Genomic DNA, 115,343 nt, shown 5'->3' on the forward strand with positions numbered 1-115,343 from the left:
TATAGGGTTTGGCTTATTTCCAAATAATAGTCCTAGACCCATATTTTATCTTTTGAATTCCCAAGGCACGAAAATTTCTCTACATTTTGATGAGGAGCTGATCCTAAAAGTTTGCCAGCAAAGTAATTTCACTACCCATGAACGTCGGATGCTTTTCCGAGAATTCCTAGATTTTGCAACAAAAATGGAAAAAAAGGCCGCTCAGTTGGTCTTTAGGGATACAAAGATGAATTATCTGGCGGATTCTAGGGATATGGTGAAATATAAACGCATGTATGTCCATTTTAAAGACTCTCAACCTAAAGAAAGCAGGACAATCTTTGCAGACTAAAATATTAGATTTCCGATAGGCTAAATTTTAAGATTTGGATAGCTTTATCCATTTCTTCTAGGTTTAGATTGCCAAACCCCATTCGCATGGCCTGTAGGTCCTTTTGCTGGTAAAGCAAGGTCTTGGGGATAAATAAGTTGTTCTTTGCCGCTTGCTGACTGAGTTTGAGTAGGTTGATGGGCTTTTTCCATTTCAACCAAAATGCAAGGCCACCATTGGGGATATTAAATTCCAGCAGGTCACCTAATTCTTTTTCAAGTAGAATTGCCATGTAGTCCCTTCTTTCTTTGTAAACCTTCAGCGACTTTTTGAGATGCCTATGTATCGCACCTTCCTCGATCATTTCACCCAAAGCCTGTTCCATTAGGATGTCTCCCTGCCTGTCAATGATCCCGAGATGTTTTCTCATTTCAACCATCAGGTTTTCAGGAGCAACGATAAAGCTTGTTCGGAAGCCGGGAGCCAAGGATTTCCCAAAGGAACCCACATAGATCAACATCCCGTTCTGGTCTGATGTAGCAAGAGGGAGAAGTGGTTGCTTGTCGAATTGGAAGTCATAGTCATGGTCATCTTCAACGATGATGAAGCCGTATTGATTTGCCAGCTGCAGGATTTTCATTCGCTTATGCGCACTTAAGCTAACCGTGGTTGGGTAATGTTGCTGGGCTGTGAGGTAAAGCATCCTTACGGTCTGCTTTTGACAGATCCTTTCCAGTGCTTCCACGTCGATTCCATCATCCTCCAATGGGATAGACATGATTTTGCTGCCAGACTTCTGAAAGATCATATTCGCGGCGAAGTAACTCAATTCAGCGACCAGCACGGTATCATCCTCCGTGAGCAAGATTTCCGAGATGATGTAAAGGCTCATCTCGATACTCCTGCTGATAAGGAGGTTGTTCTTGTTGATCTTCAAGGCACGGCTGCTCTGCAGGTAATCGAGCATCTGTTCCTTAAAATATTCGCTCCCTTCCTGATTGTAATAACCCATCTTTGACCGGTTGCTCTTGCGTTTCATGTTGGAGCTATAGAATCTAGAGAGGTCTTCAAATTGTGTCAATCGGATATCGGGACTGCCATCATTGAAGATGTAATCGCAGTTGGTGTGTTCAAAAGGACTGTCCAAGAGAATTGATTTTTTGAAGGTATAGCCAGTTTCCTTTGGATATTGGAAACTTGAAAGGTCTTGCTGTTCCTGCAGAGGAAGTTGTGAGGCGACGTATGTCCCTTTATTGGGATGGATTTCTACCCAGCCTTGTCCGAAGAGTTCCTCATAAACTGCAGTTATCGTGTTCCGGTGCACTTCGAGCAAGTCCCCCATGGCCCGAGTACCTAATAATTTGGTTCCCGGCTTAAGCTTCCCCTGTGCGATGGCTTGGATAAATTGATTCGCTACCTGCAAGTAGATGGGGGTAGCGGAATTTCTTTCAATGTGGATAAAACTTTTAAAGGGTATACTAACCGGACTAATCATATTCTTTAAACTGGCACCTTTGAACCATCCGGCAAGGTAGTACTTTTGGGCCAATTAGAAAAATATGAAAGCAATCCTGAATCAAATCGTGGCGGATGCCACGGTTCACGCCAAATGGCTGAATACCCTTTCTTTTATGGAAAATGCTGGTGCCAGAAAAATCTCAGCATGCGAAGACCCCGTGCGAACGGATCTCCTCCAATTGAAGCATGCTGCCGAAGAACATAGACATGCTTATTATCTCAAGAAGCAAATCGCCAAGTTGGCTGTGTCTGGCTTTGAGTATTATGATGAAGATTCATTGTTAGGAGGTAAATCTTCCATTCAATATTTACATCGTCTGGACGTGAAAACCAGCCGATATCTAAAACAACAGTTTAGCTTATCTGGTCAAGTTTTACGCTATGCAGCCTATTTATTTGTGACCTATGCCATCGAGGTTAGAGCAGATGAATTGTATCCGATCTATCAAGATGCGTTAAATGAAGCTGGTTCAAAGGTAATGGTGAAATCCATTATCCTGGAGGAAGAGGGGCATCTAGAAGAGATGGTCAGCCAATTGAAAGGTTTTGACACAGAATGGGAAAGACATGCTCAGAAAATCTTACAGATCGAGGCAGACTTATTTCAAGATTGGATAGCCGCGCTGTCGAATGAAGTTTCTTGTTGTGATGTCAATAATTGATGGATTATTCCTAGAGCTCCAGAATAGAAAGCGAGAAGGCCGGTACAGGCAATTGAAGAAACAAAAACAAGGTGTTGACTTCTTTTCCAATGATTACTTAGGTTTTGCAAGGAGTGAAGGTTTTAAATCCAGGTTACATGATATTTTACTGCAGTATCCATATTCCATATTGGGAGCGACAGGTTCCAGGTTAATTTCTGGAAATTCAGACTTACACATGGAGATAGAGCAGTCTGTCGCAAGTCAGCATGGTTTTGAATCAGCCCTATTATTTCCCTCTGGCTATAATGCAAACTTATCCTTGTTCTCGACATTGCCGAAGAGAGGGGATACCATCATCTTGGATGAAAAGGTCCATCGATCTGTTTATGATGGCTGTAGGCTTTCAGCGGCGGTTCGCTGGAAGTTTCGGCATAACGACCTTGCACAACTGGAGGATTTACTGAAGAAGGCCAAGGGCAGAATCTGGGTGGGGATAGAAAGTCTTTATTCCATGGATGGGGATTTCGCGTCGATCCAAGAGATAGCAGCCCTCTGCAAGCAATATGCTGCAGCCTTGATCGTGGATGAAGCCCATGCCATTGGAACATGTGGATTGGGTCTTGTTGATCATTATAATCTGCAAGATCAGGTTTTTGTAACTGTCATCACGTACGGCAAAGCGATGGGCTTATCAGGTGCTTCTGTTTTAGGGTCTTCATGCCTTATTGATTATCTGATCAACTATTCTACAACCTTTATCTACAGTACTGGTCTTCCTGATTTTCATGCCTTAGGTATTCAGGCTTCTTATGAATTTTTAAGAGATAACAGGCTCTTAGTTAATAGTCTGCAAGAGAACATTAAACAATACAATCATATTAAGACGTCGGATTCTATTCCATTTAGAAGTCCTATCATACCGGTTAGATTTTCAGAACCAAGAAATTTGGATAGGGCAATTGGTCTCTTGGAAAACCAAGGGATCTTAGGCTATGCAATCAAGTATCCTACAGTGCCCAAAGGCGAGGAGATGTTGCGCATTTCGATGCATGCCTTTAACACAAGAGAAGAAATAGAATTATTGAAAAACTGTCTAAAGGAAGTAAATAATGAATAAGAAATATTTTGTAACAGGAATTGGAACCTCGGTGGGGAAAACCATAGTGTCAGCCGTCCTGGTAAAACTTTGGAATGCGGAGTACTGGAAGCCGATTCAGTCAGGAGACCTTGAAAGCAGCGATAGCCAAATGCTCAGAACATTGGTAGGAGCTGAGCTGGTAGTTCATCCAGAGCGATTTAAATTAAATACAGCGGCTTCCCCGCATTATGCCGCGGAAGTTGATGGAGTGGAGATCAAGCTCCAAGATTTCCAACTTCCTGCATGCAGTGGAAACCTCATCGTTGAAGGTGCGGGAGGAATGTTTGTCCCCATAAATGATCAGCATTTTATCCTAGATCTTGTAGTGTATCTGGACTTGCCGGTAATCTTGGTCTGTTCAGACTATTTAGGAAGCATCAACCATAGTTTGCTTTCCTTTCACAGTTTAAATGAGCGAGGAATAGCAGTGGATTATATTGTGCTGAATGGAGAATTCAAGGAGGCAAGCAAAAGGATATTGATCAAAAACAGACCGGCTGGCAGCAAGATCATCGAGATCCCCCAATTGGAATCATTAGATGCAGTAGGGCTAGAAAAAGCAATTTTAAAAATTAGAATAGAAAATTAAGAAAATGAGTGCTAATAAAACATTAAAACACGATTGGACGAAAGAAGAGTTATTAGAGATCTATAACAGACCATTATTGGAATTGGTATATGAAGCTGCTACTGTACATAGGCAGTGGCATAATCCACAAGAAGTCCAGATTTCAACTTTGTTGTCAGTCAAGACGGGAGGTTGTCCAGAAGATTGTTCCTATTGTGGGCAGGCCGCACGGTACCATACCGATATCAAGGTGCAGGCCTTATTGCCAACAGAGACCGTTTTGGCCCATGCCAAGAAAGCAAAAGACAGTGGTTCTTCCAGGTTCTGTATGGCTGCCGCTTGGCGAGAGGTAAGGGACAATCGAGATTTTGACAGGATCATTGAAATGGTTCAGGGGGTCAATGAAATGGGCTTGGAAGTGTGCTGTACGCTAGGGATGTTGACCGAGGAGCAAGCCAATAGGCTTCAGGAAGCCGGTCTTTATGCCTATAACCATAACTTGGATACTTCCGAGGAGTTTTATGATGAGATAATCTCCACTAGAAAGTTTGACAATAGGATAGAAACCATTAAAAATGTCAGGAAAGCAGGGATTACCGTCTGTTCAGGAGGTATCATAGGTTTGGGAGAGAAAGCTGAAGATAGGATTTCGATGCTCCGCACTTTGGCCAATATGGAAAAACATCCAGAATCTGTGCCTATCAACGCATTGGCGAGGGTAGCCGGAACGCCTTTAGAGCATTTGCCAAAAATTGATGTGTGGGAAATGGTCAGGATGATTGCTACGGCGAGGATAGTTTTGCCATCTTCTATGGTCAGGTTAAGTGCGGGACGTATAGAAATGAATGAGGAAGAGCAGGCATGGTGTTTTATGGCTGGGGCAAACTCGATATTTACGGGTGAAAGACAGACCCTGTTGGTGACACCCAATCCTGGCGTGGATGAAGATATGCAGATGTTGAAGAACTTGGGCTTAAAACCAATGGAATTGAAAAAGGAGGGCTTTTGCAAAAGCAATGCATAGATCGTGATATAGCGGTCAATTGGCATCCTTATTCGCAGATGAAGACCAGTAAGCACCTTCCCATCGTACGTGGAAAAGATGCTTATCTTTTCGATATGGAAGGAAATCGCTATCTAGATATGGTAAGTTCGTGGTGGGTTACCCTCCATGGCCATTCAAATTCGTATATTGCGGATAAAGTCTATGAACAGCTTAATACTTTAGAGCAGGTCATCTTTGCTGGCTTCACGCACCTGCCGGCAATTACTCTTTCAGAACGGTTATTAGAATTGCTTCCTTCCAACCAGAAGAAGGTATTTTATTCTGACAACGGTTCTACGGCAGTGGAAGTTGCCTTGAAGATGTGCATACAGTTTGCCTTCAACCAAGGCAAACGCAAGAATAAGATTGTTGCTCTAAAGAACGGATACCATGGGGATACCTTTGGTGCGATGTCGGTTAGTGCTCGTGGACAGTGGACTGCTCCTTTTGCAGATTTGTTATTTGATGTCATATTTTTTGATGCTCCTACAGCGGAAAACCTGGAAGCGAACAAAAAGATCATTGCTGAGCATGCCGATCAGATAGCCTGTTTCATTTACGAACCTTTGGTCCAAGGGGCAGGAGGGATGCTGATGCATCAGGCCGAACATTTATCGGACTTAATGGTTTATTGTAAGTCGCAAGGGATCATGTTGATTCAGGACGAAGTCTTTGTGGGCTTCGGAAGGACAGGGACTTTGTTTGCTGCAGATCAATTGACCGAAAAACCCGATGTCATGTGTTTTTCAAAGGGATTGACCGGCGGAACGATGCCCATGGGGATTACGACTTGTACGGAGGAACTTTATCAAGCATTCTATTCGGATGAAAAAAAGATGGCTCTATTCCATGGCCATTCCTTTACTGCGAGTCCGATAGCATGTGCAGCTTCTTTGGCTAGCTTGGATTTATTACTGCTTGATTCTACTCAGGCAAAAATAAAGGCCATTACGGAATGGCATAGCCAATTTGCCAAAGAATTAAAGGGATATGAAAATGCAAAAAATATCCGCCAGACAGGGACCATCCTAGCATTTGAGTGGGAAACCCAAACCGAGACCTCATATTTTAATAAGGTTCAGGAAAAGTTGTTCAATGAATTTATGGCGAGGGGGGTCTTATTGAGACCAATGGGCAATGTGCTGTATATCCTGCCGCCATATTGCACGGAGAAAGAAGATTTAGAATATACCTATCAACAGATCTTGGAGCTGTTGAAGAACAACGATATTTAAGGAACTATTTGATAATAGTAGTGTGACTAAAAAGGCTTGCTGAGTTTACTCAAGCAAGCCGTTTTTATTTTTGTATGGTCCTTTCAGAAACCTTCACATAGGCATTGCCATTTCGTTGATAGGTTTCTTCCTTTTTCGAGATCTTAAACCTGATTTCATCTTCAGGATTGGCCTCTTCCTCAAATTCAGCTTCTCCTTCCTCAGATATCTTCAGGATAACATCATTCCCAAGCTTATGCTTTTTAGGGAAAACCAACTCTTCGGCATAATAAAAAACACCGGCATCCGAAACCGAAGTAGTTTTCGGTAGGGTCGTGAATTGTTCTCCATCCCAAGCAAAGTAGTTTTCTTCGGAGGCTATTCCACAGGCCTCTCCTAGGAATTTGATGGCATAGATGCATTTCGCATAATTCAAACCAGGTTTGGTATTTAATTCACCTAAGGTATAGGATTGCTCACCTGGGTAGTATGGAAAACTTTTAGAAGCCAGCAATTCTTTGTTCTTGTTTAATATTTTGGCTTCTACCCAATAATAGTTTTCAAGCTCTTCATTGGATTTCCATGCAAAACCATACATGAAGGTTTCCCCGGAATTCTTATTCTGCTCATGGTCCAGGCTCAAAAGTCCTAACCAGATATATCCAGTTCTTTTCTGTCTGTCCTTCTGATATTCAATTTTATGCCAAGGCAGGTACATACCTCGTAAAGAGATCGGGTTTAATGATAATTCATCCATAAATTTTACTTCAGTCCCTAAGGGAATGGAATCCAGCAATTCAGCTTTCGAGCTTGGCTCACTTCTGACATAGGCCATATTCACAAAAACCAAAGCTGAGCTATCCTTACTTGTATGGTAAAGGTTAAAATCATCATAAACAAGGTAAGCAGCCGCTTCTTGTGATTTTGCCAGCTGAATGTTAAGTGTAAATAATGGAAAAATAATAAGAAGCGCGCTGATCAATTTCATAGTGTGATTTTAAGACTATACAAAAATAACAAGATCCTACTCGACAAATATAGCTGAAATCAGCTATTATTGTTCATTTTAAGGAAGAAGCTTAAAATTATTTGATTAAGGTTATGTAGGTTTATATGATTGAATATCAGTAACATGAAAGACTTAAGGTTATAAACTCAAACAATGTCTAGTAAAAAAGTATAGATTTTTCCAATAATGTAATCTACTAATTAGGTAGATTTTATATATTTGCAGCAGAATTTATTCAATATGTATATTAAATCAACCCATAACAGTTTTCGAATGTGCGTAGGAGGTAGGTAAGCTAAGGAAGACTATCTCCAATAATTTCTATTCCATTTTATTAATCCATTTCAAATTATTTACATGAACAGAACGATATATTTTTATCTCGTAGGGCTATTCTTTGCCATAGGAATTGGTCAAACACAAGCCCAAAATATCATTAAAGGCAAGGTTTTGAATGAGCTGAATCAAGTGATTTCAGGAGCTACCGTTATTGATAAAACAACGCAGAAGCAAACCCAAACCAATGCTTTAGGGGAATTTACATTAGACTCTTCCAATCCGAAGACCCAGATCAAGGTTAGTTTTCTTGGATATCAAGATCAGGATCTAGAGGTAAATGCCTCGGAGCCCATTACGGTACGTTTAGTACCTAGCAATGATGTCTTGGAGGAAGTGGTTGTGACCGCTTTGGGTATTTCAAGAGAAAAGAAAGCATTGGGCTATGCTGTGCAAGAAGTGAAATCAACAGAATTACAGACCAGACCTACCAATGCAATGGCTGCATTATCAGGAAAGGTAGCAGGTCTACAGATTGTCTCATCCGGGGGGAATATGGGTGGATCAACCCGTACGCTATTAAGAGGGATCAATTCCATTGCAGGTAGCAATCAACCTCTTTATGTGGTAGACGGAACACCAATCGATAACTCCGATCTAAACTCCTCTTCCACCATCAACGGGTCGGCGGGAAAGGATGTTGGAAACATGATCCAAGATCTAAACCCAGATGATATCGAGAATATTTCAGTCCTTAAGGGGCCATCTGCAGCGGCATTATATGGCTCCAGAGCATCCAATGGCGTGATTTTGATCACGACCAAACGTGCAGGAAAAGGCGAGCAGGTCAGTATCGATTTAAATACAGGTCTGGAATTCGAAAACATTGTCAGACTCCCAAAACGCCAGCATCTATATGGGCAAGGCTATAGCCAAAACTTTCAAACGGTCAATATTGAAGGGAAAGACTATAAAATAGTGGATTACGCTGCTGATGAAAGCTGGGGACCAAAATTAGATGGAACGCCAGTATTGCAATGGTATAATTTAAATCCAGAAGATGCTGCAGATTATTTAAACCCATCTCCTTGGTTATATCCAGAGCATGATGTCAGTTATTTCTTCAATACCGGTTTGGCAAATACCAACAATATCGCTATTGCTGGAAATTCAGGAAATACGAATTATAGATTTTCTTACACCAATAAGAACGTAAAAGGAACAGTTCCCAACTCTACCTTGGGACGTAATACCCTAAATTTCTCTGGAGGAACCAAGTTAGGTAAGTTGAGCATCAATTCCAGTATCAATTATATCCACAATACCTCCTTGGGAAAACCATGGACAGGAGCATCCAACAGAAACATTATTCTGGAGGCTTTCCAATGGGGAGCGGTGCAGGTAGATTACAAACTCTTAGAAAACTACAAACGCCCAGATGGAACTCCATTGGCATGGAATAGAACAGGCTGGCAAAACACTCCAGCAGCAGAAGCGACCCGTTTTATCGACAACCCTTATTGGTCGGCTTATGAGAGCTATCTTGAAGAAAAAAGAGACCGATTCTATGGTAATATTGGCGCGCAATATGAAGTGACCGATTGGTTACAGATCGGGGCTAAAGTCCATGGCGATATCTACCAGTTCGGGACTCAAGATCGTATTGCGGTATACTCACGCAGTGCTTCCCAATACGAGGAGACCAGCAATAAATTAAACGAATACAACTATGAATTCTTGGCTACTGCCAAAAAGAATTGGGATAAGATTTCTTTGGTGGCCAATGTAGGAGCAAACTTAAGGGATCAACACAGAAAAGTTGATTATGCCATCACCCAAGGTGGTCTAATTGTACCTAACTATTACAATTTAAAGAATGCATCCAGCGTAAAGATTGAAAACTTCACCTACAATCGTCGCATTGCTTCCTTGTATGGTAGTGCTTCCTTAGGTTACAATGACCTATTGTTTTTGGATGCTACGGTACGTAATGATTGGTCTTCGACCTTACCGAGCCATGCAAATTCCTTTATCTATCCATCATTTACCGGCAGTTTTGTGTTTTCACAATTGCCAGCTATCCAAAGTCTAGATTGGTTGTCTTTCGGAAAGGTCAGGTTAGGTTGGGCGCAAGTTGGTAATGATACGGACCCATACCAATTGAACAAGGTTTATGATGTGGAACAATCATTTGATGGCAAGCCATCCAATAAACTGCCTTCCACCCTGAACAATGCTGATCTTAAACCAGAGATTACCAGTTCTTGGGAGACAGGCCTAAACTTGCAGTTCTTTAAAAATAGATTGGGTTTTGATGTGACCTACTATCACAACACCTCCAGAAACCAGATTCTTCCCATTCCCGTATCATCAGCTTTTGGCTATGAAGCAAAGGTGCTGAATGCCGGAAAAGTGGAGAATAAAGGTATTGAGGTAATTTTGAATGCAACACCGGTTCGCTCTGAAAATTTTGAATGGAACTCTAGCATCAACTGGGCCAGAAACAGAAATAAAGTCCTTAAACTGGATGAACTCGTAAATACCTTAACCTTAAGTTCTTCCTTGATCAACTTGGTGGCTAGAGAGGGGCAACCATACGGACAGCTATTAGGTTATGATTTTGTCTATGCAGATGGGCAACGCGTAATCAAAGAAGATGGAAGCTACCAAAGGACCTCTCAATTGGTTCCTCTCGGGTCTGTATTACCAGATTATCTATTTGGTTTCCAAAACAGTTTCCGTTATAAAAACTTCAACTTTGGATTCTTGATCGATGGTCGCGTAGGTGGAAGCTTCTATTCGCAGACCTATAATGTCGGTATGTATTCCGGAATCTTGGAGCGCACCGCTGAAAATAATGTCCGTGAAGATGGTATTGTCCTAGAGGGTGTAAAGACTGATGTCGTATTTAATGCAGATGGAACCTATTCAACTAGCAATATCAGACCCAATGATACACGGATTACCGCTCAACAATGGGGAAGGAATGAGTCCAGTGGACCAACTACATTCTCCATATTTGATGGCACTTTCATCAAGCTTAGGGAAGTTACCTTAGGCTATACCATCCCCTTAAACAATCCTAAGGTGGTAAAAGGAGTGCGATTATCAGCCTATGCGAGAAATGTTTGGAATATCTATACCAAGAGTAAATACATCGATCCGGAATTCACCAACAGTAGTGGGAATGTTCAAGGGATAGAGGGTGGAAATATTCCAACACCACTGACCTATGGATTTAATGTTAACCTTAAATTTTAATGCTAGAAAAAATGAAAATTAAACATATCCTATATACATCTTTGCTGTCCTTGAGTTTTATCTCTTGTTCCAAAGATACCTTGCAAGAGATTAATGTAGACCCAAATAGGCCTTCCAATGTACCTACACCCAGTCTTTTTCTGTCTGCAGAAAGGCAGGTAGTCAATGCCCTGAGAAGCGAGAGCATTCATTTCAGAGGGGCTCAGCTCTTTGCCCAATATTTTAGCCAGAATATCTATACCGATCAATCCAGGTATTTGGTTTCGGCAGGATATTCCGATGAATATTGGACCAATACCTACAAGGCCCTCAGCAACCTGAATGAAATTATCCTGCTGAACGAAGATGAAGCGACGAAAATACAGGCACAAGCAAATGGTGCCGGGGCGAATTCTACACAGATAGCTATTGCTAGGATCTTGAAATCCTTTGCATTCCATTCCCTAACGGATGTTTTCGGAGATATCCCTTATGAGTCCTATGGGAACAAGGATCCTGATTTTGAAGCGCTGAAGAGAAATCCAGATGTCCTGACACCTAAATATGCTTCTCAGGAGAAAGTTTACAAGGATATCCTAAATGAGCTTAAGATTGCAGCCGATACATTGGCGAAATATAAGTCAGGAGTGACCTTCGGAACTTCAGATATCGTTTATCAAGGGAAGAATGAGAAATGGTTCAAGTTTGCCAATTCATTAAGGTTGAGGCTGGCGAATCGCATCTTGACCAAAGATAAGGCATTGGCGACCCAGCATATTGAAGACGCCTTGAAAAGAGGCGTGTTTACCTCGAATGCTGACAATGCCGGCTTTACCTATTCCAGTGCGTCTCCATATGAAGCTCCGTTGTTTAGGGCTACAGTAACAGCCAATAGAAAGGATTTTGCTGTGTCTCATGTTCTTATTGATGTATTGAAAGGGGACAGAGGGCCATTTAAGATAGAAGATCCAAGGTTGAGCAAGTATGCAAAGCCAAACAGTAAAAATATTTACAAGGGTCAGCCTTATGGCTTACCATTAGCAGCTGGAAATCTATTCCCACTAGACAGTATCTCTTTGCCAGGAGACTTGGTCAATAGAGCAAATGCTTTTGAGGTTTTGCAGGAATATTCCGAGGTAGAATTCTTGATTTCAGAATATAAAGGTTGGGAACAGGCTAGCTATGAAAATGGGGTCAAAGCTTCCTTAGAACGCTGGGGAGCCAGTCCGGCTGAAGTCACGGCCTATCTAACGAAAGTTCCTAAAGCAAATAAGGAAAATGTCCTATCTCAAAAATACTTGGCTTTGTATGGACAAGGTATTGAATCCTGGACAGAGATCCGGAGAACAGGATACCCATTGTTCCTGGTTAAAAAAGGAGAGCTGGTATGGTCAGGAACGGTTGAAGGAAAACCAGTATCCTATTCTTTTGTGCCTGAGATAGGGGATTCCATTCCAAGCAGGTTGGTTTATCCTTTGAAGGAACAAAGTACCAACAAGACTAACTATCAATCCGCATTGAGCAATCAAGGTGATGATGTACAATTCACGAAAATTTGGTGGAATAAGTAAAATGTAATCAATAATTGTAAGCGGAGATCATTTATGGTCTCCGTTTTTTTTTTGCCAAGGACAGAAAGAGAAAAGTTATATCCCTTATTGAAAAATTAATATAAAGAATTTGATATTAAAATTCTAATATCGTAATATTGCGATGTTATTATCCTTCTTCTCTCTCGGAAGTATGATCAACAGCAGTTTTAAATATTTATTTCTTTACTACAATTTATGAATGCCCATTTAAAAAACAGCATAAACCAATTAAACTGGGGAGGCTTTGACAACACAGAACGAAGGGAAACCCTGAAACCACTAATCGATTTCATTCAGCATAAATTAAATGCTCAGGAAAAAATCAATCTTAATTTCATTTGTACCCATAATTCGCGTCGCAGCCATTTGTCTCAAATTTGGGCGCAGACAGCAGCTTCCTATTTTAACATTTCCAAGGTAAACTGTTATTCGGGAGGGACCGAAGAAACAAGATTGTTTCCAGCTGTCATTGATACCCTGCTGGCGCAAGGTTTTGAGGTCCTGCAATTATCCGATTCGGAAAATCCCATCTATGCAATAAAGTACTCGAGAACGGATTCTCCAATTATTGGTTTTTCTAAAAAACATGAGCATGCATTTAATCCTGACGCGGGGTTTGCTGCCATTATGACTTGTTCCCAAGCAGATGCAGGCTGTCCATTTATTGCGGGTGCCGAAAAAAGAATTCCGGTGACCTATGAAGACCCTAAGATTTCAGATGGCACGCCTGAACAAGCAGAAGTCTATGCCAAACGCAGTCTGCAGATTGCTGAAGAAATGTTCTACATATTTTCACAGATCAAATCCGAATAGATGAATTCAAAATTAAAATTCCTTGATCGCTATCTAACCCTTTGGATATTTTTAGCGATGGCAATTGGAGTAGGGATTGGTAAAATTATTCCTTCCTCTTCCCAATGGATTAACCATTTCCAAACGGGCTCGACGAATATTCCTTTGGCCATTGGGCTTATTCTCATGATGTACCCACCATTAGCCAAGGTGAAATATGAACATATCGGGAAAGTATTCCGGAATATTAAAGTATTGATGACTTCGTTGGTCCTTAATTGGGTTATTGGGCCTGTTTTGATGTTTGCCTTGGCCATTCTTTTCCTCCATGATCTCCCCGAATATATGACCGGGCTGATTTTGATCGGTTTGGCTCGTTGTATTGCCATGGTGGTCGTTTGGAATGAGCTTGCAGAAGGCAACCGTGAATATGCGGCCGGTTTGATTGCCTTGAATAGCATCTTCCAAGTAATCTTATATAGCCTTTATGCTTATTTTTTTATCACTGTTTTGCCAGCATATTTTGGAGTTTCTGGTTTATCTATAGATATTTCTATCCTAGAAATTGCCAAGAGTGTGGGTATCTATCTGGGAATTCCATTTCTGATGGGTATTAGCAGTCGATATGCATTGATTGCCTTAAAAGGGGAAGATTGGTTTCAAAATAAATTTATTCCGTTTATCTCACCAATTACTCTTATTTCACTACTCTTTACCATCCTTGTCATGTTCAGTCTCAAAGGGGAAATGATCGTGCAATTACCTCTTGATGTACTAAGGGTAGCTATTCCATTAGTCATTTACTTTGCCATCATGTTTGTCGTAAGCTTTTTGGCAGGTAAAAGGGTAGGTGCAGATTATTCGCAAAGCACAGCAATAGCCTTTACAGCTGCTGGTAATAATTTTGAATTGGCAATTGCAGTTGCTATTGCTGTCTTCGGAATTAATAGTGGACAGGCATTTGTTGGGGTGATAGGACCATTGGTAGAGGTGCCGGCTTTGATAGCCTTGGTCAATCTGGCCTTTTGGTTCCGGAAAAAATATTTTAATTCTAGACCCGTATGATGAAAAAGCGTCCAGTTGAATTATCTTCATCTGGATTCTTTTTTATCTTACTAACTATTCTTCCTTGCAGTAATGGCGTACAACATTGGGATTATCTTTTCTAAGCCTTTGATTTGATATTTGCCAGCTTCAATTTCCACTGTATTTTTAAAACAATTGTACGGTGAATGATCATATTCAGAGAAAGATTCAATCTGCAATCCAATGTTCAATAAACCTTGAAAGACTTCAGATAGGGAATGGTTCCAGGAAACTTCTTCAGCAACAATGTCTGCATTCCGGTCAGCATAAGTTCCCTCTTGCACTTCTACAATGGCCCCATCGTTAAAATAGGAATATTGGAACTTGCTGAAATCATGGTCGAACATCCAGACCACAGGATGGAATTCAACAAATACCAGTTTTCCACCGGGTTTTAAGCATCTAGAAATCACTTCTGCCCAACGGTTCAGGTCTGGTAACCAACCAATAGTTCCGTAACTGGTAAAGACGATATCAAACTTTCCGTTCAGTGTAGCTGGGGCTTCATAGACATCCGAGCAAATAAATTCAGCATTTAGACCTAGTTGATTGTTCAATTTTTGAGCTTGTTCGATTGCTCGATCAGAAAGGTCCAGTCCCGTTACACTAGCGCCTAAGCGAGCTAAGGAAAGGCTATCTTGCCCAAAATGACATTGTAGGTGAAGGATTTCCTTGCCTTTAACATCTCCCAATAGCTCAATTTCAATAGGATTTAAGGAACTGTTGCCCTTTAAAAATCCTTCGTTGTCATAAAAGTCACTGTCAACGTGCGCTGCGGTTTTTTGATTCCACAGAATTTTGTTGATCTCCTTGTAATTAGGTTGTTCTTTCATTGTTTATTGGTCATCTGATGTGTCTGCATTCCGTTTCTCTGCAGCGACTTCTTTATCTTCTTGGTTTGCTTCCAATTGATTGTCTTCTTGCTCTTCTTCAGCTCTTTCCTCAAATTGTATATGTACGAATATAGGAAAGTGATCGGAGTTATAGTTGTCCAATTTCTTTAATTCCCTCAATTTAAAATCGGCAGAGATAAATGCATGGTCCAAGGGGAATTGCATCAAAGGTTGTTTGGCGTGGAAGGTATTATAAAAACCTCTTCCTCTACGCGGATCGAGCAATTCACTCATCTTAAGGAATAATTCGGTAGTATAGCTCCAGGCAACATCATTCAAGTCGCCAATAACTATCACCGGTAAATTACATTCCTTAGCTTTCTTTGCCACGATCAATAATTCCTTATCCCTTTCTGTTGATCTTGGGTTTTCATTTGGAACAGGTGGAGTAGGGTGTACAGCATATACCTGAACAGGTTGTCCGGAAGGAAGCTCGATCTGGCAATCAATACTGGGTATTTCATCTTCGACAAGGTATTTCACTTCCGCATTATGGATGGGAAATTTAGAGTAAAATAACATCCCATAGGTATTGTCAATTGGAACCCTTACATGGTATTTGTATTCCGTTTCCAATGCTTGCGTTTGTCGGTCCCATTCGTGGCTCGTTTCTAATAGCAGCAAAAGATCAGGATTATTGTTATGGACAACACTTAGGCAGCCTTTATAGTCATCGTTGTCCTCATATACATTGGAAATCATGACTTTCAGGCTGTTCTTGTCATCAATTTTATCCGCCTTATAGACTTGTTTTTTCCAAACTGGAGTAAAGGGAAGGATTTGTTTGAGGAGATAAATGATATTGATGAGGATTAATATGCCAAAAACCAGCAGGACGGTATTTTGAAAATCTGCATGAATCAAATATATGATCAACCAAAGTATAGATAGGGCAAGTTTCTGGATTCTAGGGTATTCAAATACGCGAAAGGTCCAATGATCCTGACGGATCAGTGGCAGAAATGTGAAAATTAAAAGTAAACTCCCAAAGGCAATTAGTGCGATTTCCATTTTACTAAAATAAGATAAAATTATTTTTGTTTGCTAAAGACTGAAAATGGCCGTTAGGGCGTGATCCTTTTCCCCATGATGATGAGTCCCCTTTCCGTGTTATCCAATTGCGCAATATTGGGCAGGTTGGCCCATTCCTCAAAACCAAAGTGCCTGAAAAGTTTCAGGCTAGGTTCATTATGCGAGAATATAAAGCCTAGCAGGGTTTTAATACCCAATGTTGGAGCCTCGTTAATGGCATGTTCCAAAGCTTTTTTCCCCAATCCCATTCCCCTTATGCTAGGGTCCAAATAAATGCTGATCTCCGCTGTAGCATTATAGGCCGGTCTGCCATAAAAGGATTGAAAACTGAGCCAACCAATAGTTTTATCCTCCATTTCCAAAATCCATAAAGGTCGATGTTTGGCGTTATGTTCATAGAACCAATTGTTTCTGCTCTCAACGGATACAGGTTCCAGATCGGCGGTAACCATCCTCGAAGCAATCGTGCTATTGTATATTTCTACAATTCGGTTAAGGTCAGCATAGATGGCTTCTCTGAATTTAATGTTAGTCATGTGGATTTCTTTGGACAAATATAAGGTTTTGGGAGAGGTTTTGAACCAGGGGACTTTTCCATCGAGCAATTACAAAATGGATCTTGGCCCATCCTCTCATCCTGTACCCTGAGCGGCGACGAAGGGCATCCCGGTTCATTTCCAGATCTTTGTCCATCTTCGAATCCTGTACCCTGAGCGGCGTCGAAGGGCATCCTGGTTCAAACAGAAACGGATCAATCCCAGCATCCTCTTTTATTTATTGACTTTAAGATGTCCATTGTTTTCGAATATTTTATTAAATTTCAATAATCTGAAAATCAGGGTTGTTACAATAAATCAATATACTATGGAACCAAGAAATAGGAAGAGTTACGATACGTTGAGTGAAGCGGTCAATGACTTGCAAAACATGGGTTATGTAGAGGATTTTGTGATTCAGGAAGATGGAGAGTGCTTGTTTTGCGTGGGGCGATCAAAGGAGCTTTCTCCAGAACAATTTGTGATTGATGAAATCTACCGTTTTGAGGGGATGACCGATCCGGGGGATGAAAGCATCTTGTTTGCTATTTCCTCGACGGATAATCTTATTAAAGGTCTTGTGATCAATAGCTTTGGTGCGGACTTTAGCTTTACGGCTTCAAGATTGGTGGAAGAATTGAACCGAAGAAGGAGAAATGATTAAACGATTTGGTTTATTGTTTCTTTTCAATCTTGTACACACAACGATTATCATCTGCTAAAATATGTTTGACCCGATTCACTTCGAGGTCTTCACCCAACAATGCCCTAAAATTCTTGAGTTCTGCCCGACAGAACTGCTGACATTCCGTTGCCGCAGCACAAATGGGACAATGGTTTTCAATCAAGTAATAAGTCTGGCCTTCCTTCTTCCATTCTGCCATATAGCCTTCTTCGGACCTGATTTCAACCAGCTTCTTTAATTTATCACTGATGCTCTTGGAACCCTTTAGTTTTTCCTCATAGCGCAAGTATGAACTTTTCTCACGATCGCTGATCAACAGATCTAAGGCATTTTCACCTAAGAGTGACTTGATGGATTGTAGGAGCTGTACCGTAATATCGGCGTGGTTATCTGGAAACTTGGCTAAGCCGGTCTGACTTAAGGAATAATAGGTAAAGGGCCTGCCGACACCCGATTTCTTGCATACGCCATGAACCAAACCCTCCTCAGATAGCTTCAATAATTGTTGCCTTGCACCTTCTTTTGTGATGCCTAATTCCTCAGCGATGCTAGCGGCATCAATTTCACCGCGCATCTTCATCAACATAATTATTTTGTCTGAATTGTTCTTTTTCATTAGCCAAGTTATTTCTTGCTTTATTCTAACAAATATAAATAAATAATTCCAATAGATTTTTTCTAAGCAGAATAGGGAAAATCTATAATTATACCATTTTCAATGTTTAATGCAGTTGTATTGATTATTTTATTATTAATCCTTCATTAATTCTGCTTTAATAAAACAAGTGTATACTTGTTTTATTAAAGCTATTTTTTAACTTTGGTTCATACAATCTAGAATCGATTGTCAACTATTACTTCAATTAATACAACCTTATCATGGAGAACTACATATTATCCTTTCGAGCTCCGTTAAACGCACTTTTGCAAAGGCAACAGATCTTTGAAAAGTTAGCTCAAGAATATCCTCAATTGGGTCCCATATCGATCGATATGGATGATAAACAATATGTCATGAACGTACATGCTCCTGGGCGGCTAGAGAACGAAATTCAAAACAGCCTGTTGAGCTATGGATTTCGCATCGCTTTCTTAAAAGCCGATCTGATTAAAGTACTTGATCCAAAGGTCAAGATTGCTTAATATTTTTTCATTTCTATTTGTCAGGCGGGTCTTTCTAGAGAGGGATCCGCTTTTTTGTTTGGCTAAAAAGCAGACTTTTCGGACGAAACTGAGTACTGCCAACCTAACTTTATAAAAATTTTTAATAATTATTAAGCGGTTTTTTTAATGAAATATGTGGCTAGATTTCGATTGAAGCAAGAAAACGCCTTTTAAACAAGAAATTTTGCAGGATGGTACAGGATGGATCAAAAATGGAATCTTTTTAGATTTGGAACAAGGGCATTGGTACTGCTTTAAAAATAAAACCTAAACTCAACCTTGTGAAGGGTTATAATTACAATAGGATGGGCCTTGCATAATTATAACCCCTTACTTTATAAAAAATCATTGAATAAAGACAAAAACAATATACAAGATCATCATTAATTAAATTGGTTCATAAGGGTTATCAAAACCCGTTTCTGTAAATTCCCCAAAGCCCTTTGGGGAATTTTTTTTTACCTTTTCTGGGCCGATAAAGTTTTGAAAATTTATGGATTTCCAGTGGTCAAAATTGTAACTGAAATTCTTTGTTGCATTTTGACCAACACTCGGTTTAGCCTGGCTCTTATTCGAGACATATTTTGAAATTTCCGAATATGTCTCGAACAAGACCAAAAGGAGGGTCGAAGGGTCAATTCCATGAAAATTTTTATTCTTGAAAAATTTAGACAAAATTTTATCCTGAAATCTTATCGTTAGTAGAAAACAGAATCTGATTAAAAAATGTATTTTTGGTTATGTCAAAAGAACAATTTTCGGGATTTACTTTTAGAAAAGCTCTGCCAGAAGAGGCAGAGTTGATTTGGTCCATTATGCAGGAGGCTATAGATAAGAGACGTGAGGAGGGGAGTCAGCAATGGCAAGATGGATATCCTAACTTGGATGTCGTGAAAACGGATATTGAAAAAGGATATGGATATGTGAGCATTGATCCTAACGGCCAATTGACGGGCTATTTAGCCTTAATTTTCGACGGTGAGCCGGCCTATGAGGCCATTGCCGATCAATGGTTGACCAATAGGCCTTTCTCCGTGGTGCATAGGATAGCCGTTTCCCAATCCAATTATGTGAAGGGACAGGCAACCTGGATGCTGGAGGAAGCACAACAAGTGAGTTTGGAAAATGGGTACTTGAGCATGAAGGTCGATACCAATTTTGATAATACGGGGATGTTGCGGGTATTGGACAAGTTAGGTTATGTATATTGTGGGGAAGTATACTTCCGTGGAAGTGCAAGGAAAGCTTTTGAAAAGAAATTGGATGAATAAAAAGGGAAAAATAAAATCTTTAAATAAAATAGAAAGAGGTTCTTAGGAACCTCTTTTTTTGATGAAATACTTTTTTTCTGTCACCAAACCCAAGAAATAAACAGGATTTATTTAATAAAGTTTGTTAGGAAGATTAAAAAATTAACTCGGTAGTTTTCCCACACGCATAATGATCTTCCATGTTACCTGTTTAGCCTCTTCTTCATCGGTCCAAAAAGGCTGTAATTCTTCTTTCAATTTAAAGAGAGGATTCCTTTCTTCTTGCTGTATATACCGTTGGGTGGCCGACCAGCTCAACAGATGGCCTAAAAAGTCCTGAAGTTTATATTTTTTACGGATATAGAATTCAGGAGGCTCGATTTCCCGGAAAGGGAAGGGTATGGTGGTGTATCCTTGTTGCAGTAATTTGATTTCAGAAGGCCAGTAAGGTCCGACGGTTTTATCATGGAAATTTTGGGTAATGGGGTCGATGTTCTTGTCGACCTGAGGGACAGCATAGGCCCATACCGCAATGATTCCATCTTTTTTAAGGACTCTTTTTGCAGCTTCGTAAAATTTATCGATATCGAACCAATGTATGGCCTGTGCTACGGTAATTATATCGACAGCATGCGCAGGAAGACTAGGTTCTTCTGCTCTTTCCACATGGTAGGTAACCTTTTCATGTTGAAAAGCATTTTTGATCTGGGCCTCACTTGGGTCCGAAGCATAGACTTGGTCATAGAAATCGGCTAAATGTATGGCAGATTGCCCGTTTCCCGTACCACAGTCCCATGCCAAGGCATGCGCAGGAGTTAAGTTGCTGAGATAATCATACAGTTCATGTGGGTATGATGGTCTAAACTGAGCATAAATAGATGCTTGTTTAGAGAAGTTGTCGCTAAAAGTTGCCATAGTACCTTTTTATTACATCTATTTGTCTCTTAAATTTACGAATAATTGATGAGCAAAAAAGCTATTGTCTGAGATAATTTTTATTGATTATTAAGAGGATACGGTTTTAGTAGATTTTTGTTGACAGAAGATTTGACAGACAGGTCTTTCTTAAAAAATGAATTTATCGAGATCTAATTCACAGAAAAAAGAAGGGGATCCTTCGTGATCAAAACTTTCTCCGATTTCGAAGCCCATTTTTTTGAGAATGTTCTGCGACCCAAAGTTTTCAGGATGTACGGTGGCATACAGCTTTTTAAGGTTCATGACTTCTTTTGCATATTTGACGGTCGCAATGCAGGCTTCTGAAGCGTATCCATTGCCCCAATGTTTTCTTTTCAATCTGTAGCCCAGATCATAAAATTCGCTCCTACCGTTTAAGGGATAGTCGATGTACTTTAACCCGCACCATCCAATCATTTCCATATTGTCCTTTTTGATGACTGCCCAGCGTGCTATTCCATTTTCTTGGTATTGCTTTTGGATAAATTGAATAGCTTCATCGATTTCTTGTAAGGATTTTACGGGTTGGTTGAAGATGTACCGATGTACTTCATGGTCTGCGTCCATTTCAAACATATCGTTTCGGTCTGTTAATGAAATTTGCCGGAGAATAAGCCTTTTGGTTTCAAGAATTGGAGACATGGTTGTTTTCAGTTTAATTTTTGGCCACTTGAAAGTACAAAAATATAGTTGTTGGCGCAATTTTTAATTTATTTGTCGAAATAATCTGACAAAAAACGGCAAAAACTACAAATTATATTTGGCTATTTATGGCTTAATTATCTAATTTAGACGCTTAATAAATCAAAAAAAAGTTTAATAAATCGTATTTTAACTACCTAAGAAAATCATAGTCAAAAGTCATCAGCCTTGATGACTTTTTTTTTGGTTGCTGCTCAGGATTCTGAGCGTATCCTGTAAGGGTCTTCATAGCCAACAGGATAAGTTGTGATTTCCATCCTTAACAATTAACAAATACTTAATGTTTTTATATCAAAATTTTATCTAACAATGCTATGTTTTATAAAAAATTCAATTTATAAAATAATGAAAGAAATGATTTTTAGATAAGTCTGAAAAGGTTAATGTCTTGGTTTTTAGTTTAGTGAAAAAATATTTGCAAAGAGTTATTTATTGTGAATCAATAATTCCAGCCTTTTCTCTTTATTAAAAATATAATAAAAAATATGTTTTAATATTAAATTAATTTAAATATAGTTACTTTTGCAGAGGTAATTCCTTTGGGTAGTAGTTAAAATTTATTGCTGATTAAAAGTGTTAATCGCAGTGAACTGAACTGTATATGTACATACGATTCGGTTGAGTAGTTTATGGACTAAGAGCGATTACGAACATGATTGGGGAGGAGTAATAAGCTTTTGAAATATCTTAATTATTTTAATATGGAAATACCAAACAACACCTTGGAAGGGCAGGATCTTGAAAGGAAACTACAGGATGTCGCTGCGAATTGTTTTACCACATCAAAAAACTTGGAGAACTTGAGTGTTGAGCAACGGTCGCAGATTGTTGATTTATTTGATCGCATTAAATATAAGGACATAATCGATCAAGGATTTTGGAGTTTAGGCGGTGGATTGAACCATTATAAACTCAGTTTAAACGAGATCAAATTGACTTTATTGGAAGTTTTGTCTTCGCGGTCAGACGATAAGGAAAGACTGATCCTTAAGGAGATGTTTCTATTCTTAAATATTCTTGATGAACCTAGTTTCTATCAGTTATTTGCCTTGAGACAATTGATACACTGTCCAGAAGAAATCTTTGACGAGAAAGTAAAAGAAATCTCGGGAAATTATTTTGAATAATCATTCAACCTTTTTAGGCATCGGCGGCTAGGGCAAACCCTCCGGTTCCCCTGGTCTTCTGCTTGTTTTGAACCAGGGTAAATAAAAATCCTCTTATTTAGGGTGGGATTTGCCAGCTGGCTGATGCCTTTTGTTTTAACGGATAATTCATGGAAAATTGACCAAGATTTCCTAAATTTATCCCTAAAGGAGCATTAATTTATTTCTGTTTAATTAGATGCTCTGCAAAACCAAATAAACTTATATGTTTTTGACACCAATTAGCCCTGAGCACCAGTTTTTCAGGGAGAGTTTACGTTCATTTATTAAAAAAGAGATCCTCCCACATATTGATCAATGGGAGAGTGAAGGTAAAATTGATAAAGCCATCTGGCGAAAAATGGGTGAGATGGGCTATTTAGGCCTAAATTTGCCTGAGGAATATGGCGGATTGGACCTTGATTTTTTTTACTCCCTTATCTTCTGTGAAGAACTATCCTATTGCTTTTCTGGTGGATTTGCCATTTCAGTCTTGGTTACAGAATATATGTCTGCACCATATTTATTGAAATATGGCTCAGCTTTCCTGAAAGAGAAATACCTCAGTAAGGTCATTTCAGGCGAATTGGTCAGCGCAATAGCGATTACAGAACCTGGAGCAGGATCCGATGTGCAAAATATAAAAACTACAGCAACAGATGAAGGTGATTATTTCTTGGTCAATGGTTCCAAGACTTTCATTACCAATGGATATTATGGGGACTTTTTTATCACCGTGGTCAAAACAGATCCCAAAGCTGGTGCTTCAGGGATCAGCTTGCTTTTAATCGATCGAGAATCAGAAGGCCTAACAACCAATAAAATCCAGAAATTGGGTTGGCATGCTTCCGATACAGCTGAACTGGCGTTTGATAATGTAAAAGTTCCTAAGGACCACTTGCTCGGTGAATTGGGCAAGGGTTTTAAGTATTTGATGGGAGGCTTGCAGCTGGAGCGTCTGACCGCTGCCATACATAGCCTCGCAACTGCGGAATCTGCAGTCGATTATACCCTAAAGTATCTCAAAGAAAGGTCGGCTTTTAACAAACAATTGAAGGATTTTCAAGTTATTCGTCATAGGGTGTCGCAGATGATGGCAGATATTGAGGTATTAAAAAGCTTTGTCTATCACTGCTGTGACCTGGAGAATCAGAAAAAATATGCCGTAAAGGAGTGTTCCATTGCAAAACTGCAATGCAGTGAACTGGCCGTCAAGGTCGTAGGCGAATGTTTGCAGCTGTTTGGTGGATATGGCTTTACAGAAGATTATAAAATTTCCAGGTTATACCGAGATGTTCGCGTAGGTACGATCATTGGCGGTACCTCGGAAATTATGCTTGAAATTCTGTCGAAAATATTCATTGATGAAGTGGATTATGAAAAACGTTAAATAACCGATGTAAATAAGAGGATAATGAGTAAAATTAAGGAGAGAATCAAAGAGCAAATCAGTGTCAGTAAAAATGCTGATGGGGTCTATCAATTGAGATGGATCAACGTAAGGTCGCGCCCACATGATCTTTCATTGGATGAATTTAAGTTCTGTATCGAACTACTGCTTTCTGTCCTTAAAAAAAGTGATTGTACCAGTCTACAATTGATCTTGGAGGGAAAGTTTAGGGATGCAGACTATGAGGAATTGATCTATACGGCCGGAAAGGAAGGCTTTCTGACAAAGTTGGAGCATATCGATGAAATGATCATCGAGCTTTCGGAAATTGATAAACCAACGGTTGTATTATTTGATAAAGCCTGTACTGGCTTGGCAGCAGCTTTTTTGTTGCTGTTTGATCGACGTATTGGGATCGGTCCTAAAGCCAAGATGGGATTCCCAGAAGGTGCCTTCGGTATGCTGACTGGAAATGGAAGCTTCAGCAAGCTATTAGGGCTTGTGGATGCAGAGTTGGTTTTTGACCTGTTGAACTCGGGTCGGATGATAAAACCTGAGGAAGCCGAAAAAGCCGGTCTGCTCCAGGATAGGATCAGTTCTTGGGAACAGGTCCAGGCTTGGCTTCAGGAAAATTCAACCCTCCATACTGAGGATAAATTCAAATGGAAGGTAGATCCTGATCAGTTATCAGCAACTATACAGCAATTAAATGCCAAATCGATAAAGCCTTTGTTGATGACAGAGGTGTTGTTGAGTTTGATCCAGAATTCGGAGGGACAGAGTTTTAAAGACTTATTGACTAAGGAGCATTTAGCTTATTTAGGTCTATTGACTGCCAAGGAAACCATGGCAAGGGTAAGGACCTTCCATTATGCTGTAGAGGATGCAATTGCCATGTGCAAGGAGGTTGAAGAGGAAGAAATCAATAAAGTCGCTGTCATTGGCGCAGGGATGATGGGATCTGGCATTGCGTATGAGGTTGCAAAAGCAGGGATTGACGTGATCCTAAAGGATGTTGATCTGCAAAACGCAGAAAGGGGAAGAGCCTATTCCGAAAAGCTGTGCAACAAACTGATCGAATTAAATAAAATGAAGGAGGATGATAAGCCTAAGATTTTGGAGCGAATTCTTCCTACGGATCAATTAGAGGATTTGGATGGTGCTGAAATCATTGTTGAAGCGGTCTTTGAAGATAAACGGTTAAAGGCGGAGGTCATCAATGAAAGCAAGCGGTTTCTAGCGCAGAGCGGTTTATTTGCTTCCAATACAACTTCACTTCCCATCAGTAAATTATCTAAATCATTTGATGATCCGAGTAGGTTTATTGGTCTGCACTTTTTCTCGCCCGTGGACCGAATGGCCCTGGTAGAGGTTATTCGGGGCAAGGAAACGTCGGAGGAAACCTTGGACAAAGCTTTGAGCTTTGTTGGCAAATTGAAAAAGATACCCATTGTGGTGAATGATGGTCCTGCTTTCTTTACCTCGCGGATATTTTTCTATTATCTTTTGGAAGGAATTACCATGTTATTGGAAGGTGTTCCTGCGGAAAGAATTGAAGAAGCTGCCAAAAACGCGGGTTTTGGCGTTGGGCCATTAGCGGTTCTGGATGAGATATCATTGCCATTGATGGTGCATGTATATGAGCAGCTTCCTGATATGAGCTTCAGCCAGAAAAGAGTTTATAACTATCTGCAAAGGATGATCAAGAAAGGGAGGACTGGCAGAAAATCTAGTCGTGGATTCTATGATTACCCTGATAATAAACCTAAAAAATACTATACCGATCCAGAGTTAAAGGATCTCGATAGCCAAATCTCGGCAAAGGATATTCAAGATCGATTATTGGCCGTCTTAGCCTTGGATAGTTACCGCTGTTTAGAGGAAGGAATTTTATTTAGCCCAATAGACGGTGATCTAGGTTCGGTTATGGGATTGGGATATCCTGTCCAGACCGGAGGTGTATTTGGATATTTCGATATGATCGGATTGGATGAATTTATCAAGATCTGCGAGAATTTTGGACAGTATGGTGATGAATGGGAAATTCCAGATTCATTGATCAAATTAAGAGACGAAGGATTCCAGTTCTATGATGGATTTGAATCCAATTGGGTAGATGAATAGGGGGATGTTCAGAAAACTTTCAGATAAAGATAGTAGGATTGGGCTTATGAAAATAAGCCCAATTTTTATTTAATGTGAGGGAGAGTCATCCCACCAATTCTCTTCGTTACTTTTGAAGCCCAAATTAACCAAAACCGACGAAGGAGCTCATGGATACCAATTCTCTTCGTTACTTTTGAAGCCCAAATTAACCAAACCGACGAAGGAGCTCACGGATACCAATTCTCTTCGTTACTTTTGAGGCCCAAATTAACCAAACCGACGAAGGAGCTCAGGGATACCAATTCTCTTCGATACTTTTGATGCGCAAAAGTAACCAAACCGACGAAGGAGCTCACGGATACCAATTCTCTTCGTTACTTTTGAAGCCCAAAAGTAACCAAAAGGCTTCGGCTCATTTAAGATGGCTTTTCGCGCCATCCAACACACATGAAAAGAATGCCTTGTTGTCGGGAATATCTTTCAAAATATCATCCCTTTTGATGGAATGATCTTTTGAAAGCATTCCAAGGCCAATCCCATCGCACAGGGCAACGGCATTCTTTCCATTTTTCCGCCATTGGAAATGAGCCGGGGGCTAAAGGGCTTCCTTCGGAAGGATGATGTTTGTATTGAGAAACCCCTGGAAGGGGGTAAAATCTTTGTAGAACCTGGATGTTTGAAATGGTGAACCCACAGCGTGGGTGAAATGTTTGTAGAACCTGAATGTTTGAAATGGCTTACCCACAGCGTGGGTGAAATGTTTGAAGAAAAATTGTACAGTCAGAAAGACAACCCCTAGCGGGGGTGGAATCTTTGTAGAAATTGGATGTTTGAAATGGTGAACCCACAGCGTGGGTGTAATGTTTGTAGAAGGGAGTTTTGTTCTTCGGCTAACCCACAGCGTGGGTGAAATGTTTTTCTATACTCTTTCTGTGTCACCCTGAGGGCTCGCCGAAGGGTCTCGGAACTATCCATACTTCACTTGAAATGGTTTTCTCATCTTACGATTTCGAAATGACAAACCCCTCTAAATAAAATAAAAAATAGATTCTTCGTTGCACTCTGAATCCCTCTTTAGCGCATTGTGATTCTGAACGATCAGTGAAGAATCTGTACGGTTCTCCCTCCCATGACCTTGTCATTCTCAATCGAAGATTGAGGACCTGTACGCCAGTACAATCCTAAAGATTTTAATCGATTAGGTCTGCAATATTCCGAGATCCTTCCTTTGTCAGGACGACAGGAAGGGCGAAACCGAAGGTTAAGGAACTGTACGCCAATACATTTATGGATTGAATGGTTCCGAGATTCTTCGTACCTAGCAATGACAAGTTTGATAGAACTGTGTTTTTAGGTATTTAGACCTATATTTATTTCCTGATGAATTTTTCTTTTGGCGGACTACTGCCCTGGAAGGGCAGAATTTTTTTAGCAATGGTATCGAACAATATAGCGCTAATGCAAAAACGATGTTCGATTAATCGAACATTGTTTTTGCGCGACTTACAGGCTAACGTGCCATGCCAGCTAAAATAATGGAACCCCAAAAGGGGTTCTAAATTTAAAAAATAAAAGAGCTAATAGATTTTTATTGCCTACATGCTGTCATCAAATGGGGTTAAATTTGGTCGAGAAAGCTATATTCAAACCCCAAATCTTGGTCTATCCTCTCATCCCTTTCATCCTGGTTCAAAACCCAAATCTTGGTCTTACAGTTGGGTGAGCGGCGTCGAACCCCCATCCCGTAGCCTGAGCTGCATCGAAGGGCATCCTGGTTCAAAAAAAAGCGGCCTGTTCAGCCGCTTCTTTATTTATACCATTAAATCCACTAATTCATGGACTGGGATATCTTTAATCTTATCGAAATCCAGGGTGTTTTCAAGAATTGTTTTCTGTTGTTTTTCAGCGAAGACCCTTGCAAGATTGATTTTATATTTTTCGATCAGTTTCGGGATTCCTTCATCGCGACGTCTACGGTGACCGATAGGATATTCCACAACCACCTCTTCCAATATGCTTCCGTCATTCAATTCAATGGTCAAGGCGTTAGCAATTGATCTTTTTTCAGGATCGTGGTAGTCTTTGGTAAATTGAGGGTCCTCAAAACAGGTTATTTTTTCCCTAAGGGCATCGATTCTAGGATCAGCAGCAACATTGTCTTCGTAGTCAGCAGCTGTCAGTCGACCAAAGATTAAAGGAACGGCTACCATATATTGGATAGCATGATCACGATCCGCAGGATTATGTAGTGGTCCTTTTTTATCAATGATGCGGATGGCAGCTTCATGGGTCCTGATTTTGATACCCTTGATGTCATCGGATGATTTTCCGGCATCTTTTAATTGCTGATGTAAGGTCATAGCAGCTTCCACAGCAGTTTGGGAGTGGAACTCAGCTGGGAATGAAATCTTGAACAGCACGTTTTCCATAACATAAGTGCCGTAAGGGCGTTGGAATTTAAATGCATTTCCTTTAAAGGAGACATCATAGAATCCCCATACCGGTGCGGTCAATACGGAAGGATATCCCATTTCACCTTTTTGGGCGATCAAGGCCAAGCGAACTGCTCTGGAAGTTGCATCTCCAGCGGCCCAAGATTTACGGCTACCCGTATTCGGTGCATGTCGGTAGGTCCGGAGTGACTGCCCATCTACAAAGGCAAGCGAAAGGGCATTGATCAATTCCTCTTTGTTCAATCCCAATAGTTTGCTCACCACGGCTGTTGAAGCGACCTTTACCAAGATTACGTGATCAAGGCCAACCTTGTTAAAGGAGTTTTCCAATGCCAGGACACCTTGAACTTCATGGGCCATGATCATGGATTCCAAAACGTCTAACATGATCAACGGTTTTTTGCCGGCAGCAATCCTGTTTCTGGAAATCCAATCGGCAACAGCGAGGATTCCGCCCAGGTTATCTGAAGGATGTCCCCATTCAGCGGCTAACCAGGTGTCATTGAAATCTAGCCAACGGACCATCGCGCCAATATTAAATGCGGCTTGGATAGGGTCTAATTGAAAGGGCGTTCCTGGGACCTTTGCACCATTTGGAACAACCGTTCCTGGGACAATGGGTCCCATAAGTTTTGTGCAAGCAGGATAGGTTAGGGCTTCGAAGCCACAACCGATGGTGTCAAGGAAACAATAGTGAGCAGTTTTTAAGGCTAAGTCGCTATTGATTTTAAAATCAAGGATATAATCTGCAATATCAACCAATACCTGGTCAGGATTTGGTCTGTTGTTTGGAATATGTGATGACATTCTAATATATAAGTGTTTTTGTGTTAATTTTTTCTTTCTGCTATTGGAATAAATTCTCTGTTTTCTGGGCCTGTATAATTGGCGCTAGGCCTAATAATTTTACCATCTTGGCGTTGTTCGATCACATGGGCACCCCAACCTGAAATCCTGGACATGACAAACAGAGGCGTGAACATATCGGTAGGGATTCCCATTAAATGGTAAGCAACTGCAGAGAACCAATCCAGGTTCGGGAACATACGTTTTTCATCCCACATGACGGTTTCTATCCGTTCTGCGATATCGAATAAGCGCATGTCGCCACTTTCTTCGGAGAGTCTTTTGGCAATTTTCTTGATGACCTGATTTCTCGGGTCGGCGATGGTATAGACTGGATGCCCAAATCCGATGATGACTTCTTTATTCGCCAATCTCTTTTTGATATCGGCTTCGGCTTCATCTGCGTTGGCATAGCGTTCCTGGATTTCATAGGCTACCTCATTTGCACCGCCATGTTTTGGACCACGAAGGGCGCCAATTGCCCCAGCAATACAGGAATAGATATCAGAACCTGTACCGGCTATGACCCTAGCAGTAAAAGTCGATGCATTGAATTCGTGCTCAGCATAGAGGTTTAGGGAAACCTGCATGGCCCCTACCCAGGAATCACTTGGTTTTTTTCCATGTAATAGATGAAGGAAATGTCCGCCGATTGTCGCATCATCCGTTTTTACATTGATTTCTTTTTGGTTATGGCTGTAATGGTACCAATAGAGGAGAGCCGAGCCCATGCTAGCCATTAATCGATCGATAATATTTCTGGTTGTTTCAACTTCATGTTGGAGGGGCTCGGGCTCAAGGTTTCCAAAAACCGAAACGGAAGTCCGCAGTAAATCCATGGGATGTGCAAATTCTGGGATTAATTTCAGCACCTCTTTTAAAGGTTCTGGAAGTCCACGGTCCTTGATCAGTTTTTGCTGATATGTTTCCAATTCCTTTTGAATTGGAAGATGTTCATGGATCAACAGGTAGGCTACTTCTTCAAAGCTAGCTTTTTCTGCAAGGTCCAAGATGTCATAACCTCTATAATGAAGGTCATTGCCACTTTTACCAACGGTACAAAGGCTTGTATTACCAGCAGGAACACCCGAAAGGGCAACGCTTTTTTTAGGTTTGAAACCTGATTCATTTGCTTCTTTCATATTATTTGTTTTTAAACAATTGGTCTAGTTCGTTTTCATAACGATAATAGTCGATACTCTGATAAAGTTCTTCCCGAGTTTGCATGCTGTCTATCACCTGCGCTTGAGAACCATCCTTTCTGATATGCTGATAGACATTCAGGGCAGCTTTGTTGGCCGCACGAAAAGCTGATAGCGGATACAGAACGATGGAGACGCGCACATCCTTCAATTGCTGAACAGTGTACAAGTCTGTTTTTCCAAATTCGGTTATGTTGGCTAGGATCGGTAGGCCTGTAGCTTCAGCGAATCGTAGATAATCCTCCAAATTGGTCACGGCTTCTGCAAAAATGAAATCAGCCCCAGCAATTTGATAGGCAACGGCACGTTCCAAGGCCTTGTCCAACCCTTCGGAGGCAATGGCATCTGTCCTTGCTCCAATTTGAAAATCAGTGTCTGTACGTGCATGGACTGCTGCCTTGATCCTATCAACCATCTCTTCAGTAGAGACCAGTTCCTTGCCGGGTCTATGGCCACAGCGTTTGGCACCGACCTGGTCTTCCATGTGGATACCGGCGGCACCTGCCTTTTCCAAGGATTTGATCGTTCTGGCGATATTGAATGCCGAGGGGCCAAAGCCAGTGTCGATATCGACCAATAGGGGAAGCGAACACACGTTGGTAATTCGTTGAACATCGATCAGGACATCCTCTAACGTGGTGATCCCTAGATCAGGAATACCTAATGAACCAGCTGCTACACCACCACCGGATAGGTAAATGGCTTTAAATCCAGATTGTTCTGCCAATAATGCATGGTTAGCATTAATAGCGCCTACGACCTGTAATGGGGTTTCAGATTGAATAGCTTCTTTAAATTTACGACCTGCAGAATCCTTCATATATGTGACGGGATAAATAGTTTATAAAATGATAATGGGAAGGGAAAATGAACTAAGGTAACGTCAATTTGCCTCTCTCTTAAAGGTAGGAAAATTTATGGGTTATCGGAATTTTTATGCTGGAAAAGATGAATAAGAAAATGGCCTTAAAAGATAGGTATTAGACTGATTTTGAAAGCGATTGAATTAGGGGTATAGCCTTCTGGTTTCAATAAACAGATCGATTTGGTTCAGGACTTTTTTCAGATCCTTTATCACTTCATGAGACCAGAACCTGAATACCGTATAGCCCAATTCCCGCAAGGCTTTGTTGTTAAAGAAATCCTTTTGCATATTTCTTTCAATTTTTGGAATCCAAAATGCTTGGTTGCTCTTTATCTTAGTTTTTACATTTTCCCAATCATAGCCATGCCAAAATTCACCATCCACAAAGATGGCCAATTTGTATCGCTGGATGACGATATCTGGACTTCCTGGAAGTTTCTTTTGATGGATTCGGTATCGGATGTTTTTATTCCAAAGAGCTTTGCGCAATATAAGTTCGGGTTTAGAATTTTTGCCTTTAATCTTAGACATTATCTTACTACGCTTCTTACTGGTGTAAAAACCTTTCGACTCCTCAAAGCGAGGAACTTGAATTGGGCTGTCATTGTAAAACTTATTAACCATCTACTAAATTTAAAGAAAATGTGTGATTTCTGAAGTAATAAGAAAGGTTTTAAAAGAATAGTTATACTTATACTGGCTTGACTTTTCCTAATAATATTTAATTTGAAGCAAAATTTGTTAAGTGTTGTTTTTTTTCTATTTTGAGCTACAGTAAACCTAGATTTCTAACAAAACCTACTTAACTAATGAAAAAACAGAAGAGTTATTTTAGGACCCTGACCAAGATTCTATTGTTCAGTGGCTCCCTTAGTATGGTTCCCATTTCTCCATTATTTGCGAGTCCGGCAGTCTATACCGCCCCTCAGCAAAAAATTACGGGAACGGTCAAAGACTCAAAAGGGGAAGCCCTTTCCGGTGCAACAATCACCTTGAAAGGAAGCAGAATTAAGACCCAGACGGATGTCAACGGGAATTTTGAATTGTCTGATGTGCCAGCAGGATCAACCTTGACGGTCACCATGATCGGCTATTTGAACCAGGATGTTCCTGTAACAGGGAATTCGGTGAATGTAGTCCTATCAGAAGATGCGCAAGGCCTGGATGAAGTGGTGGTGGTTGGTTATGGTTCCTTGGACAAAAAGGAACTGACCAGTGCCGTAACTACCATCAAACCTAAGGATTTTGTTCCAGGTACAGTTTCGCCGTTACTTTCGATGCAAGGCAAGGTTGCAGGCCTGAATGTTTCATCAAACAACGGTAGCGACCCGAACTCATCAGTCAGTGTACAATTGCGCGGAGTAAACTCCGTTAACGCCTCACAAGGTCCATTGGTGGTTATTGATGGGGTGCCCGGAGGTGATGTGAACTCGGTTGCCAAAGAAGATATCGAATCGATTTCGGTTCTTCGAGATGCATCCGCAGCTGCCATTTACGGTACACGTGCATCCGGGGGTGTTATCTTGATTACCACCAAAAGGCCACAGATCGGAAAACCAACTGTAAACTTTACATCCGAGTACTTTATGGAAACGGTCCGCAAGCGACCACAAGTTTTATCACCAGAGAAATTTGTGGAAGTTGGTCTTGGAGATGATCTAGGCCATAGAACCGATTGGTATGATGAAGTCACCAATAAAAACCCATTCAGTCACCGTCAAGTGCTGAATGTTAGTGGAGGTTCGGAAGATGCAAACGTCTATGCTACTTTCGTAAAAAGAGATGCCAAAGGTATTGCCCTAGGTTCCAAAAGAGGGGAGATAGGTGGTCGTGTGAATACCAATTTCAGGTTTTTTGATGGATTTGCAGAATTGTCAACCAATGCCAGTTATAATCAAGTAGATGCCGATTTTACCAATAATGACATCTTCAATATGGCCATGGTATTAAATCCAACCGAAACGCCATACAATGCAAATGACCTGACCGGCTATAATGTTTTGGTCGGAGGTTATGATTATTGGAATCCTGTTGCTGAAGTTATGTTAAGAGATGATAGAAGGCAATATCGCTACCTATTAGCGAATTCAACCTTGAAATTGAATCTTACTGACTATTTAAGCACCAGTGCCACCGTTGGTATCAAAAGTAATTCAGAGCATGGAAGTTTCTTCCGTTCGGCACAACATCGCTTATCCAGACAGGACGGAATCGATGGATATGCAAGTCAGGCATTCCAACGTAATTTGGATCGCGTTTTTGAATGGACGGTAAATTATACTAGACGTTGGGACGAACATTCGGTCAATGCAGTTGGAGGGTATAGTTATCAAGATTTCAATGGCCGTGGCTTTGATATGAATAACTCTGATTTTCCAGTTGATGGTATCAAGGAAAACGATATGGGAACAGGTTCGTTTTTGCCGGATGGACGTGCAGGAATGGGTTCATGGAGAAATCCATGGGTGAAATTGGCGGCATTCTTTGGACGTGTTAATTATTCCTATCTAGACCGATATATCGTGACAGCTACTGCTCGTTATGAGGGGTCTTCGAAGTTTGCTCCAGAAAACCGTTGGGGATTCTTCCCTGGTCTATCCCTAGGCTGGAGAATGTCTCAGGAACCGTTTATGAAAGATGTCACCTTTATTGATGACTTGAAATTCAGAGCGGGATACGGTGAGACAGGAAATGAGGGCTTCGGTGCCGAGGTGTCAACACGGATGTATTCAGCAGATACTTGGTTCTTGCAAAACGGACAATGGTTCCGTACCTATGGGGTGAAACATAACCAGAACCCAGGCATTAAGTGGGAAGTGAAGAAGGAATATAACTTGGGAATGGACTTTACCATCCTGAACAATAGGTTGAGTGGTCGATTTGATATCTACAAACGTAAGATTGATGACCTGATCTATGATATTTCTGTTTCACAACCTCCTGCAATCCACGATAAAACAACGATGAACGTGGGTAGTATGGAGAATAACGGTTTTGAATTTGAGTTGAATTACAATGCAGTTCAAAAAGAGAATTTCAGTTACAGAACTTCCGTTGTTGCATCGCACAATACCAGTAAATTAAATTCATTGTGGGGAAGCCAGACCTTTTCCGATCGTAAGGGGTTCCCAGCTCCAGGTTCTCCGGGATCTGCTGTTAGGTTGTATCCAGGGGAGGAAATCGGAAGGTTCTTCTTATGGCAGTTTGCTGGATTTACCGATGATGGCTATTGGATGTTATATGATAAGGACGGCAACGCCTTTGACGTACGCGACAAGAACAAAACTGTAGGCGATAAGAAATTTGTCGGACAAGCTATTCCTACCATTCAGTTGTCATGGAACAATGAGTTTACCTATAAAAATTGGGATGCCAATATTTATATGAGAAGCTGGATCGGTCATGATGTTTTCAATATGATCAATATGTATTACAGCTTACCAAATGTAAAAGGACAGAATGTATTGGATGAGGCTTATGAAAAACATAAGGATATCAAGGGAGAAAAAGAACTATCTGATTACTGGTTGGAAAAAGGGACTTTCTTGAAGGTTGATGCAATCAATATTGGTTAAACGTTCAACAGGGAAATGATAAAGCCATTTAAGAGCCTGAGAGTTTATGCAACAGGAAGAGATCTTTTTGTATTCACCAAATACAGCGGATTGGATCCTGAGGTGAACATCAATGGATTGGATCCAGGTTTTGAGGAAAGGAATGTTTATCCAAAGACAAGAACCTTTATGATGGGCTTACAACTTAATTTTTAATGAAAACGACCATGAAAAAATATATAATATTTCTATGTGCAGGTTTTGGTTTGTTGACAACAAACAGTTGTACCAAGCTTGATCAAGAGTTTTACAGCTCGGTAACACCAGAGACCTTTTTTAAGAGTGAGAAAGATATTCAAGCGGCCTTATTCCGCCCGTTTACCCATGCTAAATGGTATATGGGGGAAGACCGTTGGCGCTTGCAAGAATATACAGCAGATAATTTTGCCATTACCACCAAAGGTAGGCACTGGTATAATGGGGGTGAGAATGAAAGATTTCACTACCACCGTTGGACACCGGATGATGGATGGATTTGGGGTAGCTGGAGAGGCACGCTCATGGGTGTAGCTTTGGCATTGGATGCGAAAAGCGATTTAGAGAAATTAGATTATACGCAATTTGCATTGACCGATGAAATTAAAGCATCGCATTTAAGTCAATTGGATGCCTTGATTGCGTATTTCTATTTACGGGGTTTGGATTATTTCGGGGGGATGCCAATTTTCGAATCACTTGAAGGCGAGGCATTACCAAGGAATACAGATGTGGAACTGTTCAACCATATTGAAAAATTGTTGAAAGCAGCTTTGGAAAACATTCCAGCTAAAAAGGCAGGTGAGCAGGAAGACGGTGCCATTACCAAGGGAGCGGTTGCAGCTATGCTGGCTCAGCTTTATTTCAATGCGGAGTCGTATATCAATAAACCGATGTACAATGAGGCGAAAACCTTGGCTCAGGCCATCATCAATAATCAATATGGCAGTTATTCCTTAGATACGCAATGGAATGGTCCGCATACTTTTACCAATGATAAATCGCCAGAAATTTTATGGTCTATGCCATCGGAATTCAAAAAACTGGAATATAATTGGTTCTATGCTGATTTTTATCATTATAACACCCGTCAATATTTCAACCAAGATATGGGGGCGAACAATGGTGCCCACTTGACACCATCGCGCAAGCCAGACGGAAGTCTGTATACCACAGACTTCAAATTAGGTGCTCCATATGAGAAGTATGCAGCTGGCGATTTCAGAAAGAAGCCATACAAATACAATGGAAGTGGAAATTATGAAGGTATGTTTATCATTGGTCCACACCTAACTCCAGATGGAAAAGCAATAGTTGGAGGAGAGGAGTATAAGGATAAACCATTGAACTTTGTGGATCAGGTAGGGAGGTTTACGGAAGTAGGAGCAGGCAAGAAATATTCGAATGTCAGTCAATTACCATCCAAAATGTCGGAGGGAGAAGAAAATACGGGTGTTCGATTGGTTAAAGTTCCGATTCCAAATCTGAACGACAATAGCTTGAGATGGGGCGCAGATATGCCTATCATTCGTTTGGCAGAGGTCTATTACATGCTTGCCGAGTGTAATTTCCGTGCAGGGAATGCTGCAGAAGCGGCAAATCTGATCAACCAAGTGCGTAAGCGTAATTTTGAAGGTGGAAAAGACCCTAATCCGGTGACTGTTGCTAACCTTGACAAATACCGCTTGCTGGATGAGTGGAGTATTGAGTTCCTGGGTGAGGGAAGAAGAAGGACCGATTTAGTACGCTGGAAAGCCTTTACTACGGAGAAATGGTGGGATCATGTGGCCAGTAATTCTGCCCATTTAAACAGATTTCCTGTTCCGAATGAAGCTATTGCAGGTAATAATAACTTAAAACAGAATCCAGGTTACGAATAATCATATTTGGATGAAAAGTAGAAAGAGTGACTGCATCAGTCACTCTTTTTTTATGATCTACTGTAGATGTCCTTTTGTAAATTAAGAAGGTTGTACTTATGGAGGAAGTAAGCCCTAAAGGTCATGTAGTAGTATTGATGGATAGCCGTGAATAACAGATTCAAGTTGTCGTCATGATAGGTTGTTCCTTCAAAATATACCAAGTCTTTATTGATAAACCCGGTCAAATCATCCAATATATCCTTTGCGAGTTCTCCGGTCAAAACTGAATTGCTCAGGAGCGTTGAGATTTCGGTCTTTAATTTCGTTTCTAGGGATTTGTTTTTCATAAATTGACTGATAATATCAGAATACTCAACCTGGTCATAAACAAAAGCATATCTTTGGGTCAGGTCATAATAGAATTGGATACGATTCTCAAAGCTTGCTTCCATATCCTTCATCAGCTCATAACTCTTCTTTAATTGGCTTTTTGTCAAATCGCTATCCGCAAGGCTATAAAAGGTTTCAAATGATCTTTTGATTATTTCATTTATCTGTGCCTGTTTAGCTTGAATTTCAATTTCTACGGATTTCAGGATTTGATTGGCATCGGAGCTTTTATATTTTACCCCATCATAATCAAAAGATTTGATCTTATAGGTTTTGTTTTTGATATCAGTTAAGGTCTGTTTATCATTCAATAAGGAATTAAGATCAAATGATAGATCTCGATTTTGATCGGAAAACAGTTCAGCGATTGGGATTGGCTCAGCATGATAATCCAGCTTTGAGAAATCTTCAATTATTGGATTGATGAAGAAATAAAAGTCATTATACATTTCATCAAAATCATTTTTTTCAAAATCCTTCACAAAGTTTAGTTGGAATTCTGGAGTATCTAACTGTTTAATGGGGCCTTGGTGATTGAGGTTGACAAATAGATGGTTTTTTATTTTTTGAAATAGGTTGTCCTTATTCCTGAGCATCTCGATAGCAGGGGATTGATTAGCGTAATCAACCTGAATATTCATTTTTGCAATGGCCTGTATGCGGTCTTGGGTCGATGGATGCGACTGCCATTGGTTTTCTATATTCAATTTTGATTTATTGTATTTTGATTCAGCATCCAAGGGCACCAAAGGGAAGCCATTGTTGATTTCATATTTGTTCTTTTTAGCAAGAAATAAATTAACTGCATGCTGGTTTTCATAGATGTCTTTTGGCAACCAGTTTTGGTTATGGTTCTTTTCATAAAAAGAGATGACACTTTCTAGGGAATGGTTTGCGAAGCTCAATCTTTGTAAACTATCTGACATGGCTTTTGATCCAGCCACATTGGCTGCAATTTCATCAGCATGAAATTCCATTTCTCTGGAAAGGGCCAGATAATTAATGTTGATATATTCATAAAGTTTTTGGAGGATCTTTTGGATGCCATTTATGGAGAAAACGGAAATATATAATGGTAAGGCAAGATAGGAGCTCAGTCCAGCAATTTTTTCATGCATCTTTCTCAAGGATTCATTGTTGTAGAGCATGTTGAAAATAACATTGTTCACATTATATACATAGCTACCGACTTTCATGCTTCGTTGCGAAAAATGACCGAATTCATGGGCTAGGATGGCCCTCAATTCTTGGTTTGTCAATGAATTTATTAATCCAACCCCAATCTGAAGGTTTTTTCTAACCGGGAAAAACATACTCCAAAAGCTAGAATTATAGAATACGGAAGCATTAACGTTGTAGGTTAAAAATACTTTTTTTGGGAAGTCAGTTTTTATTTCATTTACTAAATCATGGATCATGGCGAACAATTCAGGTTGTTCTTCTTGGGTGACTTCGATGAACTCACTGGTGTCGGTCTTATTCGTTCCGAAAATAAATTTGATCAAGAAAAACAAGATCATAAACCCTGCTGCAATCAAACCTAATCCTAAAGTGATCGTCAAGAAATTTGGATAATTCACAATCGCCCAGATTCCGAAATAAGAGAAAGAAGCCGTGATCGCTATTGCGGTTAGCAAAAGGATGCAATAGACTAAAATAAATACCAAAATTGAAAAAAGAGTTTTTTTGACCCGGGATTGAAAAGCTTGGGAAACTTGGATGTCCATAAATGTTAATTAGTTAAGACTAATATAGAAATTTATACTAAACAAAATTGAAGCTTTGTTTTTTTAGGTTCCTGTCATTGAGTTGTTTGCTGTTCCATATCGTTTCAAATTGATTCAAACTGTGCCAAACTGTGTCAACATGTTTTAATGGGCAAATAAAACTAGAGTTTAGCTGTCGATATCAAAACAGTATTGCATGCAATCGAATGGTTAAATTTTAAAAATTAAAAGAAATGGCAATTATTTCAAACGGAATTTTAGGGAGTTTTTCAGGAAAGGTAGGTTCAGTAGTTGGTGGAAGTTGGAGAGGGATACAATATATCCGCTCAATTCCAAAAAAGATCAAACGAGTACCTACCGAAAAGATGTTGAACCAACAAGCTAAATTTAGCTTAGTGATGGCTTTTGTAAATCCATTGCGCGAATTTTTGAAGGAAAATTATGAGGATGAAAAAATTAGGCACATGACATCGGCCAACCTTTTGACCAGTCATATTTTAAGGAATGCTGTACAAGGAAATTTACCAGAAATCAAATTGGATTATTCAAAAATTATTATCAGCAAAGGGACTGTAGAACAGATCATTGATTTAAGTGCAAGCCAGACAGATAGCTCTATTTTGCTGAAATGGGCTTCAGAGTCGAAGTATTTGGTCCCATTATCGGAAGTTGAGGTTAGAGGGGTCATTTATAATGAGAAAAAAAAGCATTTCCATCACCTGGAATTAGGGACTCGAAAAACATTAACTGGAGAAGTTCCATTGAAACTATTTGAGAAAGGCGATAAATTGGCCATGTGGGTATATTCCATTGATAAAAAAACCAGAAGGATTTCGGAAAGTCAATTTGTAAATGAATTTATTGTCTAATGATCGAGTTGGTCCGCGTGTACAGTGCTGAAAACAGTACTTTATCCCATCTCTATATCGACGGTTTGTTTGCTTGTTATATATTGGAGGATAAGATCAGGTCATCAAAAGTTTTTGGAAAAACCTGTATCCCTGAGGGGAATTATCCACTTGAGCTAAATAGCACAGCAGGAATGAACAGTCAATATGCGCCTAAATTTGGCAGACGTCATCAAGGGATGCTGGAGATCCGAAAGATTCCTGACTTTTCACTTGTGTTTTTCCATATCGGCAATTACCATAGCGATACAAAAGACTGTCCGTTGATGGGAAGTTATTTCAGGAAGGAAGGTCAAGATTTTATGGTTGTTCAATCTGCCTTGGCCTATAAAACTTGGTATCCCGTTTTAGTAGAAAAGATAAGGATGGGGTCGGGAAGAATCAAAATTGTTAACCGCTTGAAGGAATTTAATTATGATTAATCCTCAGAGCAAAATTGGAAAATGAATGAAATTAATTTTAGAAGCATTGTCCCAGATCCTATTGATGGTCAGATCATCATCGATCAAGTTTCCAGGGAAGGTCATGATACTGATCAAATACTTAGGTTTGTTGCTTGATATCTTGAAGCAATGGATTTATGCCAACCGAGATGTTAAAAAAGACGTTAAAGTAAAAAGATTTGTATTTAGATAATTGATGGTATAATTAAAATGAGATTGGCAGTCCTTCATTGGGCTGCCAATTTTATTTTTTTAGTTAAGGTGATAGCTTTGGTTTTGAAATTCCATGGATGCATAATAGTTGTATTTCTCTTTATTCAGAGGGTAGTCCCAACAACCCATACGGTGATACACTTGTCCACCAAATCCTGATTTGAATCGATATAATCCATACATAGGATGTGATTCATCCGCTTGTGGTGATATTCCAAAGAAATCATATTCCGTACAGCCATTTTCCTTAGCTAATTGCATTGCTTTCCATTGTAGAGCATAAGTGGCCATATAATTTCTGTTTTCGGTAGCAGAAGCGCCATAGAGGTAAGTTCCTCTATTGCCTGCAAGGACTAAAAACATGGCTGCAAGAGGTTGTTCATCCACTTCAGCTACCAACAGAAAGACCTGCGCAGGTGATTGGGTATCATTTGCCCGAGCACTTAAAACCACTTTAAAATAGTTGATATCGTGCAGGAAGAAATTGTTTCTCTGCGCTGTTTGGCGATAGAGTTCATACCAAACATCTAGGTTTTCTATGCCTAAGGATCGGATTTGTACCCCTTTTCTTTTTGAGAGATTGATGTTATAACGGGTCTTGGACTTCATGTTTGCCAAGATATCTTCTTCATTTTTTTTGAGATCCATGAAGATCGTATTGGAAGGGAGAATGTCTGTATTCGCTTTTCGAAGATTCCAATTTTCGGTATTGAAGTTAAACCTTAGTTCTTGAATTCTTTTTTCTGGAACACCGATCCAGTTTCCATGAATGTCATAGCAATCATCTTCTTTTGCCCATAAGGATTCCCATGATAGGTCATAACGGATCATGATACAGGATGGGGGAAGATAACTCCTGAGGCTTTCGGAAAGTTGTTCCAGGAAATAGCCTTGGTTTTCTGCTTCTGGTTCAATTTCAGGGCCATAAGGAACATAGGCAATACAGTGATCGGCATCAAGGTGCTGAATGATGATCAGCAGGTCGCCAATGATATAGGTGTCATCAGCTGGATGATTGAACAAATCGGATGACTTTACCTTAAAGTTATAGGCTACGCTTTGAACCCCTTGCATTTTCTTGACTTCAGACCAATAAGCGGTCTGTTGGATAATAGAGGTTCTGTAGATTTCTTTTATCTGTTTATCTTCTAAATCTGCGATCATGATGCTCTTTATTCTATAGGAAAGGCTGGCGAGAATAAATAAATCACCGGTCTTTGCGCCAAAAAGAGGCAAACATAACCAATAAAAGTTGGCTAAACGAATTTAATTGTCACGTTGTTGTTAGAAAGCGCTATTTAGTCCTCGTCGATAATTTCAGCGACTCTACCAATCTGACCATCAGTGAGCCTAACTTTGATTCCACGGCTATGATAAGGAGCAGAAGTAAGGATGTCTTTCACAATTCCTTCGGTGAGATTTCCAGATCTTTGGTCTTTTTTCAGGATGATATTAACCAAGATACCTGGTTTGATGTTGCTTCTAGAATTTGGATCACTCATTTTTTTGCATTGTTTATAGAGTTGCGAATTTAGCCATTCTATTGGACTTAGTCGATTAACTTTCCTGCTTTATAATTTTTGAATCATTTTGGATGGATCGTGTGTATTCATATTTTCCATTTTTGTCCAATAATATGATGGGTTGTTTGATGAGGTTGTAATATTCCACTTGAAAGGTTTGGGGGTCCAATCCAATCTCGAAATCGTAATGGAAAATTCGGAATCGATCTTTAATAAATCCTCATTGATCCAGGGAATAATCATTGACGTCTATTGGAAGGATTTGGTCTTCATAATATATATGTTGATCGTCCTTTCCATAAAGAAAATTGAGGTATTGAAAGGATTTGGGATCCACATTTTCTAGTGCTTTCAGGTCGCCATTTTTTCTGATGTATATTCCGTTTTTATCTTTCCAATAAACAGTGTCGTATTTATCTTGGATATAATTAAAGGACTTGCCGTCTAGGCCATCCACTATTACAATCTGCCATTTTGCCTCGGGGTTATTCATTCGGTGCCCATAAGCATTAACAATGGTATTTACAGGGGAATCATCTTGAAGGCATTCTCGATAGACATGGTTTTTGTCAGCAAAAAATCCCGAAACTTTTCTGAAAGTATCAGGGTCAGCTTTAGGGACTTCAAAGACTTGCTTTGTGTAGTCCCTAAATTGTAAGACTTTATCTCTATACTGATAAAAATTATCGAATAGTCTTTTGAGGTCTTCTCTTTTTAATGTTGTGAAGAGTTCCATTGGTAAATTGTTTACATGGTTAGAGGATAAAGATGTAAAAATAAATATACCAAAAAATACCTGTTCTAGGACTGTTCTATTTAATTCGCTATTTAACTATTTCAGCCATAAAAACTTCTTCAAAATTATCAAATGTTTGGTTGGCAATATCAATTGCTGACTTTTCTTGAGCAGGGTCTGAAGCAAATTTGTTCAATACATCGGTATATTTTTTCCACATTTCTTCACTTTGATCCCCATAGCCCTCAAAAAATGAAAAGCCATTCGTGATACCATTTTTCTTTAACATTTGAACGATATATGGGCCGCCCATGATGGATCCTTCTAATACGTAGAATGAACTTAATGCCTGCAGCGTATTTTCAACTTTTGGTGCTTCTGCAGGAGGTAGACTGCTTAAATCGAACCCAAGGGTTTGGATATCTGCTAGAATATAGGATGAGTCTCTGCGCAAGGCTTTGTCCGGTAATATTTCGGTGTTGATGAATTTTCCAGTTTCTTGTTCGACAGCATTGAAATAAGCATAGAAACTTTTCAAAAAGGTCGCATATTCAGCATCTGTTTTTATTTTTTTGATTATTCTAACCATTTTGGCTTCCAGCCTTTGGTGAGACCCTTTAGTTTCTTCCTTGATGATTTTACTTAGCATGATTTTTATGTGTTTTATAAATAAACCAATTTTTAGGTTAATAATTGTACTTAGGATGTAAAAAAAGGATTACGGAGGTACCGCAAGCTGCAGTTTTGATGCGGAAACCCTGTCCGATACAAATCTTTCATAGTATTCATATCTAGATGGCTTAAACAATTTAGCTAAACCTTGATTGGCTTTGAATTATTTGCTATTTTGCAGTTAATCAATACAAACCTTATGAATTACGAACTAACTTTTCAAAGAATATTAGGAGGTATTTTCCTGATTGTTGCTGTTTTCTTTTCTTCGTCTTTAAGGGCACAGAACCAGGCAAGAATAATCGGTGATTTTGCAGACCCTAGCGTCATATCAGCCAATGGAAAATATTATGCAGTGGGAACCTCCAGTGAATGGGCTCCCCATTTGCCCATTTATACTTCGACAGATTTAAGGGACTGGAAACAGGTGGGGTTTATTTTTGAAAAAACTCCTGACTGGATTGCCTCTTCCTTCTGGGCGCCGGAATACTTTTATCAGAATGGAACTTACTACGTGTATTACTCCGCAAAGCGTAAGACCGATGGAGTTTCCTGTATTGGAGTGGCAACTTCAAAGTTTCCAGATCGAGGTTTTGTCGATCAAGGGATTGTTGTAGATTATGGAACTGAGTCAATCGATGCATTTGTTGTCAGGGATGGCAAGGATCTATACATGACCTGGAAAGCCTATGGCCTTGATAAGCGACCTATAGAGTTACTGGGCAGTAAACTTTCAGCGGATGGTATGAAGCTTGAAGGGGAACCCTTTTCTATATTACAAGATACGGCAAAAATTGGCATAGAGGGGCAGAGCTTTATCAAGAAAGATGGGTATTACTATATGTTTTATTCTGCAGGTGCATGTTGCGGTCCAGGATGTGATTACCATGTACAGGCGGTTCGTTCAAAAACTATTAGAGGACCATATGAAGATGTAGGTGAGTCTGTGCTATTAGGAAGCAACGAAAGATGGAAATGCATGGGGCATGGTACTTTTGTAACTGATAAAAAAGGAGATTATTATTACCTATTTCATGGTTATAGCCAAGATGGGACGGTCTTTACTGGAAGGCAAGGGTTATTGGCGAAATTGGAATGGTCAGATCAAAATAAACCAGTCTTTGATTTCATAAAAAATGATACTGAGGATGCAGCATCAAGTTTCAGTTTGGATTTCAAGAATATTAAACGATCAGCTTTATTTGGGCAATGGGATTTCAGGAATTCGATTCCTAAAATAGAATTGAATTTAATGGGCTTGCAACTTTCTCCGGGAGAGATAAAAGCTAATGAAGTTGGGTCTGTATTAACTTGGAGGCCTGCAAGCAAGAAATACGATCTAACAGCCAAATTGGATTTATTGAAGTCAGGTCAAGAACTTTTGAAAGGAGTAGTGATCTATGGAGATAAAGATCGTGCTCTTGGTCTATCAGTTCAAGGAAAGAAAGTTATAGTGTGGCAGGTAAGTGGGGAAGAGTACAAGATCCTTTCTAGCCAAGAAATTCCAGGAAATGCGAAAGAAATTTCCCTCAGGCTTCAAACAAAAGATGATCTAAGCTGTACGGCATCCTTCTCGGTTCAGGAAGGAAATTGGAAAGTTATGGAAATAAACGATGCAAGCAGCTTTAACCTGAAGGAACTTGCGCCTTGGGACCGTAGTCCAAGACCGGGCTTGCAAGTCAAAGGTGGCTCCAATGAAAAGGCAGTATTTACTGAGCTATCCTTAACATATTAAAACATATAAAAACGCCATTCTATCAAAAAAAGTAAAATGGCGTTTTTGTATTCAGATACTGCACCATTAATTAAAATATTGACGATTAACTATTCTGGAAAGAGGGTCTAATTTTATCATTTTTCTTTATCTTAGAATAGCTTAAACGTTTAATATATTAGTAAACAGTAGTTTAAATTCTAAATCCATTACCATGAAAAGAGCTTTGTACCTTTCAATTTTGGCCATTACTTTTATTGTTTTGAACATTCATCCGGCATTTTCGCAAAAAACGCCGTATAGTTATATTGAGGAGTTGGATAATTTAATCCGTCCAGATTTACTTCCATCCTATAGGACCGGTGAATATATAGAACAAATATCAAGTTATGATCGGACAGGGAAAAATGATGATGGATTTGGAGGGGCTTATTCTTTTATCCGTAAGGAAGGAAATCATTTGGTCATTGCAGATTTTAAGGGATCTGGCGTTGTCAATCGAATTTGGACACCGACCCCAACCGATGATACCCTGTCCTTCTATTTTGATGGTGAAAAAGAAGCTAGATTGAGGATTCGTTTTTCAGATCTGTTTTCAGGGCATGTTTTTCCATTTGTGAAGGGAATTTCTGGAAATGAGGTCGGGGGCTATTTCACCTATCTTCCCATTCCCTATAAGAAGTCTTTGAAAATTGTTTTTGAAGGCGAGAAAATCCTGTTCTTACAGATCCAGAATAGGCAAATTCCTGATAGAAAAGTTGAATCCTATACTGGAAACTTTTCGCCAATAGAAAAGGCCAAGATTGAAGAGCTAAGTAAAATTTATACGGATATGGCTCCTAGTGCCAATGGATTTGCTAAAGGTAAGTCAGCGGGTATTCAGGCCATAGAAAAGACATTTGTAATCAACCCAGGCGAAGAGCTCGACTTTTATAAAGCAAATAAGGGAGGAAGGATTGTAGGGCTTGAAGTAGATGCAGGAACATCGTTTGAAGGGATGGAAAAGGATATTATATTCTCTGCAAAATGGGATGATGAAAAGGTTGAAGCTGTTTATGCTCCGGTTGCCGATTACTTTGGATACGCCTATGGCAAAAAAGCTATGCGGGGTCTATTAATGGGGAGCAAGGGAAATCTGAACTATAGCTATATGCCGATGCCTTTTGACCGATCTGCTGAACTGAAAATGATCTATAAAAAAAGAGGTAATCTGGAACAAGCTCCCATATCAATCAAAACTAAGGTTTACTATACAGATGAGGCAAGAGATAAGAAGAACGAAGGGAAGTTTTATGCAGTATGGCGAAGGGAAAAGCCTGAGACAGGTAAATATTATGAATTTTTAAAAACGAATGGCAAGGGTCATTATGTAGGTACCATTCATTTGGCACAAGGCTTACGGCCGGGTATGACCTTGTTCTTCGAGGGCGATGATGTCACCCATATCGATGGGAAACAAAGGTTGCATGGAACAGGTTCGGAAGATTATTATAATGGAGGCTGGTATGCATTGTTGGACAGATGGGACCGTGGGATAAGTTTACCCATACATGGATCATTGGATTATAGTTTGCCAATGGGAAGGACAGGGGCATATCGTTTTTTCATGACGGATAAAATGCCATTTGAAAAGGAAATTGACCATGTTATCGAGCATGGGCCAGAGGGTAATGAATTTCCGGTTGACTACACATCGATCGCCATGTATTATGGCGCCCAACCTTTGCCTTCTAAAATTGAGCCTACAGATGAGCTTCGTCAAGTTTATTTGCCAACGGTTCATGAGTATTTCCCCCAGTTGATGGAAGTAACACTTGGTGTTGGGGCAGAAGTCAAGCAAGACCGTGGATTACGAATGCGTTCTGATGGGCATCATACTGTTCGAGTTATGCTCAATGATGTTCCAGAAGGCGAGTATAAATTGTCGATTTCCTATTTTGAGAAGGATAATGGTGCTGAATTCGCGATTTGGCAAAGGCAAAAATTGATTTCAGATTGGAAATCCAGCAATGCTGCCCAAGAGAAATTGAATGAGAAAGTAGCAATGGGAACTATTAAGATTACGAAACAAACCAATTCCATTACCTTTCATGTCCGGAAACTAGGTGAGAAAGGTAATGAATTTGAGCTCGATCGAATATTCTTGGAGAAAATCGGCGATTAACCTTTTTTTCTAATACATCGGATACAGGCATTCCAGGTTGCCGTATATGTTCCTGTATTGATATAATCGTTGGAATTTATGCTGAAGTTGACGCGAGCAAATACTGAAGGGTCCGTTGTTCGCCAATATCCTTTGGTTTCCCTGAATCGACTACTACTGGGGAAATATTGGCTGAAATCTTCAGTACTGGTTCTTTTGTAGCCAATAGGGACTAAATTTAAATATCCATCAACATATCCAATGGATAAGGGGACTGAGTTATATGGGATAAACCTTAAGTACCAATTTCCTGGTTCTCGTATGATTTCTTTATTTGAATACCTATCTAATTCATTGAAATCCTCTCTAGTAGGAAGATCCCATACACCTTCAGGGTAAATCCTTTCACAGATATTTTTGCCGCCAATACTGTAAATGTCATTGGTAAACATTTCAGTCATTGGTGGAACAACACTTGTTGAAATGTACAAAGGGTTGTCATATCGGAATCTGTATTCCCAAAAATTCCCTGGGAGTCTAGGTCCTTTAGCATTTCGATATACATTTGCTCTTGCCCACATGGTATTACCAATAGGAATAGCAGATTCCACCAGTTTTATTGAAATAAAATAGCTTTTTCCAGCTTGAGGGGTGAAATTGGGAAAAATGAAATTCCGGCCAAAGAAATTTCTTTCAACAAAGTATGAAGTTCCATCGAATTCAGAAATCCGTTCACTTGATATTCTTAAAGTGTCCAAGGATACGACTAGGTTAACCGGCGCCGATCCATTAGCAACGGTATAAAAGGTGTACCTTCTTTTCCAATCTGCTTCTGGAACAGAATCAGTTCCCTCCGGTACGGAATAACCGGATCCATGATGGTTATAGACATTGAAGGCATTGATCATATTACTGGGGCTTTGGTAACTGCTATCGATTAGCCTAAAGTCAGCTTTGGCAAGACCAGAGTTGTCTTTAAATCGAGGACTGGCATAACTTACTGCTCCAAACATCCCTCTTGAATTGATCTCCAATATTATCTGAGCTGTTTTTCTGGTCAGTACAATATTATTGATACTACTGTTGCCACCAATGACATTTCCTGTCCTTATTATGCCTGTTGCATAAGCGAAATCCTGTCTCAGCAAATTATTGTTTCCAGATGGTTTAACGGGAAGGCTGGTTTGATTTGCTACAAATACCTCTAAAGGACTGTTGTTGTTGTAAGAATATGCATACCATCGATAATTCGTGTTTCTGTAAGCTTCAATGGAAACATCAGTACCGCCTACCTGACCATCAGCTTGGTCAACAAATTCGATTGGTTTGCCATTTGAATCAGCTTTATATAGCACAATTTTATAACGCACTCCATTTTTCAGTTGAGAGATTGCTCGGGCCAAATTTCCATTGCCGGAAGTTCTGGACTGATTGTTCTTTACCGTATATGATTTCTTTTCAAGCTTATCTGGGTATTGGCTAGGTGCATCTTCCGTTACCGTCATGATGGCATCAATGCCATCTAAGCTCACGATTTCACTTTCAGCGGCAATCTTTCGCCTCCTTGCGGGACCGCTTTTTGAAGCTTTTATATTGTCATGATTCAATTCAGGTTCGCTGACGTCTTGCACACCTTGAATTCTAAAATGAAGTGAATTTTCCTTGGTAGGGTTCGGTTTCTCTGTTTCTCCAGTATGCTTTTTGCAAGCTAGTATAGTTAAGATAAAAATCAGGAAAATAGCATGAAATAAATAGGTCTTATTAACTGTTGTCATGTTAAATTAAGTATTGGTTTAATTTTGGCTTTGTTCTTAATGGTTTTTAGAAATAACCTATAGGTCAAAATTCTTGAATTTACCATCGGTATTCATGTCCCAATCTTCTACTTTTGGTTCATTTGAAGGTCCTCCTGTCTTAATGTTATAAGATCCGACTGCAATCCCTTCCTCTAATTCGAATTCTTCGATGAGGATAATAGGCTTGACATAAACTTTCTTTTTGTTAGTTCTGTAGTCCATGTTTTTTGTTTACAAAGAAATAGTTATTGTGTGTTTATTAACTAAATAATTAAAAATGTGAGCGAAAATATATTGTATTGTTTAAATAAATAAGTAAATGTATTTTCAACATATATTTATGTTAATAAAATTAACTTTTATGTAGTAAGCTTTATTTGGTTTATTAGGATATTATCGTGGTTTTTAAGGAATTGTAGGGTTGAAAACAATTTTTTGGAATTATTTTATTTTGTAACAAAGGTAAGTTCTGCAACTACTAAGTAGTTGCAGATTTTATTTGTCAAGCGTGTATTTTAATAGGGAAAGGTAGGGTGGGGTTATTTTAAAAGCCAGATATTGCTTTTGCCTTCCAGTGCTTCATAAGGTCTGGAGTTACCATTCAGTAGGTCTGTTTCATGGCCTTCTAAATGCCAATTGAGGTCTTCTTCATTTACTTTTTTCATCTGGAAAATAGCGTCAGGGTCCTTGAAGCTTATGTCACTTTTTAGCATGTTGATTTTGTTGTCTGCAAAAAGCTGTTCTGCCTCATCTTTGCTAACCTGTATTAAGTTATTGGCTTTTTGGTCAAAATCTGCTAATTCCCGATCCATTTCCCTTGAGTGATTATCGGCTAGGTAAGAAGCGTATAAGTCCCTATTTTTGGTTCTTAAGGCTTCATTTTTATAAGCAATGCGTTCAGGGTTCAGTTCAAAGTTAAAGTCTTCGGGATGTTCCCTAAATCCAAATTGTCTGTTCAGTTCTTCAATTCTTTGTTCCAATGTCGGCATAAGTTTGATTTATTGTTTCCTAATTAACGCTTTAAGCGCTGTTTTGTTATTTTTATTATGGCAAATGGCTTTTGAAAACCAAGATGATTCTTTCTTCTTCAAGGTCAATTTGATAGATCTGCTGACGAATCAATTCCTCATCATACTTTTCATCTTTATTTAAGTTGGTCAAATATATCCTTTGTTCGGCAAAGATTTCCAGTAAGGTCTGCATGCTTACTCCATTCATCCAACTGTGTTCTTGAACTTTGGATTGATCTTCCCAGTATTTCAAGATCCTTTCAACAGCTGCATCGCCTTGGTGATGGTTTTCATATTTATCCTTGACGAAGTTATAGACATGGGATTTTAGTCCGAGCTTCATGTTCCGCCTATTTTCCTCCTCCATTTCTTCTTCATTTTTATAGCCTTTGAAGGGTTGTGTTTTAGCGATCAAATAAGGCAGGGTTAGCCCTTGTATGACCAAGGTCAATAGGATGGCGACAAAGGTGATAAACAAAATAAGATTTCGATGTGGGAATGCTTCGCCATTAGGGAGTGTTAAAGGGATGGCCAATGCCGCAGCTAGGGAGACCACGCCGCGCATACCGGTCCAGCCCATCAATAGCGGTGTGTACCATCTTCGGGTACTAAATTGTTGTTGATGGGCAATCTGAGGTCTAAAAACGATGGTAGCTATCATGGCTGCAAAAGCAGAGATCATCCGGGCAGCAATTAATACGAGGGTGATGATGACTGCATAACCAATCGCTGTTCCCAAAGGAGTGCCATGAGACCGGATTCCGGCCACTATTTCGGGGAGGTCCAGTCCAATTAATAAAAAGACCATGCCATTCAGTAAAAAGACAAAGCTTTCCCATACGGAAGCACCCTTGATCCTGCTACTTGCTGCCAAGTACTTGAGCCTTTGTGAGGACATGTAAAGACCTCCGGCAACAACCGCCAGCACCCCTGAACAATGGGCCTGCTCCGCAAGCCAATACATGAAATAGGGGCTGATCAGGCTCAGGGCAATATCAGAAGCTGCTTCAGTGCGCAGATGTTTATGTATCCAAATAAAGACCTGAGCCACCAGAAGACCAATCCCAACTCCTCCAAACAGCATCCAAAGGAATTGTGTTCCTGCTTCCTGCCAAATAAATTGTCCCGTTCCTACTGCTACCAAAGCAAAACGGAAGATTATTAATGAGGATGCGTCGTTCAAAAGGCTTTCGCCTTCTAGAATGGCAGTTGTAGATTTGGGGATTTTGACGAATTTGGTGATTGCCCCTGTGCTGACGGCATCAGGAGGGGAGACAATTCCCCCTAGGACAAAACCTAATGCCAAACTGAATCCAGGGATAATCTGATTGGATATGATTGCAACTAGAAATGCCGTGAAGAATACCACCAAAAATGCAAAGCTTCCAATGATCCGCCACCATTTTTTCATTTCCTTGAAGGAGACACCCCAAGCGGCTTCATAGAGGAGCGGCGGTAGAAAGACAAAGAAGATAAGGTCTGGGTCAATCTTTAAAAGGGGCAGACCCGGAACAAAGCTAATGGCCAAACCTGCCAAAACCAAAAGAATTGGATAGGCTATTTTGAGCTGATTGGCGAAAATGGTTAAGAATACGATCAGAAGTATTAATACCAAGATAAAGGGTAGTAGGGTATGCATGGCAGATAAGTATTTAGTAGTTAGTAGTTAGTATTTAGACTGGGAAATGGGATTTTGGGTGTGATTTAATTGATTTAAGAAATTTTGATATTTTAAACAATAAAAAAAGGATAGTGTTTTGTGACACTATCCTTTTTTTGAAGCTTTTATATCTGATTTATTTCTTTATTCCTTGGTAAATTGTTGAAGCGCCAAAAAATTGCGGCAATATCTTTACGTCGGTGAATCCGGCTTGTTCGAAGCGTTTTTTTAGGGCTTCGCCATAAGGGAAGTTTAATGCGGATTTTGAAAGGTACTTGTAGGCGGTTTTGTCCTTGCTAAACATACGGCTCAATAATGGCATTACCCATTTGGTGTAGATTAAATGGCCGGACTTCAGGATGAAATTTTGAGGTACGGAGGTTTCAAGGACAATAAGTTGACCTCCTGCTGCTGTTACACGATAGATTTCTTGTAAGCACTTGTCAAGGTTTTCAAAGTTTCGGATCCCATAGGTAATACTGATGGCATCAAAATTATTGTCTGGAAAGGCAAGGTTCTCAGCGTCTTGCTGATCCAGTTTAATTCTGTTTTCCAGGCCCAATTGTTTTACTTTTTCTTCCGCTACGGCAAGCATACCTTCTGAAATATCCGTTCCGATAATTTCCGAGGCTTTGCTATTGGCGAAAAGCAGGAGCATGTCGCCGGTTCCGGTTGCAATGTCCAAGATCTTATTGGGGCTTTTTGCTGCGACAAGATTATAGACGTTTTTCTTCCAACCTTTTTCCATGCCAAAAGTAATGACCTTGTTGAGTTTGTCGTAATTCCCGGAAATGGAATTGAACATTTTTCTCACCTGTACATGTTTTTGCTCTTGAGATGCCTGATCTGGAAGAATAATCTTGTTGTCGCTCATTCTTAAATTTTTAATATCTGCCAAAGGTAAGTTAATTCGGGGATAAAACAGACTTTTTAGAGGGAAAATCTAAGGGTAAAGAAGGGGAGGAACGTGCATTGACATGCCCTAAGAATCAAAAAAACAGCAGTAACCATTTGGTTACTGCTGATCTTCTTTTATACTCTTAATCTGATTAACTCAGATTGCTTGTACTAATTAATTCACGTCCCAGAAAATTTTGCTGGTCTGTGGATTGATGTCGCCCTGAGCAGTTACATTAGCATTGTTGTAACTGAATTCACTTTGAGGATACATCAAACGAAGAGGGATTTTACGTCCTTGAATATTAGGATTGGCAGACAAAGGTACATCTGTTGGGAATCCCAATCTTCTGTAATCCACCCAAGCTTCGAAGTTGTTGATACTAGGAAGTGATAGATATTTTTGATTGATGATCAATTCCAATTTGTTGGATGCATTATCCCAATTTGCTGAATTGGCTAGTAAATCAGTTGCTTCAGCTTGAGCATTGGTCACATTTAGCCATTTAAAGGATTCCGATACGGCGTTTTCATAAGCTGTCTTAGCGTTTCCAGGTAGCCATCCGCGTTGAGTTGCTTCAGCTTGAAGAAATAAGCTCTCCACAGATGTAAAGAACCACATTGGATCAGAACCAGAAGAAACGATGCCTGGGCCAACTACCCTAGATTGGTTCGAGGAATACAATCCTTGGACGGTAGGTCCGCCGAAAATTGCGCCTACATATTCAATGGTAGGGTCTGCAGGATCATCAGCCTTATCGAAAAGGTATTGATGGCGGATATCATTGTTAGATACATATCTGTCTAATAAATATGCGCTTACTCTATTGAATGCATCAGTTTCAATTCCACTTTGGTCTGCAACATAAGCCATGTAAACAGGGTTTACTTGGCCATCGTTATTGGCAAAGCTCAAGGTTAAATTCGCTGAATTACCGGCTTCAATAAATCCGCTGCCATCAGCCGTAATTTTTGCTATTTCAGCAGTAGGGTTTTGTGCAAACTCTGATTGGTGGATCAATAATTTAAGGGATTGGGTATTTGCCAGCTTTCTCCACATGGTTAGATCGCCTCCAAAAAGGACATCTGCTGTCGCTGTTGCATCTGAAATTTCGGGATTAGCCTTGAAAATTTGGCGGGCTTCCTCAAGTTGAACAAGTAAATCTGCATAGATATCTTGTCCCTTTTCGTATGCAGGAGCAATATTCGCATCACCTTTTAATGCGTCTTTATAAGGAACATTATTGTACATGTCAACAAGGTACATAAAACCAATAGCCTTAATTACCTTGGATACACCTAAGAAAAATGTTTCATTGGTTTCTTCCGCTTTTTGAGCCATTAATTCGGCGTCGTTTAAGACATCAAACCAAGTGGTGGTACTGTTTGCCCATTGAGTTTGCTGGAATGCAGGCGTGATGCTGTAGTTTTCCAAAGGTAGACTTGGACCATAATTAGCTCCACGACCATAATAACCAGTCCAAGATGCTGCAAAGGAGTATTGAGTTCCCATTCTTGTTGCTGTCTGCTTCAATACCATCGGTAAGATGTATTGCGGGGTGACAGAGGCAATCGTAGGTCTGTTTGGGTTGGTGTTGATGTCAAAGAAACTATCTTTACAACCCGACAATACTAAAGAAGTTGCTAGTATTGCCAATAATATTTTTTGTTTCATTTTCTTCTCTATTAAATTAGAACCTAGCATTTATTGTAAATCCAAAATTTCTAACAGGTGGGTTTGATGTGTCATTGACATTACCATAAGCGTTCGGATAATCAGAAGCCATGCTGTCAAAATCAGGGTCCATGAATTTGTTTTCTTTAGGAAGCCATAAAGCTAAATTTCTTCCAACAAGTGCGATAGAAAGACCTTTCAAGGTTTTCTGTCTTGCTGAAAGCCATGCTTCAGGGATATCATACGATAATGCCAATTCCCTAAATCTCCAATGGTTTGCACTTACAATAAAGTTAGATGCAGTATTTCCGAATTCTCCTGTATAGTAGTTGTAAATAGGTTCGTTTTCACCAATTTTAGCAGTGGTGTTAGGTATATATGAACCTGGATTGTTCGGATCTTCAATCACGGAGTTAGGAAGGATAAAAGGCTCGCGGTTGTTGTAAGCTGTAGCTTCAGATACACCGGTCCATGCCATTGCAGAACCTAATCCAAAGAATGAAGTTACGTGGCCACCTTTGTATTCAAATAACGCTGAAAGGTTGAAGTTTTTGTAGTTTACAGATGGGTTCAATCCGATGATCCATTTTGGAAGGGTTCTTCCAAAGTTTACATTGGTTGATGATTGAAAAGGGCGACCATCAGCTTCACTTACAATGATACGTCCTTGGTCATCTCTAATGTAGTCGGTACCACGCATAACAAAAGCTGGTTCACCCACGATTGCATAGTTTCCTGCAGCAATATATCCACCGATAGCAAGTTCTGTTTGGTTCAATCCTTGAGCCTCATAGATGCTTGTTACTTCTGAATCATTCCAAAGGAAATTACCTCTGAAGTTGATACCACCATCGTTAAATTTAATTAATGGAGATAAGTTGAAGTCAAAATCAACGCCTTTACTGTTGAATGAAGCGGCATTGGTATTTGTTCTTGAATAACCAGAAGCTTCTGAGGTACTCACCCTGATGATTTGGTCAGTATTTTTTGAGAAGAAGTAAGTTGCTTCTAAAGTTAATCTGTTGTTCCAGAATCCTGCTTCAAAACCAGCTTCAGTCGTATTGATACGCTCTGGTTTAAGGTTGTAGTTGTAGGATTCATTGTTAGCAGTTAAACCAGAAACTACACCAAATGGGAATCCGTTGGCTTGAGAGAAAGTTGCCTCAAGGAAGTAAGGGCTAATGTCTGAATTGGCAGTATTGGTCCAAGCACCTCTAACTTTCAAATAATTAAAGAAATCAGAAGTGATGTCAAGAGCATCTGAAACCACTACTGCAGCATTAACCCCAGGGTAGAAGTATGAATTGTTTCCTGGAGCTAAAGTTGAAGTTTTGTCCCAACGGCCTGTGAATTCTAAATTAGCCCAATTTTTGTAATTAAGACCGGCACTTCCGTAGGTAGAAAACAATCTAGTTTTATAGCCGTCGGAGTTTCCAGTTAAGTTTCCGGTTCTTATGCTGATGTTATATAGTTCTGGTATTACAAGGTTGCCTGCACCAACAGTTGTCGCTCTGTATTCGTTCTGTCTTACAAAGGTTCCTAGGATACCGTTGAATTTGAAATCATCATTGATTTGTTTAGTGACATTAGCAAAGAATTCAGAAGTCAAGATAGTTTGGTTATAGCTATATTCTTCTAATGAAGAAGGAATCGGGGTCTTGCCACGAGATTCACCGAAAGGTGTAGACTTATTACCTACGGTAAGATCGCGTTCTGCAATTCCTCTTGAAGTTAAACTAGCACGGTAGGTGAAGTCTAACCAATCGAAAGGTTTGAAACCAAGATCGATATTAGTAATCAAATCCTGCTTTTTACCAGAAGTACGCCAATTATCAATGGTGAAATATGGATTTAATCCATAGTTTGTAAACCAATTCTCGTAAGTCGCGAATTTATCGTTTTTGTAATCTTTGTATTTGGTAAGCGGAATATGCGCCGGTGTATTGATCAATTGGCTGAATAGACCGTCATTACCACCTGTACCTTGGGCTGTGAAGTAATCTTCAGGACCTGATTGGTTAAATGTGTTGTAGTTCTGTTGCGAGTAGTTGAAGTTAGCCCCTGCTCTGAACATACCAAATTCACGTTTTGCGTTTAAGCGAATACCGTTTCTTCTGTTTTTATCACCCGGTACTATACCTTTGATATCAGAGTTTTCTAAACTTAAGAAGAAGTCTTTCGCGTTAATAGATACATTAGTTTGGTTGGTAACACCAGTATCGTAGAATTTTTCGCGTTCATCTGTTCCTACATAAGGAGTAGTCTGTTGACTACCATCTGGAAGTTGCGGGCCAATGTCTGCAATTCGTCCATCATAAGCTGGTCCCCAAGACCAGTTTTCTACTGGATCGATGACATCATTTGCACCCTGTCCAAATTGTTTTTGCAATTTTGGAAAGAAGGAGATGTTTTGCCATTGGGTGGAGTGGCTTACATTAATGTCAGTTTTTTCAGATCCGCTCTTGGTATTGACCAAAATAACCCCGTTACGAGCATCAGGACCGTAGATGGCAGCTGCTGCAGCACCTTTTAACACAGATACATTTTCAACATCATTCGGGTTTAGGGAAGATAGATATTTGATATCCATCTGAACACCATTCAAAACCAATAATGGGTTGTTGTTACCTGTCAATGATCTGATACCGCGCAAATTGATGCGGACATCTTCAAAAACGCCAGAATTGTAGGTCGTTACATTCAACCCTGAAACTTTACCTTGTAAACCATTGGCGATGTTTACAGCACTGGCTTTGTTAACGGTTTTGCTATCTACTTGTTCAGCAGAATAGCCTAATTCTCTTTTTTCTCTCTTAACCCCTAATGCCGTTACGATAACTTCTTCAAGCTCGTTGTCGGAGGAGGTTAATTGCACATTTACAGTAGATTGGGTGCCTACTGCTACTCTTTGTGTTGCATATCCAATGTAAGAAAATACAAGGGTTGCATTTCCTCTAGATACATCGATGGTGTAGTTACCATCACCATCAGACTGGCTTGCAGTATTCGTTCCATCAACACGGATTGAAACTCCACTTAGGGAGCTGCCATCCGAGGCCGAAGTCACTTTACCGCTTACCTGCCTTAGTTGTGCGTTTGCTACTCCTACGAATAGCATGCACAGCAGAATAACGCTGAGTAATCTTTGTTTCATAATACTTCGTTGTTCGTAAATAAATTTTGTTAGTAATACTATTTGTTAAACATTTTCAATAAGTGAAGGCTTATTGATTTCATAATTATTGATTGTGTCAAATATAGAAAAACTTTAACATTTATAAACAAATTGTAATTTTTCTAAGAAAATATAATACTCTAATTGATAATTCAATTAATAAATAAAAGAATATAATCCTTTTTGGTAAAAGTTGGAAAATATGGGGTTTATATTAGTTAAAACTGAATCTTTTGTTATTAAAAGCTCGTTGGTCTTTCAGTTTTTTGGGGTTTATTAAAGTTTTGATAAAAAACACGGAGTTGGTCAGTAAAAATATTAATTAATTAAAAATCAATAAGTTAATTATTTGAATATTTTTTTGTAACAAGTTTGATTGATTTTTCAAATTTGCCACTAGATAATGGCTTAATTACCAATACTATTTCATGGAAAGTGTTCAGTTTGAGGATTATTGGGAACAGAGATTTCTGAGGAAACAATGCCTTCCTTAAATCTGAAAATTTTCTTGAATTAAAAACCTCTATTTTGATCAAGTCAGAGTTTCACTCCATTTGAACTGAATATTTCTTATATTGAGGATTGAAATAATCAACTCTAAACTCAAAACCACTCAAATGCACTTTCCATTAAAACTATTTTCAAAAGTTCTTTGGCTTGCTATGACAATGATCTTGATCATTCCTATGGCAAGTGCACAACCAAACACCATTTCATTTTTTGTTTCAAAACAGGGTTCTGATAAGAACGAGGGTAGAACCAAGGACAAATCCTTTGCTTCTGCTGAATATGCCTTGGAACAAATTAGAAAATATAAAAGTTCACATCCAGATCATTTAGTTGAAATGCTTATCAACGATGGTCAATATTATCTATCAAAACCATTGGAAATAAACTTTGATGGCATTACGATAAAAGCCATTAATGAAAGGAAGGTGACTTTTTCAGGAGCAAATAAACTGAATCTGAAGTGGACAAAATCCAAGAATAACCTATGGACAGCTAAGGTGCCAACAGGCTTAAAATTTCAACGGCTTTTTGCAAGCGGAGAATTATTAAATCGAGCAAGATATCCCAATTATGACCCTAAAATTCTCCCTTTCAATGGCTATGCGGAAGACGCAATCAGCCCTGAAAGAGTTAAAGGTTGGAGGAATCCTAAGGGAGCGATTGTGCATGCCTTACATATAGGTAGATGGGGTGGATTTCATTATTTGGTAACAGGTAAAGATGAAAATGGAGAATTAAAATTAGAAGGTGGGTTACAAAATAATCGGCCTAGCAAAATGCATGAAACTTATCGGTTTGTGGAAAATGTATTCGAGGAATTGGATACGTTGAATGAATGGTATTTAGATCAATCAAGTTCAACGCTATATTTAAATTTTGGAGATCAGGATCCAAATAGTTTTGTTTTTGAGGCTCCTCAGCTTGAATCCTTGATATCGATAAAAGGATCAATGGAAAAACCAGTTCGAGAGGTACATATAATCGGGATCCGTTTTGTGCAAACAGATCCAACCTTTATGAAAACGGAAGAACCATTATTGAGAAGTGATTGGACCATTTATAGGCAGGCTGCGGTCCGTTTTGAAGGTGCAGAAAATTGTAGTGTATCCAATTCTGATTTTATCGATCTGGGTGGGAATGCCGTTTTCTTGAGCAATTATAATAGAGGAGTAAAAGTGAGCGGGAATTTAATGGAAAGGATAGGCGGCGGTGCTATAAATTTTGTTGGGGATCCTCAGGCAGTTCGAAGTCCTTCCTTTAGATATGAGAATTTTGTTCCTGAAAATGAAATAGACAGCATTCCAGGTCCAAAAACAGAAAATTATACAGCAGATTGTGAAGCGAGCGATAATGTGATCAGAAATATTGGACTGATTGAAAAACAAGTTGCGGGGGTACAGATTTCGATGTCAGCAAGAATCTCTGTACTGCACAACAGTATTTATGATGTCCCAAGAGCGGGGATTAATGTAGGCGATGGAACATGGGGAGGACATCAGATTTCATTTAACGATGTATTCAACACCGTTCTGGAAACTAGCGACCATGGTGCTTTTAACTCCTGGGGAAGAGATCGTTTTTGGCATCCCGATAGAAAAGAGATGGACCGAATTGTGGAAGCCCATCCAAACTGGGTTAAATTGGATGCGATTGAAACAACGATCATCAGTAACAATAGATTTAGTTGTGATCATGGATGGGATATTGACCTTGATGATGGTTCTTCGAATTATGAAATCTTTAATAACCTCTGTCTTAGTGGTGGATTGAAATTGCGAGAAGGTTTCTATAGAACGGTCTATAATAATATCATGATCAATAATGGGTTTCATCCTCATGTATGGTTCAAAAACAGTCATGACGTTTTTAGAAATAATATTGTGATGCATTCTCATCAAGATATACAGGTTAACTTTTGGGGAGATAAGGTTGATGAAAACTATTATACCAGTTTAAAAGACCTGCAAGCGGACCAAGCCAAATCGGTGGATGCTAATTCATCGGTTGTGGATATAAAATTCATAGATGTAGCGACCGGAAAATTTGATTTAATTTCTGGCAACATGAATTTTCATCCATTGAAATTAAATGATGTAGGAGTAAGAAATACCAGATTAAAAAGTTTTTTGGATTCACCTCATATCCCTGAAATTCATAAAGAAGGTAATGTTTCGAAAGGTGCAGTTTTTGAATGGAAAGGAGCTAAGTTAAAATCCATTGAATCTTTAGGGGAACAATCTGCTGCTGGTTTACCAACGATGGAAGGAGTTTTGGTTTTAGAGCTTGAAGAAAATTCTCCATTGGCAAAAGCTGGGATTCAAAAATCTGATGTAATTGTTGGATGTCAATCAGTGGATATCAAGGAACTGAAAGACCTTCAACTTGTATTGAAGAGGGATCAGTATATGAATAAATTGAATATTGAAGTTTTCAGAAACCAGGAGAGAAAAACTATGCTGGTTAATTTATAATGCAGGTCAAATTCCTTGCATAGATTTTATGATCTTAATAAATTCTGCAGGATGTTCATCATGAAAACCATGACCAGAATCGACGGTTATCAGTTTGCAATCTGGGATTAAGCCTGCAGATTTATGGGCATCCTCATCTGACATAGCAGCCATGAGGATGCCATTTTCATCATATTGCTTCCACTTAGAGTTCTTGGTGAAAATTAATCTTGTTGGACAGTAAATCTTTTTTAAAGTTTCTGCCTGATCAAAGTTTTCAAACCAGGAACAGTCATAAAAACTATCAGCAAATCTTTTATCATACCGGTTATCTGATGCCGATTCCCAGATCTTATTAATGGTTAATGGTATAAAACCTATTCTGAATATTCGATTAGGATACTTTGCTCGGAATTTGTTGGCTTTTGAAATAATGATTTTCCAGAGTCCTTTAAACTTATTTTTCCAATAGCTTCGAGGAAGATAAAAGGTTAAATAATCTTTTATTTCAGTTTGTTGAAGAAATTCATGAGCTATACGAAAGCTGTCTTGCCAGGCGAATGTTTTCTGACAACGGTCTTTCTCAGTGGAAAACAAGGGAGGGTCTTCAAGGACCGTACTTTGAATCCGAATATGATTTGCAGAAATCCAAGCTGCCAGAAGACCTCCAGAGGAATGCCCTGATAGATAGACAGGTTCTTTTATGACATGATCAATGAACCAGATAAAATCTGTGCCCATTTTTTCTGCGGTGTAACTATGTGTTGCATGGCTAGATTTCCCATGTCCGTGACAATCAACAGCGAATACATGCCAATCTTGCGATAATTCCGGAAGTACTTTTGCGTAATTTTTCCAATCTACCCCTTGACCATGGATCAACATCAGTGCTGGGCCGTTATCAGGTCCCTCTCCATAATTAAGAACAGTTCCATTTTCTAAGCTGACCTGTTTTTCTTCATAGCCAAATTCGGAAATTTTTAACCGTTCTCTATTTTCTGAATGCAGATTATGCTCTACATATATAAAATATAGAATGATTAAGAGGGCCAAGATGCTAATCAGGATTATTAAGAGGTTCATCATGATTGGTTTTCAATTAAATAGGTTAAAATTTCGACCAAATTTAAATAAATATTTTTACCGATTGTTGGTAAATTATTCATTGTTATCAGAAACAATTCTAATGCCATCATGTTCAATAATTATAATAGCTTGTATATAAAGATTTAAACGTAATAAAATGAATATCAATAAATTGATTGAACACCTAGGATCTGAGGATTTGTTAAAATATCAAAGTAAGACAGTAAATAAAGAACTGCTTCATTTACCCTCTCCATCCTTTATTGATGATGTATATGGACTGACTGACAGAAATCCGCAGGTCTTAAGGAGTCTAGGAAATATTTTCGGTCACGGAAGGTTAGCTGGAACTGGCTATCTTTCCATTCTTCCGGTAGATCAGGGCATCGAACATAGTGCTGGCGCTTCATTTGCTGCAAACCCTATTTATTTTGATCCTGAGAATATTGTCAAACTGGCAATAGAGGGTGGCTGTAATGTTGTGGCATCAACATTCGGCGTGCTAGGCGCTGTATCTAGAAAATATGCGCATAAGATTCCCTTTGTTGTCAAGATCAATCACAACGAGTTATTGTCCTATCCCAATAAAAGTGATCAGATTCTCTATGGGACAGTTCGCGAAGCTTGGAACATGGGAGCTGCTGCAGTAGGAGCGACCATCTATTTTGGTTCTGAGGAATCAGGGAGACAGATTGTTGAAGTGAGCAAAGCCTTTCAAGAAGCCCATAGCTTGGGCATGGCAACCATCCTATGGTGTTATTTGAGAAATGATGCGTTTAAAAAGGATGGCGTGGATTATCATTTATCTGCTGATTTGACGGGGCAAGCTAACCATTTAGGGGTGACCATAGAAGCAGATATAATAAAGCAGAAGTTGCCAGAAGTCAACGGTGGCTATAAAGCCTTAAATTTAGGGAACAGTAGTTATGGTAAGCTTGATGAAAGAATGTACAGTGAATTGAGTTCGGACCATCCTATTGACCTTTGCCGCTATCAGGTATTAAATTGCTTTGCGGGCAGATCAGGTTTGATCAATTCAGGCGGCGCTTCAGGTAAAAACGATCTTCGGGATGCTTTGCAAACAGCCGTAATCAATAAAAGGGCTGGGGGAACAGGCTTGATCAGTGGAAGAAAAGCTTTTCAAAAGCCAATGAAAGAAGGTGTAGAACTGCTTCAGGGAATTCAAGATATCTATTTGATGAAGGAAGTAGATATCGCTTAATATTGAAAAGGATAAATGGGCAACCTATCTATTTGCCCATTTACTCTTCATTTTTACTGGTATCTGGTTCTTCGCCCATTGCATATTTTCGGATAATATATTCACTGGCCAGTTTTAGTCCACGTTCGCTATGTTCAGGATGCAATCCAGCCGTCGTGAAAAACTCAATTTCATTATTGACCTTAGAATACCAAATTCTATTTACATCCTTAAGACCTAAAGTATCATATCTCGTGATTTTTCTAAAGTTTTTTAACCTTTCTTCATCCAGAGCAATCACCTTTTGATTCCACATGTTATTGTCTAAACAGTCTACCACAATGTATCGGTCCTTAAACCAAACCATGCACTCCTTTTTATCCTTGAGGGTAATATACCCTAAACTTGCAGCAATCAGTCCGGCAGATCCCACCCACATTATTGCCTTTTTGTTGAATTTCGAAGTATTTGTTCCAGATTCCCGCGACGAGGAACCTACTACAGAGCTTTGTCTACTTGAATCAGGAAATTTCGGATGCTCTTTTTCAGCGGGTTGATTTAAAGGTAATATGGAAGCCTCCTTTAATTTAGGTTTTATATCTACTATCCAATCATCGATCCTAAATGGTCTTGGTTGAAAGTCAATCAGTACTGCTAAAAGCTTTACAATAGTTTCATCGGGATTGCTGGTTTTACCATCAATAAAATATCGTACAGGTTTTAATTTGTCGATGTCAATTCCGGCAATTGATTTTTCTAGATCTCCTAGTTCGTCCTTTAAGATAAAGAAATCTCTCAGCGTTTTTCTGTCATCAGGATTCATACCTTCATTCAAAAGGAATAGGGCATAGTCTCTTAGATTAGCAGAAGTTGGATTTGCTAATCGGTCATGTAATTCATTGTTTTTGTGTTTTTCCCAATAGCTGGCAAGAACGCGTTCTTTAAATTTATTGAATGCTGACATTCCTTTAATAAAATATTTTCCTCCCCAAGATTTACGAATCCGTAATTCTAATTAATAATACATTTCGTAGCCAAAACAGTTTCACAGCAGAGTGCTTTGGAAAAACCGGAATTCAAATGGAATTACCGGAAATATCGGAAATGGTTGATTATGAGCAGCTTTTAGTGCTTTAGTTTTGCTTTTGAAATCAGCGGTTAATTCTGTTTGTGCTTTCAAGGAAAGATACAAAAGAGATTTCAATATTGAGGAATTCATGCCCCTCAATTCCAAAAAATTCAGAAGGCCTTCTGGAAAATTTTCTAGCAATCCCATACAAGGTGTATGAGGACCTAGCAGGCTTTTACCTTCTAATTTTTTGAAAAATGTGGTACTTAATCCTTTACCATTTAATGAACACCGGCAACCCAACGATGCCTATTGAACCGATTGATAATGATGCGATAATAATACAAGCCAGCTCGGCTTCGGGAGATGATGACCCAGTATATGGAGATCAGGGTCAGGTGCGACCTCCACGACCTAAAAAATAACACAATCAGTATATTTGGTTGCCCATTTGGGCAACCAAATTATTCCCTTTTTATTGCTACTGCTTTTGTCCAATTTATTCTGCACCTATGGTAATTGATTTTTTGTTTAATTTTTATGTATCTTAATCTTCACATGCTGAGTGATCAGCTTATGATGCTACAATAACTTAAACCCAACATTTCTTAAATCAAATGCTTAAAAGTACTAATCTGCCATTCGCAATAGCTTCGATTTCTATTGTTATCAGCTTAATTTTCTTTCCTTATTCCAATTCTTTTTCTCAAAATGCTGTGAGAAGCAATACCGCAAAGGATACTTTTTTTGACCTGCCAGATGAGAATCTGCAGAGATCAATGGCACTAGTTGATAGCACTATTGCAGCATATTTTGAACCGAATTCCTTTAAGATGAGTAGGTTTTACAATCCTTTCAATAAAGTGAAATCTGAAGAGACTGCTAGTGTATGGATGTATTCAGCTGGGATAGAAGCGGTGAATGCAATTTTATCAGGTTTAAGAGCAAACAAAGAATATGGCAGCCAAAAGCTTTATCTGGAGAATTATGCTAAATATGAAAAGCTACTTTCAAAATTATATGAGAACCTAGATTATTATTTGGGAACCTTTGAATTAGTATCCTATACTCAAACAAAAACTTGGTCCGTTTATGCAGTTGATCGGGTGGAGGAAAAAGGGAAAGCCAATGTGACTGGCATTTTAAATGTCTATGATGATCAAATGTGGTTATTGCGGGAATTGATCCATTCATATAAATTGACAGGAAATAAGAGTTACCTGGATAAGGCAGAATATTTAGCGGCCTATGTTCTGGATGGATGGGACTCAACTTTAGATGAAAATGGAAAGGAAATCGGTGGAATTCCATGGGGGCCAGGTTATACGACAAAACATGCCTGTAGTAATTCTCCTTTGATCAGTTCTTTGGTATGGCTCCATGAAATTTATAAAACCAAAAAGGATCAGATTGAACATAGGTTTATTGATATTAAGGATGGCAAAACCAGACTTTCGAAAATGGAACCTAAGCATGTTTATTATTTGAATTTTGCAAAAGCTATTTACAAATGGCAAAAGGAAAACTTATTAAACCAAGACGGCGTATATACTGATATGATGGGCGGTTGTGATCCTGATTGCAAAATCCGTTATGAGGAAATAAACGGTATAAAATATCGTGCGAATACAAAATTGACCAAGGCAGTCGGGGAATCATATTCCTACAATTCCGGGACAATGCTTTCTGGAGCTGTTGATTTATTCCGGGTCACAGCAAATGAACAATATGACAAGGAAGCCAAAGAACTGGCCAAGAACAGTTTTTCTTTCTTTGCAAAAGAAGGAAAGGAGATTCCTGATTATTATTCCTTTGGAACAGAGGGCTTCAAGAACTGGTTTAATGGAATATTATTGCGAGGGTTTAAGGATTTGGCCATGAGCGACAGTAATTACGGACAATATATACAACCCTTTCAGAAGAATCTAGACTATGGTTATCAACATGCCAATAAAGATGGCTTCTTGGCAACCAATCTCTTAAAAGGATGGGGTGAGGGAAAGGATAAGCATGGTTTGGAGGGAATGTTCATGTTTACCTATGCAGCAGAGTATGCCTTACTAGCAGAGTATTATTACGGACTATAGGCTAATCTTCCTTGTTATTTATCAACTAAATCTCACATTTGAAGCCATAAACACATTTTTTGTACAAAATCCTTAACTTTATGTTTCAAATCTTAGAGCCATGAAAAAATTAGCAGTAATTGCTTCAACAGTCCTAGTCACTGTAATCATCATGACCATGGGCTTTACGGAAGGAAATCAAAAGGAAGAAAAATCAGAAACAAATAGCACAATGAGTTTAACAGGAAAAGAAAAAGAGATATATTTTGCCGGCGGATGTTTTTGGGGAACCGAACATTTTTTCAAATTGGTAAGAGGGGTAGTGGGTACAGAAGTTGGTTATGCCAATGGAAACAAAACCAATCCTACTTACGAAGAAGTTTGCTCAGGCAGTACCGGAGCGACTGAAACCGTAAAGGTAATTTACGACCCAGAGGTGATTGATTTAGGACTATTGATAGATCTTTACCTTGAAAGTGTAGATCCAACAACTTTAAATAGACAAGGGAACGATAGAGGAACTCAGTATCGTACTGGAATTTATTATACGGATAAAAATGATGAGCCTCTGATCAAGGATAAACTGCATGCCTTGTCATTATCCATTCAAAGCCCTGTGGTGGTAGAAAATGAACCTTTGAGAAATTTCTATGATGCCGAAACCTATCACCAAGACTATTTAGATAAGAATCCAGGTGGATATTGCCATATAGGTCCTGAGCTTTTTGAGGTTGCCAGAAAAGCAAATCCTAAAAAATAAAAGGTAAGAACTTAAAAATGAGGGAAGCAAATATTATTTTTTGCTTCCCTTTTTTTGTGTTTTACATGAATATAGCTGTTTTCAGGGGGAGTATTTCTGCATTATTTTTCGCTAATTTGAATAATTAGATAAGAAAGAATGGCAAATCCATATTTTATGGAAATTTACATTGACAAATATTTGCCTACATTCAATGTTTTGAATAATAAACAATCAATAATAAGAGTTAATATATAAATTGAATTTCAATAGCTGAAGCCTAATTATTAATGAACGAATTACTGGAAAACACTTTCAATTTCGTGCTCTCGAAATGGTACTACACAAGTGCTTTTTTCTTCATGTTTTTTAGTGTCCTTTACTTTGTAGGAGCCTTTATTACAGAAACCTTTGTACAGTATAAAACCAAGAATGCGAGTTTGAGGAAGATCGTATTTGCTCAAAAACCTGGACAAAGGGCTAAAGAAATTAAGAATTCCCTGCTTTCCATCTTGGTATTTTCACTGCAAGCTATATTATTTCAATATTTATTCTCCATCGGAGTGTTCAAGGTCAGGTTTGACAATAATTGGAATTGCCTCTGGGAAATCCCATTGCTCTTCCTTTGGAACGAAATACACTTTTATGCAGTCCATTGGCTATTGCACAGGCCTTGGTTCTTTAGGAATGTTCATAAGGTCCATCATTGGTCAAAGGAACCTACCGCTTATTCTATTTTTAGCTTCCATTGGATCGAATCCTTTCTGTTAGGGACCGTAATTTTCTTTCCTCTGTTTTTCCATGATTTTCAGGTCTATTCCATTTTGAGTTTGCCAGTTATGAGTTTGGTCATCAATTTGCTTGGACATTGTAACCATGAGATACCAAGTAATAAACCAAGTACGTCATTTTCAAAATATACTTTTAGGCACAGCATGCACCATAAATGGGGTAGAGGCAATTTTGGTTTTATGCTCGGCATTTTTGATAAGATCTTCAATACTCAAATTTCAGATAATAAACACTAAATGAAAAAAGACAATAGACCAGTTTATATAAATGCCATTGGCATGCATCTTCCCAATTCACCAGTTTCTAATGATGAAATGGAAGAATACTTAGGCTTGATTGGCGGGAAACCTTCCAGAGCAAAGGAAAGGATGTTGAAACAGAATGGTATCAAGACAAGATATTATGCCCTTGATAAAAGCCAGAACTCGACGGATTCGGTAGCAGGAATGGCTGATAAAGCAATAAAAAACTGTTTAGCTAAAGCACAGGTCAACAAGGAGGATGTGGAGCTTTTAACAGCTGGTACAACTCAAGGCGATGTGCCTATTCCAGGCTTTGCAAGCATGGTCCATGCAGAAGCAAAAATGCCGGTATGCAATATTGTCTCGCATCAGAGTGTCTGTTCATCAGGAATTATGGCCTTAAAAAGTGCCTATCTGCATATATTGACTGGAGAAAACGAAAATGCCATTTCTTGTGCAGCGGATATGCCCAGTCGTATGTTTAAGGCCTCTCGATTTGAGAATCAACCCGAAATTCAGGAGAAAGGCTTGCCATTGGATACCGATTTTTTGAGATGGATGCTTTCGGATGGCGCAGGAGCCATGTTCTTATCTGATAAACCCAATGCTAAAGGATTGAGCCTTGAGGTTGAATGGATAGACTTAAAATCCTATGCCAATAGTTTTGAGGTCTGCATGTATACTGGTGCCAATAAAATGAGGGACGGCACCATTGATAAGTATTGGTTGGATTATCCAAGTTTTTCAGCCGCGGATGCCGATGCCGCTATTAATCTAAAACAAGATATTAAGTTGGTCAACAATACTGTTAACCTAGGTGTTCAACACCTTTTTCAATTGATTGAAAGCGGAAAAGTTGATCCTAAAAGAATAGACTGGCTAGTATGTCATTATTCTTCAGAATATTTTAAGCAACCTATTGTAGATCTTTTGAAAAAGGGAGGATTAACCATTGATGAAGATAAATGGTTTACCAATTTACATGATAAAGGTAATACAGGGGCAGCCTCCATCTACATAATGTTGGAGGAATTGCTATATAATGGGAAGTTGAAGCCGAATCAGGAAATCCTATGTATGGTTCCCGAGAGTGGCCGCTTCATTACCACCTTTATGAAACTCAAGGTAGTGGGCAATGCTCAGGAAGAGAAAAAACCATTGATCTCAAAGGAAGATGAAATCTTAGCGCCTGAAATCCATATTGATAATAAACCTGTACAGGAGAAACTCGTGCGCGACCTTACGCAGATTTGGGTAGATTTTGAGCTATCTCTACGTAGCACGCCGATTATCGAACGGATTTACAATGGGACGATCAGTCTGGAAGATTATAAACTCTTATTGTTAAATTTAAGGCAACAGGTAATCGATGGGTCGCAATGGATTGCACGGGCTGCTTCCAATGTGAGCATGGATTATTTTGATATCCGTTCTTCCTTTATTTCCCATTCTCGCGACGAACATAAAGATTATCAGATCCTCGAAAAGAACTATATCAATTGTGGTGGAAAGAAAGAAGACCTTTATCAGGGTGAAAAGAACATCGGTTCGGAGGCTCTGAGTGCCTATATGTTCCATAAAGCAAGCCAACCCAATCCTTTCGACCTCTTAGGAGGAATGTTTATCATTGAAGGCTTGGGCAATCGTTTGGCTGGAAAATGGGGCCGTGCTATCCAGCATCAATTGGACCTAAAAGATGATCAGGTTTCTTTCTTTATCTATCATGAAACCTCTGACTCCAACGACAACCATTTTGAGCGTTTTGAAAAGGCACTTAATTCAGAATTGTTAACTGAAGAAATGGCAAAAAGAGTAGCCAAAACGGCGAAAGTTGTGGCAAAACTATATCAATTGCAATTGGCAGAAATCGGAAATTATTAATCAGCTTCTATGTTACATACCAGCGAATATTTCGAACATAAAAAGAACAACCCCAGAGACCCAAGTCATTGGCATGCATTGTTCTTGGACAATAGTGTCCCCTTTAATAAAGATGCTAAGGCTGCTTTCTTATTTGATTCCAATAGAAAGAGTAAGCAATTTATGTTGCCTTTTTTAAGGGTATTTGGTCGATTGACCATAATTATCTTACAGATCTTTAAGGCAATTGCTCCTAATCTGATCAATGCCCCTAAAACCCTGCATCGCTTTCTTTATTGGGGCATGAAGTATTGGGTTTCCCCTGAAGCCAACTTTTTGATCTTGCGGCATTTTTACCTTGGGTCTGAAGTCTTGCGATTTATCAAGGACAATGTGAAGGGAGCCGAGGATATTCCAATGAATCCCTTAAAGCCATTGTCTTTAGAAGTGGTCAAGGATAACTTGTTCTTGGAACATGATCTTAACCTTTACAATTTCATTATCAATTTAAATACAGCAATTCAGGAAAAAGGATTGAAAATTGAACCAGTTTCCAGTCCAGATTTCTCTGCAGTCTCTGCAGGGCCAATTCCCTTTGAAGAATTTCCGAAACGTTGGACCAACATGATGGACCTCTCTTCGGCGATTGAGGTATTCACACCAGTCTATCAATTCTTTTTAACGGATAATGATTTTTGGAGGGCATCTAACTCCTTGCAATTGGATGAGGTCATTGGAGTATATGCAGCAACGATAATGAGCTGCCCTGAAAAACTCATTGCCTTGAACAATAAACATCCCATGATTCCATTGCCTACTTATGGAGCAGGATTTAGGCTAACCCTGCATGGTTTATCTACCGAGGTCCTACATCATCTGATTTCACAACAGAAGCTGCATTCCGAGGAGACTCCGGTCGTTGTTTAAATTAAGGAATATTCATAAATAGAAAAAGGGTTAACACGATAAATGTTAACCCTTTTTCATTAATATCTGAAGATTTATTTCTCTATCTCTTTCAAGCTATTCATCTTCTTGTATTCCAAGAAGCCTTTGATGTCCTCAAAATGCTCACGTACGCGTTTGTTTCCGAATTCAAAAACTTTGGTTGCCAATCCATCCAAGAAATCGCGGTCGTGGGAAACCAAGATCAAGGTGCCATCAAAATCCTGTAGGGCATCTTTGATGATATCCTTTGTTTTCATGTCCAGATGGTTGGTTGGCTCATCCAGAATCAATACATTCACGGGCTCCAGCAACAATTTGATCATGGCTAATCTCGTTTTTTCACCGCCTGAAAGAACCTTTACCTTTTTCGTCGTATCATCACCGCTAAACATAAATGCTCCCAGAAGATCCTTGATCTTAACCCGTACATCACCAACTGCAATCTGATCGATAGTTTCAAATACGGTCAGATCTTCATCCAATAAAGCAGCCTGATTTTGGGCAAAATAACCGATTTTTGCATTGTGGCCTACTTTTAAGGTGCCTTCAAAGTCGATTTCACCCATGATCGCTTTGATCATCGTGGATTTACCCTCACCATTTTTACCGACAAAGGCTACCTTCTGTCCACGCTCTATGACCATATTTGCCTTTTGGAATACCAAATGGTCGCCATAGGTCTTGGTGAGATCTTCCACAATGACAGGATAAGTTCCTGATCTTGGTGAAGGCGGGAATTTCAGGCGCAAGGCTGAGTTGTCAACTTCATCGATTTCAATGATCTCCAATTTTTCCAACATCTTAACCCTAGACTGAACTTGTAAGGTTTTGGAATAAGTTCCTTTGAAACGGTCTATAAATTCTTGGTTATCGGCGATAAAGCGTTGCTGCTCTTCATAAGCCTTCAACTGGTGCAATCTACGTTCCTTGCGAAGTTCCAAGTAATGGCTGTATTTGGCCTTGTAGTCGTAGATTTTACCCATGGTCACCTCAATGGTCCTGTTGGTAATATTATCTACGAATGCACGGTCATGGGAAATCACGATCACTGCCTTTGCCTGATTGACCAAGAAATCCTCTAACCATTCAATACTCTCGATATCCATATGGTTGGTCGGCTCATCCAACAAGATCAAATCTGGTTTCTTTAATAGGATTTTCGCCAACTCGATCCGCATACGCCATCCTCCTGAAAATTCAGAAGTTTGACGATTGAAGTCTGAACGCTCAAAGCCCAATCCCTTCAATACCTTTTCAACCTCAGCATCGTAATTTGTCTCTTCAATAGAATAGAATTTCTCGCTCAGTTCTGATACGCGTTCGATCAATTTCATGTAATCGTCCGTTTCATAATCGGTACGGATATTCAATTGTTCATTCAGCTCCTCCAGCTCATCACGCATTTTATAGACCTCTTCAAATGCCTTTGAAGTTTCTTCAAAAACGGTCATATTATCCTTGGTCAACAAATGCTGCGGTAAATATGCGATTACGGCATCTTTAGGACCAGAGACATTTCCGGTGGTTGGTTTCCCAACACCAGCAATGATCTTTAATAAAGTGGATTTACCGGCACCATTCTTACCCATTAAGGCGATTTTGTCATTCTCATTGATTGAGAAGGTCACATCGGAAAAAAGAGTTGTTCCCCCAAAGGAAACGGAGATGTTATTTACATTGATCACGATTCGCTCGAATTTATTTTGAGCTGCAAAGATAGAGGAAAAATTCATTCTTTTGACCGAGTTCCTAATTTTAGGATTTTCAAGTGAAGGCCTTTTGTTAAAAATTCTTATCTTACTCTTACCTAATCCATTCGCTATGAAAAAACTTACCCTGCTTATCCTTTCGGTCTTGCTGAGTGCTGGACTTTCTGCAGCTGAAATCACCTTAAAAATCAATAAGAAATACCTCAATTTTCCGATATCCAATGCGCAGGATCGGAAGAAAATGGAATTTAATCCTGATGGACATGATACTTGGTCAGTAGTCGTTAGGCTAGCCCCTGAGCATGCAGATTATTGGGTGTTTTATGATGTTTCCCATCTAATGGGGAAGAATCTAAAAATCTCCTTTGATGGGGATGAGAAGGCCTTAAAGCAGATCTATCAAGCTGATGAGATCAAGGATCAGGAAAGTCTATATCAAGAGCAGAATCGCCCTCAATTCCATTTTTCTACCAAAAGGGGATGGATCAATGATCCTAATGGTTTAGTCTACTATGATGGAGAATACCATTTGTTTTACCAGCACAACCCTATGGAAAGGGAGTGGGAAAACATGCACTGGGGCCATGCAGTCAGTAAAGATTTGCTCCATTGGGAGGAGTTGCCTACGGCCTTATATCCAGATAAATTGGGAACCATGTTTTCAGGTTCTGCAATTATCGACTATAAAAATACTGCAGGTTACAATAAAGGAGGGAAGCCGGCTATGATTGCCTTTTATACAGCAGCTAGTGCCGACAGGCAGGTGCAGTGCATGGCATATAGTCTTGACAATGGAAGAACCTGGACCAAATATGATAAGAATCCGTTGATTGATTCCAAGGAAAAGTGGAACAGTCAGGATACCAGAGACCCCAAAGTATTCTACCATGATCCTTCACAACATTGGGTGATGGTTCTCAATGAGCGAGACGGACATTCCATTTATACTTCCGGTAATTTGAAGGATTGGACCTACCAAAGTCATGTTTCAGGTTTTTGGGAGTGTCCAGAATTATTTGAACTTGCGGTTGACGGGGATCAGAATAATAAAAAATGGGTTATGTATGGAGCTACTGGTACCTATATGATCGGTTCATTTGATGGTAAGAAATTTACGCCTGAGGCTGGCAAGTACTTTTATAATGCAGGACATCTCTATGCCGCGCAGACTTACAGCAATATTCCTGATGAAGATGGCAGAAGGATTCAGATTGGCTGGGGGAGGATCCCTCAAGGCGATATGCCCTTTAACGGGATGATGATGCTACCTACGGAATTGACCTTAAGAAACACCAAAGATGGACCGCGATTATTCAGTGTTCCAATTAAGGAAACCGAGAAACTCTTTAGCAAGGTCGGTTCCTGGAAGAATTTAACGGCAGCGAAAGCAAACGAGTTATTGCGTCAATACAGTGATAAGGACAAACTGCGCATAAAAACAAAGATCAAACTTTCCCACGCCACTGATGCTGGATTCAATCTATATGCCCAAAGGATGATCAGTTACGATATAAATTCCAACATGCTGAATGGTATGTTCTATTCACCACAGGATCCTACAAGCATGGAACTGTCAGCTGATATCTATATCGACAGAACATCCATTGAAGTCTTTTTCGACAACGGAATCTATTCAAGCTACCTAGACCGCAAACCCGATAAAAACAATACGGAAGGCTACCATTTCTGGGGAAATAATATTGAGATATTAGAACTTGAAGTCTATGATGTAAAAGGGATTTGGTAAAAAACTGATGTGCGGCTCTTGAATTTCAAATATAGAACTCTATCGGCAATGTCAATAGGTTAAGGTTTTTTTGTGTCTTGCTGAGGAACGAAGCATCTCGAAACATTGCAAACCTAATTTTTGGAATTATTGTATTGGAGTACAGGTCTTCAATCTTCTTTCCCCAATGCTGTCAACCAGACGAAGGAAGGATCTCCGAATAATACTGTCCTAATCGATTAGTATATTACGGATTGCATTGGCGTACAGTTCCTTGACCTTCGGTCAAGCATGACAGGGTCGGTGGGAGAATTGGAAGTTTCCTGAGAAGGATTCAGAGCGCAGCGAAGAATCTATTTCTTATTTTTTTTAGGATTTTTGTCATCTTGAGCAAAGCGAAAGAACTGTTTTCTATCTTCAAAAATATTCATTGAAAAATATTTCACCCACGCTGTGGGTTCAGTATTCTAAACATCCAAGTTCTACAAATATTCCACCCCCTCTGGGGGTTTGCAAATCTATCAATGTGCAAATTATCTTGGTCCATCCTCTCATCTCCGGTGGGTGAGCATTCTAAGATAAAAGCAAATAATTATGCGGTAATTTTACAAATGGTTCATCTCTTTTTACCACTGCGAATATTCTCAATATAATTTTGTTTGCAATAGCGTTGATTACAGATAGTTTATGTTTTCCTTCCTCCGTTTTCCTTTTATAATAGTTTTTGAGCTGTGGGTCATGTTGTAACGCCGATGAAGCTGCCTTGAACAGGATTGCCTTCATGTTTTTGTCGCTGATGGGACTGGTGCTGGCCCTTTTTCTTACGCTGCTTCCGGATCGATATTCAAACGGGGCAAGACCGCTGTGGCAGGCAAATTTTCTGGGGTCATCAAACTTGCTGAAGTTCTCGGTCTCCACGATACATTTGATTGCAGTAAGTGGTCCCACGCCAATTACCTTTGTGATCTTGCGATAAGAATCGCTGAGTTGGACATTTCCCCGGATGATCTCCAGCATCTGCTTTTCAAGCTTAGCAATTACCTTTTGATGTGCATCGATTAGTTTTTGATTTTCTTTGAGTTCCTTTGCCAGGGAAATATCAGCTGCAACCAACTTAAATGCCTTCAGGCTGTTTTTTTGCTGTACCATAATCTTGACTTGACCATCCCGCATGGCCATAAGGATTTTAAGTCTGCGGATTTCACGGCTGGCCAGGGTGAAGGGCTTTAGGTCAAACCTATTGGCCAGTGCGTATTTGGCAATCCGTAAAGCATCAACAGCATCGTTTTTACCACGTACCAATCCACTGGAAAGTTTCATCTCAAGAGGATTGATGACTGAGAATCTCATCGATGCAGAACTAAATTCCGTCATCAGCAAATAACCATAGAGACCCGTATGTTCCATGCACATATGCGGCTCATAGTCGGTATACTTCTTTACCATGGTCAAAAAGGACTTGATCCCTTTCTTGCTATTGAAATGGATACCTGATGGGATCACTGTTTCACCTGTTTCAGATATACCGTAGAAGTCAAAAACATCTTTTGATATATCGATGCCAATAAATAACTTTTTCATAATTTTACAATTAGGTAAGAGTCTGGAAACCTCAGGGTCAATGCTATCGCTATTAATAAGTCTTAAAACTTGGCATTCTAAATGGCACCAAAACCCAAGAAGAATTGAGGACTAATGCTCACGATAAGTCATGAACTTACGAGTCGAACTAGTTCACCTCAATTCTTCAGGTTTTCAGATATATAAATTTAATATAAATCTCTTTTACAAATCTAATAGCGAAGTCGAACCCCATCCTGGTTCGACCCTCATCCCATCTCCTAAACCACATCTCGACTTCGCTCGATGTTCCTCGAAGGGCATCCTGCTTCAAGCCCATCAAACCTTCCTCTCGATTACACACCCTCAAAAACTCATTATTTTCGTGACAATTAACACCTATTATTCCTATATTTAATTACACTAATTAATGAAAAATGAACAAAAAAACCATTTTATTAGGTATACTGCCGGCATTCCTGACCGTGATGTCCTGTAATAATTCGGCTAATAAAGATGCTGAGACCAATCAAGATAGTGTTACTGCTACAAACGCTGATACAACAGTTAGAACTTCCACCGTTCCAGCCTCAGCTAATTTCAATCCCGAAACTTTAACAGAAGCAACTGCCGATATGGGGCAGTTCCCATATTACTCCATTCCGGAATGGGTGGATGCAAAAAGCAGCTATGGCTTCGATAGGGAATCAGATTTTGGAAAAATTGAATTCTATACCGGTAATTCATTTTACCCATTGGAGGGAAAGGTCAAGGTGAAGGGGTATGCCATGAATGGAACTTGGGATGAATATAAATTTGTTCAATCCTTTGCCAAACATTTTGAAAGCCTAGGCGCTACAAAGTTATTTGAAGGACAAATTCCACAGGACCAAATTGATGCCTTAAATAAAGCTAAGAACAAGGATAGCTATTATTTCGATTTTGCAACCTCCAATATGGAGAATCTAGTGACCTATGGCCTGAAGAAAGAGGGTAAACTGGTCCTTTTTGCTATCGCTAGCAATTCTGCCTATGCTGCCATCTATACAGGTGAAAGTGAAGCCTTCAAACAGACTGTCGGTATTATCAAAGCCGAGAAAATTGAAAAGGATCTGAATGAAAATGGAAAATCAGTATTACACATTAATTTTGATACCGATAAAGCCACATTAAAAGCCGATGGCAAGGATGTAGTTGCCGAAATTGGCAAGGTATTAAAGTCTAATGAAAGCTTAAAATTGGATATCAATGGATATACAGATAATGTAGGCAATGCAGACCATAACCTAAAATTATCTAAAGATCGTGCTAATACCGTGTTAACTACTCTGGTACAAGCAGGAATCGATAAATCAAGGTTATCAGCTAATGGTTTTGGAGCCAATGATTTTATTGCTGACAACAATACCGATGCTGGAAAAGAACAAAATAGGAGAGTCGAATTGGTGAAAAAATAATCCCTATTTATTTATTTTATCGATAATAGAAACGATCAACATAATCAATCCTCCAACGATATAAATGGACATGGGGACCACAAAGAACCACTTGAATGCCCAGTATTGATATTTGGACATCTTATTGAACATTTTTGGACGTTTCATATATAAAGAACAATCCTGAAAGAAAAAGGGTCCGCATAATTTTATGCAGACCCTTTTTGCTTCTAACTGTTATTTTATTTCAAAACGAATTTAAATCCTAGAGAGAACCTAGAGGCTTCAAAATGTGAACCATGAGATAGGTTCCACCAAGGTTTCCAGTCTACATGCATCGCTAATGGTGTCGAAGGAATTCTGAATTCCATACCTAAAGCTGGACGGATTGCAAAATCTGTATGGGTATCACCATCCCAGTGTTTGTGATCATCATCATCATACCAATCATCGTCCCATTTACCATGGTCGATAAAGGATAATTGAGGACCTACACCTACGTACCATGTTAATCCTCTAGTACCAGAGATACGTTGGTTGTATGAATAATCAACACCTACCACAGTGATGTGGTCTCCAAATAATACTTGTGCATTTCCTGCATCGCGACCACTGAAGCTATGTTTGATCTGTGGTCCAAATAATGATTCTCCATCGCCTACATCTACTCCCAGACCAATGGCAGTACGGTAAGGTGTCTGTGCGTTTGCCTGCTCATTGGCAGCAAACATTAAAATAAAAAGGGTAAGAATAGGTAAAAATACTTTCTTCATGATAATAAATAATTGTTTCAAATTTCAAACCTTCGATATGAAAGTTTCCGCTGTTATAACAAATAGTTTGCCAAAAGACCCCTTTAATCCCCTTTAAAACACTATATGACAGATTTAGAACAAAATAAAAACCTCAAGGTAGAATCCTGAGGTTTTTATCTGGCAAAGTAGGGCATTAGAATAATCTGGTTGAAAAATCTCCTGTATCACTGTCTAACTCGTCATCATCGTCATTAAACAGATCATTTTCTTGAACTTCTTCCTCTTCTTCCTCTTCTTCTTCCTCCTCAGGGTCAGGGTTTTCCTTTAATGGATATTCTTCTCCAATAGGTTCATTGTCATCTTTTAAAGGATCTTCCTTTGGATTTTTTTCTTGAGCACCTTGATCTGAGTCGGGATCATAAAAAGGATTTTGATATTCTGGTTCATTATTTTGTGCATTCTTATTGTCTTCAGGATCTTGAATGATGGAAAAAGCAATTATAAGGCCTAGCTTATGCTTTTCCTGATTGTTTTTTGAGTTCATAACCTAATTTTATTTATTGAACATGTTGATTATGATTTAGTTGTGAAGATTAATACTTGTTCTCCAGTATTAATACCCTTTATCATATTTTGTCCAACTAATGCCAGACTGATGTTTTCAATTAATATTATCAATGAGTTGTTTAAGAATTTCAAAATAACAAATCATGGAAGATCAAAATAAAAACCCGGAATTCAGAGAAGGAGAAATGACAAAGAAAATAGAGGAACGTTCAGCTCGGATTCCTTCCAAATATTTTCTTTGCAGTGCTTTAACTATTATGGGGCTTTCCTTTTTTTTTAAATGCAAAGGACATAAACATATCGCTTTATTTTTGGGGCAATGGGTTTCACCCATCTTAATAATGGGACTTTACAATAAATTAGTAAAAATCCACGGACATGATTAAAATCTTTTGATCATAGAATTGTTTAATTATCCATTTTGCAAAAGACCAGGTTGCTTTGATTTTCTTAAAGGTAACCTGGTTTGTTTTTATGCAATAACTCGTCGGACTTTATTCTTAATCTGCCAACGAATTCACCTGCAATATGTTCTATATTAAAAAAAGTTATGGCGACGAAAAATGAAAGTGCTACTGAAGGATTAAATAATAAGGGCAGGCCAGATAAAAATAAAGATCTGACAGCCTATATGAAACGCAAAGAGAAACATCAAGATGGGGCCGGGGAAGCGGGTGTTGACCCACAGCAGGAACAACTTAACACCATGCCAAACCCAAATGAGTTTCCAAAAGAACATGTAAAAAAGAAAACTAAATAATGATCTCATGAAAAAGTTAATCTTATTGACTCCCGTTGTCTTTACCATATTTATCTTGGGATGTACGAATACGAAAAACATGGACAATCAAAATAAAATTGATCAACCCATTGATACTGCAGATAGACTAGATAGTATGGATAGTGCTAGAATCGATAGTACTTTGACAGAACAGCCGATCAATCCTGTGGATTAAGAAAGTATCCCCACTAAATAAGGGGTATGATGATTTTTTAGCATTGGATTACTTTAGGTTACAGTTTTTCGAAAATTAACCATATTTTTAAGAAAACAATAAACCTATTACCATGCAAAAAATCTTTATAAACACAGTTTTGTTATCGGTTATTATGTCATCGTGCAATAATATAGCTAAGGATCAATCCCAGACCACCTCGCAGGCTGATTCCAGCAGTATTTCAAAAGAATATCCCAAAATAGGAAGGGTGGAAGTGCTTGACGCAGCTATGCTGAATATCGTGGACAGTACTGCTCAAGTAGAGAAATTAGCTGATGGCATGACATGGGCTGAAGGTCCGGTATGGGTGAAGGATGGCAATTTTCTATTATATTCAGACACTAGGCAGAATATTATCTATCAATGGTCGGAGTCTACAGGGCTTCAGGAATTTATTAAACCTGCAGGTTTTGAAGGGGCTGAAGCCTACTCTGAAGAACAGGGGACCAATGGTCTATTGATAAACCAACAGGGTCAATTGGTAGCATGTGATCATGGTAATCGCCGGATTGCGCAAATTGACCTGAAAACTAAGAAAAAAGAAACTCTGGTTGGGAATTGGGAAGGCAAGAAGTTCAACTCACCAAATGATATTGCTCAGCATCCTAATGGGGATTATTATTTTACTGATCCACCTTACGGCTTACCTGGTCGTGAAAGTGATACCGAAACCAGGGAAATCAAAGAAAATGGCGTCTATAAAGCCAACCAAAAAGGAGAGGCAGTTCAGGTTGTATCCAATTTGGCAAGACCTAATGGTATAGCTATTTCTGCAGATGCTAAACAAGTTTTTGTAGCATTGAGCGATGGTAATAACCCTTATATCATGGCCTATGATATCAAAGCGGATGGCTTATTGTCAGAAGGTAAGATTTTCTTTGATTTCAAAAAGAATTTTCCAGAAGAATCCCTTGCAGCAGATGGTATCAAGGTCGATGCAAATGGAATTATGTATGCAGCTGCCGGTGATGGGGTAGTGGTCATTAATTCAACAGGAAAACCTATCGGAAGAATTCGCTCTACCGTGCATACTGCTAACTGTGCTTTTGGAGCTGACGGCTATCTTTATTTGACCTCGACCGATCAATTATTGAGAATTAAGCTAAAGTTCTAAAACTAATGCTGGTCGGCAATTGTCTTAATAAAGAACAATTAATTTTTTAGCTATGGAAGATCAAATCCTCGATTTAGAAAAAAGGTACTGGCAAGGAATGGCCATCCTAGACTATGATACCGTACGAGACCTTACCTATTTCCCCTGTACCGTAGTCAGCAAAGATGGTGTAAAATACTTAGATGAACCGACCTATAAGAAAAACTTTGAAATGGGGAAAGGGATGAAAATGGAAATCAAGGGAATTACTGAAGCTGTCGTGCAGATGTTCAGTAAGAGTTTTGCAACCATTGGTTATTTAATCGAGATTGAAGTTGAAAACCAAGGACAGTTTCGTAAAGCCAAATGTGCATGTAGCTCCGCTTGGATCCAAGAAAACGGAAAATGGAAATGCTCCCTGCATTCTGAAGCAGAATATTCCCCAACTCAACACTAAGAAAATAAGAATTAACAAACAAATAAATAGAAAAAGGACTTATTCAAGTCCTTTTTCTATTTATTTTATCTATTTAATCCGTTTCCATTAATGTTTAAACACTTAATAAATAAGTTGTTGTGTATAGTTTATTGAAATCTTTTTAATTATTAGAGAATAACAATAAAAATATTACGGAATACCGTAATGTTAAATAGTATTTTTGAGATATATTTGCCTTAACCAAATCGTCAAATTATTAACAATTAATTAGTGTCATGCTAAACAAATGCTTCTATTGCGGGTTTAGGGCTTTAAGTAAAAAGCACCTTAAAGAACGCAAATGCCCAAAAAAACCATTTTTCCTGTCTATTTTTTTTAAAAACTGTACTACAGGATTGTTTTAAAATCGCCATTTAAAGTTAAATGGCCTTTTATTGTGGTGAACTAGTCCTTGAAATATTGTTTCTGTATAATAATATTGCTTTTTACGGAAAACCGTAAAATTTTTATTGATTTAAACAATATATTCATAAACCCACAATTACCGGATATCGTTTATTAATTATTGATTATTATGAAATATTTTTGCATTCATTGTGGTTATTGGTCTTTTGTGAAAGGACATCTAAGTATGCGTGAATGTCCAAAAAAGCCATTCTTGCTCAAACTAATTAATAAACATTGTTCAACTAGATTTATTTAAATCATGAATTGGAAGAAAATCTTATTGGGAGAAATTCTAGTATTGGTTCTTTTGAAAGGGGGCATCCTGCTCAATAACCTAGCTGGAAATACTTGGTCCTTTATTATCGGAATAGCTTTCCTGTTGATCTGTATAACCCTGTTCTCCTATGCACGATTCAAAAAGCTGGAACAGCCAGATCTTGTTACCGCATTATTATTGACCATCATCTATATCCCGATGACCCTGATCAATTCTTGGAAGTATATCTTTTAAACAATTATATCTTTATATTTTAAACCCAAGGTTGTCATTTATGGCAACCTTTTTTATTCCCTGTAGGACAAGGGATGTCGGTTTCCGATGGTTTCTTTGGCTGATATGAGTTGGTATATATACCAATACCTCAGCACCTGATGGCTTCGTTCCTGAACTAAAACCTTTCTCAATTTTATTTCTTTGAATAGATCGGAATATTGATTTTCAACGGAAATAAAATTATTGGAGGGAACAATAAAGTAGGCATTTTCACCCTTTTGAATGGGTGGAACGGTCAGGTTTATCCAGGCATATTTATGGATATCTGTCAGTTTTCCTTCAGCTATCATGCGCATTTCCATAGGCCTTGCCAAATAAAAGTATAAGTGGCCAGCAGGGAACCATTTATCTACCAATAATGCATCATGGATGGACATTTCACCTTTGCTGATATCTACTGCCCTTAAAGCTTCAAATTGGCCCTTTAAATCCTTCCAGCCCATCATGTCAAGTGTAATATCTCCCTTGCCCAATTGATCCCTTGTCGAATTTGAAAAAAGGTTGCCGGGATAGAAATTGATCAGGAGAACCCCTAGGGCCATGATTATAAGGGTAAAACTAAGCTGAAAATTTAATAATTTCCTGATTTTCGGAATCCTGTTAAGTTTGATCTGTTGGTCTATCCACATGCTGCTTATTAGCATAATCCCAAAGAAACCTGGACCACTCCAATGTGGCAGGGCTTGTCTGAACAGGGAAATTGCGGTAGTTGCGACGATTATCGGTAGGGAGGTCAGCAACAAGAGGTAAACCATATCTTTTGAAAGCCCTCTTATCTTAAACTTATCCTTGATTAAGGAAAAAAGGACAAATACATACATATAGATCAATAGGGGATTATTATAGAAGATCTGTCCAAAAAATGCCTGGGCAAAATAATCCCATCGGATTCCTGAATCTAATATACTAACGCGCTGACTATGGAACTTCCAGGTGATAAAATCATATTCTTCATTCCAAAGCCAAATGGGAAGTACACAGATCATAAAGAGAACCATCCCTAGATAGAACGATCTATTTTTGAGAAATGGTCTGTGAAAAAGGAGGATATAGGAGATAAAACCTACAGCTAAAAAAATGGAATGCACCTTACTCATGCAGGCTAATCCTATCCATAGACCCAGTAGCAAAAATTGATTGCTTTGCTTTTGTGGGTCTGTTGTGGTCAGAATCAATACTATACTATATATGGCCGCGATCCAAAAAGTATTTGCTATGGAGTCTGGTAGGATAAACAGGCCGGAAATGATACTGGAATAAATGGATGCCGTGTACAGGACGGCCACAATCAATCCCGCTCTTTCACTCATCAGATGCCTTGCTATTGCTGCGATCAACCAAGTGTTGAATGCCGCCATGATAATTGCTCCAAATCGCATGGAAAAATCATTGACCCAATGAAGGTTAAGCGTAAAAAAACGGATCAAAATACCGACCATTGGGGGATGGTCAAAGTGGTTCCAATCTAGATGTTCCGCATAACTGTAGTAGTAGACTTCGTCATTGCCCAGTTCGATAAAAAGGGCGAAGAGGCATCGCATGATGCTGCTAACAACGATTAGCCACCTCAGTTTAATCCTGTATTCATTTTCCATTGTTGAACGTAAAGAGTAGGTTGGCAGAAAAATTCCAGATGAAAACTATCCCAATAGCGATGAGCTTACTGAAGTAGAAGTTTAACCTTAACTTTTGATGAAAGAGATAAAGAAATGTACTGTTGAGTGCCAATCCAATGCTGCTGATCCCTAGGAAATAAAGGAATTGTTCAAAAACCTGCGGGTTTTTGCTGGAAAAGGTCCATATCCTGTTCAAGATATAATTATTGACTACGGCTATTGAAAAACCAATGGCATTGGCGATGAACTTATTTATCTTTAGTTTTTCCTTGCAGAGCCAGGTGAAAAAGAAATCGATGGCCATTCCCAAAAGTCCTACTGCCGCAAATTTGGCAGCACTCAGCGCAATCTTTAGCATAGATTATATTTTAAAGTTATTTGGTATGGAAAGACTGAAGCGGTTTTCAGCATAATAGGAAACCAATAAACCATATAAACAGGAGAAGCTGATTCCCAATAAGGAACCAAACCATACGTCATCAAGATAGTGCTGACCGAGGTAAACCCGTGAATAACCCGTCAAGCAAGCTAGCAGAAATGCAATAATGGCTAAATTTCTGTTTTTTGTATATAGAGCAATACAGGTGGCCAAGGCAAATGCCGAGGTGGTATGGCCAGAAGGAAAAGCATTGTGGTAGGACATGGGCATCCAGGCCAAGGAATGAAAGGAGGGGTCATCATGAAGATTGAATCCCGGTCTATGGGTTTGGAAGGTTCTTTTTAAGAGTGAACAGATCAATCCTGAGCCTATATAGGTTGCTGCAATTGCTACGCCTAGCCTTCTGGACCATACAAAAAAACAAAGTAAGGCTAGGGCAATCACAAAGATTCCATCGCCAAACTGTGTGATGACTGTGAAAAAATAATCAAAGAATAAAGAATGTTGGGAATTGATAAATTCAAAAGACTCTTGTTTCGGAATTGAAAATACAATGCAACTCAAAAAAAAGTACCAGCTTAAAAAACAATTATAAAAATACCTGTTTTCATGATAGAGTTTTAGGATACGTTTCATGAGGTTAATTTGCTTTGATATTTAAAACATAAAATTATGGTTGAAATATTAAGAAAATGTTATCACATATACTTAACTTCATTAAGTTTATATTAATAAATAGATGCTTGTTAAAGGCAGTTCAGTTTAGAGGTTGAGCCATTTCGAATTCTTGGGAATTATCTTTACTTTCAACTACTCTTAATCAATTATTATGAACTGCAAATTTTTTGCTGGCTGTCCAAACTTGTTCCCTAACAGGTCCTTTCTGCTATTCTTTCTATTTTGCTTGTTTTTCCATCCGCTAAGTGCCCAAGAGAATCGACTGATCGGGCGTTGGGTCCTTGACTTTGTCACAGATGCCAATAAGATGATTTCCGATATACATTCGCCCATGTTTTCTAGTGAAACGATTTATGAAATATCAAAAGATCAGCTAAAAATCAACGATCAAGCATTTAAGGCCAGGTATGATGATCTCAGAAATATTGATATGGTTCACCGATCTCTATTTTATTCCTTTGATTCAGATTACCTTGTGGTCCAAGAACGTGGCGATCCTGATCATGTCTTCTATTTTTTAAAAGACTCCATATTCATAAAAACATATCCTGAATTTCAGGCAAAATATGCAGAAAGAAACGGTGAGAGATTACTGATTGAAGATACCTTTAACAAGGTGAGGTTTACCAGCAATATGGATTTTGCAAACAGTATGGAATTTTATTCCTCGGAACTAAAAAAGAAGTCCAGATCCGAATTCTTTTGTGAAGTTGAATTTGTTCTGGATACGAATAATGTAATCAGGGATGTCGTTTTTCTAAATCCACTTGACTTAAAATTGGAAACCGATCTCAGGAAAGCACTCAATAAGATCAGTAGTTTTTTCTTTAACAATCTAAAGGAGAATGTTCTGGTCGTTCAGAGGATCCATTATTCGACTTTCGATAAAAAGGATGTCGGTCAGGAGATCAAGGATGCAATTTCATCGTTCCAACAAGGGGATGACTTATACCAAGAAGGAAAATATGAAGAGGCCTTACCTCATTTAGAGAAAGCGATACAGGTTCCTGTCAATCGAAAACAATTTTTTTACTATAATGATTGCCTTCGAACCTTAGGGATCTGTTACCTGATGCTAAATAGGGGCGAGGATGCCTGTAAAGTTTTTAATGATTGGGGAGGCAGCTCAAATTTTAATGTCCGTAATTATTTAAGGTTCTTTTGTACTAATAAGGTAATTCTCACAGCTCCAGATAAAGAAAGAATGATCGAAAATATCGAAAGATGATTTTAGCAAATAATTTCATATCTTCCAATATGTCAACACGTAAAACTATTGCCATCGATATGGATGGGGTCTTGGCCAATAACATGGCGCATTATTTAGCATATCATTTCCAGGAAACAGGAGTACAGATCAGCGAAGCGGAGATCCAAGGAAAACCAGAAGCTGAATGCTTTGAAGATCCTGCTGCAGTCTACCGCTATTTGGAAAAACCTGATTTCTTTAGGACCCTTCCCCTGAATCCTGATGCCCAAGAAGTGGTCAAACGACTGAATGATAATTTTGATGTTTATATCGTTTCTGCAGCTATGGAATTCCCTTGGAGCCTGGTCGAAAAATTTGATTGGTTACAGGAGCATTTCCCATTTATTACTTGGCATCAAGTGGTATTTTGTGGCAATAAGGGCATCATCAAAGCAGATTATATGATCGATGACCATATCTATAATTTACGTTCTTTTTCAGGGACTGGCCTGATATTTAATTGCTATCACAATATCCATGAAACTGGATTTGAAAGATTGAATGGATGGAAAGATGTGGAGCGATACTTCTTTGGATCATAATCCTTTATTCAGCGATTTCACAAGATTAATTTTTTTATACATAGAAAGAGCAACCTCATCAGGTTGCTCTTTCTATGGTTCTATGTTTTCTCAAGTCTACTAGGAGACCTGAACTTCCTGTGCCGGTTTTATTTTGGAAGGATCTTTCTGAAGGATTACCGTTAAGATACCGTCCTCAAAACTGGCATGTACATTCCCTAACAAAATCTCATCCTGCAATTGGAAAGCTCTTTCAAACTCACCTAATTGCTGTTCTTGGTAGATATATTTTAATCCTGGCTCTAATTCTGCAGCTTTACAGGTGATTGTCAGGACCTGGTCGGTTATATTTACCTGAAATTGTTCCTTCTTCCTGCCTGCCGCATATACCTGAACCTGGTATAATTCTTCATTTTCTGCAATATTCACTGGGATGTTTGCTTTTTGGCTTCTGTTGAAGGGATTTCCTTCATTGAAAAAGTGATTTTGAAAACGGTCAAATTTTCTCTTAAAATTGCTTCTGCAAAAATTTTGCTGAGCTTCTGCGTCTTGGTTATATGTTTCTCTTCTGAACATTTTTATCATTTTTTATTAATTAGTAAATAGGGACAATGCTGGGTTTGCTCGCTCTGTTCACATATTGAACAGGAACTATAGCCTGTGGATTTGCAGTAAGGTAAGGACCGTTTATCGGGTCCTCAAATGCTGCCCTGTAGGCAGGATAGTCTGTATGCTTTCTACGTCTGTTGATTTTGGTATAAACCAAAATTCCGATGGAAAACAAGATGGTTGTAACCAACAGTACTTTAAAGATTGTTCCGATCAACAGTGTTGCAATACCTGCTATGGCTGTTACTACAAGTAATCTTGGGATTATTAATTGAAATTTATTTTTCATGTTTTTCTTATTTTGTTCTATTTAAAGGCCTTTGATGTAGTAGACGCAGGAACCCATCCTTTTACCTTAAATTATTTTGAAAAATTTTCAATTTCCTTTTAGACTACCTTAAAATCCACATTTAGAATCAAAGCGGCGTTTCCATTCTTCCCGCAACCTTTCCTTTTCCTCCTCACTTAGGTCGGAACGATCTAACTCCCTGTGTCTCATTTTACTGCCAAATCCAACCCCTGGCTTTCCAAAACCTCGACCAAATAGGAGCTTAGAAAGGATAAACAATCCGAGTGCCTGCCAGTAATCAATGGTTTTCAGACCGAATATCTCGGGCATGAGCTTGTTCCATAGGAATTGAAGCAATGCAATGACCAGGAGGAAGAAGATAACTATGGCTATACCTATAAATATCTTTTTCCCTTTTCTTTTCGTATTCATTGAGCTATTCATCGTTATTATATTTTTAAGATTTTAATTCATTATAGAGACCGCGCAGCCTTAATCGCAGGTGCTTTACAGCATAGCTTTTTCGGCTGATGATGGTCTTGAGGTTTTCATTTTCAAGATTTGCAATTTCCTGTAGGGTCATCTCTTCGATTTCATTCAGGATATACACTTTGCGCTGTTTTTCGGGCAGTTCATCCAGAGCCTTCATCAGTTCGTCCCAGAAGATATCCTTGAACATCTTGAGTTCGGGATTGTCCGTTTCATCAGCAACCAAGAGATGCGCTATAGGGAAGGAGTCCTCATCGGTAGCTTCGGTAAGCTCGTCGAGCGACTCATCTTTCTTTTTTCGATAACTGTCCGTGATTTTATTTCGGGTAACGGAATATAACCATGCCCCAGCATTACCCAAATCTTCAATATTGGTAACCCTCGAGAATTGATACCAAACCTCCTGCAGGATGTCTTCCGCATCGGCAGTCTTTTTCACCCGCGCCTTGACAAAGCGCAGCAATTGGCCGCCATATTCCTTGACAACCTCCGAAAAAGTTTTGGCGTTTTTTTCCGACATACGTTCTAGCTGTGCCTCGTCCATAAAGACAAAGACGAATCAAAAGTGTTTTTACTTTAAATTATCTAATAAAAATTAAATAAAATATAGACGCGCTTTTTGCATTGGTGTTTTTTGTACGTCTGGAATCCTTTCATGCTGTCGACCTCACGATTGAAGGATCTTGGAATTATACAGACCTGATCAGTTAATTTATTAAGGGATTACATTATTGCTAAAATAATTCTGCCCTTCTAGGGCAGTATATTGCGGGAAAAGCTCTCCTTTTCCGGAGTCACCCTGAGAAGTAAAAATTTGAACTAAATTTATCGGAAGGTGAGGACAGCACGTTGGCCCGAAAGTCGCGCAAAAACGATGTTCGATTAATCGAACATCGTTTTTGCATTAGTCCTATATTGTTTACCATCCATGCTAAAATAATTCATCCCCGCTGGGGATGTATGGCAGATAAAAAATATTCTTCTGGAAAATAAATATAGGTCTAAATACCTAGAAACACAGTTCTATCAAACTTGCCATCGGTAGGAACGATGGGTCTCGGGACTATACATTCCATAAATATATTGGCGTACAGGTCCTTAACCTTCGGTTAAGGATGACAATCGGTTTGTGAGGAGAACCGTACAGATTCCTCACTGATCGTTCAGAATAAAAATGCGCTAAAGAGGAATTCAGAGTGAAACGAAGAATCTATTTTAACTAAATAATGGTTGTTTCGGGACCCATTGAAAAATCCTTTCAGGATGTCATGATCTTGGTCCATCCTCTCATCCTGTCGGGAGAGCGGAGTCGAACCCCCATCCTGGTTCAAAGCATCCTCTAATCCTTCCCATCCCTCCATCCAAATAAAAAGAACTATTTCCTTTCCCAACTGTTCACCCAATGAATACTACCGATAAATAAGCTCGCAAAGGCATTATGAAGAAAGAGTATGGACAGCTTACCTTAAGGCAGAAATAGGTAAAATGTCTAAATAATTGACAGCTCCAAATTGATTTTGGGGCTGTTTTTTCTAAATAAAAAATGCAGACTAAACGCCTGCATTTCGAGGAAAAACTAATTAAAATTTCTTTTTGTTATACAAAGACTCCGAAACTTTTTTGGACCAATTGTGCCAATTTATCCACTGAAATACTAGGTCCAGGATCTTCTGTGCTGGTCCATTCCCGTGTCGCAGGGTTATAGGACAGGATATAATTGATGTTATCGTCCTCAACCACATTGAATGAATGGGTCTTCGGGTCATAAGTCACGCTGAATTGAATCTCACGGCCTTCATGATGATATGCAAATGTTCTGTTTAATTCCATGTAATAAAAACAAAGAACCAATCATTTGGTTTTTGCAATTTTACGGATGATTTGAAAAAAAATAAAACCATTTTGGTTTAGCATTGTTCCTACAATACACACATATTTATTAATTCACTTAAAATAAAAAGCAAATGGATTCATTAGATTTAAAAGGAAGATGGAATATTTTAAAAGGAAAAGTAAAACAGCAATATGCAGATCTAACGGATGACGATTTATTGTATGTTGAAGGAAAAGAAGATGAACTATATGGTAAACTTCAGAAAAAAACGGGTAAAACTCGTGAAGAAGTTCAAACATGGTTAAGAGATTTGGATAAATAATATCCAAAACTCCTATAAAGGAAAATGCCCAGCCATACGGTTGGGCATTTTTCATTCTATCCTAATTGTATGTATTGTTGCAAAGGAGCTAATGTGATGTTGTTCTATACAAAAGTAAGGCTATTCTTACTTTCCATAAATACCAGTTTTTAGGTAATTATTGCACGGAGAAAGGATTTATTTACCATTTAAGAATCAAAAAGATTTTTATTTTTTTTAACTAAATAAAATCCTGATTATGAATTTACTGTTTATCAATATTGGCTCTATCGAGATTGTTTTTTTGTTATTAGGGGTATTACCATTTTTTTATACCCTATTTCATATTATCTACAATAAATCCCTTAACGTCAATCAAAAATACATATGGACTTTCATTATTTTAATTGGAAGTTTACTTGGTATCCTTATTTATTGGTTATGGGGAAGGAAAAATGAACCTATTGGAACTTAAGTTTTCAAGAGCTCAATGATCTTTTCAATAGGCCTGCCGATTGCGGCCTTTCCATCCTTAACTACAATCGGTCTTTCTATCAGGACTGGGTTTGCAAGCATAATATCTATCCATTCCTCATCGGATAGGTTTTTATCTTTATAGTTTTCCTTGAATATAACCTCATTCTTACGGATCAAATCCAACGGCTTCATCTGAAGCATTTTTAAAATTTCCTTTAATTCAGCTTTAGATGGTACCTGTTTCAGGTATTCCTGAACTTCGATTTCCTCCCGTCCCTCCTGTAAAAGTCTTAAAGTAGCCCTACTTTTACTGCACATGTTGTTATGGTATATCTTGATCATAATCTAAATTTTTTGAAAGCATTTATCATTAAACACTTCAAAGTTAATCCATAGGAATTGAAATGAAGGTATGTTTATAATTCTCTTCGTTACTTTTGAAGCCCAAAAGTAACCAAACCGACGAAGGAGCTCATGGATACTAATTCTTCGTTACTTTTGAAGCCCAAAAGTAACCAAACCGACGAAGGAGCTCATGGATACTAATTCTTCGTTACTTTTGAAGCCCAAAAGTAACCAAAAGGCTTCGGCTCATTTAAGATGGCTTTTCGCACCATCCACTACACATGAAAAGAATGCCTTGATGTCGGGAATATCTTTCTCAAGATCATCCCTTTTGGGAGGATGATCTAGAGAAAGCATTCCAAGGCCAATCCCATCGCACAGGGCAACGGCATTCTTTCCATTTTTCCGCCATTGGAAATGAGCCGGGGGGCTAAAGGGCTTCCTTCGGAAAGGATAATGTTTTTTTATATGTTTTGATAAACCCCCAGCGGGGGTAGTATCTTTGTAGAAATATGATTTGTTCTTCGGCCAACCCACAGCGTGGGTGAAATATTTTTCAATACCTTTTCTGTGTCACCCTGAGGGTTTCCCCGAAGGGTCTCGGAACTATCCATACTTCACTTGAAATGGTTTTCTCATCTTACGATTTCGAAATGACTGCATTTCCAAAAAAAAACAACAATAGATTCTTCGTTGCACTCTGAATCCCTCTTTAGCGCATGTCGATTCTGAACGATCAGTAAGGAACCTGTTCGGTTTTCCCCCACATGACCTTTTCATCCTCAATCGAAGATTGAGGACCTGTACGCCAATACAACATGGATATGTATACATTGTTCCGAGATCCTTCCTTCGTCAGGACGACAGCAGGGGTACGAAGGTAAAGGGGCTGTACGCCAATGATATCCATAATCGATTAGGTATGTAAAATTCCGAGATCCTTCCTTCGTCAGGACGACAGCAGTGGAGAAAGAAGATTGAGGACCTGTACGCCAATGCCATCCGTAATCGATTAGGTATGTAAAATTCCGAGATCCTTCCTTCGTCAGGACGACAGCAGTGGAGAAAGTAGATTGAGGACCTGTACGCCAATGCCATCCGTAATCGATTAGGTCTGTAAAATTCCGAGATCCTTCCTTCGTCAGACCGACAGCTGGGGGACGAAGGTAAAGGGCCTGTATGCCAATGACATCCATAATCGATTAGGTCTGTTAAATTCCGAGATCCTTCCTTCGTCAGGACGACAGCAGGGGGGCGAAGGTAAAGGGCCTGTACGCCAATGCCATCCGTAATCGATTATGTCTGTAAAATTCCGAGATCCTTCCTTCGTCAGGACGACAGTAGGAGGGAAAGAAGATTGAGGACCTGTACGCCAATGCCATCCGTAATCGATTATGTCCATCAAATCCCGAAACCCTTCCTTCATCAGGACGACAATCACGTCCAAAAAAAATCGCGATAAAATCTATTTACCGCGATCTTAAAATCTACAAATTATAAAAGCTTGGGTCAAAAGCTTCTTTTAGGTTTTTGGGTTCTACTTTTTTCTTATGATTGAGGGCATGACGACTTGTTGATGAAGTGACATAGGCCTGTTGTCTGGTCCGCTGTAAATTGCCGATTGGGCTATTTTCCTCAATGGTCCTGAATGGGGTAAAGGACAGATTTTCCATGATTTCAAAGTTTCCATCTGCGGGAAGTTCCTGTTGAAAGATGCTAATCTTGGCTACCGTTTGAAAGGGCGATAGCTCTTGATCCCATTCGACTGTCAGGTCATTGATCGGGAGTTTGTCCAGATCATTGCAGAGCTGCACCTGCAGTTCAAAGGTCATTTCGTTTTTAGCGATCTCCTTAATAATTGCAGAACGATAGGGCCAATCTTCGGATTCTATATTCACATCTTTCTGTTGAACCCGCTGTTTGGTCTCCTCGGTAGGTTTTACCCTGACCTTAGCCATGTAATCTCCATGCCTTACCGCGCCCATGCTATAGAATTCATATAGAAAGCTATTGATGGCAGGGATCTTTTCGAAAGTTTTCAAGGCATTCAATTCCTTGAGCGCTTCCCAATTTGGAAAAGCCTTTTTATTTTCAGTGGCCCATAATGCAGCAAATTCCAGTTTACCCAAGGCGCCCTTTTCAAAGAAATCGGTCAGCTTGAGGAATAGCTTGGAGATAAAGACATAATGTTCAGCCGTATTGCAGAAGAATACCGGATTATTGATCAGGTTGTAATCCATATTAGGGGAGTCAGCCTCGTTAGGTGCCAATTTTTTTCCCGGTATATCAAAAACCTTAATGGCCATACCTTGGGCATTGCCACTTAATTTATCGGGCAAGACCCTAGAGGAACCATTAGAAAATCGGATGACAGCCTCGTGCTTTCCGGGCTGTGCATATACGCCCTGCGCGAGCTCGGGCGGAAGATTTCCCAAGATTTCAAACTCTGCCTTGAGCGCGGCATAGCCATTGGCATGTGCATCTCGGGTGTAATGGTTGATATTGCTCAGTTGCTTGGTTTCCTGGATGTAGTTTTGGATATCCTTATTGATGGTAGCCATATATTCTTCGAAATTCTCTGGGATTTCCTCCAAATCAGGGCTATATTTTATATACTCCTTGTTCATGTTCTATAGTTTATCATTTTATTGAATATTATGTGATTATTTATGCCAGTTCACTGATCCATTTCAAGGCAGAAAGGCTTGGGATAAAACAATACACTCCACCTTTTACGATGTTGTAGGTCTGGAGGTTATGGTACCGTTTGACCATGGGGTCAGCAGGGACTGTGAACAGTCCATCTTTTTGAACAGATATCAAAGGGTCGGTCTCGGTTCCCAGGTTTTGGGAATTTCCATCGTTTACCCATTGGGCTTGTAAGAATTCCATGGTACCCATTGCATTGGCACTGATGGCGAGAAAATACTGACCACGTTCCTTGCCATCATTTTTGGTAACCTCAGGAGGGACGATATCTCCAAAGGTGACGCTCTTTCGAATGATGCGGTGCAAGCGAACATCTTCCATCACAAAGTTCTTGGAATCCCGAGGGTTCATCCTGCGGATATGCGAAGAGAAAGGGCATTTCTTGCCATATTCATCCTGCTTGAATGAAAAGTCATTGTTCTTGTGCATATTCTCGCCCAGTTCTTTATCATCTGCATCGGGGCTTAGGACCAAGGGGGCGCCACTTCGCCAACGGCCTACTGTCTTTGCTGCCAGTAGCTCGCCTTCCTCTGGACTGTTGCTATTCTCTAGGATAAACTTATTGAATTCAGCCACCTGGCTTTGGTATTTACGCACTGCTAGAAAAGAACCATTCTTTCCCAGAACTTCCGGTTGAGGAAAAGGGGCGATGACCCCAGCTTCACCCGGATAACCTAAGATAAATTCCCCCGCCTTGATCGGACGGTCATAGCTGGCGGGTAATTCAATGCCACTGCCCTCAATTTCCGGATTGCTGATGCCATCTCTGAATCCAAAGACATTCTTGACCTCCTCCGTTGCACCAAAATCATGCTGAAACAAGATCTCAATGCCGGATTTCTCCTCCAGCTCTTTCCTAAACTGTTGCAATAATTCTTGCCATGCGTCCTCAGAATCGGCAATTACGGCGGCAGCGACATGGATCTCCTGCTTAAATGCTTTTTCCCAATGCTTGGGATCATTGACTTCCACATCCTTTAAAAACTTAGCTCGAGCGGCCATGCCTTCCTTGAAGGATTCCGGAAAGGAATCCAGGGAGTCCTTAGGTAATCCCAATGCTTCCAATCCTTTATAGGTAAAGGTTAAAAATACGGTAGCCCCTTCGTTTTTATCCCAATCTTGGGCAGAATGCACCAAGGGTAGGACGGCCTTGATCATTTCCTTTCCCGCTTTGGGAGTCTTGATACGGATGGCTGCCATCGTCCCATAATAGGGAATGGGTCGGCTACGTAAGATCATGGATTGGATATCCTCCAATTCAATTTCCACCTTGTTCGGATTAAAAATCCTTTTTAAAATCTCAAATGCCATAACCTAACTTTTATTCGCTTCATCAATTACCTTGTTCAGTCCAGATACGATCTTGTCCTGCCTTCGGATATCGTTGACCGTGAGATGCGGCACACCAACATACCAACCCGTTGCGGTAATCTGATGATCAATGATAAATTGTTTGACGCTAGGATCCTTGATGCCAGGCCAGCCTTCCACATTTCCAAAGATGATATCCATCAACTCCGGGATCTTGGTCGCAAAATCATCGATATATGCATCCCAATCGCCATCATAGGCCGTACAGAACAGTATTTTGCTGTCATTGTCCAACAGGACAATCCGCAGATCATGAAGGGTACCTACGCGTGTTGCTCCGCCAAGATTACCATCGGCAATCTCCATGATTTTCTTTAATCGCTCTCCACCACCAGGTTTTAAATCGGCAATAGCTGTCAGTTCAGACACACGCCCTGAACGAAGACCTTTTTTTCCCGCGGACTCGATCGAATGGTCGTAACCATCATTGGCAGCTTCCTTGAAATTGGCAATAATCAGGTCTTTCTTTAGTTTCAAATCTTCTAACATACTCATCGTTTAATCATTTAAATTTTAAAACTCTGTTTCTTATACTCTTAAAAAAAAACAGGTCACATTATTAAATGTTTTAGAAAATACTTAGGGGTATTATTAAAATATTTGTTTAAACAATTAAAAAACAGGGATATAAACGATATTTATATAGATTTTCGGAAAGCAGAACTAAAGAAAGGGAACCTTAAAGATTAAATTTATTTTCTGGCCATGAATTTTTTATTTCCTTCGGTTCATCCGATTGAGCAATTGCAATTATATTGGGATTTTTTAGCAATATTTATCCTATGGAATGGCAACTTAAGTCAAATCTCTAACGATCTAACCACCTTTTAAATTCAGAGACCTTGTTCTTGCTAATAAGGATTGGGGTTTCACTTTTTGCGGTGGTTTCAATTCGCAGTTGATTCCTTCCATACACCCAGATATTGGAGATCGCTCGAATATTAATGATAAACTGTCGGTTGGCTCTATAGAAGACCTCTTGGTCCAGCTCATTGACCAGCTCATCCAAACTTCCATTGACGCTATAGGTGTTTTGATCAAATGTCCTTGCTATTATAGCATTGTTGTTCAATTCAAAATAGGCGATATCCTCGGTATCCAAGGCAATAACCTCATCCCTGATATAGGAGAGGATACGTTTTCGAGTCGGTTTTTTATCGGAGAATTCTTGAGCGATATTGTTCTTTACTGTTTCGAGTTGCTGGTTCATGATCTGTAGGGTATTCACTTGCATGTTGAGTTCTGCAATCTCAGCCTCTTTTTGCTTTTCGTAAGACCTATAGATCAAGCGGATCAATAGGAAGGAAGAGAGGCTAATGAACAAGGTAAAAAGAATTCCACCCACAACAAATTTTAGGAATAGATCCTCTAACTGAGCCTGCACAGCAGCAATATTGGCATGGCTGGCCAGCATCCAATCTGTTCCCTGAACTGGGTAGACACTGACTATTTCGGAACTTCTTTGGCTTTCCGAGGGAAATTCCCGGGTGCCGGAGCGTTCCTTTCCTTCCTTCAAGATCTGGCGAAACGAATTCCGTTGACCGGCTATATTGATGGAAGAATTTGAGGCGTCGATCTTTTGTCCGATCAGGGATGGATCGGGGTGGCATAGCTCAATGCCTTGGGTATTATACATGCAGACAAATTCACTCTGCACATCCGTGTTCAGGATGCTTTTCTGAAGGTTCGCAATCACCGTTTCCTTTGCAATCCCAGCATGGATCTGTTGTTCCAACAAAACGCCCAGTTCCCTGATTTCTCTTTTACCGGCACTTTCTTTCTGTTGCAGCAAGGAAGCCTTGGCTTCTTGGTAGTAATAGCTCAATGAGGCAGCAGAAGCCAGAAAAGCCAGCAAAGTTAGGCCTATAAATGTCCATAAGTAATGTTTGGAGCTTTTCATTTTATTTGTTGAGACATTCAAATGTATAGCTTTTGCAAAGGGAATCAAAAATTCCTGGACTTAAACCTGATTTTAATACTTTCCTTCACGGAACTGGATCCCCTTCAAGGCCAAATATTCACTTTTAACTTCCATTTTATCCCTTTCAAGCTCCTTGAAGCGGCATTGCTTCAGGTTTCAAGCTAATTTTGAGCCATGAACCATCAATCAGTTAAGATGAAAAGATCACTTTATGTCCCCCTAGTTTTATTTGCGGGAATCATTGTTCTGCAATTTTTGCCCTTTGTAAGAGCGGATTCGGTACAGTCGGTTCCAGCAAAACCACTGGCCGGAGTTCCAGAGGAAATCAATGCTATTCTAGAAAAGTCCTGTTTCGATTGTCATTCCTCCCAAAGCAATCTCAGTTGGTATGATAAAATCGTACCCTTAGATTATTTTGTCAATGGCCATATCGCAAAGGGTAGGGCAGCATTGGATTTCTCAAAGTGGGATTCCTTAGAAAACCCAGCCAGAAACAATCTCCTATATTATAGCTTGAATAAAATATTGGAGGGTGAAATGCCCCTGAAATCATATAGCTATATACATGCGGACAACAAACCCACAGAGAATGATATCGCAGTCCTAAAAAGGTATTTGACTGAGCGTACGCCTAGGAAAGCATTTGATCCCGAGCTGGTTTTAGATAGCAACGAAAACCTCAATTCCCCAAAAGCGGTGGAAAAGATAATCGTTGCAGCGAATGCCAATGGGATCGAGTATATCCCTGAATATAAAGATTGGAAGCTGATCAGTTTTTCAGATCGTTTTGATAATGCTACGATGCGGCTCATCTATGCCAATGATATCGCCGTAAAGGCCATTGAGGAGAATCGGGTTAAACCTTGGCCTGATGGAGCCATTTTTGCAAAAGCAGCATGGAAATCAAGGAGCAATGCGGACGGAACGCTATCAACCGGGGAGTTCTTTCAGGTGGAATTTATGATCAAGGATGCCCAGAAATTCAAAAGTAGCTTGGGTTGGGGCTGGGCAAGATGGCGGGGGAAAGACCTGAAACCTTATGGTGGAAAAGCAATTTTAACGACGGAATGTACAAACTGCCATAAACCACTGAAAGAAAACGATTATGTCTTTACAAAACCCTTTCTGCTAAAGAACCTTAATTAAACCCTACCATGAAAAATATCCTATACATCTTGATTTCCTTCTTGTCTGGCCTTCAAATTAGCTGTAAGGACCATGCAGATCATTTGCTGAACCGGGAAGCTTCCATAATAAGTCTTGAGAAACTGCCCGAAAACCCTTTGCTTTTGCATGCCTTAACCCTTTCAAATAATCCAAAGGACAGCTGTATGTCAGTAATTTATGCCAATGACTTAGCTTGGCAAGAAATAAAAAATTCCAATCGTCATAAATTTCCTGAAAAAGCTAGCATTTATCAAGTATCTTGGACAGTAGAAAATGACAAGGAATGGTTCGGCGCCCTAACACCCAAAAGAATAGTACAGGTCGAACAGATTGAATTCCTTAAAGATTTTAAGTATCAGTACCGGCAATATCGGGAGGAAGATCTAGATTCAAAATCGGAGTCCGGAAAGAAAAATAGGGCCGAAATAATACTTGAAAAACTCAAAAACTTAGAAGAATAATCTTTCGATAAAAAATTTCAATTCCTATCAGAATTTCTTGAACCCTTCCCAGTCTTATTCGAGACACATTCCGAATTTTCCGAATGTGTCTCGAATGAGAGTAAAACAAAATCAAAATAAAATGGCTGATCAAAAACCATTTTTTAACGAAAAATTGCAACGCTTCAAGCGTAATTCCATTTGTTAATTGAAGAATTCATCTTTTTATCATTCCCTGGACCAATCAAGTATATATTCTGAAATCAATGGTCATTTCTAAATAGCCCATCAGAAGAAAATACTGCAATAAAGTCTGAGTTTTGTTAATTGTTTAAAAAATTTAAAAAAGATATTTAAATAATATTGGAGAATTGGTCAGCATAGCTTTGGGCCGTTTTGGTGCAATGGATATGAGCAAAAATCAGCATTCGTTTTGTTTTATTTACCGCTATAATAGACATGGGCATCTGAAGGAACATTCCCTGATCTAAGAGCTGCGGGAAATAATGGTTCTTTCTGGTAAGTCTCGCATGCATCGCTTGGACATTGAAGTCAAAAATATCGATTGATACCTAGGCTCGATGGGCCAAATGGTTGGAAATTAATATACTACTAGGTAGCAGCATGCAGAAAAGATAAAGTAATTGCTGCAATGATAGCTGCGTGCAATAAGTACTTAATACATTTATTTCAATTTCTTAACGTAAAAGCCACGCAATGTGTTTAATTAAAAATTAAATTTGGCCCATTAGGATAGAGTAGCGAGGGGTTAGTACATGATAGTAATCAAATCATAATATATGAACGAAAATCCATCCAGACCAAGATTCAATGAATTGCTGCGGGTGAGAAGGTTGTTGGAAAAAATGTATGAAACGCTAGTCGATCATACCGAGATTTCCCGAACAAACAGTGAATTTTTTAAAAGTGCCCAACTTTTTAACTCCCAAACCAAAAACATTAAACCAATTCCTGATAACTCACTTATTGATGTTGATGATCTGATTAAACTGCTAAAGATAAGTAAATCAACCTATTATAGGATGAAAAATGACCATATTATTAAACCCATTAAAATCGGTGGAAGAGATTATTTTACAATTGAAGAAATCAATAGATTACTGGGAAGAAAGAGATAGGAGAATTAATGATAATTTTGTTACCAAAAGTGGCCATTTTTTTATGGTCATTAATTTAACATACAATATTATATTAAAATGAATTGAAATAGTGCCAAATTCTATGATCCTTCAATGATTTGTAAGGGTATAAAAAGAATCTTCTTCAAAATACAAATATCATCGACAGTTGTTTCCTCAATTTAATTCATTAAATTAGTTTAAGCTAACCAAAACACATCGCTATGAAACTCAACAATATCAGGTTAATGGTCAGGGACTTTGACAGTTGCTTTAGGTTTTACAAGGAGACTTTAGGTCTGGAATGTTCACATGGGGATGTGGGGGAGGTTTATGCCAGTTTTAACATTGGGATTCCTGGGGGCTTGGCGCTGTTTAAATCGGAGTTGATGAATATGGCCTTGGGTATTTCGGCGATGGAGAACAGGCGCGGGTCGAATGATCAATTTGCCTTGATCTTGGAGGTTGATGATGTTGATGCATCTTTTGAGGACTTAAAGAAGAAGGGCATTGATTTTATTACGGTTCCCATGGATATGGATGACTGGGGGATTCGGGTTGCCCATTTCCGCGACCCTGAGAGCAACCTGATCGAAATCTATACCGAGCTAAAGGGTTAAATATTTCAGAGCTTTTCATTATAGGATCTTAGGCAGTCTATCAGTTTTATAAATTGACTACTGCTAGCTATTGCTATTTCTGCATTTCCTGCGGAAATTTAAGGGATATGTCTTAACGATTCCGATATGAAAGCTGCTGAAGCAAAGTCAGTGGCAAGTCCTGCCAAATCGAGCAGCTCTTTTTTCTCTAAAGGGGCTGATTCTTCATTTTTTTGCGATAGTGCCAGCCATGCTGATTTCTTTCAGAGGAAGTCGGAGAGCTCTTCATTTTTTGTTCAGCCGAAGTTGAATGTTTCTGAGCCGAATGACCGGTATGAGAAGGAGGCTGATGCTACTGCCGATCGTGTAGTGCAGAAGATGGAAGAGAAGGAAAATGCGGGAAAGGAGAAGGATGAGCTGAAACCTTCGATTACGCCATTGGTCCAAAAGAAATGTGAGCATTGTGCACAGGAGGAAAAGCTGCAGCGCAAGGAAACAGGGAATGAAGAGGTTCAGTTGAAGGAGGAGGAAAGGGATAAAATCAAGCGGAAAGAGCAGGACCGTGATGATAAAGCGCTGCAGAAGCAGGCGCATGCCAATGAGAGCCAGATGAGCGTTGTACTGGAAGATGGGAAAAGGCGGGACATGAAACTACGGCTTCAAAATCGGCGGACCTTGAGGAACCAGTCTAGGCATCAGTTACAAAATGAGCCGCAGGGTAGTAGAGCGGTCAACTTGGAACGAAAGGCGGAACAGAAGGAGCGGGATGATGCCGTACAGCGGAAGGTAAACAGTGCGACTGCCATCAGGAATATGCCACAGAATTCGGTAGAGAATAATCTTTCGGCTTCGAAAGGTGCGGGTCGTCCATTGCCGGAGGCTATATTGAGGCAGCTGGAAAATTCCTTTGGGGTTGACTTCTCGCAGGTCCGGATCCATGATCATAGCATGGCGGTTCAAATGAGCAGGGACCTGCATGCGCTGGCCTTCACCCATGGGAATGATATTTATTTTAATACAGGAAAGTTTGATGTGAACAGTCATGCGGGCATGCATCTCTTGGCCCATGAACTGACACATACCATACAGCAGGGCGGGGCAAGACCGAAGCAGGTGCAGCAAAAGTCTGCCCATACTGCTGGCCCTAATCCAGCGCATGCGGCAATAAATCCGAGTTTGAGCAGTACCGAAAAGAAAATTGCCAAGCAGGATGAGGAGGATGGCTTTTTAATGGAGCAGGCCAAAGAGGCCCTTTGGTCCCTCCTGAGGGAGGCATCGCCTGAGGTCTACGACATATTTAGGGTACAAGGTTTTACCAATTGGGCGAAGGGGAAAGTAGCCAACTTTGTGAACAGCACCGTGAATACCTTCAGTGAACCGATTCGGTTGGGGGCTTCCATTATCAGTCTGATCAAGACCAATTTCCATCTTTTCAGGGCATGGATGGTTACGGCCATTGAGCGCTTGAAACAGGGGGACTGTTCGCCATTTGTGGAAGCGACAGAGTTTATCAACAATATTTTGGAAGGGATTGCGGATCCCGTTCTCGATAGGATCAAGACCTTCTTGGCTCCGATCAAGCGTTTTATCGACCATGTATGGAACGATATCGGCAAGCCGATCTGGGATTTTGTCTCTAGGATATTCGGCAGGATCTGGGATGGTATCAAGTGGGTTGCGGAAAGGATATGGAACCATATTCAGACGGTTATTTCGGTTTATGCGGATATATGGCATTGGTTTGCCAGGGCGATAGGTTTTGAAGGTGATGATCAGGATAGTCTCTGGGAACAGGTAAAAAGGAAGGTCCTGAGTCTATGGGAAGATGTCAAGCAGGCCTTGGAGCCCTATAAGACCCAATTGATGATTTTGGGCGGTATTATTCTGCTGTTATCTCCTGCGGGGCCATTTATTGTTGCCGGGGCTATGTTGACCGGAATCATGTATGCGGCATCAAGGATCAGGCACTATATCATACATCGGGATGCCATCATTCGAGAAAGAGGTTTTATCAATGGGGTACTGATACCGGGCCTGTTTCAGGCGATCCAAAGTTTGAGTACTTTCTTGCGCGCTAAGATCGCGATGATCAGCGGTACTTTGCGTACGGCTGTAGTTTCCTTGCAAAGCATTCCGCAGGATGTTTCTGCCTTGATGCTTACGGCTATCAATATGGCGGTGAATTGGTTGACGGAAAAGTTTGTGGAGTTGGAAGCATGGGCGAATGTACAGGCTACCCAGCTGATCGTCAATCTGCAGCTTGCCTTTGCTCGGATCAGGACGTTCTTGCAACCGATCACGAGAATATTGGCCAAGATAGGCCGTGCGATGACCAATTATATTCAATTGGGATTCTTGATCTTGGATGACCTCTTCCATAGGATCCCGAAATGTATACGGGATAAGATAATTGCATTTTTTGTAAAATACATATTTAAGCATATCCCATTGCTCCGGGAGGTTCAGGATGTGGAAGGTGCTTGGACCGCCATGCGGACCCGGTGCATGCTCATACTGAACATGATGTTTGTCCATGGAGATGTAAAGGGAGCATTATGGGAGGTATTTAATCTGTTGCTCGAGGTATTAAGGTTTCCAGCGGAGCTGGCAGTCAGGGTTTTCAATAAAGCCTTCGAAGTATTTGACAGTATCATCGAAAGGCCTAGGGTATTCTTTGTGAATATGCTGCAGACGGTCAAGCTGGGCTTTATCGGTTTCTTTGAGCGTAAATGGACCCATCTAAGGGAAGGATTTACGACTTGGCTGTTTGATGCCGTCCAAGGAAGTCCGATCTATATACCTAGGGCATTTAATTTTACGGAGATCTTCAGGATGTTGGGAAGCCTGTTCAGTGTGGGTATGGAAAAGGTCTATCGGAGCATTGAACGGAAAAGAGGGGCAGAATTGGCCGCAAGGGTAAGGCTGTGGATCAGTAGGATCGGTCGTGCTGCTGGACAGGCCTGGAGTTGGGTTGTTGCCCTGCATGAGCACAGCTTGGATGAGATCATTACGATGATCCGGGATCGTGGAGCTGAACTGCTGCAGACCTTGGTGGATTCGGTTATCGATTGGCTTGTGAGCAATATTATCACGCGGGTAAGTGCAAGGCTGGTCAGCATGTTGGATCCAACGGGTATTATGGCGGTAGTCAATTCCATCGTTACTTTTTACCGGGCAGTCGAAACTGCGATCGATAGGGCAAGGGAGATCTTGGAATTGGTAGAGGGCGTGTTGGATAATGTGGGAGAAGTAATGGCAGGAACCTTTATGAATGCCGCATTGCGTTTTGAAAATAATTTGCAGCGGGCCATACCGTTGTTCTTGGAGTTTTTGTCCAATCAGGTCAGCATGAGTCGGGTCGGAAGAAGGATTAGGGAAATGGCTACCCGAGCTGAGGAATGGATCGATGAGAAAATCGATTGGTTGGTAGACCGACTGTTGGCGGCCGGAGATTGGCTGGTAGACAGGGGTAGGGAAGCCATAGCAGCTCTGGTAGGCTGGTGGACCGCGATGAAATCCTTCAGGGCCAGGGATGGTAGGGACCATGAGCTATATTTTGATGGGGAGGAGGAGAATGCGACCTTGATGGTTGCCAGTAGAAGGGGTACCACATTTGAAAGTTTTATCCGTAATGTGCCTGTTGCCAATGATGATGACAAGCGAAGGGCACAACAGGCAGCATTACCTATAGCCCAAGAAATAGACCGGGAGAAAATGAACTTTATTCCGCGCACATTGCCTCCGGAAGAAAGACGGGCTGCCTTTTTAGCTAAAAAGGCCAGGTTGGATAGTCTGTTGAATAACCTTTCGGAACATGTCGCTATTTTGATCTCTGAGGGCGATCTGCCGGATGGTAGTTATGAAAATCCGATAGCAATCCGCTGGACCAAACGAGGTCATGTGCTTGCGATAACCGATCTGATTCCGAAAGATTCTTTATGGCGTAGTAGAGGCATGGTTCCACCTGATCCAATTGAATCTGCACCAGCTGATCGAAAGACCCGTGTGGAGCTTCCACCGACCACGAGAAGGGGCTATAGTGGCAGGAATGAAATGCCTGGCGAAGGGACTGAGTTTATTATGATTGGGGTGGACAGTGAGAACTTTGTGCGGATAGGGGATAAATTGCAAAGGAGTTCAACTTCAGGGTCGGGTGCCGAAAAAGATAGGTTCAGGAGGTTGATGACAGAGAATTATCATCTGACCTTATCGGGTTATGATTTTGACCATGTTAAGGACCTGGGCTTTGGCGGACGGGATCAGGTTGGCAATTTATGGCCATTGCAGAATGACCTGAACCGGAATTGGGGTAATTTTGTCTATAGGCAAACGGTCTCTTATCGGGATGCCGAAGGTAGGCCACAGGTTAGTACGCCAATGGATCTAAGGAATAAATGGTTTGTTGTCAATGAAATTGGGGACATATAAAAAAAGTGGCTGCTAGATCTAGCAGCCACTGGAAAACGATCATTCATTTTATTTTACCAACCTGGGTTCTGTACCAGGTTTTCATTTTTTACGATGGCTGTAGCCGGGATCGGGTACAGGTATTGTTTGTTGTTAGGGTCCCAAGTACGGGGCTGTGCCTTGAACCATTCTAAGTGTTTATCAGCAGTGAGGGTTTGGAAGTTGGTCGCCTTTCCACCGATTGCAACTTTAGCAACGCCTGAAGGCACCGTTATAGATGGTCCAGATTGGCTGCCATCGTAGAATACGACATCCATCTTGCCATCATGGTCTAAATCCATTAAAGTGTTCAATGCTGGTACATAGATACCGGTCCAAGGTAGGTTTGCCATCAGTTCGCCTAATTTCCAACGCTTCAAATCATTAAATCTGAAACCTTCTAAAGCGAGTTCTACCTGTCTTTCACGACGTACCTCCAACAGAATAGGATCGGAGATCTTAGGGAAGAATGTCTTTTGAAGGAAAGGGTCTACCTTTGTAGGTAGGGCATTTGTACCTCCAGTAACACCTGCGCGAGCGCGAAGTGCTCCAATGGTCTTTTGCCAATCTGAAGCCGATAATTGCTTTAATTCAGCTTTAGCCTCTGCATAATTCAATAAAATCTCTGCAAAACGCATCAACGGAACAGCATTGGTATTGTAGCCACCATTATCATAGAAGCTATCATCCAAAGTATATTTGATAGGCTGATAACCCGTATAGGTAAAGCTGCTGAAGTTCGGAGGAGCCGGAGCATCATTGCGCTTGTAACCTGGTGTACGGATCAACTGCGAAAGGCGATTATCCCTGTTTTGTGTTTCTTCAAAGAACTCTTCGGTTTTGTAGTTAGCACGATCAGTATATGGAGTTCCATCAATATTCAATATGCTATTCACAAATTCCCTGGACAAGCTCAATCTTGGACCGTAGGTTGCGGAAGTCCACCACCAATTGGCATCATTTAAGATGGCCAATTCCTTGCTGAATGCTACCGCTAGCATAACCTCAGAGGTAACCGGCGTATTGCTGATAAACAGTTGTCTTTGTGATAATTTAACACCTTGGGCAGTATTCAGGGAATAAGGACCTTTTGACATCAGGATATCGCCGGCATCAACCACCATTTTGAAGAAATCATCTGGTTTAGTTGGCAGATCAAGTGAATGGTATTTACGGAAGGTCCCTTCGAATAGTGCCACTCTGGTTTTTAGGCCAAGGGCTGTCCATTTGTTGATTACCGTACCGTCGCCTGCAGTTTCAGTGATATTTTGGTATGCATAGTCAAGGTCTTCCAAGATGTGCTTTACCACCAGCTCGCGAGAGTCCTGCTTAGCAAAAAGAACTTCTCTTTCATCTTGTGAAATGGGATGGTCTATCCATGGCACATCTCCAAATCGTACAACCATATTATAATAGAACCATGCCCTGAAGAATCGAGCCAGTCCGGTATAATTATTACGGATCGTTTCATTGACCTCCTCACGGTTGTTCTTCACTATCATTTGGTTGATGTTCCTTAAGGTAGACCAAGACCAGCCCGAACTGACTTCAGGAGAATAGGCTCCCTTGACCATAAAGTCATTGAGACTATTGACCACCGAATAATCGGTCATGGCATCGCCCTTATAGGCATCTGAACCGGAGGTAATATTGTTATAGAATGAAATACTGTAGGTTTTCAATCCGTTTTCGGTTCCAAAGATATCATCTTCGGTAGCCGTTGCTTGAGGCATTTCGGATAGTTCACAAGAACTGAACAGCAATGCGATAGCGGGTAGATATAATAAATTTCTTAATGTTTTCATGATTATAATCCGATAGATAGGTTAAAACTATAGCTCTTCATAACCGGGTAATTGAAACCATCACCATGTCCTGTTGAGATATCAGGATCTGAAGGTCTTAAGTTGCCGACATCTAGATCTTTTGTCCTTTTGTAGAATGGAGACCAAGTAAATAGGTTTTCACCAGATAATCCAATCCTTAGGCTCTGAACTTTAAGTTTTGAGGTGATTGAACTAGGGAAATTATATCCTATCTGCAGGTTTTTCATACGGATGTAAGAGATTTCCTGTAGGAATCTTGTTTGTGGATTGACCTTGATGGATTCATTATATCCTGCATAACGTGGGAAATATCCATTTGGATTGTCCTCAGTCCAATAATTATCGACATGCCAAGATGGAAGGTTGTTGTAAGGTCTATTATATTGTCCCCAGAAGATTGATTCGTTTCCAGGATACCACTGTTGCTTGCCCACACCTTGGAAAAAGGATGATATGTAGACGTTTTTCCAATCCAAGTTGAGGTTGAAGCTATAGATGTAACGTGGTTCTTTGTTACCAATGATTCTTTTGTCACCATGGTCATTCAAGGTATTTGTTCCATAGTCAATGACACCATTGCCATCTAAATCAGCAAAGCGTACATCACCCGGATAGATCTTACCTGAATTGGATGATTTAATCAAGGATTGGGTAGCAGCAGCATCGATTTCTGCTTGGTTCTGGAATAGGCCTTGGGTTTCATAGCCCCATATTTCTCCTAGGGTCTGACCGATATAATAATCAGAAAGGTTTCCGGTTTCATTGTTGTAGCGATCAATGGTTGACACGTAATCAGCCAAAGTTCCTTTTACCGACCAGTTAAATGGACTTCCTGAAGCTTCAAAGCTATCTCTATATCCTAGTGAAAGTTCAAAACCTTGGGTGGTCATGTCGGCATAGTTTCCTTTAGGGGATGCTGCACCGAATACATCTGGCAATGTCATACCTACGGTATACATATTCAATGTTTTACGTTGGTAGAAATCAGCTGTAAAAGTCAATTTATTATTGATGGCAGAAAGGTCCAAACCTATATTGGCCGTTCTTGCAGTTTCCCAGGTTAGGTTGTTTGGAATAACCACTGGAACCCCTGTGTATGGGTTTTTAACCCCGCCAATCACCCGGTTGGAGATACTGATGGAATACTGATCCATAAAAGCATAGGGGTCAATATTACCATTTCCAAGTGATCCATAGGAGCCTCTTAATTTTAAATCGGAGATAACGCTCTTGTCTACTTCAAAGAAAGGTTCTTCCGAGATTCTCCATCCAACGGATGCAGAAGGGAAAAATGCCCACTGCTCATTGATAGGGAATTTGGAAGATCCATCGTAACGGCCATTGAATTCAAATAGGTATCGATCTTTATAGATATAATTAGCACGCATAAAGACGCCTACGTTTCTGTATTTGTTGTAACCAGCAGTTGCGGTGGTATTTTGACCTAAAGCTAGGTTGATATTGTCAACATCTTCGGTCAGAAGCCCTGTCTTTGTGATATAATCTGATTCGTAAACGCGTTGTTCATAGTTATAACCCAATAAACCTTTGAAATAATGGTCGCCAATGGTTTTTTCGTACTCACCGTATAAGTTTCCAAATAGGTATTTCCATTGTTGGTCGACCAAATAGATATTGTTGTTCATGGAGGTTTCCAGTTTCAACATCTTTTCTTCAGCAACACTGTAGGGAACTGGCACGCGGACGCGAGTAGAATTGAAATCACGGTTCCTGAAGGTGAAATCACCTTTAATTCTCAAGGAGTTATCCAAGAATTTAGTTTCGAATGCCGTGGTATTGCGAAGGTCAGCGTTTTTAGTGGCTGTACCATTCTTACCGTAAATGAAATCACCGACAGTATAGGCAGCCGAGAAACTGAAGGAGCCATCTGGATTAAAAATTGGAGAGGAAGGGTGACCTTCATCAGCTATGTTTCTCCAGATATTTCCACCTTCACCAGCAGTCGAAGGATCCCAATATTTAGCATAGGAGTAGTCGATGTTATTGGTAATCCTTAACCAATCATTGACTTGCATTCCTGCTTTAGCTCTAGTGTTATACGTGTTATAGTTGTCGGTATTGAAATTATACATACCGTTGTAGTCATAAGTCCTGCCAGATAGATAGTAATCGAATCTACCGGAATTTCCTGAAATGGAAAGGTTATGGTCTTGAACAAAGGTATTGTCCTTGATCAGGGTACCATAATAGTCCTCATTGCCATAATAAACGTAGTTTCCTTTATCATCTACTGTAACTTCTTCAGTAATGCCCTGTTCTTTTCGGCGTTTGAACTCTTCTAACCATTCTATAGTAAAGATCTGGGTCTTATTCAGTTTACTTGGGATTGATGAATAGTTGTTCCATGCATTATAGGCTGTAAAGAAGTGGGAAGCATAGGTATATCCATCGGTAATGAAGTCAGGTCTAGCGATGGGTTTTTGGAAAGAGGCATTTCCGGAGTAGGTAATGCTTGTACGGTCTGCCTTAGCTCTTTTGGTTGTGATCAATACCACACCGAAGGTACCTCGTGAACCATAAATAGCCGAAGATGAAGCATCCTTTAATACCGATACGGATTCGATATCATTGGGATTCAGTGAGGAAGGATCGCCTTCAACACCATCGATTAAGATCAATGCACTTCCGCCTTGGCCGATGGAAGTGGTACCACGGATGTTGAAACTAGGATTACGGGTTGGTTTACCGTCAGCAGGAACAATGTTTAAGTTTGGAACAGCACCTTGCAGCATTTGGCTGGCATTTGCCAATACCCTGCCTTCGAAAACCTCAGGACCTACTTGGTCTACAGCTCCGGTAAGGTTGGCTTTCTTTTGTGTTCCATAACCTACTACGATCACTTCTTCCAGATTGGTGTCGTCAGGAGTTAGGGTAATCTGCACATTACTTGATGTTACCGTCACGTTTTGTGCTTCAAAACCTAGATAACTGATTCGCAACTGCTGTCCTTGACTGGCTTCGATTTCGAATTCACCATTTTCATTGGTACTGGTAGACTTCTGGGTGGTCAGGTTAGTAATTGTTACTGGGGATAAAGGATTCCCATCTTTATCCTTTACGACACCTCGGATAGTCGATTGTCGTAGTTCTGAACCAATAGCTTTGAATGGCTCAGCAAGTCTCAAGTCCACATTTGCCCAACTGGGATAAGAAAGGCAAAGGGCGAGACTAACAATTAATGTTTTTCTCATAGTGATTAAAACGGTTTAGTGTTTTGGCAAAAATGTAGTTTTAAGATTGATTCAATGTTAAGCTAATATTATATTAACTTAAAAATCTTAAATAAGTTTGATGATAGATAGATTGTTATTAGCAATGTTGAAATGTTTTTAAAGATTTATTAAGATAAAATTTGAAATTTATACGGGAATATTCTTGGGAAATACCGTTACTTTTAGTCCATAACCTTGATGATATGAGAAAATTATCTCTCTTTATAGCTTGCAGTTTAGATGGTTTTATCGCTAAGCCAAATGATGATCTCAGTTTTTTGAATTTAGTGGAAAAACAGGGCGAAGACTATGGATACGCTGATTTTACCACATGTATCGATACGATTATCATCGGTAGAAAGACATTTGATTTTGTTGAGCGAACCATTGGTGCTCAACATTATGATCATGCTGAACGTCAAGTTTATGTGATTACTAGTTCCAATAGACCAGCGCAGGGAAATATCAAATTTTTTAAGGGGAATGTAGTTTCCTTAGTAAAGGATTTGAAAGCTGCTGATGGCAAAGGTATTTATTGTGATGGAGGGGCAGAGCTGATCAATGAGCTATTAAAAAATGAATTGATCGATGAAATGATCATATCTATAGTTCCAATTTTGTTGGGAGAGGGGGTAAGACTATTTAAGGAACATAAAACTGAACAAAGCCTGGAGTTACATTCGGTGAAATCATTTGAAACTGGTTTGGTACAGCTTCATTAACGACGAAAGGAAAGTGCAAATTAGGATTGAATAATCAAAAGAATTCAATTAGTCTTTGATTGATTATGTCATACTCATAAAGTTTTCTGTTTTCATTATCGACATACAGCCATTCTAGAATATTCTGTTTATTATCGTTGTCTGTTCCTAGCCCAATAACCATATATGGTCGGCCTTCAAAAGTTATTTCATCGATTTGATAAATCATCTTGGCTTGATCCTTTTCCTTTAGGATTTCTTTGATAAGAGGTTGGTTGCTATAAGCGAGATAGTATTCCAGGTATGCAGATAAATATGCAAGGAAGGCATCTGTTAATTGTAGATCAGGGGACTTGACATATTGTAGTAGGTTTGGATAAGTCCTTCGAAATGCATGAACCTTTCCATCCTTTAATTTTGTATAATCCAAGAGGACTTGATTGATTTCCATCAAATCTCCATCGATATTTTTTATTTCCTCCACTTTCCATAGCACTTCAATGATATCACCACGCAGTAAATCCTTGCTAGGTTCTTTTTTAGCCATGAAGACCAATTGCCATGATTTTTTTCCTTCTTGTACAAAGAACAGAGCTATGTCTCCATCATCATTATACTCCTTAAAGATCAGGGTATCTTTAACCTGTGCTTGAATTGCATTTATTTGTATGAATAAGAGTGCGATAAAGAGAAGTAAATGTCTAGCTATCATGATTTATCAATTTGAAATTGAAGGAATTTAATTTATATCATTCAAAATTTACGAATAAAGCTTTAAGAATTTAGCATCCCCTTTCATTATTAACTGAAAGTAAAAATAATGAAACATGTAAATATTCTTTTGAGTTAAGCTGCCCAATTGCTTTTCTGAAAGCTATCTTTGCGCCATATTTATAAAAATAGCTGTAATTAATATTAGAAAATATGAAGATGATTTTAACTGCCGATCTATGTGATTCGTATATGCCAAACCTTCAGGTTGTAAAGCCCATTGGATTTAAGAATTATGGGAAGAAGAAGAGTTTTCATGGGCAGATTGTAACTGTAAAAGTTTTTGAAGCCAATGAATTGATTCGTGCGATATTGGAGGAAGATGGCAATGGAAAGGTGTTGGTAGTAGATGGCGCTGGTTCAGATCGTAGGGCATTGGTGGGTGGAAATATTGCTGCTATGGCACAGGAGAATGGTTGGTCAGGCGTATTGATTAATGGCGCGATCCGTGACGTTTTGGAAATTGCTGAAGTGGATATGGCGGTTCTTGCCTTGTTCAGCAATCCGCACCGTAGCGCCAAAGAGGTGCAAGGTGAACGAGACCTTACCCTTCATTTTGCCGATGCGGATTTTATCCCTGGCCATTTTATCTATGCTGATGAGGATGGAATTGTACTTTCAGAAAAGGAACTTTCATAATATTTTACTCCAAAAAGAATCATAATTAAGTATCCTTGGCTGTAAATGATGCGCTAATACGGCTAGACTGTATTAATTTAACTAACTTTGTAGCTTTACATTCATTTTAAATATTCAGCAGTGTCTTTAGATAAATTAAAACTTAGCAAGCGTCTCCATGCATCGATGAACGAATTGGGTTATTTTACAGCCAAGGAATTCCAATTAAATGCTCTTTCACGTATCGTCGGTGGACATAGCATCCTCGGCATTGCTCCAGAAGGTGCCGGAAAAACCACGACTTATGTCCTTGGGGTATTGATGCGGTTGAAATATACCGACGATGAAGCCCCTAAAGTTTTAGTCTTAGCACCAAATGAAGAAAGAATCACTGAAATCGTAGACCGTTTCTATGCCGTAAGCCGTAATAAGAATTTACATATTATGGGACTTAAGACCAGCGGTGGGATGGAAGAGGAGATCGAAGACCTGGTCCGCGGCGTGGATATCGTTGTGGCTACACCGGCCCGTGCGCGTGCAGTCTATTTGAAACTGGGCCTTAACCTAAACCGTATCGAAACCTTTGTGATCGATGATGCGGAAGAAATCGTAAAGCAAGGGATGCAAACCAACGTTCGCGAATTGGCGCAAAGTTGCGGCAAAGTGCAATACCTATGCTTCAGTACGGTTGAACATGAAAAGCTGCATCTGATGATTGACGGTTTTATGCCTTATGCAACCCTTGTAGAAGTGGATGAGCTTGGCGAAAACAGTCATGACACCCATGAACTGATGCTTTATCAGGTGCCTAACTTCAGTACCAAGATCAACCTGCTGAATGATCTCATGGCTGATGATGAAGTTTTCGATAAAGTGGTTGTCTTTGTAAATACCAAACATACTGCTCATAACCTATTGGATAGGCTACATGTAAAAAAGGCTGTTGCTGCTATCTATAGACCTATGTTCCATGATGACTATGGCTTTGATGACATCAATATCTTTAAACAGAAGCCCGAATGCCGTATCCTGATTGTAGCCAATGAAGGCCTTGAGGATATTGACTTAAGCGCTGTACCTTTTATCTTCCATTTTGAAATTCCAGAGAACAGGGAAGAATTTATCAAGCATGTACTGAAGACTGAAGATGAGGTTATCGCCATCAGCTTTGCTACCGACATTGAGCTTCCTGAGGTTAAGAAAATCGAACAGAGTATTGGCAAAAAGATCCCGGTGATGCCACTTCCAGAGGATCTAACGATCTATAAACCATCTGAGGTATCTAAAGAAAAAGCTGTGGAGGATGAAAGTAGAGGGGGAGCCTTCCATAAAAAGAAGGAAAGCAATAGCAAGACCTACAATTATGGAAGTGGAGTGAAAGCTAAGATGACCATAAAGAATAAAAAGAGGTAAGCACCTAGATCAGCTTTTTGATTTCCTCGATATCATCTATTTCTGAAGGGAGTTTATCTTTTCGCCAGCGAACAATTCTGGGGAATCTGAGGGCGACTCCCGACTTATGTCTGTTACTGGCAGCAATGCCTTCGAAGGCTATCTCGAAAACCAATTCAGGTTTTACGGTACGAACAGGTCCAAATTTCTCTATAGAGTTTTCACGAACGAACTTGCTGACCTCGGCAATTTCTGTATTACTGAGTCCTGAATAGGCCTTGGCAATGGTTACCAGTTTATCGCCATCTTTCACGGCAAAGGTATAATCTGTGTAGTGCCCACTTCGGCGGCCGCTACCACGTTGCGCATAGATCAGGACAGCGTCTATGCTCATCGGATCCACCTTCCATTTCCACCAAAAACCTTTCTTTCTGCCAACCTGATAGGCCGAATCTTTAGCCTTTAACATTAAGCCTTCTGCATTTATATTTCCCGAGGATTCCCGAACCTTATTGAGGGAATTCCAATCGCTGAAATCCAATATTTCCGATAATAAGTAATTTTCTGAATTCAATTTACCCAGTAGGTCTTCTAATATTTTCCTTCTTTCCTTCAGAGCTATGTTTCGAAGATCCTGGCGGTTCAGTTCCAAGATGTCAAAGGCAATAAATTTTATAGGGACCTCTTGCATCATTTTCTTGGAGATGTTCTTTCGGTTCAGCCTTCGCTGTAATTGATTGAAGGTCATGACTCCATTTTCATCATAAGGAACGATCTCTCCATCGATGACAAAATCAAAATCCACCTCTTTTAGATCTTCCAATAGTTCGGGGAATTGCTCATTTACCAGCTCCTCACCACGCGACCAAATAAAGGTTTCGCCTTCCCGTCGGATGACCTGTCCGCGGATTCCATCCCATTTATATTCCACTTGCCAATCTTGCTCCTTGCCCAGACTTTCAAGATCCTGAACCAAAGGATTTGCAAGGCTAAAGGGATAGGGAACGGATAGGTTGATGTTGATATGTTCCCCCTTGATAAATTTTTCAAAGGTGAACAATTCAGGATCCCAATCCGACATAAGGCTATGGGCAACCAGGTTTGCATCCAAATCATAATACTTGGCAAAAGCATTAATGAGCGTTTTAGAAGATACACCGATCCTAAAACTACTGCCCATAAGTTTATTGAACACAAAGCGTTCGGTCTGTCCCAGGCTTTCCCATGAAGTGAGGATATAAGATTTGATTACATCATCGGGTTGTCCCTGAAGAGCCATGATTTCCTGTATCCATTGGTCCAAACTTTTTTCGACGGTATGTTTGGCGGGCGGTATGATCAAGGCGATGGTCTCCGCCAAATCACCTACAGCGGTATATGATTCCAGAAACAGCCATTCAGGAATCCCACTGTATTCAAAGGCCAATTGACGCATGATATTGGTCTTGACAGAACGTCGTGGCCTTTTTCCCGTAAAGAGACGGATGAACCAATACTTATCCAATTCGGAAGATTCAGCGAGGAACTGTTCAATAGCTAGGATCTTGCTATTGGTCTTATTGCTGCTGTCCAGCGCATTTATCAGTCTTGCCAGTACCTGCATCTTATTCCTTGATTAGCTGTTCATCAGTTTCTTCTTCGCTGCCAAAAGCAGTTGTTATTTCCTCAGCTTCAACACCTATTTCATTGAGGTACCTCGAAAATTCTGCTTTAAAACCGTGCGTAACATATACTTTTTCTGCAGCTGTTTCACGCACCGCAGTCAATAGGCCTGGCCAATCTGCATGGTCACTGATGGCAAATCCCGCATCAGCACTGCGCCATCGCCGGGCACCGCGAACCTGCATCCATCCAGAACAGATTGCCGTTTGTGCATTGGGAATATTCTTCAAGATATTGGAACCAAATAGGGAAGGCGGTACAATGATAATTTCGCCTTTCATGTCCTTTGGGCGATCATTGAAATCAATAGTTTTAAAGGCAGGTAAGGAAATGCCACTTTCGGTAAAAGCTGCATTGATCCTGGAAATGGCATAATGCACATATAGGTCATCACAACCTTCCAACGCTTTCATGATACGTTGAGCCTTTCCTAAGGCATAGCCGATGATTATCGAATTATTTCCATTTCGTTTATTATTGGCTACCCATTCCCCAAGATTTTGGTTGACCTCGTCAACCGGTA

The 115,343-nt window shown here is 39.7% G+C and carries 103 protein-coding genes (2 of these 103 only partly in view); 52 read left to right on the forward strand and 51 right to left on the reverse strand.

Annotated features, from left to right (window positions below; translation table 11 throughout):
- On the forward strand, nucleotides 1-331 hold the 3' portion of the coding sequence (locus RT138_RS00540; RefSeq protein ID WP_313189037.1) for a hypothetical protein. It extends 86 nt beyond the left edge of the window; 331 of the gene's 417 nt are visible here — the last part of the coding sequence; its start codon lies beyond the left edge, outside the window; its stop codon occupies nucleotides 329-331.
- Nucleotides 332-335: 4 nt separating this feature from the next.
- Here RT138_RS00540 and RT138_RS00545 read toward each other — a convergent pair whose 3' ends face one another.
- Nucleotides 336-1,859, reverse strand: a complete 1,524-nt coding sequence (locus RT138_RS00545) for a PLP-dependent aminotransferase family protein (RefSeq protein ID WP_313189038.1) — start codon at nucleotides 1,857-1,859, stop codon at nucleotides 336-338.
- Between the two features lie 10 nt (nucleotides 1,860-1,869).
- Between RT138_RS00545 and RT138_RS00550 the strand changes: the two genes are divergently transcribed.
- The 5 genes from RT138_RS00550 to bioA are packed head-to-tail and all read left to right on the forward strand — an operon-like array spanning nucleotide 1,870 to nucleotide 6,458.
- On the forward strand, nucleotides 1,870-2,490 hold the full coding sequence (locus RT138_RS00550) for a hypothetical protein (RefSeq protein ID WP_313189039.1): 621 nt from the start codon (nucleotides 1,870-1,872) through the stop codon (nucleotides 2,488-2,490).
- Nucleotides 2,459-3,589: a pyridoxal phosphate-dependent aminotransferase family protein gene (locus RT138_RS00555; RefSeq protein WP_313189040.1), complete on the forward strand. Its 1,131-nt coding sequence runs from the start codon at nucleotides 2,459-2,461 to the stop codon at nucleotides 3,587-3,589. The genes RT138_RS00550 and RT138_RS00555 overlap by 32 nt, the downstream gene beginning before the upstream one ends.
- Nucleotides 3,582-4,199, forward strand: coding sequence for a dethiobiotin synthase (gene bioD / locus RT138_RS00560; protein WP_313189041.1), 618 nt, complete (start codon nucleotides 3,582-3,584; stop codon nucleotides 4,197-4,199). Before RT138_RS00555 ends, bioD begins: the two co-directional genes overlap by 8 nt.
- Before the next feature lie 4 nt (nucleotides 4,200-4,203).
- The gene (bioB, locus tag RT138_RS00565) at nucleotides 4,204-5,202 is read left to right on the forward strand and encodes a biotin synthase BioB (protein ID WP_313189042.1); all 999 of its coding nucleotides are present in this window, start codon (nucleotides 4,204-4,206) and stop codon (nucleotides 5,200-5,202) included.
- Nucleotides 5,184-6,458, forward strand: coding sequence for an adenosylmethionine--8-amino-7-oxononanoate transaminase (gene bioA / locus RT138_RS00570; RefSeq protein WP_313189043.1), 1,275 nt, complete (start codon nucleotides 5,184-5,186; stop codon nucleotides 6,456-6,458). Before bioB ends, bioA begins: the two co-directional genes overlap by 19 nt.
- Nucleotides 6,459-6,522: 64 nt before the next feature.
- Here the strand turns inward: bioA and RT138_RS00575 are convergent, their stop codons facing one another.
- The gene (locus RT138_RS00575; protein WP_313189044.1) at nucleotides 6,523-7,425 is read right to left on the reverse strand and encodes an SH3 domain-containing protein; all 903 of its coding nucleotides are present in this window, start codon (nucleotides 7,423-7,425) and stop codon (nucleotides 6,523-6,525) included.
- Between the two features lie 378 nt (nucleotides 7,426-7,803).
- Between RT138_RS00575 and RT138_RS00580 the strand changes: the two genes are divergently transcribed.
- The 4 genes from RT138_RS00580 (at nucleotide 7,804) to arsB (ending at nucleotide 14,411) form a co-directional block, all read left to right on the forward strand.
- Entirely contained in the window at nucleotides 7,804-10,983 is a 3,180-nt protein-coding gene (locus RT138_RS00580; RefSeq protein ID WP_313189045.1) for a SusC/RagA family TonB-linked outer membrane protein, read from the forward strand.
- A gap of 11 nt (nucleotides 10,984-10,994) precedes the next feature.
- A complete protein-coding gene (locus RT138_RS00585) occupies nucleotides 10,995-12,533 on the forward strand; it encodes a SusD/RagB family nutrient-binding outer membrane lipoprotein (RefSeq protein WP_313189046.1) in 1,539 nt (512 codons plus the stop codon).
- Between the two features lie 216 nt (nucleotides 12,534-12,749).
- Nucleotides 12,750-13,367, forward strand: a complete 618-nt coding sequence (locus RT138_RS00590; protein ID WP_313189047.1) for a protein-tyrosine-phosphatase — start codon at nucleotides 12,750-12,752, stop codon at nucleotides 13,365-13,367.
- The gene (gene arsB / locus RT138_RS00595; protein ID WP_313189048.1) at nucleotides 13,368-14,411 is read left to right on the forward strand and encodes an ACR3 family arsenite efflux transporter; all 1,044 of its coding nucleotides are present in this window, start codon (nucleotides 13,368-13,370) and stop codon (nucleotides 14,409-14,411) included. It begins immediately after the preceding gene.
- 50 nt (nucleotides 14,412-14,461) lie between these two features.
- On the opposite strand, the gene RT138_RS00600 is transcribed toward arsB, so the two are convergent.
- From RT138_RS00600 to RT138_RS00610, 3 genes are read right to left on the reverse strand one after another with little or no spacing between them, the layout of a single operon-like run.
- Complete coding sequence (locus RT138_RS00600) at nucleotides 14,462-15,265, reverse strand: class I SAM-dependent methyltransferase (protein WP_313189049.1); 804 nt, start codon at nucleotides 15,263-15,265, stop codon at nucleotides 14,462-14,464.
- A 3-nt stretch (nucleotides 15,266-15,268) separates the two neighbouring features.
- A complete protein-coding gene (locus RT138_RS00605) occupies nucleotides 15,269-16,336 on the reverse strand; it encodes an endonuclease/exonuclease/phosphatase family protein (protein ID WP_313189050.1) in 1,068 nt (355 codons plus the stop codon).
- A 53-nt stretch (nucleotides 16,337-16,389) separates the two neighbouring features.
- Nucleotides 16,390-16,893: an N-acetyltransferase family protein gene (locus RT138_RS00610; RefSeq protein ID WP_313189051.1), complete on the reverse strand. Its 504-nt coding sequence runs from the start codon at nucleotides 16,891-16,893 to the stop codon at nucleotides 16,390-16,392.
- Nucleotides 16,894-17,221: 328 nt separating this feature from the next.
- On the opposite strand from RT138_RS00610, the gene RT138_RS00615 reads away from it, so the two are divergent.
- Nucleotides 17,222-17,557 carry a phosphoribosylpyrophosphate synthetase gene (locus RT138_RS00615; protein ID WP_313189052.1) on the forward strand — a complete coding sequence of 112 codons (336 nt, stop codon included), beginning with the start codon at nucleotides 17,222-17,224 and terminating at the stop codon, nucleotides 17,555-17,557.
- Between the two features lie 10 nt (nucleotides 17,558-17,567).
- Here RT138_RS00615 and RT138_RS00620 read toward each other — a convergent pair whose 3' ends face one another.
- Nucleotides 17,568-18,194, reverse strand: coding sequence for a metalloregulator ArsR/SmtB family transcription factor (locus tag RT138_RS00620; RefSeq protein WP_313189053.1), 627 nt, complete (start codon nucleotides 18,192-18,194; stop codon nucleotides 17,568-17,570).
- Between the two features lie 263 nt (nucleotides 18,195-18,457).
- On the opposite strand from RT138_RS00620, the gene RT138_RS00625 reads away from it, so the two are divergent.
- Nucleotides 18,458-18,721 (forward strand): hypothetical protein, encoded by a 264-nt coding sequence (locus tag RT138_RS00625; protein ID WP_313189054.1) that lies wholly within the window; start codon nucleotides 18,458-18,460, stop codon nucleotides 18,719-18,721.
- Between the two features lie 761 nt (nucleotides 18,722-19,482).
- The gene (locus RT138_RS00630) at nucleotides 19,483-20,013 is read left to right on the forward strand and encodes a GNAT family N-acetyltransferase (protein WP_313189055.1); all 531 of its coding nucleotides are present in this window, start codon (nucleotides 19,483-19,485) and stop codon (nucleotides 20,011-20,013) included.
- Between the two features lie 141 nt (nucleotides 20,014-20,154).
- Here the strand turns inward: RT138_RS00630 and RT138_RS00635 are convergent, their stop codons facing one another.
- Complete coding sequence (locus RT138_RS00635; RefSeq protein ID WP_313189056.1) at nucleotides 20,155-20,907, reverse strand: class I SAM-dependent methyltransferase; 753 nt, start codon at nucleotides 20,905-20,907, stop codon at nucleotides 20,155-20,157.
- Nucleotides 20,908-21,057: 150 nt separating this feature from the next.
- Entirely contained in the window at nucleotides 21,058-21,591 is a 534-nt protein-coding gene (locus tag RT138_RS00640; RefSeq protein ID WP_313189057.1) for a GNAT family N-acetyltransferase, read from the reverse strand.
- 761 nt (nucleotides 21,592-22,352) lie between these two features.
- Here RT138_RS00640 and RT138_RS00645 point away from each other — a divergent pair.
- The 3 genes from RT138_RS00645 to RT138_RS00655 all read left to right on the forward strand — a co-directional run bounded on the left by RT138_RS00645 (nucleotide 22,353) and on the right by RT138_RS00655 (nucleotide 26,310).
- Nucleotides 22,353-22,778 (forward strand): hypothetical protein, encoded by a 426-nt coding sequence (locus RT138_RS00645; protein WP_313189058.1) that lies wholly within the window; start codon nucleotides 22,353-22,355, stop codon nucleotides 22,776-22,778.
- Nucleotides 22,779-23,022: 244 nt separating this feature from the next.
- Complete coding sequence (locus tag RT138_RS00650; protein ID WP_313189059.1) at nucleotides 23,023-24,186, forward strand: acyl-CoA dehydrogenase family protein; 1,164 nt, start codon at nucleotides 23,023-23,025, stop codon at nucleotides 24,184-24,186.
- 24 nt (nucleotides 24,187-24,210) lie between these two features.
- A complete protein-coding gene (locus RT138_RS00655) occupies nucleotides 24,211-26,310 on the forward strand; it encodes a 3-hydroxyacyl-CoA dehydrogenase NAD-binding domain-containing protein (RefSeq protein WP_313189060.1) in 2,100 nt (699 codons plus the stop codon).
- A gap of 249 nt (nucleotides 26,311-26,559) precedes the next feature.
- On the opposite strand, the gene RT138_RS00660 is transcribed toward RT138_RS00655, so the two are convergent.
- The 5 genes from RT138_RS00660 to RT138_RS00680 all read right to left on the reverse strand — a co-directional run bounded on the left by RT138_RS00660 (nucleotide 26,560) and on the right by RT138_RS00680 (nucleotide 32,282).
- Nucleotides 26,560-26,730, reverse strand: a complete 171-nt coding sequence (locus RT138_RS00660) for a hypothetical protein (protein WP_313189061.1) — start codon at nucleotides 26,728-26,730, stop codon at nucleotides 26,560-26,562.
- Nucleotides 26,731-28,103: 1,373 nt separating this feature from the next.
- Nucleotides 28,104-29,552, reverse strand: a complete 1,449-nt coding sequence (locus RT138_RS00665) for a bifunctional 2-methylcitrate dehydratase/aconitate hydratase (RefSeq protein WP_313189062.1) — start codon at nucleotides 29,550-29,552, stop codon at nucleotides 28,104-28,106.
- 23 nt (nucleotides 29,553-29,575) lie between these two features.
- Nucleotides 29,576-30,733 (reverse strand): 2-methylcitrate synthase, encoded by a 1,158-nt coding sequence (gene prpC / locus RT138_RS00670; protein ID WP_313189063.1) that lies wholly within the window; start codon nucleotides 30,731-30,733, stop codon nucleotides 29,576-29,578.
- Between the two features lies 1 nt (nucleotide 30,734).
- The gene (gene prpB, locus RT138_RS00675) at nucleotides 30,735-31,613 is read right to left on the reverse strand and encodes a methylisocitrate lyase (protein ID WP_313189064.1); all 879 of its coding nucleotides are present in this window, start codon (nucleotides 31,611-31,613) and stop codon (nucleotides 30,735-30,737) included.
- Nucleotides 31,614-31,799: 186 nt separating this feature from the next.
- Nucleotides 31,800-32,282, reverse strand: coding sequence for a very short patch repair endonuclease (locus RT138_RS00680; RefSeq protein ID WP_313189065.1), 483 nt, complete (start codon nucleotides 32,280-32,282; stop codon nucleotides 31,800-31,802).
- Between the two features lie 185 nt (nucleotides 32,283-32,467).
- On the opposite strand from RT138_RS00680, the gene RT138_RS00685 reads away from it, so the two are divergent.
- The 3 genes from RT138_RS00685 to RT138_RS00695 are packed head-to-tail and all read left to right on the forward strand — an operon-like array spanning nucleotide 32,468 to nucleotide 37,128.
- Nucleotides 32,468-35,233 (forward strand): SusC/RagA family TonB-linked outer membrane protein, encoded by a 2,766-nt coding sequence (locus tag RT138_RS00685; RefSeq protein WP_313189066.1) that lies wholly within the window; start codon nucleotides 32,468-32,470, stop codon nucleotides 35,231-35,233.
- 15 nt (nucleotides 35,234-35,248) lie between these two features.
- A complete protein-coding gene (locus RT138_RS00690) occupies nucleotides 35,249-35,428 on the forward strand; it encodes a hypothetical protein (protein WP_313189067.1) in 180 nt (59 codons plus the stop codon).
- An 11-nt stretch (nucleotides 35,429-35,439) separates the two neighbouring features.
- Complete coding sequence (locus RT138_RS00695) at nucleotides 35,440-37,128, forward strand: RagB/SusD family nutrient uptake outer membrane protein (protein WP_313189068.1); 1,689 nt, start codon at nucleotides 35,440-35,442, stop codon at nucleotides 37,126-37,128.
- A gap of 50 nt (nucleotides 37,129-37,178) precedes the next feature.
- On the opposite strand, the gene RT138_RS00700 is transcribed toward RT138_RS00695, so the two are convergent.
- Nucleotides 37,179-39,227 carry a M48 family metallopeptidase gene (locus RT138_RS00700; RefSeq protein WP_313189069.1) on the reverse strand — a complete coding sequence of 683 codons (2,049 nt, stop codon included), beginning with the start codon at nucleotides 39,225-39,227 and terminating at the stop codon, nucleotides 37,179-37,181.
- 233 nt (nucleotides 39,228-39,460) lie between these two features.
- Here RT138_RS00700 and RT138_RS00705 point away from each other — a divergent pair, with 233 nt between their 5' ends.
- The 3 genes from RT138_RS00705 to RT138_RS00715 are packed head-to-tail and all read left to right on the forward strand — an operon-like array spanning nucleotide 39,461 to nucleotide 40,771.
- On the forward strand, nucleotides 39,461-40,096 hold the full coding sequence (locus RT138_RS00705; protein ID WP_313189070.1) for a DUF6266 family protein: 636 nt from the start codon (nucleotides 39,461-39,463) through the stop codon (nucleotides 40,094-40,096).
- A complete protein-coding gene (locus RT138_RS00710; protein ID WP_313189071.1) occupies nucleotides 40,096-40,557 on the forward strand; it encodes a DUF5675 family protein in 462 nt (153 codons plus the stop codon). Before RT138_RS00705 ends, RT138_RS00710 begins: the two co-directional genes overlap by 1 nt.
- Nucleotides 40,558-40,582: 25 nt before the next feature.
- On the forward strand, nucleotides 40,583-40,771 hold the full coding sequence (locus RT138_RS00715; protein WP_313189072.1) for a hypothetical protein: 189 nt from the start codon (nucleotides 40,583-40,585) through the stop codon (nucleotides 40,769-40,771).
- A 59-nt stretch (nucleotides 40,772-40,830) separates the two neighbouring features.
- On the opposite strand, the gene RT138_RS00720 is transcribed toward RT138_RS00715, so the two are convergent.
- From RT138_RS00720 to RT138_RS00735, 4 genes are all read right to left on the reverse strand, one after another.
- A complete protein-coding gene (locus RT138_RS00720) occupies nucleotides 40,831-41,955 on the reverse strand; it encodes a lipid II:glycine glycyltransferase FemX (RefSeq protein ID WP_313189073.1) in 1,125 nt (374 codons plus the stop codon).
- A gap of 134 nt (nucleotides 41,956-42,089) precedes the next feature.
- The gene (locus RT138_RS00725; protein WP_093097338.1) at nucleotides 42,090-42,293 is read right to left on the reverse strand and encodes a YwbE family protein; all 204 of its coding nucleotides are present in this window, start codon (nucleotides 42,291-42,293) and stop codon (nucleotides 42,090-42,092) included.
- Between the two features lie 241 nt (nucleotides 42,294-42,534).
- Nucleotides 42,535-43,050 carry a DKNYY domain-containing protein gene (locus RT138_RS00730; RefSeq protein WP_409529441.1) on the reverse strand — a complete coding sequence of 172 codons (516 nt, stop codon included), beginning with the start codon at nucleotides 43,048-43,050 and terminating at the stop codon, nucleotides 42,535-42,537.
- An 88-nt stretch (nucleotides 43,051-43,138) separates the two neighbouring features.
- Nucleotides 43,139-43,699, reverse strand: a complete 561-nt coding sequence (locus RT138_RS00735; RefSeq protein WP_313189074.1) for a biliverdin-producing heme oxygenase — start codon at nucleotides 43,697-43,699, stop codon at nucleotides 43,139-43,141.
- A gap of 222 nt (nucleotides 43,700-43,921) precedes the next feature.
- Between RT138_RS00735 and RT138_RS00740 the strand changes: the two genes are divergently transcribed.
- On the forward strand, nucleotides 43,922-45,457 hold the full coding sequence (locus tag RT138_RS00740) for a glycoside hydrolase family 43 protein (protein ID WP_313189075.1): 1,536 nt from the start codon (nucleotides 43,922-43,924) through the stop codon (nucleotides 45,455-45,457).
- A 193-nt stretch (nucleotides 45,458-45,650) separates the two neighbouring features.
- The gene (locus RT138_RS00745; RefSeq protein WP_313189076.1) at nucleotides 45,651-47,600 is read left to right on the forward strand and encodes a glycoside hydrolase family 172 protein; all 1,950 of its coding nucleotides are present in this window, start codon (nucleotides 45,651-45,653) and stop codon (nucleotides 47,598-47,600) included.
- On the opposite strand, the gene RT138_RS00750 is transcribed toward RT138_RS00745, so the two are convergent.
- The 7 genes from RT138_RS00750 to RT138_RS00780 all read right to left on the reverse strand — a co-directional run bounded on the left by RT138_RS00750 (nucleotide 47,597) and on the right by RT138_RS00780 (nucleotide 57,771).
- On the reverse strand, nucleotides 47,597-49,354 hold the full coding sequence (locus RT138_RS00750) for a hypothetical protein (protein ID WP_313189077.1): 1,758 nt from the start codon (nucleotides 49,352-49,354) through the stop codon (nucleotides 47,597-47,599). The genes RT138_RS00745 and RT138_RS00750 overlap by 4 nt on opposite strands.
- A gap of 57 nt (nucleotides 49,355-49,411) precedes the next feature.
- Nucleotides 49,412-49,597, reverse strand: a complete 186-nt coding sequence (locus RT138_RS00755) for a hypothetical protein (protein ID WP_313189078.1) — start codon at nucleotides 49,595-49,597, stop codon at nucleotides 49,412-49,414.
- 317 nt (nucleotides 49,598-49,914) lie between these two features.
- Nucleotides 49,915-50,364 carry a hypothetical protein gene (locus tag RT138_RS00760; protein WP_313189079.1) on the reverse strand — a complete coding sequence of 150 codons (450 nt, stop codon included), beginning with the start codon at nucleotides 50,362-50,364 and terminating at the stop codon, nucleotides 49,915-49,917.
- 55 nt (nucleotides 50,365-50,419) lie between these two features.
- The gene (locus tag RT138_RS00765) at nucleotides 50,420-52,024 is read right to left on the reverse strand and encodes a Na+/H+ antiporter (RefSeq protein ID WP_313189080.1); all 1,605 of its coding nucleotides are present in this window, start codon (nucleotides 52,022-52,024) and stop codon (nucleotides 50,420-50,422) included.
- A gap of 157 nt (nucleotides 52,025-52,181) precedes the next feature.
- Nucleotides 52,182-52,919, reverse strand: coding sequence for a bifunctional demethylmenaquinone methyltransferase/2-methoxy-6-polyprenyl-1,4-benzoquinol methylase UbiE (gene ubiE, locus RT138_RS00770; RefSeq protein ID WP_313189081.1), 738 nt, complete (start codon nucleotides 52,917-52,919; stop codon nucleotides 52,182-52,184).
- A gap of 198 nt (nucleotides 52,920-53,117) precedes the next feature.
- Nucleotides 53,118-54,617, reverse strand: a complete 1,500-nt coding sequence (locus tag RT138_RS00775) for a SusD/RagB family nutrient-binding outer membrane lipoprotein (protein WP_313189082.1) — start codon at nucleotides 54,615-54,617, stop codon at nucleotides 53,118-53,120.
- 16 nt (nucleotides 54,618-54,633) lie between these two features.
- Nucleotides 54,634-57,771 (reverse strand): SusC/RagA family TonB-linked outer membrane protein, encoded by a 3,138-nt coding sequence (locus RT138_RS00780; protein ID WP_313189083.1) that lies wholly within the window; start codon nucleotides 57,769-57,771, stop codon nucleotides 54,634-54,636.
- 638 nt (nucleotides 57,772-58,409) lie between these two features.
- On the opposite strand from RT138_RS00780, the gene RT138_RS00785 reads away from it, so the two are divergent.
- Nucleotides 58,410-60,773 carry a PDZ domain-containing protein gene (locus tag RT138_RS00785; RefSeq protein ID WP_313189084.1) on the forward strand — a complete coding sequence of 788 codons (2,364 nt, stop codon included), beginning with the start codon at nucleotides 58,410-58,412 and terminating at the stop codon, nucleotides 60,771-60,773.
- A 6-nt stretch (nucleotides 60,774-60,779) separates the two neighbouring features.
- Here the strand turns inward: RT138_RS00785 and RT138_RS00790 are convergent, their stop codons facing one another.
- Nucleotides 60,780-61,838, reverse strand: coding sequence for an alpha/beta hydrolase (locus RT138_RS00790; RefSeq protein ID WP_313189085.1), 1,059 nt, complete (start codon nucleotides 61,836-61,838; stop codon nucleotides 60,780-60,782).
- A gap of 157 nt (nucleotides 61,839-61,995) precedes the next feature.
- Here RT138_RS00790 and RT138_RS00795 point away from each other — a divergent pair, with 157 nt between their 5' ends.
- Nucleotides 61,996-63,060: a class I fructose-bisphosphate aldolase gene (locus RT138_RS00795; RefSeq protein WP_313189086.1), complete on the forward strand. Its 1,065-nt coding sequence runs from the start codon at nucleotides 61,996-61,998 to the stop codon at nucleotides 63,058-63,060.
- 40 nt (nucleotides 63,061-63,100) lie between these two features.
- On the opposite strand, the gene RT138_RS00800 is transcribed toward RT138_RS00795, so the two are convergent.
- On the reverse strand, nucleotides 63,101-64,003 hold the full coding sequence (locus tag RT138_RS00800) for a hypothetical protein (RefSeq protein WP_313189087.1): 903 nt from the start codon (nucleotides 64,001-64,003) through the stop codon (nucleotides 63,101-63,103).
- 362 nt (nucleotides 64,004-64,365) lie between these two features.
- On the opposite strand from RT138_RS00800, the gene RT138_RS00805 reads away from it, so the two are divergent.
- The 6 genes from RT138_RS00805 to RT138_RS00830 all read left to right on the forward strand — a co-directional run bounded on the left by RT138_RS00805 (nucleotide 64,366) and on the right by RT138_RS00830 (nucleotide 70,734).
- Nucleotides 64,366-64,533 (forward strand): hypothetical protein, encoded by a 168-nt coding sequence (locus RT138_RS00805; RefSeq protein ID WP_313189088.1) that lies wholly within the window; start codon nucleotides 64,366-64,368, stop codon nucleotides 64,531-64,533.
- A 291-nt stretch (nucleotides 64,534-64,824) separates the two neighbouring features.
- Nucleotides 64,825-66,195, forward strand: coding sequence for a glycoside hydrolase family 76 protein (locus tag RT138_RS00810; RefSeq protein ID WP_313189089.1), 1,371 nt, complete (start codon nucleotides 64,825-64,827; stop codon nucleotides 66,193-66,195).
- 100 nt (nucleotides 66,196-66,295) lie between these two features.
- A complete protein-coding gene (msrA, locus tag RT138_RS00815; protein WP_313189090.1) occupies nucleotides 66,296-66,934 on the forward strand; it encodes a peptide-methionine (S)-S-oxide reductase MsrA in 639 nt (212 codons plus the stop codon).
- 269 nt (nucleotides 66,935-67,203) lie between these two features.
- Nucleotides 67,204-67,941, forward strand: a complete 738-nt coding sequence (locus RT138_RS00820; protein ID WP_313189091.1) for a sterol desaturase family protein — start codon at nucleotides 67,204-67,206, stop codon at nucleotides 67,939-67,941.
- Complete coding sequence (locus RT138_RS00825; protein ID WP_313189092.1) at nucleotides 67,942-69,828, forward strand: beta-ketoacyl-ACP synthase III; 1,887 nt, start codon at nucleotides 67,942-67,944, stop codon at nucleotides 69,826-69,828.
- Between the two features lie 9 nt (nucleotides 69,829-69,837).
- On the forward strand, nucleotides 69,838-70,734 hold the full coding sequence (locus RT138_RS00830) for a DUF6999 family protein (protein WP_313189093.1): 897 nt from the start codon (nucleotides 69,838-69,840) through the stop codon (nucleotides 70,732-70,734).
- 74 nt (nucleotides 70,735-70,808) lie between these two features.
- On the opposite strand, the gene RT138_RS00835 is transcribed toward RT138_RS00830, so the two are convergent.
- Entirely contained in the window at nucleotides 70,809-72,440 is a 1,632-nt protein-coding gene (locus RT138_RS00835; protein ID WP_313189428.1) for an ABC-F family ATP-binding cassette domain-containing protein, read from the reverse strand.
- A 136-nt stretch (nucleotides 72,441-72,576) separates the two neighbouring features.
- On the opposite strand from RT138_RS00835, the gene RT138_RS00840 reads away from it, so the two are divergent.
- Nucleotides 72,577-74,211 carry a glycoside hydrolase family 32 protein gene (locus tag RT138_RS00840; protein ID WP_313189094.1) on the forward strand — a complete coding sequence of 545 codons (1,635 nt, stop codon included), beginning with the start codon at nucleotides 72,577-72,579 and terminating at the stop codon, nucleotides 74,209-74,211.
- 552 nt (nucleotides 74,212-74,763) lie between these two features.
- On the opposite strand, the gene RT138_RS00845 is transcribed toward RT138_RS00840, so the two are convergent.
- Nucleotides 74,764-75,771, reverse strand: coding sequence for an IS110 family transposase (locus RT138_RS00845; protein ID WP_313189095.1), 1,008 nt, complete (start codon nucleotides 75,769-75,771; stop codon nucleotides 74,764-74,766).
- 416 nt (nucleotides 75,772-76,187) lie between these two features.
- Between RT138_RS00845 and RT138_RS00850 the strand changes: the two genes are divergently transcribed.
- Nucleotides 76,188-77,207, forward strand: coding sequence for an OmpA family protein (locus RT138_RS00850; RefSeq protein WP_313189096.1), 1,020 nt, complete (start codon nucleotides 76,188-76,190; stop codon nucleotides 77,205-77,207).
- Between the two features lie 3 nt (nucleotides 77,208-77,210).
- On the opposite strand, the gene RT138_RS00855 is transcribed toward RT138_RS00850, so the two are convergent.
- From RT138_RS00855 to RT138_RS00865, 3 genes are all read right to left on the reverse strand, one after another.
- Entirely contained in the window at nucleotides 77,211-77,354 is a 144-nt protein-coding gene (locus RT138_RS00855) for a hypothetical protein (RefSeq protein WP_313189097.1), read from the reverse strand.
- 74 nt (nucleotides 77,355-77,428) lie between these two features.
- Nucleotides 77,429-77,959: a hypothetical protein gene (locus tag RT138_RS00860; RefSeq protein ID WP_313189098.1), complete on the reverse strand. Its 531-nt coding sequence runs from the start codon at nucleotides 77,957-77,959 to the stop codon at nucleotides 77,429-77,431.
- A gap of 175 nt (nucleotides 77,960-78,134) precedes the next feature.
- Complete coding sequence (locus RT138_RS00865; protein WP_313189099.1) at nucleotides 78,135-78,485, reverse strand: hypothetical protein; 351 nt, start codon at nucleotides 78,483-78,485, stop codon at nucleotides 78,135-78,137.
- A 166-nt stretch (nucleotides 78,486-78,651) separates the two neighbouring features.
- Between RT138_RS00865 and RT138_RS00870 the strand changes: the two genes are divergently transcribed.
- From RT138_RS00870 to RT138_RS00895, 6 genes are all read left to right on the forward strand, one after another.
- On the forward strand, nucleotides 78,652-78,894 hold the full coding sequence (locus RT138_RS00870; protein ID WP_313189100.1) for a hypothetical protein: 243 nt from the start codon (nucleotides 78,652-78,654) through the stop codon (nucleotides 78,892-78,894).
- Between the two features lie 164 nt (nucleotides 78,895-79,058).
- On the forward strand, nucleotides 79,059-79,268 hold the full coding sequence (locus tag RT138_RS00875; RefSeq protein ID WP_313189101.1) for a hypothetical protein: 210 nt from the start codon (nucleotides 79,059-79,061) through the stop codon (nucleotides 79,266-79,268).
- Nucleotides 79,269-79,275: 7 nt separating this feature from the next.
- The gene (locus tag RT138_RS00880) at nucleotides 79,276-79,464 is read left to right on the forward strand and encodes a hypothetical protein (RefSeq protein WP_313189102.1); all 189 of its coding nucleotides are present in this window, start codon (nucleotides 79,276-79,278) and stop codon (nucleotides 79,462-79,464) included.
- Between the two features lie 154 nt (nucleotides 79,465-79,618).
- Nucleotides 79,619-80,620, forward strand: a complete 1,002-nt coding sequence (locus RT138_RS00885) for an SMP-30/gluconolactonase/LRE family protein (RefSeq protein ID WP_313189103.1) — start codon at nucleotides 79,619-79,621, stop codon at nucleotides 80,618-80,620.
- A 52-nt stretch (nucleotides 80,621-80,672) separates the two neighbouring features.
- Nucleotides 80,673-81,056: a DUF4440 domain-containing protein gene (locus tag RT138_RS00890; protein WP_313189104.1), complete on the forward strand. Its 384-nt coding sequence runs from the start codon at nucleotides 80,673-80,675 to the stop codon at nucleotides 81,054-81,056.
- A gap of 688 nt (nucleotides 81,057-81,744) precedes the next feature.
- The gene (locus RT138_RS00895; protein WP_313189105.1) at nucleotides 81,745-81,996 is read left to right on the forward strand and encodes a hypothetical protein; all 252 of its coding nucleotides are present in this window, start codon (nucleotides 81,745-81,747) and stop codon (nucleotides 81,994-81,996) included.
- Between the two features lie 53 nt (nucleotides 81,997-82,049).
- Here RT138_RS00895 and RT138_RS00900 read toward each other — a convergent pair whose 3' ends face one another.
- From RT138_RS00900 to RT138_RS00910, 3 genes are read right to left on the reverse strand one after another with little or no spacing between them, the layout of a single operon-like run.
- A complete protein-coding gene (locus RT138_RS00900) occupies nucleotides 82,050-83,633 on the reverse strand; it encodes a glycosyltransferase family 39 protein (RefSeq protein WP_313189106.1) in 1,584 nt (527 codons plus the stop codon).
- Nucleotides 83,623-84,012, reverse strand: coding sequence for a GtrA family protein (locus RT138_RS00905; RefSeq protein WP_313189107.1), 390 nt, complete (start codon nucleotides 84,010-84,012; stop codon nucleotides 83,623-83,625). Before RT138_RS00905 ends, RT138_RS00900 begins: the two co-directional genes overlap by 11 nt.
- A 3-nt stretch (nucleotides 84,013-84,015) precedes the next feature.
- A complete protein-coding gene (locus RT138_RS00910) occupies nucleotides 84,016-84,597 on the reverse strand; it encodes a phosphatase PAP2 family protein (RefSeq protein ID WP_313189108.1) in 582 nt (193 codons plus the stop codon).
- A gap of 265 nt (nucleotides 84,598-84,862) precedes the next feature.
- Here RT138_RS00910 and RT138_RS00915 point away from each other — a divergent pair, with 265 nt between their 5' ends.
- Nucleotides 84,863-85,939 (forward strand): tetratricopeptide repeat protein, encoded by a 1,077-nt coding sequence (locus RT138_RS00915; protein WP_313189109.1) that lies wholly within the window; start codon nucleotides 84,863-84,865, stop codon nucleotides 85,937-85,939.
- A 29-nt stretch (nucleotides 85,940-85,968) separates the two neighbouring features.
- Nucleotides 85,969-86,502, forward strand: coding sequence for a 5' nucleotidase, NT5C type (locus RT138_RS00920; protein ID WP_313189110.1), 534 nt, complete (start codon nucleotides 85,969-85,971; stop codon nucleotides 86,500-86,502).
- A gap of 99 nt (nucleotides 86,503-86,601) precedes the next feature.
- Here the strand turns inward: RT138_RS00920 and RT138_RS00925 are convergent, their stop codons facing one another.
- The 5 genes from RT138_RS00925 to RT138_RS00945 all read right to left on the reverse strand — a co-directional run bounded on the left by RT138_RS00925 (nucleotide 86,602) and on the right by RT138_RS00945 (nucleotide 89,698).
- Nucleotides 86,602-87,057, reverse strand: coding sequence for an Hsp20/alpha crystallin family protein (locus RT138_RS00925; protein ID WP_185216733.1), 456 nt, complete (start codon nucleotides 87,055-87,057; stop codon nucleotides 86,602-86,604).
- 19 nt (nucleotides 87,058-87,076) lie between these two features.
- Nucleotides 87,077-87,379: a hypothetical protein gene (locus RT138_RS00930; protein WP_313189111.1), complete on the reverse strand. Its 303-nt coding sequence runs from the start codon at nucleotides 87,377-87,379 to the stop codon at nucleotides 87,077-87,079.
- A 108-nt stretch (nucleotides 87,380-87,487) separates the two neighbouring features.
- The gene (locus tag RT138_RS00935; protein WP_313189112.1) at nucleotides 87,488-87,811 is read right to left on the reverse strand and encodes a hypothetical protein; all 324 of its coding nucleotides are present in this window, start codon (nucleotides 87,809-87,811) and stop codon (nucleotides 87,488-87,490) included.
- Nucleotides 87,812-87,836: 25 nt separating this feature from the next.
- Nucleotides 87,837-88,388, reverse strand: coding sequence for an RNA polymerase sigma factor (locus RT138_RS00940; protein WP_313189113.1), 552 nt, complete (start codon nucleotides 88,386-88,388; stop codon nucleotides 87,837-87,839).
- A gap of 1,076 nt (nucleotides 88,389-89,464) precedes the next feature.
- The gene (locus tag RT138_RS00945) at nucleotides 89,465-89,698 is read right to left on the reverse strand and encodes a hypothetical protein (RefSeq protein ID WP_313189114.1); all 234 of its coding nucleotides are present in this window, start codon (nucleotides 89,696-89,698) and stop codon (nucleotides 89,465-89,467) included.
- Between the two features lie 134 nt (nucleotides 89,699-89,832).
- Here RT138_RS00945 and RT138_RS00950 point away from each other — a divergent pair, with 134 nt between their 5' ends.
- Nucleotides 89,833-90,024, forward strand: a complete 192-nt coding sequence (locus RT138_RS00950) for a CsbD family protein (protein WP_093097249.1) — start codon at nucleotides 89,833-89,835, stop codon at nucleotides 90,022-90,024.
- Between the two features lie 238 nt (nucleotides 90,025-90,262).
- Complete coding sequence (locus RT138_RS18840) at nucleotides 90,263-90,478, forward strand: PLDc N-terminal domain-containing protein (RefSeq protein ID WP_409529442.1); 216 nt, start codon at nucleotides 90,263-90,265, stop codon at nucleotides 90,476-90,478.
- On the opposite strand, the gene arsC is transcribed toward RT138_RS18840, so the two are convergent.
- From arsC to RT138_RS00980, 6 genes are all read right to left on the reverse strand, one after another.
- The gene (gene arsC, locus RT138_RS00955) at nucleotides 90,475-90,822 is read right to left on the reverse strand and encodes an arsenate reductase (glutaredoxin) (RefSeq protein ID WP_313189115.1); all 348 of its coding nucleotides are present in this window, start codon (nucleotides 90,820-90,822) and stop codon (nucleotides 90,475-90,477) included. The genes RT138_RS18840 and arsC overlap by 4 nt on opposite strands.
- 739 nt (nucleotides 90,823-91,561) lie before the next feature.
- Entirely contained in the window at nucleotides 91,562-91,735 is a 174-nt protein-coding gene (locus tag RT138_RS00960) for a hypothetical protein (protein ID WP_313189116.1), read from the reverse strand.
- Nucleotides 91,736-92,312: 577 nt separating this feature from the next.
- Nucleotides 92,313-93,452: a catalase family protein gene (locus RT138_RS00965; protein WP_313189117.1), complete on the reverse strand. Its 1,140-nt coding sequence runs from the start codon at nucleotides 93,450-93,452 to the stop codon at nucleotides 92,313-92,315.
- Nucleotides 93,453-93,492: 40 nt separating this feature from the next.
- Nucleotides 93,493-94,845, reverse strand: a complete 1,353-nt coding sequence (locus tag RT138_RS00970) for a Dyp-type peroxidase (RefSeq protein WP_313189118.1) — start codon at nucleotides 94,843-94,845, stop codon at nucleotides 93,493-93,495.
- Nucleotides 94,846-94,848: 3 nt separating this feature from the next.
- Nucleotides 94,849-95,400, reverse strand: a complete 552-nt coding sequence (locus RT138_RS00975) for a hypothetical protein (RefSeq protein WP_093097237.1) — start codon at nucleotides 95,398-95,400, stop codon at nucleotides 94,849-94,851.
- A gap of 313 nt (nucleotides 95,401-95,713) precedes the next feature.
- Entirely contained in the window at nucleotides 95,714-96,805 is a 1,092-nt protein-coding gene (locus tag RT138_RS00980; RefSeq protein ID WP_313189119.1) for a LytTR family transcriptional regulator, read from the reverse strand.
- 195 nt (nucleotides 96,806-97,000) lie between these two features.
- On the opposite strand from RT138_RS00980, the gene RT138_RS00985 reads away from it, so the two are divergent.
- The 5 genes from RT138_RS00985 (at nucleotide 97,001) to RT138_RS01005 (ending at nucleotide 104,599) form a co-directional block, all read left to right on the forward strand.
- Nucleotides 97,001-97,972, forward strand: a complete 972-nt coding sequence (locus tag RT138_RS00985; protein ID WP_313189120.1) for a cytochrome P460 family protein — start codon at nucleotides 97,001-97,003, stop codon at nucleotides 97,970-97,972.
- A gap of 8 nt (nucleotides 97,973-97,980) precedes the next feature.
- Entirely contained in the window at nucleotides 97,981-98,454 is a 474-nt protein-coding gene (locus RT138_RS00990; protein ID WP_313189121.1) for a hypothetical protein, read from the forward strand.
- A 779-nt stretch (nucleotides 98,455-99,233) separates the two neighbouring features.
- A complete protein-coding gene (locus tag RT138_RS00995; protein WP_313189122.1) occupies nucleotides 99,234-99,572 on the forward strand; it encodes a helix-turn-helix domain-containing protein in 339 nt (112 codons plus the stop codon).
- Nucleotides 99,573-99,796: 224 nt separating this feature from the next.
- Nucleotides 99,797-100,192 carry a VOC family protein gene (locus tag RT138_RS01000; protein WP_313189123.1) on the forward strand — a complete coding sequence of 132 codons (396 nt, stop codon included), beginning with the start codon at nucleotides 99,797-99,799 and terminating at the stop codon, nucleotides 100,190-100,192.
- 126 nt (nucleotides 100,193-100,318) lie between these two features.
- Nucleotides 100,319-104,599 carry a DUF4157 domain-containing protein gene (locus RT138_RS01005; RefSeq protein WP_313189124.1) on the forward strand — a complete coding sequence of 1,427 codons (4,281 nt, stop codon included), beginning with the start codon at nucleotides 100,319-100,321 and terminating at the stop codon, nucleotides 104,597-104,599.
- Between the two features lie 53 nt (nucleotides 104,600-104,652).
- Here the strand turns inward: RT138_RS01005 and RT138_RS01010 are convergent, their stop codons facing one another.
- Together RT138_RS01010 and RT138_RS01015 are read right to left on the reverse strand one after the other, a co-directional pair.
- Nucleotides 104,653-106,422: a RagB/SusD family nutrient uptake outer membrane protein gene (locus RT138_RS01010; protein ID WP_313189125.1), complete on the reverse strand. Its 1,770-nt coding sequence runs from the start codon at nucleotides 106,420-106,422 to the stop codon at nucleotides 104,653-104,655.
- Nucleotides 106,423-106,424: 2 nt separating this feature from the next.
- Complete coding sequence (locus RT138_RS01015; RefSeq protein WP_313189126.1) at nucleotides 106,425-109,655, reverse strand: TonB-dependent receptor; 3,231 nt, start codon at nucleotides 109,653-109,655, stop codon at nucleotides 106,425-106,427.
- Nucleotides 109,656-109,879: 224 nt separating this feature from the next.
- Between RT138_RS01015 and RT138_RS01020 the strand changes: the two genes are divergently transcribed.
- Complete coding sequence (locus RT138_RS01020; protein ID WP_313189127.1) at nucleotides 109,880-110,398, forward strand: dihydrofolate reductase family protein; 519 nt, start codon at nucleotides 109,880-109,882, stop codon at nucleotides 110,396-110,398.
- A 34-nt stretch (nucleotides 110,399-110,432) separates the two neighbouring features.
- Here the strand turns inward: RT138_RS01020 and RT138_RS01025 are convergent, their stop codons facing one another.
- Nucleotides 110,433-111,089, reverse strand: coding sequence for a hypothetical protein (locus tag RT138_RS01025; RefSeq protein ID WP_313189128.1), 657 nt, complete (start codon nucleotides 111,087-111,089; stop codon nucleotides 110,433-110,435).
- A gap of 212 nt (nucleotides 111,090-111,301) precedes the next feature.
- Here RT138_RS01025 and rraA point away from each other — a divergent pair, with 212 nt between their 5' ends.
- Both rraA and RT138_RS01035 read left to right on the forward strand, forming a co-directional pair.
- Entirely contained in the window at nucleotides 111,302-111,787 is a 486-nt protein-coding gene (rraA, locus tag RT138_RS01030; protein ID WP_313189129.1) for a ribonuclease E activity regulator RraA, read from the forward strand.
- Nucleotides 111,788-111,907: 120 nt separating this feature from the next.
- Nucleotides 111,908-113,179: a DEAD/DEAH box helicase gene (locus RT138_RS01035; protein ID WP_313189130.1), complete on the forward strand. Its 1,272-nt coding sequence runs from the start codon at nucleotides 111,908-111,910 to the stop codon at nucleotides 113,177-113,179.
- Between the two features lie 4 nt (nucleotides 113,180-113,183).
- Here the strand turns inward: RT138_RS01035 and RT138_RS01040 are convergent, their stop codons facing one another.
- Together RT138_RS01040 and RT138_RS01045 are read right to left on the reverse strand one after the other, a co-directional pair.
- A complete protein-coding gene (locus tag RT138_RS01040; RefSeq protein WP_313189131.1) occupies nucleotides 113,184-114,761 on the reverse strand; it encodes an ATP-dependent DNA ligase in 1,578 nt (525 codons plus the stop codon).
- Nucleotide 114,762: 1 nt separating this feature from the next.
- Nucleotides 114,763-115,343 carry the 3' portion of a ligase-associated DNA damage response exonuclease gene (locus RT138_RS01045; RefSeq protein WP_313189132.1) on the reverse strand. Its footprint extends 424 nt past the window's final position, so the window shows 581 of its 1,005 coding nt (coding positions 425-1,005); the start codon falls outside the window, past its right edge; the stop codon is at nucleotides 114,763-114,765.

Source organism: Sphingobacterium sp., from assembly GCF_032065005.1.
In the GTDB taxonomy this organism is placed as follows: domain Bacteria; phylum Bacteroidota; class Bacteroidia; order Sphingobacteriales; family Sphingobacteriaceae; genus Sphingobacterium.

Excerpts from the sequence above, each read along its gene's own strand:
- RT138_RS00550 (WP_313189039.1), top strand. The coding sequence starts at position 1,870 with ATGAAAGCAATCCTGAATCAAATCGTGGCGGATGCCACGGTTCACGCC.
- RT138_RS00555 (WP_313189040.1), top strand. The coding sequence starts at position 2,459 with ATGAAGTTTCTTGTTGTGATGTCAATAATTGATGGATTATTCCTAGAG.
- bioD (WP_313189041.1), top strand. The coding sequence starts at position 3,582 with ATGAATAAGAAATATTTTGTAACAGGAATTGGAACCTCGGTGGGGAAA.
- bioB (WP_313189042.1), top strand. The coding sequence starts at position 4,204 with ATGAGTGCTAATAAAACATTAAAACACGATTGGACGAAAGAAGAGTTA.
- RT138_RS00575 (WP_313189044.1), bottom strand. The coding sequence starts at position 7,425 with ATGAAATTGATCAGCGCGCTTCTTATTATTTTTCCATTATTTACACTT.
- RT138_RS00580 (WP_313189045.1), top strand. The coding sequence starts at position 7,804 with ATGAACAGAACGATATATTTTTATCTCGTAGGGCTATTCTTTGCCATA.
- RT138_RS00585 (WP_313189046.1), top strand. The coding sequence starts at position 10,995 with ATGAAAATTAAACATATCCTATATACATCTTTGCTGTCCTTGAGTTTT.
- RT138_RS00590 (WP_313189047.1), top strand. The coding sequence starts at position 12,750 with ATGAATGCCCATTTAAAAAACAGCATAAACCAATTAAACTGGGGAGGC.
- arsB (WP_313189048.1), top strand. The coding sequence starts at position 13,368 with ATGAATTCAAAATTAAAATTCCTTGATCGCTATCTAACCCTTTGGATA.
- RT138_RS00600 (WP_313189049.1), bottom strand. The coding sequence starts at position 15,265 with ATGAAAGAACAACCTAATTACAAGGAGATCAACAAAATTCTGTGGAAT.
- RT138_RS00605 (WP_313189050.1), bottom strand. The coding sequence starts at position 16,336 with ATGGAAATCGCACTAATTGCCTTTGGGAGTTTACTTTTAATTTTCACA.
- RT138_RS00610 (WP_313189051.1), bottom strand. The coding sequence starts at position 16,893 with ATGACTAACATTAAATTCAGAGAAGCCATCTATGCTGACCTTAACCGA.
- RT138_RS00615 (WP_313189052.1), top strand. The coding sequence starts at position 17,222 with ATGGAACCAAGAAATAGGAAGAGTTACGATACGTTGAGTGAAGCGGTC.
- RT138_RS00620 (WP_313189053.1), bottom strand. The coding sequence starts at position 18,194 with ATGAAAAAGAACAATTCAGACAAAATAATTATGTTGATGAAGATGCGC.
- RT138_RS00625 (WP_313189054.1), top strand. The coding sequence starts at position 18,458 with ATGGAGAACTACATATTATCCTTTCGAGCTCCGTTAAACGCACTTTTG.
- RT138_RS00630 (WP_313189055.1), top strand. The coding sequence starts at position 19,483 with ATGTCAAAAGAACAATTTTCGGGATTTACTTTTAGAAAAGCTCTGCCA.
- RT138_RS00635 (WP_313189056.1), bottom strand. The coding sequence starts at position 20,907 with ATGGCAACTTTTAGCGACAACTTCTCTAAACAAGCATCTATTTATGCT.
- RT138_RS00640 (WP_313189057.1), bottom strand. The coding sequence starts at position 21,591 with ATGTCTCCAATTCTTGAAACCAAAAGGCTTATTCTCCGGCAAATTTCA.
- RT138_RS00645 (WP_313189058.1), top strand. The coding sequence starts at position 22,353 with ATGGAAATACCAAACAACACCTTGGAAGGGCAGGATCTTGAAAGGAAA.
- RT138_RS00650 (WP_313189059.1), top strand. The coding sequence starts at position 23,023 with ATGTTTTTGACACCAATTAGCCCTGAGCACCAGTTTTTCAGGGAGAGT.
- RT138_RS00655 (WP_313189060.1), top strand. The coding sequence starts at position 24,211 with ATGAGTAAAATTAAGGAGAGAATCAAAGAGCAAATCAGTGTCAGTAAA.
- RT138_RS00660 (WP_313189061.1), bottom strand. The coding sequence starts at position 26,730 with ATGGCGCGAAAAGCCATCTTAAATGAGCCGAAGCCTTTTGGTTACTTT.
- RT138_RS00665 (WP_313189062.1), bottom strand. The coding sequence starts at position 29,552 with ATGTCATCACATATTCCAAACAACAGACCAAATCCTGACCAGGTATTG.
- prpC (WP_313189063.1), bottom strand. The coding sequence starts at position 30,733 with ATGAAAGAAGCAAATGAATCAGGTTTCAAACCTAAAAAAAGCGTTGCC.
- prpB (WP_313189064.1), bottom strand. The coding sequence starts at position 31,613 with ATGAAGGATTCTGCAGGTCGTAAATTTAAAGAAGCTATTCAATCTGAA.
- RT138_RS00680 (WP_313189065.1), bottom strand. The coding sequence starts at position 32,282 with ATGGTTAATAAGTTTTACAATGACAGCCCAATTCAAGTTCCTCGCTTT.
- RT138_RS00685 (WP_313189066.1), top strand. The coding sequence starts at position 32,468 with ATGAAAAAACAGAAGAGTTATTTTAGGACCCTGACCAAGATTCTATTG.
- RT138_RS00690 (WP_313189067.1), top strand. The coding sequence starts at position 35,249 with ATGATAAAGCCATTTAAGAGCCTGAGAGTTTATGCAACAGGAAGAGAT.
- RT138_RS00695 (WP_313189068.1), top strand. The coding sequence starts at position 35,440 with ATGAAAAAATATATAATATTTCTATGTGCAGGTTTTGGTTTGTTGACA.
- RT138_RS00700 (WP_313189069.1), bottom strand. The coding sequence starts at position 39,227 with ATGGACATCCAAGTTTCCCAAGCTTTTCAATCCCGGGTCAAAAAAACT.
- RT138_RS00705 (WP_313189070.1), top strand. The coding sequence starts at position 39,461 with ATGGCAATTATTTCAAACGGAATTTTAGGGAGTTTTTCAGGAAAGGTA.
- RT138_RS00710 (WP_313189071.1), top strand. The coding sequence starts at position 40,096 with ATGATCGAGTTGGTCCGCGTGTACAGTGCTGAAAACAGTACTTTATCC.
- RT138_RS00715 (WP_313189072.1), top strand. The coding sequence starts at position 40,583 with ATGAAATTAATTTTAGAAGCATTGTCCCAGATCCTATTGATGGTCAGA.
- RT138_RS00720 (WP_313189073.1), bottom strand. The coding sequence starts at position 41,955 with ATGATCGCAGATTTAGAAGATAAACAGATAAAAGAAATCTACAGAACC.
- RT138_RS00725 (WP_093097338.1), bottom strand. The coding sequence starts at position 42,293 with ATGAGTGATCCAAATTCTAGAAGCAACATCAAACCAGGTATCTTGGTT.
- RT138_RS00730 (WP_409529441.1), bottom strand. The coding sequence starts at position 43,050 with ATGGAACTCTTCACAACATTAAAAAGAGAAGACCTCAAAAGACTATTC.
- RT138_RS00735 (WP_313189074.1), bottom strand. The coding sequence starts at position 43,699 with ATGCTAAGTAAAATCATCAAGGAAGAAACTAAAGGGTCTCACCAAAGG.
- RT138_RS00740 (WP_313189075.1), top strand. The coding sequence starts at position 43,922 with ATGAATTACGAACTAACTTTTCAAAGAATATTAGGAGGTATTTTCCTG.
- RT138_RS00745 (WP_313189076.1), top strand. The coding sequence starts at position 45,651 with ATGAAAAGAGCTTTGTACCTTTCAATTTTGGCCATTACTTTTATTGTT.
- RT138_RS00750 (WP_313189077.1), bottom strand. The coding sequence starts at position 49,354 with ATGACAACAGTTAATAAGACCTATTTATTTCATGCTATTTTCCTGATT.
- RT138_RS00755 (WP_313189078.1), bottom strand. The coding sequence starts at position 49,597 with ATGGACTACAGAACTAACAAAAAGAAAGTTTATGTCAAGCCTATTATC.
- RT138_RS00760 (WP_313189079.1), bottom strand. The coding sequence starts at position 50,364 with ATGCCGACATTGGAACAAAGAATTGAAGAACTGAACAGACAATTTGGA.
- RT138_RS00765 (WP_313189080.1), bottom strand. The coding sequence starts at position 52,024 with ATGCATACCCTACTACCCTTTATCTTGGTATTAATACTTCTGATCGTA.
- ubiE (WP_313189081.1), bottom strand. The coding sequence starts at position 52,919 with ATGAGCGACAACAAGATTATTCTTCCAGATCAGGCATCTCAAGAGCAA.
- RT138_RS00775 (WP_313189082.1), bottom strand. The coding sequence starts at position 54,617 with ATGAAACAAAAAATATTATTGGCAATACTAGCAACTTCTTTAGTATTG.
- RT138_RS00780 (WP_313189083.1), bottom strand. The coding sequence starts at position 57,771 with ATGAAACAAAGATTACTCAGCGTTATTCTGCTGTGCATGCTATTCGTA.
- RT138_RS00785 (WP_313189084.1), top strand. The coding sequence starts at position 58,410 with ATGCACTTTCCATTAAAACTATTTTCAAAAGTTCTTTGGCTTGCTATG.
- RT138_RS00790 (WP_313189085.1), bottom strand. The coding sequence starts at position 61,838 with ATGATGAACCTCTTAATAATCCTGATTAGCATCTTGGCCCTCTTAATC.
- RT138_RS00795 (WP_313189086.1), top strand. The coding sequence starts at position 61,996 with ATGAATATCAATAAATTGATTGAACACCTAGGATCTGAGGATTTGTTA.
- RT138_RS00800 (WP_313189087.1), bottom strand. The coding sequence starts at position 64,003 with ATGTCAGCATTCAATAAATTTAAAGAACGCGTTCTTGCCAGCTATTGG.
- RT138_RS00805 (WP_313189088.1), top strand. The coding sequence starts at position 64,366 with ATGTGGTACTTAATCCTTTACCATTTAATGAACACCGGCAACCCAACG.
- msrA (WP_313189090.1), top strand. The coding sequence starts at position 66,296 with ATGAAAAAATTAGCAGTAATTGCTTCAACAGTCCTAGTCACTGTAATC.
- RT138_RS00820 (WP_313189091.1), top strand. The coding sequence starts at position 67,204 with ATGAACGAATTACTGGAAAACACTTTCAATTTCGTGCTCTCGAAATGG.
- RT138_RS00825 (WP_313189092.1), top strand. The coding sequence starts at position 67,942 with ATGAAAAAAGACAATAGACCAGTTTATATAAATGCCATTGGCATGCAT.
- RT138_RS00830 (WP_313189093.1), top strand. The coding sequence starts at position 69,838 with ATGTTACATACCAGCGAATATTTCGAACATAAAAAGAACAACCCCAGA.
- RT138_RS00840 (WP_313189094.1), top strand. The coding sequence starts at position 72,577 with ATGAAAAAACTTACCCTGCTTATCCTTTCGGTCTTGCTGAGTGCTGGA.
- RT138_RS00845 (WP_313189095.1), bottom strand. The coding sequence starts at position 75,771 with ATGAAAAAGTTATTTATTGGCATCGATATATCAAAAGATGTTTTTGAC.
- RT138_RS00850 (WP_313189096.1), top strand. The coding sequence starts at position 76,188 with ATGAACAAAAAAACCATTTTATTAGGTATACTGCCGGCATTCCTGACC.
- RT138_RS00855 (WP_313189097.1), bottom strand. The coding sequence starts at position 77,354 with ATGAAACGTCCAAAAATGTTCAATAAGATGTCCAAATATCAATACTGG.
- RT138_RS00860 (WP_313189098.1), bottom strand. The coding sequence starts at position 77,959 with ATGAAGAAAGTATTTTTACCTATTCTTACCCTTTTTATTTTAATGTTT.
- RT138_RS00865 (WP_313189099.1), bottom strand. The coding sequence starts at position 78,485 with ATGAACTCAAAAAACAATCAGGAAAAGCATAAGCTAGGCCTTATAATT.
- RT138_RS00870 (WP_313189100.1), top strand. The coding sequence starts at position 78,652 with ATGGAAGATCAAAATAAAAACCCGGAATTCAGAGAAGGAGAAATGACA.
- RT138_RS00875 (WP_313189101.1), top strand. The coding sequence starts at position 79,059 with ATGGCGACGAAAAATGAAAGTGCTACTGAAGGATTAAATAATAAGGGC.
- RT138_RS00880 (WP_313189102.1), top strand. The coding sequence starts at position 79,276 with ATGAAAAAGTTAATCTTATTGACTCCCGTTGTCTTTACCATATTTATC.
- RT138_RS00885 (WP_313189103.1), top strand. The coding sequence starts at position 79,619 with ATGTCATCGTGCAATAATATAGCTAAGGATCAATCCCAGACCACCTCG.
- RT138_RS00890 (WP_313189104.1), top strand. The coding sequence starts at position 80,673 with ATGGAAGATCAAATCCTCGATTTAGAAAAAAGGTACTGGCAAGGAATG.
- RT138_RS00895 (WP_313189105.1), top strand. The coding sequence starts at position 81,745 with ATGAATTGGAAGAAAATCTTATTGGGAGAAATTCTAGTATTGGTTCTT.
- RT138_RS00900 (WP_313189106.1), bottom strand. The coding sequence starts at position 83,633 with ATGGAAAATGAATACAGGATTAAACTGAGGTGGCTAATCGTTGTTAGC.
- RT138_RS00905 (WP_313189107.1), bottom strand. The coding sequence starts at position 84,012 with ATGCTAAAGATTGCGCTGAGTGCTGCCAAATTTGCGGCAGTAGGACTT.
- RT138_RS00915 (WP_313189109.1), top strand. The coding sequence starts at position 84,863 with ATGAACTGCAAATTTTTTGCTGGCTGTCCAAACTTGTTCCCTAACAGG.
- RT138_RS00920 (WP_313189110.1), top strand. The coding sequence starts at position 85,969 with ATGTCAACACGTAAAACTATTGCCATCGATATGGATGGGGTCTTGGCC.
- RT138_RS00925 (WP_185216733.1), bottom strand. The coding sequence starts at position 87,057 with ATGTTCAGAAGAGAAACATATAACCAAGACGCAGAAGCTCAGCAAAAT.
- RT138_RS00930 (WP_313189111.1), bottom strand. The coding sequence starts at position 87,379 with ATGAAAAATAAATTTCAATTAATAATCCCAAGATTACTTGTAGTAACA.
- RT138_RS00935 (WP_313189112.1), bottom strand. The coding sequence starts at position 87,811 with ATGAATACGAAAAGAAAAGGGAAAAAGATATTTATAGGTATAGCCATA.
- RT138_RS00940 (WP_313189113.1), bottom strand. The coding sequence starts at position 88,388 with ATGTCGGAAAAAAACGCCAAAACTTTTTCGGAGGTTGTCAAGGAATAT.
- RT138_RS00945 (WP_313189114.1), bottom strand. The coding sequence starts at position 89,698 with ATGGAATTAAACAGAACATTTGCATATCATCATGAAGGCCGTGAGATT.
- RT138_RS00950 (WP_093097249.1), top strand. The coding sequence starts at position 89,833 with ATGGATTCATTAGATTTAAAAGGAAGATGGAATATTTTAAAAGGAAAA.
- RT138_RS18840 (WP_409529442.1), top strand. The coding sequence starts at position 90,263 with ATGAATTTACTGTTTATCAATATTGGCTCTATCGAGATTGTTTTTTTG.
- arsC (WP_313189115.1), bottom strand. The coding sequence starts at position 90,822 with ATGATCAAGATATACCATAACAACATGTGCAGTAAAAGTAGGGCTACT.
- RT138_RS00960 (WP_313189116.1), bottom strand. The coding sequence starts at position 91,735 with ATGGATATCATTGGCGTACAGCCCCTTTACCTTCGTACCCCTGCTGTC.
- RT138_RS00965 (WP_313189117.1), bottom strand. The coding sequence starts at position 93,452 with ATGAACAAGGAGTATATAAAATATAGCCCTGATTTGGAGGAAATCCCA.
- RT138_RS00970 (WP_313189118.1), bottom strand. The coding sequence starts at position 94,845 with ATGGCATTTGAGATTTTAAAAAGGATTTTTAATCCGAACAAGGTGGAA.
- RT138_RS00975 (WP_093097237.1), bottom strand. The coding sequence starts at position 95,400 with ATGAGTATGTTAGAAGATTTGAAACTAAAGAAAGACCTGATTATTGCC.
- RT138_RS00980 (WP_313189119.1), bottom strand. The coding sequence starts at position 96,805 with ATGAAAAGCTCCAAACATTACTTATGGACATTTATAGGCCTAACTTTG.
- RT138_RS00985 (WP_313189120.1), top strand. The coding sequence starts at position 97,001 with ATGAACCATCAATCAGTTAAGATGAAAAGATCACTTTATGTCCCCCTA.
- RT138_RS00990 (WP_313189121.1), top strand. The coding sequence starts at position 97,981 with ATGAAAAATATCCTATACATCTTGATTTCCTTCTTGTCTGGCCTTCAA.
- RT138_RS00995 (WP_313189122.1), top strand. The coding sequence starts at position 99,234 with ATGAACGAAAATCCATCCAGACCAAGATTCAATGAATTGCTGCGGGTG.
- RT138_RS01000 (WP_313189123.1), top strand. The coding sequence starts at position 99,797 with ATGAAACTCAACAATATCAGGTTAATGGTCAGGGACTTTGACAGTTGC.
- RT138_RS01005 (WP_313189124.1), top strand. The coding sequence starts at position 100,319 with ATGAAAGCTGCTGAAGCAAAGTCAGTGGCAAGTCCTGCCAAATCGAGC.
- RT138_RS01010 (WP_313189125.1), bottom strand. The coding sequence starts at position 106,422 with ATGAAAACATTAAGAAATTTATTATATCTACCCGCTATCGCATTGCTG.
- RT138_RS01015 (WP_313189126.1), bottom strand. The coding sequence starts at position 109,655 with ATGAGAAAAACATTAATTGTTAGTCTCGCCCTTTGCCTTTCTTATCCC.
- RT138_RS01020 (WP_313189127.1), top strand. The coding sequence starts at position 109,880 with ATGAGAAAATTATCTCTCTTTATAGCTTGCAGTTTAGATGGTTTTATC.
- RT138_RS01025 (WP_313189128.1), bottom strand. The coding sequence starts at position 111,089 with ATGATAGCTAGACATTTACTTCTCTTTATCGCACTCTTATTCATACAA.
- rraA (WP_313189129.1), top strand. The coding sequence starts at position 111,302 with ATGAAGATGATTTTAACTGCCGATCTATGTGATTCGTATATGCCAAAC.
- RT138_RS01040 (WP_313189131.1), bottom strand. The coding sequence starts at position 114,761 with ATGCAGGTACTGGCAAGACTGATAAATGCGCTGGACAGCAGCAATAAG.